110 protein-coding genes and 3 rRNA genes (1 of these 113 running past the window's edge) are annotated in these 115343 nt (G+C 54.3%); 26 read left to right on the top strand and 87 right to left on the bottom strand.

Annotated features, from left to right (window positions below):
• The 24 genes from secY to BN3911_RS04145 all read right to left on the bottom strand — a co-directional run.
• Positions 1-430 carry the 5' portion of a preprotein translocase subunit SecY gene (gene secY / locus BN3911_RS04260; protein ID WP_066861814.1) on the bottom strand. It extends 872 nt beyond the left edge of the window, so 430 of the gene's 1302 nt are visible here — the first part of the coding sequence; it begins with the start codon at positions 428-430; its stop codon lies beyond the left edge, outside the window.
• A gap of 1 nt (position 431) precedes the next feature.
• Positions 432-872 carry a 50S ribosomal protein L15 gene (rplO, locus tag BN3911_RS04255; RefSeq protein WP_066861812.1) on the bottom strand — a complete coding sequence of 147 codons (441 nt, stop codon included), beginning with the start codon at positions 870-872 and terminating at the stop codon, positions 432-434.
• A gap of 20 nt (positions 873-892) precedes the next feature.
• Positions 893-1060, bottom strand: a complete 168-nt coding sequence (rpmD, locus tag BN3911_RS04250; protein WP_082942069.1) for a 50S ribosomal protein L30 — start codon at positions 1058-1060, stop codon at positions 893-895.
• 15 nt (positions 1061-1075) lie between these two features.
• Positions 1076-1576: a 30S ribosomal protein S5 gene (gene rpsE, locus BN3911_RS04245; RefSeq protein WP_066861806.1), complete on the bottom strand. Its 501-nt coding sequence runs from the start codon at positions 1574-1576 to the stop codon at positions 1076-1078.
• 17 nt (positions 1577-1593) lie between these two features.
• Entirely contained in the window at positions 1594-1953 is a 360-nt protein-coding gene (gene rplR / locus BN3911_RS04240) for a 50S ribosomal protein L18 (RefSeq protein WP_066861803.1), read from the bottom strand.
• Between the two features lie 13 nt (positions 1954-1966).
• The gene (gene rplF, locus BN3911_RS04235) at positions 1967-2515 is read right to left on the bottom strand and encodes a 50S ribosomal protein L6 (RefSeq protein ID WP_066861800.1); all 549 of its coding nucleotides are present in this window, start codon (positions 2513-2515) and stop codon (positions 1967-1969) included.
• Positions 2516-2533: 18 nt separating this feature from the next.
• Positions 2534-2932: a 30S ribosomal protein S8 gene (gene rpsH / locus BN3911_RS04230; RefSeq protein ID WP_066861796.1), complete on the bottom strand. Its 399-nt coding sequence runs from the start codon at positions 2930-2932 to the stop codon at positions 2534-2536.
• A gap of 42 nt (positions 2933-2974) precedes the next feature.
• A complete protein-coding gene (locus BN3911_RS04225) occupies positions 2975-3160 on the bottom strand; it encodes a type Z 30S ribosomal protein S14 (RefSeq protein WP_066861793.1) in 186 nt (61 codons plus the stop codon).
• A 12-nt stretch (positions 3161-3172) separates the two neighbouring features.
• Positions 3173-3712, bottom strand: coding sequence for a 50S ribosomal protein L5 (gene rplE / locus BN3911_RS04220; RefSeq protein WP_066861790.1), 540 nt, complete (start codon positions 3710-3712; stop codon positions 3173-3175).
• 15 nt (positions 3713-3727) lie between these two features.
• Positions 3728-4045: a 50S ribosomal protein L24 gene (gene rplX, locus BN3911_RS04215; protein WP_066861787.1), complete on the bottom strand. Its 318-nt coding sequence runs from the start codon at positions 4043-4045 to the stop codon at positions 3728-3730.
• A gap of 16 nt (positions 4046-4061) precedes the next feature.
• On the bottom strand, positions 4062-4430 hold the full coding sequence (rplN, locus tag BN3911_RS04210) for a 50S ribosomal protein L14 (RefSeq protein ID WP_066861783.1): 369 nt from the start codon (positions 4428-4430) through the stop codon (positions 4062-4064).
• A 68-nt stretch (positions 4431-4498) separates the two neighbouring features.
• Positions 4499-4741: a 30S ribosomal protein S17 gene (gene rpsQ / locus BN3911_RS04205; protein ID WP_066862278.1), complete on the bottom strand. Its 243-nt coding sequence runs from the start codon at positions 4739-4741 to the stop codon at positions 4499-4501.
• Between the two features lie 41 nt (positions 4742-4782).
• Positions 4783-4986: a 50S ribosomal protein L29 gene (gene rpmC, locus BN3911_RS04200; protein WP_066861780.1), complete on the bottom strand. Its 204-nt coding sequence runs from the start codon at positions 4984-4986 to the stop codon at positions 4783-4785.
• Positions 4983-5411, bottom strand: a complete 429-nt coding sequence (gene rplP, locus BN3911_RS04195) for a 50S ribosomal protein L16 (protein WP_066861777.1) — start codon at positions 5409-5411, stop codon at positions 4983-4985. Before rplP ends, rpmC begins: the two co-directional genes overlap by 4 nt.
• The gene (gene rpsC / locus BN3911_RS04190; protein WP_066861774.1) at positions 5411-6145 is read right to left on the bottom strand and encodes a 30S ribosomal protein S3; all 735 of its coding nucleotides are present in this window, start codon (positions 6143-6145) and stop codon (positions 5411-5413) included. The genes rplP and rpsC overlap by 1 nt, the downstream gene beginning before the upstream one ends.
• Before the next feature lie 18 nt (positions 6146-6163).
• Positions 6164-6499 carry a 50S ribosomal protein L22 gene (gene rplV / locus BN3911_RS04185; protein ID WP_066861771.1) on the bottom strand — a complete coding sequence of 112 codons (336 nt, stop codon included), beginning with the start codon at positions 6497-6499 and terminating at the stop codon, positions 6164-6166.
• 20 nt (positions 6500-6519) lie between these two features.
• The gene (gene rpsS / locus BN3911_RS04180; protein ID WP_066861768.1) at positions 6520-6792 is read right to left on the bottom strand and encodes a 30S ribosomal protein S19; all 273 of its coding nucleotides are present in this window, start codon (positions 6790-6792) and stop codon (positions 6520-6522) included.
• Positions 6793-6820: 28 nt separating this feature from the next.
• Entirely contained in the window at positions 6821-7654 is an 834-nt protein-coding gene (gene rplB / locus BN3911_RS04175; protein WP_066861765.1) for a 50S ribosomal protein L2, read from the bottom strand.
• Positions 7655-7821: 167 nt separating this feature from the next.
• Positions 7822-8112, bottom strand: a complete 291-nt coding sequence (gene rplW, locus BN3911_RS04170) for a 50S ribosomal protein L23 (protein ID WP_066861761.1) — start codon at positions 8110-8112, stop codon at positions 7822-7824.
• Positions 8112-8735 (bottom strand): 50S ribosomal protein L4, encoded by a 624-nt coding sequence (gene rplD, locus BN3911_RS04165; RefSeq protein ID WP_066861758.1) that lies wholly within the window; start codon positions 8733-8735, stop codon positions 8112-8114. The genes rplW and rplD overlap by 1 nt, the downstream gene beginning before the upstream one ends.
• 17 nt (positions 8736-8752) lie before the next feature.
• Positions 8753-9385, bottom strand: coding sequence for a 50S ribosomal protein L3 (gene rplC, locus BN3911_RS04160; RefSeq protein ID WP_066861756.1), 633 nt, complete (start codon positions 9383-9385; stop codon positions 8753-8755).
• A gap of 111 nt (positions 9386-9496) precedes the next feature.
• Positions 9497-9808, bottom strand: coding sequence for a 30S ribosomal protein S10 (gene rpsJ, locus BN3911_RS04155; protein WP_066861752.1), 312 nt, complete (start codon positions 9806-9808; stop codon positions 9497-9499).
• A 451-nt stretch (positions 9809-10259) separates the two neighbouring features.
• Entirely contained in the window at positions 10260-11192 is a 933-nt protein-coding gene (locus BN3911_RS04150) for a glycerophosphodiester phosphodiesterase family protein (protein WP_066861749.1), read from the bottom strand.
• Positions 11193-11273: 81 nt separating this feature from the next.
• Positions 11274-12122 (bottom strand): helix-turn-helix transcriptional regulator, encoded by an 849-nt coding sequence (locus tag BN3911_RS04145; protein ID WP_066861747.1) that lies wholly within the window; start codon positions 12120-12122, stop codon positions 11274-11276.
• A 276-nt stretch (positions 12123-12398) separates the two neighbouring features.
• On the opposite strand from BN3911_RS04145, the gene yicI reads away from it, so the two are divergent.
• On the top strand, positions 12399-14714 hold the full coding sequence (yicI, locus tag BN3911_RS04140) for an alpha-xylosidase (protein ID WP_066861744.1): 2316 nt from the start codon (positions 12399-12401) through the stop codon (positions 14712-14714).
• A 271-nt stretch (positions 14715-14985) separates the two neighbouring features.
• Here the strand turns inward: yicI and BN3911_RS04135 are convergent, their stop codons facing one another.
• A complete protein-coding gene (locus BN3911_RS04135; protein WP_066861741.1) occupies positions 14986-15807 on the bottom strand; it encodes a sugar phosphate isomerase/epimerase family protein in 822 nt (273 codons plus the stop codon).
• A gap of 237 nt (positions 15808-16044) precedes the next feature.
• Between BN3911_RS04135 and BN3911_RS04130 the strand changes: the two genes are divergently transcribed.
• Positions 16045-17457 (top strand): Mur ligase family protein, encoded by a 1413-nt coding sequence (locus BN3911_RS04130; RefSeq protein ID WP_066861739.1) that lies wholly within the window; start codon positions 16045-16047, stop codon positions 17455-17457.
• Complete coding sequence (locus tag BN3911_RS04125; RefSeq protein ID WP_066861736.1) at positions 17447-18145, top strand: hypothetical protein; 699 nt, start codon at positions 17447-17449, stop codon at positions 18143-18145. The genes BN3911_RS04130 and BN3911_RS04125 overlap by 11 nt, the downstream gene beginning before the upstream one ends.
• Before the next feature lie 368 nt (positions 18146-18513).
• On the opposite strand, the gene fucO is transcribed toward BN3911_RS04125, so the two are convergent.
• Positions 18514-19662, bottom strand: coding sequence for a lactaldehyde reductase (gene fucO / locus BN3911_RS04115; RefSeq protein WP_066861730.1), 1149 nt, complete (start codon positions 19660-19662; stop codon positions 18514-18516).
• 261 nt (positions 19663-19923) lie between these two features.
• Between fucO and BN3911_RS04110 the strand changes: the two genes are divergently transcribed.
• Entirely contained in the window at positions 19924-21000 is a 1077-nt protein-coding gene (locus BN3911_RS04110) for a helix-turn-helix transcriptional regulator (protein WP_066861728.1), read from the top strand.
• Positions 21001-21099: 99 nt separating this feature from the next.
• On the opposite strand, the gene BN3911_RS04105 is transcribed toward BN3911_RS04110, so the two are convergent.
• From BN3911_RS04105 to BN3911_RS03970, 30 genes are all read right to left on the bottom strand, one after another.
• Complete coding sequence (locus tag BN3911_RS04105) at positions 21100-21417, bottom strand: nucleoside triphosphate pyrophosphohydrolase (RefSeq protein ID WP_066861725.1); 318 nt, start codon at positions 21415-21417, stop codon at positions 21100-21102.
• A gap of 24 nt (positions 21418-21441) precedes the next feature.
• The gene (locus tag BN3911_RS04100; RefSeq protein WP_187127678.1) at positions 21442-22251 is read right to left on the bottom strand and encodes a phosphorylase family protein; all 810 of its coding nucleotides are present in this window, start codon (positions 22249-22251) and stop codon (positions 21442-21444) included.
• A 23-nt stretch (positions 22252-22274) separates the two neighbouring features.
• Complete coding sequence (locus BN3911_RS04095) at positions 22275-23306, bottom strand: 3-deoxy-7-phosphoheptulonate synthase (RefSeq protein WP_066861719.1); 1032 nt, start codon at positions 23304-23306, stop codon at positions 22275-22277.
• Positions 23307-23337: 31 nt separating this feature from the next.
• Positions 23338-23772, bottom strand: coding sequence for a hypothetical protein (locus tag BN3911_RS04090; RefSeq protein WP_066861716.1), 435 nt, complete (start codon positions 23770-23772; stop codon positions 23338-23340).
• 408 nt (positions 23773-24180) lie between these two features.
• The gene (locus tag BN3911_RS04085) at positions 24181-31572 is read right to left on the bottom strand and encodes an InlB B-repeat-containing protein (RefSeq protein WP_082942066.1); all 7392 of its coding nucleotides are present in this window, start codon (positions 31570-31572) and stop codon (positions 24181-24183) included.
• A 224-nt stretch (positions 31573-31796) separates the two neighbouring features.
• Positions 31797-32582 (bottom strand): response regulator, encoded by a 786-nt coding sequence (locus BN3911_RS04080; protein WP_066861710.1) that lies wholly within the window; start codon positions 32580-32582, stop codon positions 31797-31799.
• Entirely contained in the window at positions 32579-33874 is a 1296-nt protein-coding gene (locus BN3911_RS04075) for a sensor histidine kinase (protein WP_066861707.1), read from the bottom strand. Before BN3911_RS04075 ends, BN3911_RS04080 begins: the two co-directional genes overlap by 4 nt.
• A 13-nt stretch (positions 33875-33887) precedes the next feature.
• Positions 33888-34049 carry a hypothetical protein gene (locus BN3911_RS17150; protein ID WP_154669695.1) on the bottom strand — a complete coding sequence of 54 codons (162 nt, stop codon included), beginning with the start codon at positions 34047-34049 and terminating at the stop codon, positions 33888-33890.
• 22 nt (positions 34050-34071) lie between these two features.
• A complete protein-coding gene (locus BN3911_RS04070; RefSeq protein WP_066861704.1) occupies positions 34072-36315 on the bottom strand; it encodes a pyruvate formate lyase family protein in 2244 nt (747 codons plus the stop codon).
• 31 nt (positions 36316-36346) lie between these two features.
• Positions 36347-36493 (bottom strand): hypothetical protein, encoded by a 147-nt coding sequence (locus tag BN3911_RS17145; protein WP_154669694.1) that lies wholly within the window; start codon positions 36491-36493, stop codon positions 36347-36349.
• 66 nt (positions 36494-36559) lie between these two features.
• Positions 36560-37780 carry a class I SAM-dependent rRNA methyltransferase gene (locus BN3911_RS04065; RefSeq protein WP_066862275.1) on the bottom strand — a complete coding sequence of 407 codons (1221 nt, stop codon included), beginning with the start codon at positions 37778-37780 and terminating at the stop codon, positions 36560-36562.
• Between the two features lie 135 nt (positions 37781-37915).
• On the bottom strand, positions 37916-38380 hold the full coding sequence (locus BN3911_RS04060) for an NUDIX domain-containing protein (RefSeq protein WP_082942065.1): 465 nt from the start codon (positions 38378-38380) through the stop codon (positions 37916-37918).
• Positions 38381-38658: 278 nt separating this feature from the next.
• The gene (locus BN3911_RS04055; protein WP_066861699.1) at positions 38659-40017 is read right to left on the bottom strand and encodes a sodium-dependent transporter; all 1359 of its coding nucleotides are present in this window, start codon (positions 40015-40017) and stop codon (positions 38659-38661) included.
• Between the two features lie 380 nt (positions 40018-40397).
• Positions 40398-41240, bottom strand: coding sequence for a carbohydrate ABC transporter permease (locus BN3911_RS04050; protein WP_082942063.1), 843 nt, complete (start codon positions 41238-41240; stop codon positions 40398-40400).
• Entirely contained in the window at positions 41240-42139 is a 900-nt protein-coding gene (locus tag BN3911_RS04045; RefSeq protein ID WP_082942062.1) for a carbohydrate ABC transporter permease, read from the bottom strand. The genes BN3911_RS04050 and BN3911_RS04045 overlap by 1 nt, the downstream gene beginning before the upstream one ends.
• A 113-nt stretch (positions 42140-42252) precedes the next feature.
• Positions 42253-43590: an ABC transporter substrate-binding protein gene (locus tag BN3911_RS04040; protein WP_066861695.1), complete on the bottom strand. Its 1338-nt coding sequence runs from the start codon at positions 43588-43590 to the stop codon at positions 42253-42255.
• A gap of 283 nt (positions 43591-43873) precedes the next feature.
• A complete protein-coding gene (gene rlmD / locus BN3911_RS04035) occupies positions 43874-45034 on the bottom strand; it encodes a 23S rRNA (uracil(1939)-C(5))-methyltransferase RlmD (RefSeq protein ID WP_066861693.1) in 1161 nt (386 codons plus the stop codon).
• Positions 45035-45277: 243 nt separating this feature from the next.
• Positions 45278-46042 carry an acetyl-CoA carboxylase carboxyltransferase subunit alpha gene (locus tag BN3911_RS04030; RefSeq protein ID WP_066861690.1) on the bottom strand — a complete coding sequence of 255 codons (765 nt, stop codon included), beginning with the start codon at positions 46040-46042 and terminating at the stop codon, positions 45278-45280.
• Positions 46039-46896: an acetyl-CoA carboxylase, carboxyltransferase subunit beta gene (accD, locus tag BN3911_RS04025; protein WP_066861688.1), complete on the bottom strand. Its 858-nt coding sequence runs from the start codon at positions 46894-46896 to the stop codon at positions 46039-46041. Before accD ends, BN3911_RS04030 begins: the two co-directional genes overlap by 4 nt.
• 78 nt (positions 46897-46974) lie before the next feature.
• Positions 46975-48297, bottom strand: a complete 1323-nt coding sequence (locus BN3911_RS04020) for an acetyl-CoA carboxylase biotin carboxylase subunit (RefSeq protein ID WP_066861685.1) — start codon at positions 48295-48297, stop codon at positions 46975-46977.
• A gap of 48 nt (positions 48298-48345) precedes the next feature.
• Complete coding sequence (gene fabZ / locus BN3911_RS04015; protein ID WP_066861682.1) at positions 48346-48765, bottom strand: 3-hydroxyacyl-ACP dehydratase FabZ; 420 nt, start codon at positions 48763-48765, stop codon at positions 48346-48348.
• A 43-nt stretch (positions 48766-48808) separates the two neighbouring features.
• Positions 48809-49420 carry an HD domain-containing protein gene (locus BN3911_RS04010; protein ID WP_066861678.1) on the bottom strand — a complete coding sequence of 204 codons (612 nt, stop codon included), beginning with the start codon at positions 49418-49420 and terminating at the stop codon, positions 48809-48811.
• Between the two features lie 2 nt (positions 49421-49422).
• Positions 49423-49872 carry an acetyl-CoA carboxylase biotin carboxyl carrier protein gene (gene accB / locus BN3911_RS04005; protein WP_066861677.1) on the bottom strand — a complete coding sequence of 150 codons (450 nt, stop codon included), beginning with the start codon at positions 49870-49872 and terminating at the stop codon, positions 49423-49425.
• Positions 49873-50234: 362 nt separating this feature from the next.
• Positions 50235-51470, bottom strand: a complete 1236-nt coding sequence (gene fabF, locus BN3911_RS04000; RefSeq protein ID WP_066861675.1) for a beta-ketoacyl-ACP synthase II — start codon at positions 51468-51470, stop codon at positions 50235-50237.
• 159 nt (positions 51471-51629) lie between these two features.
• The gene (gene fabG, locus BN3911_RS03995) at positions 51630-52367 is read right to left on the bottom strand and encodes a 3-oxoacyl-[acyl-carrier-protein] reductase (RefSeq protein WP_066861673.1); all 738 of its coding nucleotides are present in this window, start codon (positions 52365-52367) and stop codon (positions 51630-51632) included.
• Positions 52368-52423: 56 nt separating this feature from the next.
• Positions 52424-53335 (bottom strand): ACP S-malonyltransferase, encoded by a 912-nt coding sequence (fabD, locus tag BN3911_RS03990; protein WP_066861671.1) that lies wholly within the window; start codon positions 53333-53335, stop codon positions 52424-52426.
• Positions 53323-54267, bottom strand: coding sequence for a nitronate monooxygenase (locus BN3911_RS03985; RefSeq protein WP_066861668.1), 945 nt, complete (start codon positions 54265-54267; stop codon positions 53323-53325). Before BN3911_RS03985 ends, fabD begins: the two co-directional genes overlap by 13 nt.
• A gap of 26 nt (positions 54268-54293) precedes the next feature.
• Positions 54294-55250: a 3-oxoacyl-ACP synthase III family protein gene (locus BN3911_RS03980; RefSeq protein WP_066861665.1), complete on the bottom strand. Its 957-nt coding sequence runs from the start codon at positions 55248-55250 to the stop codon at positions 54294-54296.
• A gap of 195 nt (positions 55251-55445) precedes the next feature.
• Positions 55446-56174 (bottom strand): elongation factor P 5-aminopentanone reductase, encoded by a 729-nt coding sequence (ymfI, locus tag BN3911_RS03975; protein ID WP_066861663.1) that lies wholly within the window; start codon positions 56172-56174, stop codon positions 55446-55448.
• 69 nt (positions 56175-56243) lie between these two features.
• The gene (locus BN3911_RS03970) at positions 56244-56978 is read right to left on the bottom strand and encodes a 16S rRNA (uracil(1498)-N(3))-methyltransferase (protein WP_066861660.1); all 735 of its coding nucleotides are present in this window, start codon (positions 56976-56978) and stop codon (positions 56244-56246) included.
• A gap of 265 nt (positions 56979-57243) precedes the next feature.
• On the opposite strand from BN3911_RS03970, the gene BN3911_RS03965 reads away from it, so the two are divergent.
• From BN3911_RS03965 to BN3911_RS03935, 7 genes are all read left to right on the top strand, one after another.
• A complete protein-coding gene (locus tag BN3911_RS03965; protein WP_066861657.1) occupies positions 57244-58620 on the top strand; it encodes an FG-GAP repeat domain-containing protein in 1377 nt (458 codons plus the stop codon).
• Positions 58621-58653: 33 nt separating this feature from the next.
• Positions 58654-59358: a response regulator transcription factor gene (locus BN3911_RS03960; protein ID WP_066861654.1), complete on the top strand. Its 705-nt coding sequence runs from the start codon at positions 58654-58656 to the stop codon at positions 59356-59358.
• Positions 59359-59468: 110 nt separating this feature from the next.
• On the top strand, positions 59469-60938 hold the full coding sequence (locus BN3911_RS03955; protein WP_147578516.1) for a HAMP domain-containing sensor histidine kinase: 1470 nt from the start codon (positions 59469-59471) through the stop codon (positions 60936-60938).
• 7 nt (positions 60939-60945) lie between these two features.
• Positions 60946-61884, top strand: a complete 939-nt coding sequence (locus tag BN3911_RS03950) for a DUF1385 domain-containing protein (protein ID WP_066861649.1) — start codon at positions 60946-60948, stop codon at positions 61882-61884.
• Positions 61881-62750 (top strand): peptide chain release factor N(5)-glutamine methyltransferase, encoded by an 870-nt coding sequence (gene prmC / locus BN3911_RS03945; RefSeq protein WP_066861646.1) that lies wholly within the window; start codon positions 61881-61883, stop codon positions 62748-62750. Before BN3911_RS03950 ends, prmC begins: the two co-directional genes overlap by 4 nt.
• Positions 62751-62789: 39 nt before the next feature.
• Positions 62790-63557 carry an RNA polymerase sigma factor gene (locus BN3911_RS03940; RefSeq protein WP_066861643.1) on the top strand — a complete coding sequence of 256 codons (768 nt, stop codon included), beginning with the start codon at positions 62790-62792 and terminating at the stop codon, positions 63555-63557.
• A 20-nt stretch (positions 63558-63577) separates the two neighbouring features.
• Positions 63578-64138: a hypothetical protein gene (locus BN3911_RS03935; RefSeq protein WP_066861641.1), complete on the top strand. Its 561-nt coding sequence runs from the start codon at positions 63578-63580 to the stop codon at positions 64136-64138.
• 445 nt (positions 64139-64583) lie between these two features.
• Here BN3911_RS03935 and BN3911_RS17140 read toward each other — a convergent pair whose 3' ends face one another.
• The 9 genes from BN3911_RS17140 to BN3911_RS03885 form a co-directional block, all read right to left on the bottom strand.
• Positions 64584-65696: a hypothetical protein gene (locus BN3911_RS17140; RefSeq protein ID WP_147578515.1), complete on the bottom strand. Its 1113-nt coding sequence runs from the start codon at positions 65694-65696 to the stop codon at positions 64584-64586.
• Positions 65693-66475: a carbohydrate ABC transporter permease gene (locus tag BN3911_RS03920; protein WP_066861632.1), complete on the bottom strand. Its 783-nt coding sequence runs from the start codon at positions 66473-66475 to the stop codon at positions 65693-65695. Before BN3911_RS03920 ends, BN3911_RS17140 begins: the two co-directional genes overlap by 4 nt.
• A gap of 2 nt (positions 66476-66477) precedes the next feature.
• Positions 66478-67335 carry a carbohydrate ABC transporter permease gene (locus BN3911_RS03915; protein WP_066861629.1) on the bottom strand — a complete coding sequence of 286 codons (858 nt, stop codon included), beginning with the start codon at positions 67333-67335 and terminating at the stop codon, positions 66478-66480.
• The gene (locus BN3911_RS03910) at positions 67332-68615 is read right to left on the bottom strand and encodes a hypothetical protein (RefSeq protein WP_066861626.1); all 1284 of its coding nucleotides are present in this window, start codon (positions 68613-68615) and stop codon (positions 67332-67334) included. Before BN3911_RS03910 ends, BN3911_RS03915 begins: the two co-directional genes overlap by 4 nt.
• A gap of 553 nt (positions 68616-69168) precedes the next feature.
• Positions 69169-70995: an extracellular solute-binding protein gene (locus BN3911_RS03905; protein WP_147578514.1), complete on the bottom strand. Its 1827-nt coding sequence runs from the start codon at positions 70993-70995 to the stop codon at positions 69169-69171.
• A gap of 40 nt (positions 70996-71035) precedes the next feature.
• A complete protein-coding gene (locus tag BN3911_RS03900) occupies positions 71036-71944 on the bottom strand; it encodes a carbohydrate ABC transporter permease (protein WP_242871070.1) in 909 nt (302 codons plus the stop codon).
• A gap of 16 nt (positions 71945-71960) precedes the next feature.
• The gene (locus BN3911_RS03895) at positions 71961-72887 is read right to left on the bottom strand and encodes an ABC transporter permease (protein WP_066861620.1); all 927 of its coding nucleotides are present in this window, start codon (positions 72885-72887) and stop codon (positions 71961-71963) included.
• Positions 72888-72954: 67 nt separating this feature from the next.
• Complete coding sequence (locus BN3911_RS03890; protein ID WP_066861618.1) at positions 72955-74382, bottom strand: glycoside hydrolase family protein; 1428 nt, start codon at positions 74380-74382, stop codon at positions 72955-72957.
• Positions 74383-74438: 56 nt separating this feature from the next.
• Entirely contained in the window at positions 74439-75857 is a 1419-nt protein-coding gene (locus tag BN3911_RS03885) for a glycoside hydrolase family protein (RefSeq protein ID WP_066861615.1), read from the bottom strand.
• Between the two features lie 337 nt (positions 75858-76194).
• On the opposite strand from BN3911_RS03885, the gene BN3911_RS03880 reads away from it, so the two are divergent.
• Both BN3911_RS03880 and BN3911_RS03875 read left to right on the top strand, forming a co-directional pair.
• Positions 76195-77169, top strand: coding sequence for a LacI family DNA-binding transcriptional regulator (locus tag BN3911_RS03880; protein ID WP_066861613.1), 975 nt, complete (start codon positions 76195-76197; stop codon positions 77167-77169).
• Between the two features lie 213 nt (positions 77170-77382).
• Positions 77383-77940 (top strand): GNAT family N-acetyltransferase, encoded by a 558-nt coding sequence (locus tag BN3911_RS03875; RefSeq protein WP_066861609.1) that lies wholly within the window; start codon positions 77383-77385, stop codon positions 77938-77940.
• Positions 77941-78524: 584 nt separating this feature from the next.
• Here the strand turns inward: BN3911_RS03875 and BN3911_RS03870 are convergent.
• The 5 genes from BN3911_RS03870 to BN3911_RS17355 all read right to left on the bottom strand — a co-directional run bounded on the left by BN3911_RS03870 (position 78525) and on the right by BN3911_RS17355 (position 83045).
• Positions 78525-79637 carry a polyamine ABC transporter substrate-binding protein gene (locus tag BN3911_RS03870; protein WP_066861606.1) on the bottom strand — a complete coding sequence of 371 codons (1113 nt, stop codon included), beginning with the start codon at positions 79635-79637 and terminating at the stop codon, positions 78525-78527.
• A 95-nt stretch (positions 79638-79732) separates the two neighbouring features.
• Positions 79733-80545 carry an ABC transporter permease gene (locus BN3911_RS03865; protein ID WP_066861604.1) on the bottom strand — a complete coding sequence of 271 codons (813 nt, stop codon included), beginning with the start codon at positions 80543-80545 and terminating at the stop codon, positions 79733-79735.
• A gap of 28 nt (positions 80546-80573) precedes the next feature.
• Positions 80574-81449 carry an ABC transporter permease gene (locus BN3911_RS03860; protein WP_066861601.1) on the bottom strand — a complete coding sequence of 292 codons (876 nt, stop codon included), beginning with the start codon at positions 81447-81449 and terminating at the stop codon, positions 80574-80576.
• Entirely contained in the window at positions 81446-82537 is a 1092-nt protein-coding gene (locus BN3911_RS03855) for an ABC transporter ATP-binding protein (protein WP_066861598.1), read from the bottom strand. The genes BN3911_RS03860 and BN3911_RS03855 overlap by 4 nt, the downstream gene beginning before the upstream one ends.
• A gap of 331 nt (positions 82538-82868) precedes the next feature.
• Complete coding sequence (locus tag BN3911_RS17355; protein ID WP_187127677.1) at positions 82869-83045, bottom strand: hypothetical protein; 177 nt, start codon at positions 83043-83045, stop codon at positions 82869-82871.
• A gap of 454 nt (positions 83046-83499) precedes the next feature.
• On the opposite strand from BN3911_RS17355, the gene BN3911_RS03850 reads away from it, so the two are divergent.
• Complete coding sequence (locus BN3911_RS03850; RefSeq protein WP_147578513.1) at positions 83500-83865, top strand: hypothetical protein; 366 nt, start codon at positions 83500-83502, stop codon at positions 83863-83865.
• A gap of 53 nt (positions 83866-83918) precedes the next feature.
• Here the strand turns inward: BN3911_RS03850 and BN3911_RS03845 are convergent, their stop codons facing one another.
• The 10 genes from BN3911_RS03845 to BN3911_RS03800 form a co-directional block, all read right to left on the bottom strand.
• Positions 83919-84545, bottom strand: a complete 627-nt coding sequence (locus BN3911_RS03845; protein WP_066861593.1) for a regulatory protein RecX — start codon at positions 84543-84545, stop codon at positions 83919-83921.
• The gene (gene recA / locus BN3911_RS03840) at positions 84545-85726 is read right to left on the bottom strand and encodes a recombinase RecA (protein ID WP_074039113.1); all 1182 of its coding nucleotides are present in this window, start codon (positions 85724-85726) and stop codon (positions 84545-84547) included. Before recA ends, BN3911_RS03845 begins: the two co-directional genes overlap by 1 nt.
• Positions 85727-85798: 72 nt before the next feature.
• Positions 85799-86242, bottom strand: a complete 444-nt coding sequence (locus BN3911_RS03835) for a GNAT family N-acetyltransferase (RefSeq protein WP_066861590.1) — start codon at positions 86240-86242, stop codon at positions 85799-85801.
• Entirely contained in the window at positions 86239-87135 is an 897-nt protein-coding gene (locus BN3911_RS03830; RefSeq protein WP_066861587.1) for a GNAT family N-acetyltransferase, read from the bottom strand. Before BN3911_RS03830 ends, BN3911_RS03835 begins: the two co-directional genes overlap by 4 nt.
• 34 nt (positions 87136-87169) lie before the next feature.
• Positions 87170-88720, bottom strand: a complete 1551-nt coding sequence (locus BN3911_RS03825; RefSeq protein WP_066862264.1) for an ATP-binding cassette domain-containing protein — start codon at positions 88718-88720, stop codon at positions 87170-87172.
• Between the two features lie 343 nt (positions 88721-89063).
• Positions 89064-90338, bottom strand: coding sequence for a M28 family metallopeptidase (locus BN3911_RS03820; RefSeq protein WP_066861585.1), 1275 nt, complete (start codon positions 90336-90338; stop codon positions 89064-89066).
• A gap of 134 nt (positions 90339-90472) precedes the next feature.
• Positions 90473-91894 (bottom strand): cysteine--tRNA ligase, encoded by a 1422-nt coding sequence (gene cysS / locus BN3911_RS03815; protein ID WP_066861582.1) that lies wholly within the window; start codon positions 91892-91894, stop codon positions 90473-90475.
• Positions 91895-92013: 119 nt separating this feature from the next.
• Positions 92014-92676, bottom strand: coding sequence for a serine O-acetyltransferase (gene cysE, locus BN3911_RS03810; protein WP_066861579.1), 663 nt, complete (start codon positions 92674-92676; stop codon positions 92014-92016).
• 291 nt (positions 92677-92967) lie between these two features.
• Entirely contained in the window at positions 92968-94146 is a 1179-nt protein-coding gene (locus BN3911_RS03805) for a ribose-phosphate pyrophosphokinase (RefSeq protein WP_066862260.1), read from the bottom strand.
• Positions 94147-94424: 278 nt separating this feature from the next.
• Positions 94425-96452, bottom strand: a complete 2028-nt coding sequence (locus BN3911_RS03800) for a beta-galactosidase (protein WP_066861576.1) — start codon at positions 96450-96452, stop codon at positions 94425-94427.
• Positions 96453-96965: 513 nt separating this feature from the next.
• Between BN3911_RS03800 and BN3911_RS03795 the strand changes: the two genes are divergently transcribed.
• Complete coding sequence (locus tag BN3911_RS03795) at positions 96966-97808, top strand: AraC family transcriptional regulator (RefSeq protein ID WP_066861574.1); 843 nt, start codon at positions 96966-96968, stop codon at positions 97806-97808.
• 17 nt (positions 97809-97825) lie between these two features.
• Positions 97826-98782, top strand: coding sequence for a transglutaminase-like domain-containing protein (locus BN3911_RS03790; protein WP_066861572.1), 957 nt, complete (start codon positions 97826-97828; stop codon positions 98780-98782).
• Between the two features lie 71 nt (positions 98783-98853).
• Here the strand turns inward: BN3911_RS03790 and BN3911_RS03785 are convergent, their stop codons facing one another.
• The 3 genes from BN3911_RS03785 to rlmB form a co-directional block, all read right to left on the bottom strand.
• A complete protein-coding gene (locus BN3911_RS03785; RefSeq protein WP_066861570.1) occupies positions 98854-100926 on the bottom strand; it encodes an elongation factor G in 2073 nt (690 codons plus the stop codon).
• A gap of 390 nt (positions 100927-101316) precedes the next feature.
• Positions 101317-104310, bottom strand: coding sequence for a hypothetical protein (locus BN3911_RS03775; protein ID WP_066861564.1), 2994 nt, complete (start codon positions 104308-104310; stop codon positions 101317-101319).
• Positions 104311-104325: 15 nt separating this feature from the next.
• A complete protein-coding gene (gene rlmB, locus BN3911_RS03770) occupies positions 104326-105129 on the bottom strand; it encodes a 23S rRNA (guanosine(2251)-2'-O)-methyltransferase RlmB (protein WP_242871069.1) in 804 nt (267 codons plus the stop codon).
• A 734-nt stretch (positions 105130-105863) separates the two neighbouring features.
• On the opposite strand from rlmB, the gene BN3911_RS03760 reads away from it, so the two are divergent.
• From BN3911_RS03760 to BN3911_RS03715, 10 genes are all read left to right on the top strand, one after another.
• Complete coding sequence (locus BN3911_RS03760; RefSeq protein ID WP_066861560.1) at positions 105864-106571, top strand: DUF6062 family protein; 708 nt, start codon at positions 105864-105866, stop codon at positions 106569-106571.
• Complete coding sequence (locus tag BN3911_RS03755) at positions 106568-107413, top strand: DNA-3-methyladenine glycosylase family protein (protein WP_066861557.1); 846 nt, start codon at positions 106568-106570, stop codon at positions 107411-107413. The genes BN3911_RS03760 and BN3911_RS03755 overlap by 4 nt, the downstream gene beginning before the upstream one ends.
• A 71-nt stretch (positions 107414-107484) precedes the next feature.
• Positions 107485-108195: a tRNA 2-thiocytidine biosynthesis TtcA family protein gene (locus BN3911_RS03750; protein ID WP_066861555.1), complete on the top strand. Its 711-nt coding sequence runs from the start codon at positions 107485-107487 to the stop codon at positions 108193-108195.
• A gap of 213 nt (positions 108196-108408) precedes the next feature.
• Positions 108409-108525 (top strand): 5S ribosomal RNA (gene rrf, locus BN3911_RS03745).
• Between the two features lie 135 nt (positions 108526-108660).
• Positions 108661-108777 (top strand): 5S ribosomal RNA (rrf, locus tag BN3911_RS03740).
• Between the two features lie 199 nt (positions 108778-108976).
• Positions 108977-109093 (top strand): 5S ribosomal RNA (gene rrf, locus BN3911_RS03735).
• Between the two features lie 268 nt (positions 109094-109361).
• Positions 109362-109970 carry a hypothetical protein gene (locus BN3911_RS17475; RefSeq protein ID WP_066861552.1) on the top strand — a complete coding sequence of 203 codons (609 nt, stop codon included), beginning with the start codon at positions 109362-109364 and terminating at the stop codon, positions 109968-109970.
• Between the two features lie 121 nt (positions 109971-110091).
• Positions 110092-111540, top strand: a complete 1449-nt coding sequence (locus tag BN3911_RS03725; RefSeq protein ID WP_066861549.1) for an MBOAT family O-acyltransferase — start codon at positions 110092-110094, stop codon at positions 111538-111540.
• Positions 111541-111695: 155 nt separating this feature from the next.
• Positions 111696-112079: a DHHW family protein gene (locus tag BN3911_RS03720; protein WP_066861546.1), complete on the top strand. Its 384-nt coding sequence runs from the start codon at positions 111696-111698 to the stop codon at positions 112077-112079.
• 64 nt (positions 112080-112143) lie between these two features.
• A complete protein-coding gene (locus BN3911_RS03715; protein ID WP_066861543.1) occupies positions 112144-113394 on the top strand; it encodes a DHHW family protein in 1251 nt (416 codons plus the stop codon).
• Positions 113395-113634: 240 nt separating this feature from the next.
• On the opposite strand, the gene BN3911_RS03710 is transcribed toward BN3911_RS03715, so the two are convergent.
• The 4 genes from BN3911_RS03710 to BN3911_RS17470 form a co-directional block, all read right to left on the bottom strand.
• Positions 113635-113904 (bottom strand): hypothetical protein, encoded by a 270-nt coding sequence (locus BN3911_RS03710; protein WP_066861541.1) that lies wholly within the window; start codon positions 113902-113904, stop codon positions 113635-113637.
• An 85-nt stretch (positions 113905-113989) separates the two neighbouring features.
• Entirely contained in the window at positions 113990-114817 is an 828-nt protein-coding gene (locus tag BN3911_RS03705) for a class I SAM-dependent methyltransferase (protein WP_187127675.1), read from the bottom strand.
• Positions 114804-115058, bottom strand: coding sequence for a hypothetical protein (locus BN3911_RS03700; RefSeq protein WP_147578511.1), 255 nt, complete (start codon positions 115056-115058; stop codon positions 114804-114806). Before BN3911_RS03700 ends, BN3911_RS03705 begins: the two co-directional genes overlap by 14 nt.
• A 44-nt stretch (positions 115059-115102) precedes the next feature.
• Positions 115103-115343, bottom strand: a 241-nt coding sequence (locus tag BN3911_RS17470) for a hypothetical protein (RefSeq protein ID WP_207644496.1), incomplete at its 5' end; no start/stop codon positions are given.

Here is a 115343-nt window from a genome sequence, read left to right as displayed (position 1 = left end):
AATACTTGGTGATTCCCGAGTTGCGGAGATAGAAGTAGTAAGCCACACCCTGGATCAGACCCAGCACAACGGTGACATACCTTGTGATGGTGGCGATCTTCTTACGGCCTTCCTCGCCTTCCTTGGAGAGCCTCTCCAGGGGGGGAATGGCGATGGTCAACAGCTGCATAATGATGGAGCTGTTGATGTAAGGCGTGATGCCCATAGCGAACAGGGAGGCATAGGAAAACGCGCCGCCTGTCAGCATATTGATGTAGCCCAGGGCCGAGTTCTGCCCGGCCTCACTCATCAATTCCCCAAGCTTTGAAATGTCGAGGAAGGGCACCGGAATAACCGAACCGAAACGGAACACGATGATAATCAGCAGCGTGTAGAGGATCTTCTTCCGCAGGTCCGGGATCTTCCAGGCGTTTTTGATGGTGTTAAACAACTCAGATCACCTCGGCCTTTCCGCCCGCAGCCTCAATCTTGGCCTTCGCGGCTTCGGAGAAAGCGGTCGCCTTGACCGTCAGCTTCTTCTTGAGTTCACCATTGGCGAGGATTTTCACCCCGTCGCAGGATTTCCGGAGAATACCGGTTTCTACCAGGGCAGCGGCATCCACCACTGCGCCGTCTTCAAACTGATTGAGCGTTCCCACATTCAGGGAGACGATCTCTTTGGCAAAGATATTGTTGAATCCTCTCTTGGGGACTCTTCTCTGCAGAGGCATCTGGCCGCCTTCAAAGCCGGGGCGCTGGCCGCGGCCCGCTCTGGCCTTCTGGCCCTTGTGTCCCTTACCGGCGGTTTTGCCCGTGCCGGAACCGTAACCTCTGCCGATACGCTTGCGCTCCTTGGTGGAGCCGGGCGTAGCTGTCAGCTGGTTGAGCTTCATTGATACGCACCTCCTTCGCTTTACTTGCTAACCTCGATAAGATGGCCGATTTTCTTCACCTTGCCCTGTGTCTGGGCATTATCGGGCTGCTCAGTCGTGTCTCCGACCTTTTTGAGGCCCAGGGACTGGGCGGTTGCAATCTGATCTTTCTTACTGCCGATCAGGCTTTTTTTCAAAGTAATTTTCACAGTTTGCACCCTCCCTTACAGAATTTCTTTCGTGGTCTTGCCGCGAAGCGCTGCAACCTCTTCGGCTGTGCGCAGCTGAGCCAGACCAGCGATTGTGGCGCGCACCACATTGCACGGATTGTTGGAACGGAGCGCCTTGGTACGGATATCCTTAATGCCCACGCTCTCAACCACGGCACGAACCGGGCCGCCGGCGATAACGCCGGTACCGGGGGCGGCAGGCTTCAGCAGAACCTTGCCGGCGCCGAATTCCCCTGTGATCTCGTGAGGAATTGTGGAGCCGCGCAGAGCAACCTTCATCAGGTTCTTTTTCGCGTCTTCAATGCCTTTGCGGATGGCGTCCGGCACTTCGGAAGCTTTGCCGATTCCGAAGCCCACGGTGCCGTTCCCATCGCCCACAACCACCAGGGCTGAGAACTTCATGATGCGGCCGCCTTTCACGGTCTTGGAAACGCGGTTGATGGAGACTACGCGCTCTTGCAGATCAAGTGTCGTTGCGTCAATATTACTAGCCAAATCCTTATTCCTCCTTCTTAGAAGTTGAGGCCGCCCTCACGGGCGCCTTCGGCCAGCTCTTTGACGCGGCCGTGGAAAATATATCCTCCGCGGTCGAAGACCACGTTGGTGATTCCTTTTTCTGCTGCCTTCTGCGCAATCATCTTGCCCACTTCTCTGGCAGCCTCTTTGTTTCCGCCGTTGCCGCTAAAGCTCTTGTCCAGCGACGAAGCCGCACACAGCGTGTGGCCAGTCACGTCGTCGATGATCTGGGCATAGATGTTTGTGGAGGAGCGGAAAACGTTCAGACGGGGCCGCTCGGCCGTGCCTGAAATCTTGCCGCGCACTCTCTTGTGACGGCGAAGTCTGGCTTTATTCGTATCTGCCTTACTAACCATTTATCTCACTCCTTTAACCTTTGGCGCCCTTACCGGCTTTGCCTTCCTTGCGGCGTACATACTCTCCAGCATAGCGAATGCCCTTGCCCTTATAGGGTTCCGGAGGCCGCTTCTCACGTACCTCGGCGGCAAACTGGCCCACCTTCTGCTTGTCGATGCCGGAAATCACGATGGTGTTGGGATTGGGAACATCGATCTTGATTTCATCGGTTTCAGAAACGATGACCTGATGGGAGAAGCCCAGGTTCATAACCAGGTTAGAACCCTGCTTCTGCACACGGTAGCCAACGCCCTGCACCTCGAGATCCTTCTTGAAGCCCTGGGTGACGCCGGTAACCATATTGTCCACCAGGGTACGGGTCAGGCCATGGAGGGATCTGGAATCCTTCGCATCATCGGGACGGGTAACAATGATCTCAGCCCCCTCAACCGCCACAGTCATCTTGGGGTTGAAAGACTGGGTCAGGGTTCCCTTCGGGCCCTTCACCGTCACGACGCTGCCGTCGACCTTCACGTCGACGCCGGCGGGAATATTTATAGGTTTTCTTCCAATTCTTGACATGTTATCGCACCCCCTCTTTTACCAAATGAACGCCAGCACTTCGCCGCCGACGTTTGCTTTCCTGGCTTCCCGGTCCGTCATGATCCCCTTTGAAGTGGAAACCACGGCGATTCCCAGGCCCTTCATCACTTTCGGCAGCTCCTGCGCGTTGGAATAGATGCGAAGGCCGGGCTTTGACACTCTCTTGAGGCCCTTGATAACGGGGGTTCTGCCCGCGCCGTATTTCAGGGTGATGTTGATGATGCCCTGCTTGCCGTCGTCCGTCACCGTGAAGTTCTTCACATAGCCCTCGTCCACAAGAATCTGGCAGATAGCCTTCTTCATATTGGAAGCGGGCACTTCCACGGTATCATGCTTCGCGGCCTGCGCGTTGCGGATGCGGGTCAGCAGATCGGCGATTGTATCTGTAACTTGCATGACTTTTACCTCCTTAATGCTCGTCAGTTGCCGTGCAACTGCTTACCAGCTTGCCTTCTTCACTCCGGGGATTTCGCCCTTGTAGGCGAGCTCACGGAAGCAAATACGGCAAATGCCGAATTTCCGAAGGTAGGCATGCGGCCTGCCGCAGATCTTGCAGCGGTTGTATTCTCTGGTGGAATACTTCTGGGGTCTGTTCTGCTTAATTTTCATCGAAGTCTTGGCCACAATAATCCCTCCTTATTTTGTAAACGGAGCGCCCATCAGAGTGAGAAACTCGCGGGCTTCTTCGTCGGTTTTCGCCGTGGTGACAAAGCAGATGTCCATGCCCCGCACCTTGTCGACCTTATCGTAGTCGATTTCGGGGAAGATCAGCTGCTCGCGGATACCCATGTTGTAATTGCCCCTGCCGTCAAAGGAATTGGGGTTAATGCCGCGGAAGTCGCGGACACGGGGAAGCGCCACGTTGAAAAGCCTGTCGAGGAATTCATACATCCGGTCGCCTCTGAGAGTCACTTTTACGCCGATGGGCATGCCCTCACGGAGCTTAAAGTTTGCGACGGACTTCTTCGCCTTGCAGACCAGGGGCTTCTGGCCGGTGATCTTCATGAGATCGCCGCTGATGGCGTCGATGACCTTGGTATTGTCCTTGGCCTCGCCGGCACCCACATTGATAACGATCTTATCAAGCTTCGGAATCTCCATCACGCTTTTGTAAGAAAACTTCTTCATCAGCACGGGAGCTACTTCCGCCTTGTAGAATTCTTTCATTCTTGCCATCTCGTCTTTCCTCCCTTACAGCGACTCGCCGCATTTTCTGCAGACGCGTTCCTTCGTGCCGTCCTCAAGGACCTTGTGGCCGACACGGGTGGGCTTTCCGCAGCGCGGGCAGACAACCTGCACCTTGCAGGCATAGATGGCGGATTCGGCCTTGATGATACCGCCGGCCTCACCCATCTTACGGGGCTTGACATGCTTCTGCACGAAGTTGGCGTTCTCAATGATGACTTTGCCTTCCTTCGGGCTCACCTGCATGACCTTGCCCTTTTTGCCGCGATCCTTACCGCTGAGGATCACTACGGTGTCACCGCTTTTCACATGAAGCTTATTCATTTACAGTGCACCTCCATCAAAGTACTTCCGGGGCAAGCGACAGGATCTTCAGGTATTCCTTATCGCGCAGCTCACGCGCAACCGGCCCGAAGATACGTGTTCCCCTGGGGTTCTTGTCATCTCGAATAATAACGGCGGCGTTTTCATCGAAACGGATGTACGTGCCGTCGTCACGGCGCACGCCGGAAGCCGATCTTACGATGACTGCCTTAACCACGTCGCCTTTTTTTACCACGCCGCCGGGTGCTGCTTTCTTAACCGAAGCTACCACGACGTCGCCGATATTGGCATACCTCCTGCCGGTACCGCCCAGAACGCGAATGCACATAAGTTCCTTCGCGCCGGTGTTATCGGCCACCTTGAGGTAAGACTGCTGCTGTATCACAGTACGTTCCTCCTTTGCTTCAAAGCCAAATTTTTGCTCTCAATAATGGTTTGTGTGCCAAAATTCACTTATTTGGCTTTCTCGATGATCTCGACCAGACGCCATCTCTTGTCCTTCGAGAGGGGACGGGTCTCCATGATACGCACACGGTCGCCGACGCGGCACTCGTTGTTCTCGTCGTGGGCCTTCCGTTTCACGGTGCGCTTGATGACCTTTCCATAGATCGGATGCTTCACACTGTCCTGAATGGCAATGACGATCGTCTTGTCCATCTTATCGCTGACAACGCGTCCGACAGCGGTTTTTCTCATATTTCTCTCTGCAGTGTTGCTCACTTTTACTCCCCCTTCCCTTAGGCGTTATCGGCGCTGAGCTCGTTCTCACGGATCACCGTTTTCACACGGGCGATATCCTTTTTCACGGCCGAAATGCGCATCGGGTTGTCAAGCTGATTAATCGCGAGCTGAAACCGCAGATTGAAAAGCTCTGCCTTGAGGTCTGTAAGTTTCTGGTTCAGCTCTTCAGCTGTCATTTCTCTGATTTCTGAAGCTTTCATACCTCACTGGCCTCCGTTTCTTCCTTAGTCACGAATTTGCACTTGATGGGGAGCTTGTTGGCAGCCAGGCGGAGAGCTTCCTTTGCGGTTGCTTCCGGAATGCCGCCCAGCTCGAACATCACGCGGCCGGGCTTTACCACGGCTACCCAATACTCGGGGGAGCCTTTACCGGAACCCATTCGGGTTTCAGCCGGCTTCTGCGTGACGGGCTTGTCGGGGAAAATCTTGATCCAGACCTTACCGAAACGTTTGCAGTAACGGGTCATGGCGACACGGGCCGCCTCGATCTGGTTGGAGGTGATCCATGCGGGCTCCAGAGCCTGGAGACCATAATCACCGTAAGTGACTTTGTTTCCGCGAGTGGCTTTGCCCTTCATGCGGCCTCTCTGCACTCTGCGGTATTTTACGCGCTTGGGGAGTAACATTATCTGCGGCCTCCTTCCCTTTTCTCTGCGGGACGACGGTCCTGACGGTCGCGGCGGTCATCGCGCCGGGGTCTCTCCGGTCTTTCCGGACGGCCGCTGCGGTTGTCGTTGAGCACCTCGCCCTTATAAAGCCAAACCTTTACGCCAATTCTGCCGTAGGTGGTGTTCGCTTCGGCAAAACCGTAGTCGATATCCGCACGAATCGTCTGCAGCGGAATGGTACCGTCGTGGTACTGCTCGCTTCTGGCGATTTCAGCGCCGCCCAAACGGCCGGAAACCTGCGTTTTGATACCCTTGGCGCCCAGCTTCATGCTGCGGCCGATGCAGCCCTTCATGGCGCGGCGGAAAGAAATTCTTCTCTCCAGCTGAGAGGCGATGTTCTCAGCCACCAGCTGCGCGTTGAGGTCGGGCTGACGCACTTCCACAATATTGATGACCACGGGCTTATTCAGCATCTTTTCGCACTGAAGGCGGAGTTTTTCGATTTCCGAACCGCCCTTGCCGATTACCATGCCGGGTTTGGCACAGTGAATATGAATGCGCACCTTAGAGGCGTCGCGCTCAATTTCAATTTTCGGAACACCCGCGGAGTACAGCTGCTTCTTCAGCGTCTTGCGGAGGTTATAATCTTCCACGAGCGTATCGCCGAAGACATTGTCTTTCGCAAACCAACGGGAATCCCAGTTCTTGATCACACCCACGCGAAGGCCGTGGGGATTAACTTTCTGACCCATAATTTACCTCCTTACCGCTCACTCTTTTTCCTTCACCACAATGGTGATGTGGGAAGTTCTCTTTAACACCCGGAACGCTCTGCCGTGGGAGCTCGGACGGACCCTCTTCAGGATGGGGCCGGGAGTCACATAGCACTGGGAGACGTAAAGGCTGCTTTTATCCATGTTGAAATTGTTTTCAGCATTGGCAACTGCGGACTTCAGAAGTTTCTCCAGATCCTCGCAGGCAGCCTTAGGCGTATGCTTCAGGATAGCGGCGGCAAGGTCCACCGGCTTGTTGCGGATAAGATCCAGCACGAGGCCAACCTTGCGGGGAGAGATTCGGGTATAGTTCAGTGTTGCTTTCGCTTCCATGTTTACTCAGCTCTCCTTTCTTATTTGGTTGTCTTCGAGCCGGCGTGACCCTTAAAGGTACGCGTGGGGGCGAATTCGCCCAGCTTGTGCCCAACCATGTCCTCGGTGATGTACACCGGCACATGCTTGCGGCCGTCGTGAACTGCGATCGTGTGGCCGACGAAATCCGGGAAGATCATGGAGGCTCTGCTCCAGGTCTTGACGATCTTCTTCTCGCCTGCCTCGTTCATAGCCTGGATCCTTTTCAGCAGCACGGGCTGTACAAAAGGTCCCTTTTTCAAGCTTCTGCTCATATTCTTCTAAGCTCCTTTCCCGTGCGCCTTACTTGCCGTTTCTGCGCTTCACGATAAACTTATCGCTGCGGTTGTGTGTCTTGCGGGTCTTGTATCCCAGAGCAGGCTTGCCCCAAGGAGTGACAGGGCCCGGACGTCCGATGGGGCTCTTGCCCTCACCGCCGCCGTGCGGGTGATCGTTCGGGTTCATGACGGAACCTCTCACGGTGGGTCTCCAGCCCATATGGCGCTTGCGGCCGGCCTTGCCGATCTTCACGTTCTCATGATCGATGTTGCTGACCTGGCCGATGGAAGCCATGCAGTTTTCGGGAACGTTGCGCAGCTCGCCAGAGGGAAGCCTCAACAGCGCCATGCCGTTTTCCTTGGCCATCAGCTGCGCCATGATGCCGGCGGCTCTCGCCAGCTGCGCGCCCTTGCCGGGATACAGCTCTACGTTGTGGATAAAGGTACCCACGGGAATGTTCTTCAGGGGCAGGGCATTGCCGGGCTTGATGTCGGCAGCTGCGCCTGAGACCACCTTGTCCCCGGCCTTCAGGCCGTTGGGGGCGATGATATACTTCTTCTCGCCGTCTTCATACTGAACAAGCGCGATAAAAGCGGAACGGTTGGGATCGTACTCGATGCTCAGCACGGTTGCTTCCATGTCGTGCTTCTGCCGCTTGAAATCGATGATGCGGTACTTTTTGCGGTTGCCGCCGCCTCTGTGGCGAACGGTGATTCTGCCGTAGCTGTTGCGGCCCGCCTTCTTATCCAGAGGAGCCAGCAGGCTCTTTTCCGGTCCGTTTTTGGAAAGGCCCGTATAGTCCGTAACGGACATGTTGCGCCTTGCCGCCGACGTCGGCTTATAATTGATGATTGGCATATCGTTCACTCTCCTATATTGGCTTTGCGGGTAGCTGGCTGGCCATGGACCTTCTTGCTGTCAGCCGCGGGGTTAAGGCGCCCGACAGCAGGTCTCTGCTCAGCCTCCGAAGCTCCCATTCGTGCCCATCTTTGTGTGGGCTCTGGTGTTCTTCTTAAAGGTAAGCTTTACACCATGCTCTCAAAGAATTCTATCGTCTTGCTGCCTTCGGTCAGGGTGACAACGGCTTTCTTCCAGCTTCTGGTATAGCCCTCGTTCCTGCCCTGGCGGCGCAGGCGGCCCCTGACATGGAGGGTGTTCACTTTGCTGACCTTGACGCCGAACAGCTCTTCCACCGCTCTCGCGATGTCGATTTTGGTGGAATCCTTGCTGACTTCAAAGGTGTACTTCTTCTGGCTGGTTCCGTCCATCGTCTTTTCGGTGATGATCGGGCGGATGATGATGTCCTGTGCTGCCATTATGCATACACCTCCTCGATTTTGGCTACCGCATCCTTGACGACGATAAACTTATCGGCATTGAGGATGTCGTATACATTCAGGGTGTTGACCTGGGCGGTCTTCACGCCGGGAATATTCCTGGCGGAAGCGATGACCTTTTCATCCACCGTATCCAGTACGATGAGAGCCTTCCTCTCGCTGCCGACTGCCTTGAGCATGGCGGCGATGGCTTTGGTTTTGTACTCCTCGGAAGCGATCTGGTCGATCACGATCAACTCGTTGTCCTGAAGCTTGGAAGAGAGGGCGGACTTCATGGCCAGACGCCGTACCTTCTTGTTCAGGGTGTAACGGTAGCTTCTGGGCTTGGGCGCAAACACAATACCGCCATGGGTCCACTGGGGAGCTCTGGTCGAACCCTGACGGGCGCGGCCTGTACCCTTCTGTCTCCACGGCTTTCTGCCGCCGCCGGAAACTTCGGAACGGGTCAGAGCGGACTGAGTGCCCTGGCGCTGATTGGCAAGATAATTCTTAACCATGTCGTTCATAACCGAAACGTTGGGCTCAATACCGAACACGGCCTCAGAAAGCTCCTGCTTTCCGACTTCCTTGCCCTGCATGTTCAAAACTGCTACTGTAGGCATTCTAATTCCTCCTTCCCTTACGCTTTCACACTGTCGCGGATAATGACGATGCCGCCGTTGGGGCCGGGAACGGCGCCCTTAATGGCGATCAGGTTGTTCTCCGCATCCACTTTTGCAACGGTAAGATTCTGTACGGTGACGGTCTCGGCTCCCAGATGGCCGGCCATCTTCAGGCCCTTCCATACGCGGGAGGGGCTGGAGCAGGCGCCGCTGGAGCCGCCGTGACGGGCCACAGGACCCGAACCATGGGTCTCCTTGAGACGGTGGAAATTCCAGCGCTTGATCACGCCGGCATAGCCCTTGCCTTTGCTGCGGCCGGTCACATCCACACGCTCGCCCGCTTCAAACGTATCGGCCTTGATCAGGTCTCCCACGTTCAGGGCGCTGATGTCTTCCAGACGGAGCTCGCGGAGCGTCTTCTTCGGAGCGACGTCGCCCTTCTTGAAGTGGCCGGTGAGAGGCTTGGAAACGCGCTGGGGCTTCTGGTCGCCAAAGCCCACCTGTACCGCCTCATACCCATCGTTTTCGAGGGTCTTCTTCTGCGTTACCACGCAGGGACCTGCCTCGAGCACGGTGACGGGAATGACCTTTCCCTTGTCGTCGAAGATCTGCGTCATGCCGATCTTCTTACCGATGATTCCTTTTTTCATTTGTTTTTTCCTCCTGTAGGTTATTGGTTGGTCTCCCAACATGACCCTCCGATCTCGGTAGGTAGAAACCTTTCAGCGAAAGTTGCAGCTGCTTTTGCAAGCGGCTTTCCCTTACAGCTTGATTTCGATCTCTACGCCGGCGGGGAGTTCCAGGCCCATCAGGGCTTCCACAGTCTTGTTGCTGGGCCTGAGAATGTCGATCAGTCTCTTATGGGTTCTCAGTTCGAACTGCTCACGGCTGTCCTTATACTTATGAACGGCTCGCAGAATCGTGATGACCTGCTTTTCGGTGGGCAGCGGGACAGGTCCGGAAACCCGTGCGCCCGTGCGCTTTGCCGTTGCTACGATCTTCTCGGAGGATTGGTCCACCAGCTGATGATCGTACCCCTTAATTCTGATTCTGATCTTTTCTTTGACTGCCACGTAAATCGCCTCCTTAATTATTCGTTGGCGGGCTGGGTTTTTCCAACACTGTTCCGGGTGTTTCCACCCAAGACATCAAAAAACCGGAAATCCGCGCAGGCGGATTCCGGGGCAAGGACAAACCCATATCATCCTTTGAACGGCGCAACATCGGCCTGCTGAGGATTGCCCAGCGGTTCCAGCCATTCAAATTCCTTCGCCCGGTTTAAAATCGGACATACTCCACGGAAAAACCGGCCCTGCTGGGCCGCAACCTCCCGCTTCATCGCATATCTGTGCAGTCACGCTTGATTATAATACCATACCAGCTTTCGGAATGCAAGAAATAATTTAAAATTTTTCAGTTTTTTTCCGAATCTTTTTTAAAGGTATGTTTTTCAGATTCCGTTCGGTTTTCGCGGCCTTTCTACTTAAAAGCCCGTGCCACACGCCGCGCTGTCCCAAGGGGTCCTCACCGAACCTTGGGGGCTGTGGCAGTTTTCAGCTCTGCCAGAGCTACCGCTTTCCTGTTCTTGAGGAGTTCCTCAAAACTCCTCTCTTTCCATTCTTCCGCCTTTACAGGCAAAATATGCTCGAAGATACAGAGATTGCCCGCTGACTTTGCCAACCGGAACGCCTCCTCGCTTCGGAGGGTCCAGCTGACCTCCTGCATGCCGAACACTCTGCGGGCAGCCCGCAGGGAAATATTGTTCCGCCAATTGAAGTCATACGCCTCGAAATTAGGACGGGTGAGGAAATTCGTCATCAGATTGCGCCCGAAAAACGCCTGGGCGCCGCTCATCCCGTTTTTGCCCCGCTGCAGGTGCTCCATCAGCTGCCCCCGGATAATCCCAGGATGGTTCTGCCGGAACCACCGGACAATCCGCGGATCAAAGGACTCCACACAATAGAGCCCCTCATAGTTCTTCAGCTCCTCCATTGCAAGGATGCAAAGAGTGTTCACATCGTTATAGCCCTTGAGCTCCACGATCAAAGGGGTTTTCCCCTTCACCAGGGCAAGCACCTCTGCAAACAGGGGAATCCTTTCTTCTGTACCGAACAGGCGGTATCCTTTCAGCTCTTCATAGGTCATGTCGGAAATCAGCTTATCCACGCCGCAGGTACGAACAATGGAATGGTCATGATGTACCACCACACGGTTGTCCTTTGTCAGCTGTAAGTCCAGCTCCATGCCGAAGCCGCAGTCCGCAGCCAGACGGAACGCCAGCAGAGAGTTCTCCGGCACGCCGTTTTCCTTATGGTGCAGGCCGCGGTGGGCGTAATCATATTTCTTCAGCTCCGTAAAATCCGGCCTGCCAGCTACCTGGGGCGCTATCGCCCACAGCCAAAACAGCACACATGCCAGCAGAACCAGCGCCGCAACCCCCAAAAACACAAACAACATCCTTCCCGATATTCTTTTCTATAAATAGTATTCCAGACTGCAGCAGCTTCCCAAAGATCATTCGCCAGAGCCCTTGCCCGCTCAATGCCTGCGAAACTGCGTGGGCGTACACCCAAGCCCCTGCTTGAACACGCCGATAAAATAGCTCAGGCTGTTGAAACCCGTGTCCAGAGCGATATCCAGCACCTTTCTGTCCGTGCGGGTCAGCAGATCCATGGCCGCAGACAGCCTGACGCTGTTCATATACTGCACCGGAGTTTTGAAGGTGTATTTTTTAAACATCCTGCAGAAATGCCCGTCGCTCATGTGGCAGAGCTTCGCCAGCTCCTCGATGGAGATCTGCTTTTTATAGTTTTCCCTGATATAATCTATGGCAGCTTTGACCGCCTTGGAGGACGCCTTCTCCGCCTCCTCCACCCGGTTTTTCCCCGTCTCCGCCAGGCTTGCGAAAATTTCCAACAGCCTGGCCCTTACCCGCAGCTCATAGGAAACTTCCCGGTTTTGCAGCAGTTCCACCGCCTGGTCAAACATCTGCAGCAGGCTGCTGCTGCTCGCTACCCTGCGAACCTGGAGCCTTCCGTCCACCACCGGAGCCACATAGCGGATCCGGGCGATGTCGTTTTCATCCCCGCAAAGCATCTCAGGGCTGAACACAATGGCTGAATAGTCCATCTCCGCCCCGTCCAAGGGCCGGGCGGCGTGAAGCTCTCCGCTGTTGAAAAAGACCAGATCACCCTCCCGCGCTTCAAAATAATCGTTGCCGCACTGGATTTGAACCGTGCCCCGTTCCACCTTGAAGAGCTCCATTTCGTCATGCCAATGGCATTCCAGCTGCCAGAAGTTCTCATAGGGGGGTTGGATACGGTAGCAGCTCACCGGCAGGCCCACGTCTCCATGTTTTCTGTGTTCCTTTAACTCCCGGTATTCCAAGGACACACCCTCCTCCCGCAACAGCTTTCCGCCTATCGTTCAGCACCTAAAGGCTTCACATCCCAAAAGAGCTGTCCGACCTGGCAAGCCGGTCAAAATAGTGGAACCAATTGCCCGTTTTGCACAAGTAATTCTCCCGGCTCTCACGTACAATATAGATATACTATATATCATGGTACGGCTTTTTTCAACTGCCGGGCCCCGATATTTTTCGGCTTGCCTGCAAAAATCAGGAATCTGCAAACTGTTCCACCGGAAAAGAAAGGAAGGAAAGCAATGAAATTTACCAAAGGCTATTGGCTGAACCGTCCCGGCGTCGAGGCAGCAGACGCCGTCCAAATCCGCGAGGTAAAAATCGAAAAGAATCGCGTCTACCTGTACTCGGTTCCCTATCCGCAGGATGTCCGCGCTATGGGCGGACCTGTGCTGGAGATGTTCATCTCTTCTCCCAAGGCGGACATCATCCGCACACAGGCGTACCATTTTATGGGAAGCGCCAAAAAAGAGCCTCAATTCGAAATGGCAGTGGAGGACTATCCCCTGGATGTGACGGAGACAGAGGACGGGCTTTCTGTCAAGAGCGGCAAAACCGAACTGCGCATCACCAAGAATCCCTGCTCCTTTTCCTATTATTATGAAGGCAAAAAGCTCACCAAGATAGGCGACCGTTTCGGGCACGCCATGATCAGCACGATTTCCACCCCCGAGGGGCCCTTTATGCGCTGTCAGATGGATCTGGACCTGGGCGAAAAGGTTTACGGCCTGGGCGAGCGTTTCACCCCCTTCGTCAAAAACGGCCAGGTTGTGGATATGTGGAATGAGGACGGCGGCACCTGCTCCGAAATCTCCTACAAAAATATTCCCTTCTATATGACCAACAAGGGCTACGGTGTACTGGTGAATACCAGTGGGAAGGTATCCTATGAGATCTGCTCCGAGGTGGTCACCCGGGTGCAGTTCTCCGTACCCGGCGAGAAGCTGGATTTCATGGTAGTCGGCGGCGGAGACGGCAAGACTGTGCTGCAGAATTACACCGCTCTGACGGGCCGCCCTGCCCTGCCTCCAGCCTGGACCTTCGGCCTGTGGCTCACCACCTCCTTCACCACCAGCTATGACGAGAAGACGGTGACCAGCTTTGTGGACGGCATGGCGGAGCGCAGGATTCCCCTGCATGTGTTCCACTTCGACTGCTACTGGATGAAGGAAAATGAATGGTGCAACTTCGATTGGGACAAAGCCATGTTCGACGACGTGCCAGGCATGCTCTCCCGTATGAAGAACGATAAGAAGCTGAAAATCTGCGTGTGGATCAACTCCTACATCGGCCAGAAATCCCCTCTCTTTAAAGAAGCTGCGGAAAAGGGCTATCTCCTGAAACGTCCCAATGGAGACGTGTGGCAGTGGGATCTGTGGCAGGCAGGCATGGGTCTGGTAGACTTTACCAATCCCGATGCCTGGAAATGGTACCAGGATAAGCTTCGCGCCCTGCTGGATATGGGTGTGGACTGCTTCAAGACCGATTTCGGCGAGAGAATTCCCACCGACGTGGCGTACTACGACGGCAGCGATCCAGAGCTGATGCACAACTACTACACCTACCTGTACAACAAATGTGTGTTCGAGCTGCTGGAGGAATATAAAGGCAAGAACCAGGCCTGCCTGTTTGCCCGCAGCGCTACCGTGGGCGGTCAGAAATTCCCGGTCCATTGGGGCGGAGACTGCTCTTCCAACTATCTCTCCATGAGTGAATCCCTGCGTGCGGGCCTTTCCTTGTGCCTCTCCGGCTTCGGATTCTGGAGCCACGACATGAGCGGCTTTGAGGGCACCGCCCCCGCAGACGTATACATGCGCTGGGCGGCCTTCGGCCTGCTCTCCACCCACTCCCGCCTGCACGGTTCCAACTCCTACCGTGTGCCGTGGCTCTTCGGCGACCAGGCCGTGGATGTGGTGCGCAAGTTTACGAACCTGAAGTGCACCCTGATGCCCTATCTGTTCTCCAGCGCCGTCTATACCCACGAGACCGGCATTCCCACCATGCGTGCCATGGTGCTGGAATTCCCGGAGGATATTCCCTGTTCCGACCTGGACCGCCAGTATATGCTGGGCGAAAGCCTTCTGGTAGCCCCCGTGTTTACCGAGAGCGGCGACGTGGACTACTATCTGCCCGAGGGCACCTGGACCAATTTCCTTTCCAACAAGGTGGTCGAGGGCGGCAAATGGCAGCATGAGGTCCACGACTTTATGAGCCTGCCCCTGATGGCCCGGGAGAACTCTATCATCGCCGTGGGCGCTGACGACCAGAATGTGGAATACGAATTCGGCAGGGACCTGACCCTCCATGTGTTTGCTTTGAAGGACAGCGCCTGCGCTGACATCAAAGATATGTACGGAAACGATATGCTGAAAGTCTGTGCCGAAAACAAAGGCGGAAAGGTCACTTTCCGGTTTGACGGCACAGCGGAAAACCTTTCTATCCTGCTGCGCAATGTAGATGGTGTAAGCCGCCTTTCCGGCGCAGAAGCGGAAAAGACAGAGCTGGGCACCCTGCTCAAGGTCAACGCAGGCCTTGAGGATGTGAGTTTCACCCTGTAAGCCCCAGGATACTTTCCTGTGCAAAGCAAGAGAGCTGCCGGTCTAAAAGGATCGGCAGTTCCCTTGCTTCAGGCTTTTCTCTGCTCCCATACCTGGATCGGGAACATTTCCCTTTTCCGGTACTCAATCAGCTTCCGGGAGAGGTGCAGAACGCATCCTCTCTTTCAAAGTACGGTATATCAAAAAGGGAGCCTTTGCCGAAATTCAGCAAAGGCTCCCTTTTTATAAACTGTCTCACAGGCAGGCTCTCTGGGAGAGCAATTCAAACCGCTTACCAGCCCAGACCCTTGAGATACTCACGGCTCATCTGGATGGCTTCCATAGGCGTACGGCCGATGGACTGATCCTGTTCCACCACAACCCATTTGGCCCCAGCCTCCACAGACGCTTCCAGAATGGACGGAAAATCCTGATCTCCGCTTCCTACCGGCCGGAATTCAAAGGTTCCTGCGCTCTCTTCCTTCTTCACTTCCGTGCCGATCAGCTCGTACATGTTTCCGGGCTTTCCCTCTTTATGGAAATCCTTCAGATGAACCACAGGCGCCCTTCCGCTGTACTTCTTCACGTAGGCCGCAGGATCTTCCCCCGCCACCTTCACCCAACAGGTGTCAATCTCTGTCTGCAGCAGGTCTGCAGGAATCGTGTCATAGATATAATCCAGCGCATAACGGCCGTCGTCCATTTTCATAAACTCAAAATCGTGGTTGTGGTACAGGGTCTGAATGCCGTTTTCCTTGCACTTACGTCCGATTTCTGCAAACAGCTTCACATTGTCTTCAAATTTGGGCGTTCCAGGCCTGTCCTCCTCCATCAGATAGGGGATGGCAATATACTGTACGCCGATCTCCACATATTTCGCGATGGTTCCGTCCATATCGGCCACCAGTTCCTGGAACGGGACATGGGCGGAAAGGGCAACAAGGCCCGCGTCGGCAATGGCCGCCTTGATCTCTGCGGGCTCCAGGCCGTAAAGGCCTGCCAGTTCCACACCTTCATAACCCAGCGCCTTAATTTTCTGCATCGTTCCGCGGAAATCTTTCTCCGCATCGTCTCTTACGGAATAGACCTGCACTGCTACGGGCAACGTCTTCATGGGAATCTCCTCCAATTCTTACTGTTGATAAGAATATGATATATCAAATATTGCCAAAGGTCAAGCCGGTGTACTTGAAAAAAGCGGGCATTCTATGCTATGATAGCCAGAGCACGAGGGACAGGCTCTCTCCATCAGGGAAACTGCGCCTGTATCAACCTTGGGGAACGGAAGACCCTCTTTTGTTCCCGGTGTTTCGCCTCTGCCCTTTTGAACCCACAGAAAAGAGTTGTCGTTATGAGAAGAAGCCTTCGTTTTTATTTCGCTCTGTTTTTTGCCAAGGGGACTGCTATGGTCCTGAAGCTGATCGGCAGAAAGGGGACGTCTATGCCCGGATCCTGGGCGATCATCCTCTGTCCCGATTTTCTCGGGCGCATGCCCCGGCCGAAAACGGTTGTCGGCATCACCGGGACCAACGGCAAAACTACCGTGGCCAACATGGTGGAGGACGTATTGGAGGATTGCGGCTACGACTTCGTCTGCAACCGTTCCGGCACCAATGTAAATACCGGAGTTGCCTCCGCGCTCATTGCAAATTCCACTTTTTTCGGCAAGCCGAAAAAAGATTTGGCCATCTTCGAGCTGGATGAACGCAGTTCTCCGAAAATCCTTCCCTATCTCAAGCCCGACCTGCTGCTGTGCACCAACATCTTCCGAGATTCCTATAAAAGAAACGCCCACATGGAATTTATCCTCGACGTGCTGGAGCGTTACATTCCCGACCGGACCCGGCTGATTCTCAATGCGGACGACCTGCTCTGCTCCAGCCTCAAACCCCAGAACCGCCGTGTCTTTTTCGGGATTGACCGCATGCCGGAGGACGGGGAGGAATGCCAGAACATCGTTCAGGACATCCGCGTCTGCCCCCAGTGCGGCGCCAGGCTGGAATGGGAGTTTGTGCGCTACCACCACATCGGCAAGGCCCACTGCCCCTGCTGTGAATTTCAATCTCCGGAGGCGGATTACCGCGTCACCTCCACCCACCCGGAACAGGGCAAAATGACGGTGAAATACGGCGGCGAGGAACGGGATTATCCCATGCCCAATTCCAGCACCATCAATGTCTATAACTCCCTTTCCGCGGTGGCCTTTCTTTCAGAATTCGGACTATCCCCGGATCAGATCGCCGCATCCATGGAAAAGCTCTCTATCAGCGAAAGCAGGTATAAGGAAGAGGAGGCCGGAGGAAAAAAGGTCGTTCTTCACCTGGCAAAAGGACAAAATCCCATCGCCTGCTCCCGTGCCTTTGAAAACATCCGGAACTACCCCGGCCGTAAGGCGGTCATCCTGTTTTTGGACGACTATTTTGACGCGGCTCACTCCGTGGAGAATACCTCCTGGTACTACGACACTGACTTTGAGTTTTTAAACGACGCCGGCATTCCTCAGATCGTCGCGGCGGGCGCCCGTCATTGGGATGTCTGCGTGCGGCTGCTGATGGCCGGAATTCCGGAGAGCAAAATCGCACACGTGGAGGAGAATGAAAAGGCGGCTTCGCTGCTCAATCCCGCCCAAGTGGATTCTGTGTTCATCCTTTACGACGTCTACACCATAGGACTGGCCAACCGGGTCAAGGAACAGGTCAAGGCAGTTCTGAAAGACAGCGGCGGGGAAAACGGGAAAGAAGACGGTGGTCAAAATGAAGATTGAAATCCTATTCCCTGAATTTTGCAACCTGTTTGGGGATATGAGCAATATGTGGTACCTGCGGAAATGCCTGCCCGAGGCGGAATTCGTGGAAACCCCCTTCGAGGCGGAACCGGCCTTTGCCAGCGAGGACGTGGGCCTGATCTATCTGGGGCCTATGACGGAACGCACCCAGGAGCGTGTCATCGAAAAGCTCCGTCCGCTGAGCGACCGGATTTACGAACTCATCGAAAAGGGCGCCTGCTTTCTATTTACTGGGAATGCTCTGGAAATTCTCGGCGAATCTATTGAAAATGAGGATGGCAGTAAAATCAGCGGCTTGGGTATTTTTGACCTGCGTGCCAAGCGGGACATGATGCACCGCCACAACAGCACCTTCCTGGGCCGGTTCGACGGAGAAGAAGTCATGGGCTTTAAATCACAGTTCACTATGGCCTACACCGCCCCAGGTTATTATCCCTTTCTTCAAGTGACAAAGGGTACGGGGCTCAACAAGAAGCTGAAGACTGAGGGAATCCGCTATAAGAATTTTGTCGGAACCTATCTGCTGGGCCCAATTTTGATTTTGAACCCCTGCCTCACAAAGCGGCTTCTGTCCGATCTGGGCGTGCCGAATACACGGCTGGCCTTTGATTCCGAAATCAACGCCGCCTACCGGAAGCGCCTGAAGGACTTTCATGCAAAAACCTGAAAGTCCCGCATGAACCGTTGCTGTACGAAGCTTCCCACAGGACTTCCGTTACTTTCTCCACCTTTCGGTGTGCAGCTGTCCTCAAACAAAAGATTGCTATGGCTATAAGCCAAACAAAACATCCTGTTTTTCAAAAGAAAAGCAGGATGTTTTGTTTTTATTCAGGAGATGGGAATTTCCACAGCATTGATTGTAATGGAAAGAAGCTTATCGGGCTCAACCGGAAAATCTGCCTCCTTTCTGCCTGGGATACGGACCAGCGCTGCGAATTGTGACACAACGCCTGGATTTTCTCCCGCTGAAAAGCCAAGCTGCCCGGGAGGAGGGTTCCCCGGGCAGCTTGGCTTATTTACGCAGTGACTCCTGTCTTACAGCAAAGACTGATAGAGCGCTGTAAGCTCTTCCACGCTGGTGTCGCGGGGATTGCCGGGACGGCAGGCGTCGTCATAGGCGGACTGCGCCAGGAACGGGACATCCTCCGGCCTTACAATCTCCTTCAAATCGGCTGGAATTCCCACGTCCTGAGAAAGTTTGCGCACTGCATCCACAGCGGCCCGGCGGTACTCTTCCTGGGTCATATTGTCCACGCCGTCCACGCCCATGGCACGGGCGATTTCCCGGTACTTTTCACCGGTGGCCGGCGCATTGTACTCCATGACGGTGGGCAGGATAATGGCGTTGGCCACGCCGTGGGGCGTATCATACAGGGCGCCCAGAGGATGAGCCATGGAGTGTACGATGCCCAGGCCCACGTTGGAAAAGCCCATGCCGGCCACATACTGGCCCAGGGCCATCCCTTCCCGGCCCTCGGGCGCATTTTCCACCGCGCCCCGCAGGGAGCGGGCTATGATCTCAATGGCCTTCAGATGGAACATATCGGAAAGCTCCCAGGCGGCCTTGGTGATGTATCCCTCAATGGCATGGGTCAGCGCATCCATACCGGTGGCTGCAGTAAGCCCCCTGGGCATGCTGGACATCATGTCCGGATCCACCACGGCAACCACAGGGATATCATGCGGATCCACGCAAACCATCTTGCGGTTCTTCTCCGCGTCCGTGATCACATAGTTAATTGTGACTTCTGCGGCGGTACCTGCCGTGGTAGGCACTGCGATGATGGGCACTGAAGGGTTCTTGGTATCGGCAACGCCTTCCAGACTGCGCACGTCGGCAAATTCCGGATTCGCCGCAATGATGCCGATGGCCTTGGAGGTGTCCATGGAAGAACCACCGCCGATGGCGATCAGGCAGTCTGCCCCGGATTTCTCAAACGCCGCAACGCCCGTCTGCACATTTTCAATGGTGGGGTTTGCCTTGATGTTGGAATAGATCTCATAGGGAATGCCGGCGGCATCCAGCACATCCGTGACTTTCCCGGTAACGCCGAACTTCAGCAGGTCCGGGTCGGAGCAGACAAAGGCCCTGCAAAAGCCTCTATTTTTGATTTCGGATGCAATCTCCTGGATTGCTCCCTTGCCGTGATAGGATGTTTCATTGAGCACGAATCTGTTTGCCATGACAAAATGCCTCCTTGGAATAAACTGTTCCATAGTTCTTCTGTTAAAATTTTATCAAGTATCGTGAGATCAATCAAGAGGCAATTCCGGAGAATCGTCACTTTTTCCCTTTTCAAATCCTGTCCGCCTACCGTTAAGCCGCTCCGGACGCCAAAAACCTTCCTGCCGTTCAGAAAAATCTTCCCTCCGGTTTCCCAAGCCTCCATTGCCCGGGCCTTTTTCCCGTGGTATCATGGTTTTACCCAAAGGAGGGAACTTGTCATGGAACTAAAAATCGGAGAAAATATTTCCCGGTACCGCCGGGAACGGCATATGACGCAGGAACAGCTGGCCAGGTCGGTGGGCGTCTCTCCTCCGGCTGTCAGCAAATGGGAGACGGAAAGCTCCTATCCTGACGTGACCCTGCTCTCCCCCATTGCCCGTGCGCTGGGCATCACGGTGGATATTCTGCTCTCTTTTCAGGAGGAACTGACCGAAGAAGAGGTGGATTCCCTCTACAGGGAACTGCAGGGCCTGTTTGGCAGCCGGGGTTTTTCCGCCGGACAGCAGCGCTGTGAAGAACTGCTCCACGAATACCCCAACAGCGCCGGTTTAAAGCTTACCGTAGGGGGGTTGTACCAAACCATGCTGGGGACTCTGCCGTCCGAAGAGCTGACAGAGGAACGAGTGCAGGAAATCCTCCGGCTAGCCGCACAGCTCTACAGCCAGGTACGCGCCAGCGGGGATCCGCGTTACTTCGCCGCCGCCACCGTAGGGCTGGCTGCTTTCCGCCTTTCGGAAAACCGGCTGGAGGAAACCGAAGCGCTGCTGGACAGCCTCCCCAAGGTTGAAATTGATCCCAACGAGCTGTACCCTTCCCTCTATCTGGCGCAGGGAAAAAGCGAGCAGGCGGAAAAGCTTCTGGAAGCACATCTGTTTCAGCTTCTTCGTTCCGCCAGCCTGGCCCTGCACTCCCTGGCCTCTCTCTCCCAGGAAAGGGACGGGACGGACCGCGCCCTTTTCCTGTGCGGGCTCAGTCTTCGCCTCGCAGAACTGTTCGATCTGGAGGACGTTTCCGGAGAATTGGAATATTCCGCCGTCCTGCTGATGAAACAGGGAAGAACCCGTGAGGCGGTGGACCGGTTGGAGCAGTACGCGGAAAAGCTGGCTTTTCGCACCGACTACAGCAGCCACCCCATTTTTCCCCATCTGTCCTTTCGTACGTCTCCGGAAAAGCTGGACTCCTCCAGGAGGATGGCGGCCAAGGCGCTGGAGCTGACGCCCGCCTTTGAACCCCTTCAAAAAGAACCCCGATTCCGGGATATTCTGGAAAAACTGGCGCCTTCGTCAGCCCTTTAGGGCATTCGTCCGGATTTCAAAAGCCCGTTCCATGAACCGGCTGCCTGGATTTATGCTGTGCCGGGGCTTTTCTGCCGCCCAGCCAGCCGCGGTAAGCGCCTACTCAATCACCTTCTCCAGGAAAATGCGTTCCCGGAATACGCCGCGGCTCTCCGCCTTGTTCCGGCAGGTGCGTTGGATTTCCCCGTCTGTCCAGCCTTCCAGATTGGCCAGCGCCTCCAGCACCTCCAAAATATCGCTGAGTTCATCCAGGCTGCTCTCCTCCAAAAATTCCTCTACCTCTTCCCGGAGCTTGCAGCCCAGGCATTCCCGGAATTCCTCGTCCTCCAGCGTACGGATAACCGGCGTCTCCCCGCTTTCCCGGATGATGTCGGGAATGTTGTCCCGTACCAGCTTATTGTACACACGTTCCTTCATGGCGGTCCCCTCCAAAAAAGGCTTTTATGATATGGTTGCAGGAACATAGGTGATTCCGGCACAGACAAAGCGTTCCGTCAGCTCCCCAAACCTCTCGCCGCCCCATTCCCAGGCAGGCTCTTCCGGCGAAAGCGGATGCTTATCCGAGGCCAGCAGCAGCACCGTGTTTTTCTTCCCATAATAGTTGCAGACATTCACAAAGGCAGAGGCCTCCATATCCACGCCCACACAGCCCATCTCCCGCCACAGGGTTTCCTTAAAATAGGTCTGGCGGAACACGGCGTCCGTAGTGACGGTATTCGCCCTCCTGACGGCAAGGCCCCTCGCTGAAAAGAAAGCGGTCAGCCGCTCAGCGTCCTCTGAGCTGTTCACTTTTGCAAAACCTGGATTCTGCACATAGTGCCGGGACGCCCCTTCCTCACTCCAAATCTTCTCGGGGAGCAGCACATCTCCCACCTGAATTCCTTCCCCGAACACCCCGCAAAGGCCAATGAGCAGGAATTCCTCCACACCCATGGCGCAAAGGGTTTCCACCGTGCAGGTAATCTGGGGGCTTCCATAGCCGCCATGGACATAGCAGACCTGGTCCTGCCCCCGCAGCCCCAACACCTTGGAATGAGAGATGAAGCCCGGCAGGGTCTCTAAAAGCTGTTCTGTGGAGAAATTCGCCTCCAGGATGGGCAGGCCCTTCCCCATACAAAAGACCACCGCTTTCGGCGGAAGCTTCCGCCATCCGTCGCTTCCATATTTACTGACAATCTGCCGGGCGGCAGTGATGACCGGTTCCGTCTTATCCTCGGGATAATACCATAATGCCCTCTGATCCGCTTCCATGATTCCCTCCTTATCTCCGCCGCTCAGCATTTTTCCGCTATGGAAAGGAGCAGCCTTTCCGTATCCTTCCAGCCCAGGCAGGGGTCTGTGATGGATTTTCCATACACCCGCCGGCAGTCGATCTCCTGGTTGCCCTCTTCCAGATAGCTCTCTATCATCACGCCCTTGACAAGGGCCTTCACCTCCGGATTATAGTTCCGGCTGTGGAGCACCTCGCTGACAATGCGGATCTGCTCCCTGTACTTTTTGTTGGAATTGGAGTGGTTCGCATCCACGATTGCCGCGGGATTCTCCAGCTCCCGCTTCCCGTATAACTCCCAAAGCCGCATGAGATCCTCATAATGATAATTGGGCACGCAGATGCCGTATTTATCCACACCGCCCCGCAGAATGGTATGGGCCAGAGGGTTTCCGCTGGTGGTCACATCGCAGCCCCGGTACAGAAAAGTGTGGGAGGCCTGGGCCGCCTGGACGGAGTTGAGCATCACGGAAAGGTCGCCGCTGGTTGGATTCTTCATGCCTACGGGGATGTCCATCCCGCTGGCGGTCAGCCGGTGCTGCTGGTTTTCCACGGAGCGTGCGCCCACCGCCTCATAGGACAGCAGGTCATCCAGATAGCTCCGGTTCTCCGGATACAGCATCTCATCGGCAGAGGTCAGCCCGCATTCCTCCATCACCCGGATGTGCATTTTCCGGATTGCGATGATACCGCCCAGCAGATCGGGCGCCTTATCCGGGGAGGGCTGATGCAGCATGCCCTTGTAGCCCTCTCCCGTGGTGCGGGGCTTGTTGGTGTACACCCGGGGGATGAGCACCAGCTTCTCCTTCACCCGTTCCTGAATTCCGGCGAGCTTTGTCACGTAGTCCAGAACCGCATCCTCCAGATCGGCAGAGCAGGGGCCCACAATCACCAGAAACTTGTGGGATTCCCCCTCGAACACCTCACGGATTTCCCGGTCCCTTGCCGCCTTGAGCGCCTTCACCCCCGGGGACAGGGGATACTCTGCCTTAAGTTCGGACGGCAGGGGCAGCTGGCGGTTTATCGTCATCGACATCCTGAATCTCCTTCTTTCTGTACGGAATTGTTTAATCCTCCCTGTCCCGGTTGGCCGCCAGCAGCCGTTCGATGCCCTCGTCCGTATAGGAGAGCAGCTTACCGTAGCGCCAGGCGATCTCCCGCCGCTTTTCCGGGGTATAGGCCCCCGTCTCTCTGGCTTTTCTTTTTTCCTCCTTCAGGGCAAGGTATTCCTGCAGAACAGCGTCTTCCTGATAGAAGATCACGTTGAACCTGTCTTTATTCAGGGCTGCAGGGAACAGGTCGGTGAGAAAACCCTCATCCTCACAGTACAGTTTTACGCCATATTCCTCACACAGCTTCCGAAACTCCGGCAGAAAGCCGTCCCGCTCCTCCCGGCTGTCGCAGGGATGGGCCAGGGCGATTTTTTTTACTCCCGCACGCACCATTTCACAGAAACAGTCTGCCGCGCCCAATTTGTAGGAAAAACTGTCGATAGATTTCATGCCTAGCCTCCGGTTCTTTTTTCTTTATCATAGCAAGTTTTCTTTCCAATTGCAAACGCTCCTTTCCCCGAACCTCCCTCCCGTGCAGGCTTTTCCTGCTTGAAAACGGAAAAACCGCCGGCCAAGGATATCCTTGGCCGGCGGCGGTTCAAATTCAATTCTATGGGGAAGCAAGCCGAGAACTGCACTACAAAGTGTTTTACGAAGGGTTCACTGCCCGCCGTATCTATTGCAAAAATCAGTTACCCATGACGCTCAAACACTTAATATTGGTTTTGCTTTCTTTTTTTCTACACAAATGAAGAATAAAGCGAAAGATGAGGTTTGGAGCCCGAAAGGGTTTCCAAACCTCGTTCCTTTTTTCGCTCGTTTTGCAACGTAACCTTGTCGCGAGGAATGGGTCAACGGTTACGAGGGAAGTACAACCGGCGGATCGCTTAATTCTCTCCAGTCTCCGCTCAACTGACCACACTTTTGAAGGCTGGTCTTATTTGTGATATTGGCTGCACTTACACTTGAATTTGTATTTACCCTGCCGACAAAAGCGCCCCATGTTCTCTCCGAACTACCTCCATATTCAATCCATTTCACTGTGCTGTCAATGGTACAGCCGCTGATAGCTAAGTTTGCTGCATCACCGCCGTCAATTCTGCCTATATCACCAATTAAACCGCCCCCTGTTGAAGCTCCGATTGTACAGCCTTTCACCGTTACGCCGGTGATTCTCACATTACCTTTTTCAACTCTCTGTGCCACGGCACCAGAAGCCCAGTATCCTGTCACCTCATTTTCTATAATGAGATTCATCACGCTGGCCTCTTCGGCAAGCACATCAAAAAGTCCCGTATTCGTTTTAAAATTGCGGATAGTATGATTTTGACCATCGATCTGCCCTGTGAATGGCTGCTCTGTGCCATTGCCAATCCGAGTGATCGTTTCATTTTGCAGATCCAAATCCGCGCCAAGCTTGTAGTTTCCGGACAAATTGTCCCATATCGCAGCCCATTGCGAATGTGAGTAAATCGCATCTGTCTTCCACACAGGTGTCAAGATAACCGTCTCACCCTGGTTTTCTGTCAAATTCATAAAAGTAGTTCCAATATTCCCCTTACTGGTCGTAAATCCGGTAAGACCAGTAATATTGGTAATGCTGACCGATTGGTCATAGCTTACGGTCATGCCACTGCCGCCAAATTTTTGGTACAGATCCGCACGGCCATCGGCATTCTTACTTACCGTGTCGGCCAGTTTGAGGGTATAGGTGATCGGTTTCCAGTTGGCCTTGTATTCCTTGTTTCCGGTATTGCCCTTTACGATGGTAACCTCCGTTTGTGCCGTGGTCCCGTTGCTTCCCGTCCAGCCGGTAAAATTGTACCCCTCTTTCTTAGGCTGTGGAAGTGTAAAGGTTTCAGTTTCCACGGTATAGCTGGCCGGGGGATTTTCCAGAGGAGTGCCGCCGTCGACATTATAGCTGATAGTATAGGGAACCGTATTCCACTGTGCGGTAAGGCTCATGTTTCCCGTGCTGCCCTTGGGGATAGTGGTGACCGTTTTAGACGTACTCGTATTCATCCAGCCTGCGAAGGTGTAGCCGGTCCTTGTGGGATTTTTGAGCGTGATGCTGTCGCTCTCCACCGTGTAAGCGGTGGGGTTGCTGTCCGAGCCGCTCAACGCTCCTTGATTCAAGTTGTAGGTAATGGTATACGTAACCGGCGTCCATTTGGCATACAGGGTAATACTTTGTGCTGGCATCGTGGCGAAGGTGTACGGCGTAGTTAAACTGCTGTCACTGTACCACTTGTCAAAGGTATAGTGGCTGCGTGTGGGTTCGGGCGCGGTAACAGGCGTACCATAATCCTGCGTGATAGCATCCACCGAGAGCTCACTGTTGGACACAAAGGTGATCGTGTACTGGTTGACCGTCCACTTCGCCCAAAATTCCTTATCGCCCGTCTCATCTGTGATGCTGACATCTAAATTGGGATCTGTCAGCGCCGAACTCGTACACCAGCCGGCAAAAGTATTGCCGGTTTTGGTAGGCGCAGGAAGTGTGAAGCTGTCTGTAACGATGTAAGTGGTCTTCTCTCCCGTTAAGCTTCCCTCATTCAGATAATAGGTGATAGCGTAGTCCACCGCTTTCCATTTGGCATACAGAGTGATGTTCTGCGCGGGCATGGCTCCGAATATGTACTTGGCCTCAAGCGTCTCGTCGCTGTACCATCCCTCGAAGGTATAGCCTCTGTATGTTGGGGCCGAGGGCTGGCTGACTGGGGTGGCATAGTCCTGCGTAATAGAACTCACAGAGCTTCCGCCCTTGGCGTCAAAGCTGATGGTATATTGGTTGATCTTCCACCGTGCAGAGAAGCTCTGGTCTTCAGCAGGCATTGCAGAGATCGCTGTTTTATCCCAGCCGTCGAAGGTATAGCCGGTTTTGTTCGGGCTGGGCACGGTGATGGGCGCTCCGTACTTCGTGGTACCGTATGTATATTCGTTGGAGGCCGTGCCGCCGTTCAGCTCCCAGGTAAGGTTATAGCTGTTGCGTGTGTACTCGAACCTGATGGTCAAGTCTTTCTTGATCGTTACTTCCTGTGTCCCGGGCTCTGTGAATCCCTCATATTCCTTTGAGGGCCTCACCGTAATGCTCGAATCGAACTCGCCTGTCAGGGTTTCTCTCTCTACAAAATCCTGACTGCCAGCCAAACTCTCTTTATAGTACTCTACGGTATAAGCATATTCCGTTTCGGCGAGCCATACTGCCTCCAGTGTGATATTTTTCCCAGGCATCACACCGTTAAAGTCGCTGCCTTCCAGCTGCCAACCGCCGAAGTTATACCCTTCCTTTGTCGGCTCTTGGGGAAAGACGACCATTTTTCCGTAACGATAGGTCTGCTGGTTGTCATAGGATATCCCATCCACGGAATAGTCTACCGTGAAGCTGTTCCTGTCATAGTACAGCTTCAGCACCAGCGAACCATCGCCAGCGATAGTTCCAGAGGCAAGATAGCCGCCCGCCGACGGATTGAGGGTGAAAAATTCGTATTTATCTTCGTCTGCAAAGCTTTCCGTCTTTGTGTCGGTGGTTCCCTGCAGGGATTGCGTGTCCCCCGCCACCAATGTATAACCGTCATCATCAACGTTCTGCTGATAGTATTCCACGGTATAAACGGTGTCTCTCCGCGCCTCCCACTTGGCGTAAATATCCATATCCGCCGTGGGTATGGTAGCGGAGGAGAGAAGCGGCGTCATGCACTGTTCGTCTGTGTACCAGCCCATGAAATCGTAGCCCGTACGGATAACATTGGCGGGTGCGGTGATCGTGCTGCCGTATATGCTCTTTTGTGTGTAGGCGTCTTCGGTGGTGCCGCCGTTGAAGTGCCAGGTCAGCACATGTTCATTGCGGATGTAGTAGAGCTTGACGACCAGCGAGCCGTCCGCCAGGATATCGGCGGTGGAAACGGTCTTCCCCTCCACAGTGGCATGGTCGTACGAGATACCGCCGGGAACGAGGAAGCTCTCATCATACAGAGCCGAAAGCGTCAACGTGCCGTTCGTTGCACCTATTTGATTGACGACCGGTTTCAGCTCGTAACTTGTTCCGTCTGGCCGCTGGACATAATGCTCCACCCGGTAGGGGGTATCGTCGGATGGAGTCCAGCTTGCGGTAACGGTGAGATCCTCCGCGGGCATGGTTTGGGGCAGCCCCGTCCCCCATCCGCCAAAGGTATATCCCGCTGTGGCAAAGCCCGGGGCGAGGATGGCGGCCTCGTATTTGAAGGTGCTGGTAACGTCTTCAATGTCCGAAATACCCGATTGAAACGTGACGGTATAACTCTTCCGCGGGTAATAGTACCGCACCAGGGCGCTGCCGTCCGGCAGGATCTGCACGTTCTGCGCCGCAGGTGAATCGAAGCCGGTGTAGGTTTTGACTGTGGGCGTCACCGTGGTTTCGGTGGTGCCCTGCAGCGGTTCGCTCTCCGCCAGGGCATAAGCGCCGTTCAGCTCCTGCTTGTAATGCTCCACGGTGTACTTCGTGTCCGTGGCGGGCGTCCACTTGGCGTAGACCTGCACATCCTCGTTGGGCATGGTAGCAGGAATGGTGTACGCTGTCTGCAGCTGATCATCCTGATACCATCCTCCGAACACATAGCCCAGCCGGGTGGGATTTGAAGGCGCGGTCACCGCCGCCCCGTAGGCCTTGGTGATCATCCCCACGGCGCTGCCGCCGTTGGAATTGAAGGCGATATAGTAGCCATCCTTCAGGTTATCCCAGTGCAGGCTGATGGTGCGCTTGATGGGCGCAGAGGAGAAAGCCAGCGGCTGGCCCTTCCAGGTGATGATCATTTCGCCGTCCTGCCTGGGCTGGTCGCCGGGATTCACGGTCACAATGCCGTCCTGATACGTGAACGCGGGATTTGTTATGGTGATGGTAAAATCATCGGCGGAATATGTCCGGCTTGTGACTCTGCCGGTTTTCAGATCCATGCCGTCCATGCTGAATATGCTGTCCGGCAGGCTGTAAGTGGTATAATACTTTTTCAGCGCCACCTTGGGCGCTTCCGACTGGGCATAGCTGAAGCCTGTCACGTTTTGCTGCGTGCCCGCCGACCACAGCGGCCATTCGTTGTCGTACAGCGTCGGATGATAGGAATACCGGCCGCCGATAGCCGAGGCGGTGAAGGTGATCTCCAGATAGGCCCCCACTTCCAGCAGCAGGGCGCCCGCCGCGCCCTTGTCCGTCCCTGCAGACGCGGTATGTACCAGCCTGTAGTAGAAATAGCCCCACAGCTTGACGTAAGCGCCCGCCTCGGCGGTCACCGCCACATAGGCCACGCTTTTTGTGATCAGGCTGAGGCTGATCTCCGCCCGTATCCCGGCTTTCAGGCCCAGCGTGCCCATGACGTAGAATTCGAATTCGTAACGCTCCTCCACCAGGTCAATGGTATCGCTGGTAACCGTGCCGGAGAACAGCTTGATGTTGTAAACATAGCGTTTGGCGTTCTCATACTCGAATTTGCAGCCCAGCGAAATGTTCACGTCGGCGCTCACCACGAAATCCACGGAAAACTCCACCGTGAAAATCAGCGCCACGTTGAACCGCTGGTTGAAAATCGGCTGTGTGAACAGGTCCACCCACTCAGTTTGCGTATTCAGCATTTCCTGGTAGCGTTTCTGGAGAGCGGCGGACATGCTGCTGTCCCCGCCCTGTTCCAGCAGCGTCTTCATCTGCTCGCTGATATCCTCGGTCTTATCGCCGGAAGTGACGGTGGCCTTCACCTCAATGCCGGTATAGTCGTACAGGTCGGCGGAAACAGCGGCGTGATAGTCGCTGATATAGGGAAATATTTTCCATTTCCACTTCCAATCCGCGCCGCCCGAGACGTTGACCGCGATGCGCACTTCCTGCTGGAAGGTTCCCATCACGTTCATCACGATCTCCCCGCCGGCCGGGCTGGTGACCGTAATTTCGATTCCCACGGTGAGCTCCGCACGCACGCCGGAAAGCCCCTTAAAATGCTGAAGTTTTGTGCCGATGGAAGCATTCACGCTTTTTTTCGTAATTTCGACCTTCCAATTTTCTCCGTTCGCCCCGCGGAGCAGGCCGTTTTGCCGCAGCGGCAGGCCCTCGCCGCCGGTCACGGAGAAGGCGGTCATGGAAAGGTCGGAGTCAAATTCTGAAAAGGAATCGGTCTGCAGCGCCGTGTCGGCGAGGAATTGGCTGGCTTCCTCCACAAAGCCGCTGTTCTCCGCCTGCCGGGCGATGCTGTTTTCCAGCTCGGTTCGGTCCACGTCCTCCAACAGCGCCTCGCCGCTGATGTTATCGGTCTCGTACACGTCCATTGCGGCCAGGACCTCTTCCTCTTCGACCTCCTCATACCCAATCACATAGTTGCCGTTTTCCTCTGTTCCCACAGAAGTAATCCGTCCATAGCCTGTCACTTCAGAGCTGCTTTCCCCATTTCCGGACTCCTCCTCAAAGTCTCCGGAATAGAACGCGATATAGTCGCCCACGTCGATCGTCGTCTGGGAATCCAGACCCATTTCTGCATACCGATCGTCCGTATAGGTCATTACGGATTTCCCGACGGTAATGGAGTCATTGTTTGGCTCACCGTCCAGATCCGCGTCCTCCGGCACGGGCAGTACATCCGGGGTGAAGAGCACGTCGTCCACCTCGGCGCTCTCATAGCTGCAGGCGCCGCTCTCTATCTTCGTAATCTTCACATAGGAGATGGCTGCGTTTTTCTCCGGGTTGGCATCCGCGTCATCCAGCGCATTGGTCTGCCCGTCAGGTTTGCGCCGGTCAGGGTGCATGCCTTCGTACACCGCCACCGTATCGCCCTCCTTGAGGGTCTCGCCGCCCGAATACTGGAAGGTTCCGGTGATCTTTTTCTTGATCGCCTCGGTGGTGCCGTCTTCGTTTTTGCCCACGGTCAGCAGCGCCGCGTCCAGGCTTTCCACGCTTTCGCCGTCCTCGGTGACATCGGAAATATTTCCCGCGGGTATGTATTTGAGACCTTCGGAAAGGACAAGGTCCATGGCCTCGTCTTCCCGCTTGACCGTAAAGTTGTACTCCCGGACGGACGCGGGCTGACCGTCGAAAGTAAGATCGTCATCGTTCAGGGTGAGCTTGTAGGCAGAACCGGGTTCAAATCCGCTTTTATCCGCGCTCGAAATGGTAAAACTCCCGTTCTCGCCCTTAACAGTAACAATATCTCCCTCGGTATCCGTGCTCAGGTTTTTGGCCGTGATGAGGGCTTTGACCGCCTCCGCACTCTGGCTCTCCGCACTTTTGACCGCGATCGTGAAGCCCGGCTCCACATCCATAGCCGCGGTAAAACGGGCCGAGCCGTTCTCCTGGATCTCTCCGGCCTTCTCATACTTGGCATACAGGGTCAGCGAACCAGTCAGCCTGTCGCTGCTCGCCACCGCCTGGTTCAATTCCTCATCATAATACCAGCCCAGGAAAATCTCTCCCGCCTTGTAGGGCGAGGGAAGATTGCCCAGCGCGGTGCCGCTTGGCAGGCTCTGAGGAGAAAGTTCGCTTCCTCCCTTGGTCTCAAAGGTAACGGCATAATAGGTTGTGCTTCCGCCCTCCGACGGATGTCCGGGCCGGGGAATCCCCGCCTCCGTATAGTAAGCGTCCACCGCGTCGTCCGCACGCACGCAGAAGGCCGCGCATTCCGCACGTGTGGCGTTTGCGGCCGGATTCACCTTTCCGTTCTCATCCCCCTGAAGCAGTCCTGCCCTCCACAGGACAAGGATGGTTTCCTTTGCCCAAACGGATACGGCGGCCAAATCCTTAGGTTCCGTTCCGCCGGCAGATTCCTTCAGCTGGATGCCCGCAGCCGTCGCCCAGCGCAGCAGCATCGCCGCCATCTGCTCACGGGTCACAGCGTCGTTGGGGCCGAACTTGCCGCCTCCGTAGCCCTGGGCCACCTTATTTTCCGAAGCCCACACCACATAGGGTGCATACCAGCTTCCGGCTGTCACATCACTGTAACCTCCGTTCCCACTGTAAAGGCTTGTATCCACCCCCGCCATACGGCCGACCACTGTAACAAACATGGCCCGGCTCATTGTACCGCTGGGGTCAAACCGGTCTTCCCCAACCCCTCCAAACAGCTTCTTCTCCACGGCCTGAACCACGTAGCCATAGAACCAATCCTCTCCGGATACATCTGTGAATCCGGAACTTTCCGCGGCCTCTCCCGTCTCCTTCTGGGCTGCCATCGCCGCGGTGGGCGCCATTGTGATTACCATCACAACGGACAGCAGCAATGAGAGTATTCTTCGTTTCATCTCTGTCCCTCCTGTTCAGGCTTCTATCAGCTGCCTCTCCTTGGGGAACCCCCCCAAGGAAACAAGGGGCATGCCCCTTGCCTTTTTCTTCGGTTTGTCTGCGCCGGACACAGAGGTGCAGACCTTCCCCATTTTCTCTTTTAGTATAGCAGCCGATGCGCAACAAACCCGCAACAAAAAAGGACCCGGTTTCAGAAAAAACCGGGCCGCTTTCAAAAATTATTTTACAGTCGTTCTTCCAGCGCCGCTACGGAAAATTCCGCCCAGCTATAGGCTGGCAGATAGTCGTGCCGGTAACTGTTGACCGCCTGCAGATCGCCCTCCAGAAACCGATAGCTGTCGCAGTCCAGCAGCTCGGGGACAATCGCCACGCTGTCAAATCCCTTCCGCAGGATCTCCCCCGCCCCGGCACGGCGCAGCGATGCTCTCAAATCGGACAGGAGGGTGCGCAGGTAGCTCTTCTGCCCGGCTCCGCCCATCTCATCCTCCCACAGCGCCGCACAGAGTTCTCCAGTGGTGACGTTCGCCCCATGACGGTCGATCAGATAGGCCAGCAGCTCCTTGGACTTAGAGCGCTTGAACTCCAGAGGTTTTCCGTCCACAAATACGTCGAACCCGCCGAAAGTCTGCACCCGCACCCGTTTATCCCGTCCAGAGTCTTTATAAAGGAATGTCAGCTCACGGCGGATATCCTCCGCCGTAACGGGCTTCATCAGGTAGCCGGTGGCGTGCAGCTCGAAGGCCTTCACCGCGTACTGCTCGTGGCTGGTGACAAAGATGATTTGAATCCGGGACTGAAGGTCCTTGAGCTGTTTGGCAAGCACGAGGCCGTTTGCGCTGCCCAGCTCAATATCTAAAAACGCCGCGTCCACCGGGTTTGACCTGGCATATTCCAGCGCCTTGCCAGGCAGGGTGAAGCTGTGGAGCACCGCGTTTGGCGCGGCCCTTTGCAGTTCTTCTTCCAGATCCTTCAGCGCGTACGGCTCATCATCCACAGCAATATAATTCATGGCGTTCCCTCCCTCTTCGGAATCGCGAGGAGGGCAGTGGTCCCCACGCCTGCCTCGCTGTGCAGGGTGAGCGTACCCCCGCACAATGCAGAAAGCCTTCCCCGGACATTCTCAATGCCGATATGGGTTCGTCCATCGTCCGGGGGACGCATATCCGGCCGGAATCCCACGCCGTCGTCACTCACGGTGACAAGGTAAGCGTCTGACGTCTCCTCCGTTTTCACTGTGACCGTGCCGCCCTCTTCCCGTTTGAGAACGCCATGATGCACAGCGTTCTCCACAATGGGCTGCATCGTCAGCGGCGGGATGGAAAAATCCCGTGCGGCAATCTCATACACCACATGAAGCCTTTCCTGAAACCGTTGCTGTTCCAGTGCCAAATAGTGTTCCACGTGAGAAAGCTCCTGCTCGAAAGGAATGGGCGCCTTGCTTTTGAGAGAATCCATGTTGCCCCGCAGGAACAGGGAAAAATCCCGGATGGCCGCTTTCGCTTTCTGAGGGTCCACGTCGCAAAGCTGGCGGATCGTCGTGAGGGTATTGTAGAGAAAATGCGGCTGGATCTGGGAAAGCATCATGTCGATGCGCTGCTCTGCCAGCTCCTTCTCCTGCCGCTTGAGCAATAGTTCATGTTCAAACTGGATGTTGACCAGAATAAACAGCAGCGCCAGCGCCACGCCGATATTGACCACGGCTACGCCGCGCAGGAACATTTGCGTCGCTCCGCCGCCCAGCGGCACGAAAATATACAGCAGAAAAAAGACGATTTCCTGCCATGCCAGCCGTTTCCGGTATAGGATCACCAGGGCGGTAAAAAGAAGATAACAAAACAGCGGGACCAGCTGGGAAATGAAGAACAGGCTGCCGCGCTGGTAACCGTCATCCGCCACATAAAAAATGGAGCCGCTGAAGGGGCTGATAAGGGCAAAGAAAATCTGCACGCCGCACACAGCCGTAATCGCCGCCAAATACCGTTTTCCGGTTCGGCCGGCAACCTGCAGGTACTCGAGTATATAGCGGCCGAAAAAATACAGCACAAAGGCGGAGGCGGTATAAAACAACGCCGAGGACAGGGTCAGCACAATTTTCCTCAGCGGCCCGGAAGCATCCTGTATGAGCCAGTCCGGTAAATCCCCCACAATCATGAGCAGGTTGGAAACGCACACGCCCAGAAAGTATCGGTTTGACCGCTCCTGACGGTATCGGTGATTGCCCAGCAGGTACACGACGGGGAGCAGCGATAAAATAATGCTGACCACATCCAGCGCAATATTCGCCGCCGCCATTTGATCCATACAGCTTTCCCCCTTAATTCGCCATCTCTTCCTTTTCCGCTTTCAGCTTGCCAAACGAGGAAAAAGCATCCGACTGCGCAGCACGGCAGAGGGAAAGGGCAATGCTGCTCTGCCGCACAGGCTTTCCCTCTTTCCGCAGATCTTTTTTATCCCTGATAACGCGGATCCTGCTCAAGCCGGCCCGCCCTTCTGGAAGCTCAGACCACCGATTCGCTTCTCAGGATGATCTCCTGCTGCAGGGCAGGACTCAGCCGGACAAAATAATCGCTGTAGCCGCCGACCCGCACAATCAGATCCTGGTGGCGTTCCGGATGAAGCACCGCATCCTTCAGCTCTTCCTTGTCGCAGACATTGACCTGCACCTGCTGGCCGCCTCCCCTGAAATAGGCGCGGAGCAGGGCGGCTGCCTCCTCCTGGTGCTTTTCGAAAAAAGCGCGGTGAAACTTGAGATTGACTACTATGCTGGTCACCATCTCCTCCGTGGGGAGCTTCCTCACGGAATTCAGCAGCGCTGTAGGGCCGTTCCGGTTCATCCCCTGGCTGCTTCCGGCAGAATCGGCCAGCACCTCGCCCCGCAGCCTGCCGTCCGGCGTTGCGCCCACATGGGCGCCGCAGAGCTCATGCGCTGTAAAAATCACCTCGCCGGGGATATAGCGTCCGCCAAAGGGGCCCTTCTGCCCGCGCAGCCCATCAAAGAGAAAACGGGTGATTTCCATCCGGAGGGAGTCCACCTCTTCCCGGTCGTTTCCGAATTTATCCAACCCCCGCAGATAATCTCTGAGTTCCTCCTGCCCCTCAAAATTATTGTCCAGTATTTCCACCAATTCCGCCAGGGTGAGTCTCTTTTCCTGGTACACCGCTTTTTTTACCGCATAGAGGGAATCTGCCGTATTTGTGATGCCGATGCATTCCAACTGGACATTCTGATAGAGCGGACCGCCCTCATAAATTCCCTTTCCCGATTCGATGCAGCCCCTGGTAAACAGGGAACGGAACGCATATCCTTCCTTTTTGCCTCGTTCCAGCACATCCAGCGTATTGATCTCCGCCTCCAGCGGGATAAAATACTCCAGCTGCCTCAAAAACGCCCGGTACAGGCTGTCAAAATCCGGAAAATCCCACGCCTCTCCGGTGGCTGGAGAAATCTGCTTTCCTCCATCCAGAACATCCCTGCCGTTATGCAGGGTAAGCTCAAAAATCTTTGCCACGTTCATCAGCCCGATATCATTGAGGAATTGGCTGCGGCCACCAAACATGATCTGACTGCAGCCTCCCAGGCAGTAATCTCTCGCCAGTTCCAGCGGGTAGCCTCCCCGCTGGAGCGCAGGAATCGCTTCCTCATCGTTGTAAAGTGCCGGCAGGCCCTTCCCTGTGGCAAGGCAGGAGGTGATGAGAGGCCAAAAATGCTGCGGCATGGAAGGGTGCACCCGCAGCGCCAAATTGGGTCCCTTATATCCCATATTGGAAACCGCCTTCAGCATCAGCTCGGTCAGCCGGGTATAATTTCCGCTGCCGTCCGGAAGCACGCCGCCCAGAGTCATGTTCTGAATCTGATCCAGCTGCTCCACCTTGATTATCAGGCTTTGGAGAAGATCCAGCGCTTCCTCCTCCGTCAGCCTGCCCTGTTCCAGATCCCGCTGGAAAAAGGGGAAAAGGTACTTGTCAAACCTGCCGAAGCTGTCGGCGTTGGAGCAGAGATGTACCATTACCACCAGCTGCAGGGCTTCCCGGAAACCGGCGGGCGGTTCCTCTGCAACGGCCCGCAAAGTCAGAGCAGCCCGCTCCATATTCTCCCGGAGCACATCCTCTTCCTGGCAGGAGGCCAGCTGCTCACAGACCAGTGCCGTACGCAGGATGAGCCTCTGAAAGGCGGATAGGGTTACCTCCAGCGCTTCATAAAACTCCTTTGCTTCCGGATGCGATCCCTTCTCAAGGGCAAGCTCCTTTCGGTAACCACCGAGCCCCACCTTCAGAATTTTTTCGTAGTCCATGGCCATATGGCCGCCGAACCAGGTGGAGGTAGCCGCAGTGGAATAGAGCGAACGCTTCTGTTCCTCTGTGAAGCGATCCGAACGGAACCCCGGCTGATAGGGATTTTGATAGCAGGCCTTCTCCACCCGGTCCGCCATTTCCCCATAGGCTTGGGCGTCCAGCCCATTCTGCCGGACATATTCCTCCAGCCGCTTTCTGTCCAGCACCACTCCGTCTCCATAATGGAACCAAGCCACCTCAGCGGCAAAAAGGCTCCCCACCACCAGCTCTTGAGGGTAGGCCAAAATATCGGCCTTATCCCAAAAAGCGGCCAGCGCTCTGGCCTCCCGCAGCACGGGCGGGGCTGTTATATGGGAAACATAGGCGTGGAAAAACCACGCCGTGACCCTGGGATTCTCTCTCCCCCGTACATGCTCCCGAAAATAGCGGTCCTGTACAAACGACTGCATTTTTTACACCTCCAGACAACCTTTTTTAAAGCTATTTTGCCTCCTGGTTCCGGTAGAACTCTGCGATTTCCTGCTCCAGGGCAGGCCGCACGTCCGGCTTTCCGCAGTCTGGGCAGCTTTCCACCTTCCCCTCCCGCTTAAATGTGAATCCGCATTTTTTGCAATAATAGACAGGCATTCTTTCTCTCCTCCGCGTCTTCCCGCCGCCGCTGTACTCTCTGTTCAGGTGGTTTCCGCACGATGGTCAAACAACCTGAAACAGGTAAAATTTCAGATAATCCGTCTCTGGAACATTCCAAAGCACCGGATGATCCGGCCCCTGCTGCCGGGCCTCAATCAGCCTCAGTTCCACGCCGGCATCCGCCGCAGCGCTTTTCAGCATGCCGCGGAACCTGCCGTCCGCCATAAAATGGGAACAGGAGCAGGTGGCAAGGTATCCACCCCGGGGCAGGGCTTTCATGGCCCGGTAATTGATCTCCTTATAGCCTCTCTCCGCACTGTCCACAGTCTTTCCGGACTTGGTAAAAGCGGGGGGATCTAAGATGATATAGTCATACTCCCCATTCCTCAGCCCAGGAAGCAGGTCAAACACATTGGCCGCCTTATACTCCACAACGTTTGAGAGGCCGTTGCGCCGTGCGTTTTCCGCTGCGCAGGCTATGGCGGACTCGGAGACGTCCACCGAGCAGACATGCTTTGCTCCGGCTTTCGCACAATTGAGTCCAAAGGATCCTGTATGGGTAAAACAGTCCAGCACATTCCTGCCGGGCGCCAGCCGGGCTGCAGCCGCCCGGTTATATTTCTGATCCAGAAAGAACCCCGTCTTCTGTCCGTTCTCGAAATCCACCAGGTATCTGATTCCGTTTTCCTCGATCTCTGTCCACGCTTCAGAAGGGAACTCCTTCCCTGCCAGCGGGAACCAGCCCTTGCCCTGTTCCATGCCCTCCAGTTCCCGAAGCTTCACATCATTGCGTTCAAAGATACCGGAAATCCTCTGGCCGTCTTCCTCCAATATCCGTACCATCAAGGGGAACAGCATCGACTTGATCCGCTCGATCCCCAGGGACAGCGTCTGCGTCACAAGAACCTCTCCAAACCGGTCTACGGTCAGGCCCGGGAAATGGTCCGCTTCCCCGAAAATCAGCCGGCAGTTTTCCGCATCAGGCCCCATGACGGTTTTCCGGTACTCCCAGGCATACTGGAGGCGCCGGCGGTAAAATTCCTCGCCGAACGTATCGTTGGCATTGTTGGAAATCATCCGCACCCGTATTTTGGAATGACCGTTGTAATACCCCGTTCCCAGATACCGGCCCTTATGGCTCAGCACATCGCACAGCCCGCCGTCCTCCGGAACGCCTTCTTGTTCTGTAATTTCGTTATCAAACACCCAGGGATGCCCGCCCTGAGCCTTCTTGGTTCCCCGTGCGTCTATCCTCACTGAGGGATACTTCCGTTCTGTTTTCATAAAAACACCCGTACACGCCAAGTCCGCACACCCTGTGAAAAAAGAGGATGCCAAACTCACGGTTCCTTTTTCTGTAGTTTGATTCCGTCCGCCGGAACGTTCCATACGGCTTCCCTGAAAGGCAAGATCATTCTGTTACCGCTTCACAGTGCCCCAAAAAGCGGCGGATCCGGAAGACAGCAGCTCCGATATATGCCCGCGCAGATTTTGAGGCCGCAGAGGCAGCTGATCCGCTTCCTCCGGCGTCACCCAGACCGAACCCTCCTGCCCCAAGTCTTTCTCGCAGCAGCAGCCAAGGGCTTCTCCGGTCCTGCGTACCCGGAAGATATGGAGTACCCGGTGCGAATACTCCGGGTACTCCCCCCGGAGCGCTGGATCCGTTGTGATTTCCTCCACCAGCCCGGCAAACAGCTCCACCTCAACCGGGATACCCGTTTCCTCCAACACCTCCCGTGCAACCGCCTCCTCCATAGTCTCATAGAGGTGCTGGCCGCCGCCCGGCAGGTCATAATAGGTCTGTCCGTCCGCCGTTCTGCACTGGTTTAACAGTAGCCTGCCATTTTCCACCAGGAGGGCTTTCACCGTACTCCTAATTGACATATTGCCGCCCCTTCCCGCTTTTGCTCCATAATACCACAAACAGGCATAAAAGGAAATGGCATTTCCGTTCCGTCCCGGTCTGACGGAATACGCCCGTTTTCAAAATAGATAGACAGGGGCATTGCAGAATACCCTTCTGCAATGCCCCTGTCTCACCGGTTATAAACCGTGCCAGACCCCTGAAGCTCCGGAGCTCCGCCACAAGATCCCGCTCTTTTCAGCCAGGTAAACGGTTCCTCCGTTTTGCCGTGGCCCTCCTCCGCCCAGGCAAGGTGATCCTAGATTTTCATAACGCCCAAAGCATCCAGCACAGATGTAACCAGAATCAGCACGATACAAACCGGGGCCAAGTATTTGATCACCACGGTGAACAGTTTTTCCCTCTTGAACGGAGAGGAAAGCTTCACCTCATCCTCCACAGCCTTCGTCTTAACAATGTATCCGACGAAAATACAGGTCAGGAAGGCCACAATGGGCATCAGCACACTGTTGCTGATAAAATCGAAGAAGTCCAGCAGAGAGAAACCCAACGGCGCAATCCAGCTGAGCAGGCCATAGCCCAGAGAGGAGGGCAGCGCCAGCAAAAGGCATCCCACCATAACCAGGGTGCAGGTAAATTTCCGGCTCCAGTGAAACTTGTCCTGGAAGATGGACACCACCGTCTCCATCAGGGAAACTGAGGAGGTGAGCGCTGCGAACAGCACCAGAACGAAAAATACGCCGCCAAAGATCAAACCCAAAGTCCCAGCGTCCGCAAACACTTTGGGCAGGGTGACGAACATCAGGCCAGCTCCCTTATTCAGAGCAGCCTCATCCCCGCCGGAAAAGGCGAATACCGCAGGGACAATCATCATCCCGGCCACAAAAGCCATGCCGGTATCAAACAGTTCAATCTGTTTGACCGACTTTTCCAGATCGTCTTCCTTTTTCATATAGGAGCCGTATGTCACCATAATGCCCATGGCCAGGGACATGGAATAGAACAGCTGCCCCATAGCAGCCAACACAGTCATGGGGGAAAACCGGCTGAAATCGGGAATCAGATAATACTTCACCCCATCCAGCGCACCCGGCCTGGTTACGGAGTAGACCGCCACGCCCAGCGCCAAAACAGCCAGTACGGGCATCATAATTTTGCTGGCCTTTTCCACCCCGTTCTGCACGCCTAAAAATACGATCAGTGCGGTAATGCCCACATAAACAGCCAAAAACAGAATGGGTTCAACGGGTTTTCCGATAAATCCTTCAAAAAAGCCGTCCTGGGCGGCCGCCAGACCCTGTCCGCTGACATAAACACTGAGATATTTTACCACCCAGCCGCCGATCACACAATAATAGGGAAAGATGATCATCGGCACGACAGACGCCAGATAACCCAGGAATGAAAATTTCTGATTCAGCTTTCCGAACGCCCCCACTGCGCTCAGCTGTGTCTTGCGCCCGATGGCCACCTCCGCCACCATCAGAGCAAAACCAAAGGTCACTACCAAAATGAGGTACACCAGCAGGAAGATCCCTCCGCCGTATTTTGCAGCCAGGTAGGGGAACCTCCAGATATTCCCCAAGCCTACGGCGGAACCCGCCGCCGCAAAGATAAAGCCTATCTTACCGGAAAATTTTCCTCGTTTCTGTTCCATGTTCCACTCTCCTCAAGTTTTCCTGAACCGCGGCGGAAGAGGCCGCAAAGCCTTTCTATTTTCCCATATTCTTCGTAAAATCTCAAGCCCCGCCGGCAAATTTCCACCCTTCGCCCGGCAGTTTTTTCACACAGCTCTCTGCTCCTCTGCCCACAATCGGATGCCAGAGATCCCTCGAACTGAATTTCAGCCGGCAGACTCAGAAAAAATCGGGCCGCCACGGCATATTTGAGTGGTAATGTCCCGAGACTGTGAGGACAATAAAAAACAGGAGCTGAAACGATTGTCCAAACCGTCACAACTCCCGGAAATGCTATATTTCCTGCACCTTTATAGATATTCAATCCAAACTGTTACTTTGAGTAATCTGAAATTCCTACTTATCCTTTGACAGCACCCGATGCCAGACCTTTGATGATATACTTCTGACAGAAAAGATATACCACCATTGGAGGAATCATGGAAAGCGTGTAGGCTGCAAATGCCAGGTTGAAATTCGTAATGTACTTGGTTCGGTAATTGTAGATGAACAGCGGCAGGGTCTTATCTTTCTGCAGGACGACCAGCGGCAGAGTAAAATCATTCCACACGCCCAGAACCGTCAGCACCAAGGTTGTCGCAATAATCGGCGACATCATCGGCATAATGATCTGATAGAAGGTGCGGATCGGTCCGCAGCCGTCAATCATCGCTGCCTCATCCACGTCTCGCGGCACTCCTTTCACAAAGCCTGTCATCAGAAATACGTTGGTCGGGAAAGACAGCGCGATGTGCATGCAGATAAGTCCCTGCAGATTCAGCATTCCCAAACCCTTACCCAGAATGACCAGCGGGATCATAACAACCTGAAAAGGAATGAAAATACCGATAATAAAGAAATAATATGCAAAGTTGAAGAATTTTTTGTGCTGGTTTCTGCCAAGAAAATAGGCCAAAATTGTGTTGATTGCCATCGTGCCGAATGTCGCTATCACGGTTATGATTGCCGAATTCTTCAATGCGTCCCAGTAACCGCCGCGAGTAAGCACTTGCTCGAAGTTGTCAAAACTCCATTTTACCGGCAGTGCCAGAAAAAAATTCCGGGCATCGGCAGGCTGTTTGAACGCTGTGAGGACAGTCAGATAAAAAGGGAATACAACGATGACGGATGTCAGAATCAGTACAAAATAGATCCCGAATTTGCCGAGGAAGCGTCTCATTTTGCTTTCTGCACCTGTCGTCATTACAATTCTACCTCCTTTGAGCGCATATAAATGATTTGTATCGTGGCGACCACGCCGAATATGATCGCCATAATCATCGCAATGGCGCAGGCATAGCCGACCTCCTGTTTGGAATACTTGATATACATATACATGGCAAAGGAGTAGGTCGCACCGCCCGGTCCGCCTGCTGTCGTACCCATAACGATATCGAAAGCTGTAATACCGGTTTTTGTGTTGTTGACAAGGTTGATCATCAGCGACGGAATGATCATCGGCATTTTGATCTTCCAAAACATCTGCATATTGCTGGCGCCGTCAATGCGGGCAGATTCCAGAATATCCTCTGGAACGCCCTGCAGCCCCGCCAGGAATATGACCATAGTAACCGGGAAAGATTGCCATACCTGTGTCAGAGCCACCAGATACGGCGCCCAGACCGGGGAGGAGAACAGACCGGCGGACAGCGTTCCGTTTCCCAGCCATTCACCCAGAAGCGTAATCAGCCTGTAGTCGATTTGATTGAAAATATAGGCAATCGTCAGCGTGGACATAACCGCCGGGAAGAAATACATGCCCCGGAAAAAATTCACGCCACGGATTTTCTTATCCAACAGAACCGCAAGAAACAGTCCCAGAACGTTCGTGAGCACAAGGACGATGACCGCAAAGATAACCGTAAACTTCATGGTCATCTGCAGATAATTGGAGTTAAATGCGTCTGTGTAATTTTGGAGGCCAATAAAGGTTTTTTCAGCAGAGATGCCGTTCCAGCTCGTAAAGCTGTAAGCGACGCCCTGTCCCACATTGAAATAGAAAAAAATGAGGTAAATCAGCATACACGGAATAACGACACAATACGGGACAATTTTCCATGAATTCAGTTTGTGCCCTTCCTTCTTCGACAAACTGCGTGCCATACGATACCCTCCTACTTACGTATTATTTCTTTGGGTCCGAAACAGAACAGGCAGAAGGACTTGCCACCTCCTGCCCATTCCAAACTACTTATTTGATGATACGCTTTTCTCCATTACTTAATGGAGCCATCCATGATGCCGTCCATCTGCGCAATGTAGTTTTTCTTGGCCTGCTCCTCGCCGAGCTCCACGATATCCATATAGAACTGCGTGGAAGCCTGGTTCGCAAGCTGCTCTGCGCCGCCTGCCGGGAAGAAGTGGTTCGGCCAGTTGAAAGATTCGCCCTTCGCGACCTTATCGACCATCCTCTTGGCGGTGGTATCTTCGACAACAACATCCTTGATCGCCGGGATCGCAGCGTCTAGGTTGCAGTACTTTTCTGCCTGCGGCTGGCTTACGAGGAAGTTGACGAAAGCATTGCAGGCCTCCGGATACTTGGTATTCGCGCCGATAGTGTAGCCAACGTCAACGCCGGAGCAGATATAGCCTCTGCCTGCGGAAGACGGGAGCGGGAACTGCTCGATCTTGATATCCGGGTTGATACCGCGGATCGAGGCAAACGTCCAGTTGCCGGAGAGGAACATTGCAGACTCTTCATTGGCAAAGTCAGTCAGACCGGTGTTATAATCGGAGGAAATTGCCTTGTCGTTGGCATAGCTGTAGATCTTGGTGAGATCGTCCACAGACTTCGGAAAATCGGTCTCGGAAAGCTTCTTATCCCCTGCAGAAACCGCCTTGATTTCTTCACCCGGGACGTAGTCACCGAGGAGAATGTTGCGTGCACAGTCCGCGCCGTCCTTCAAAGTCAGTCCAATCGGAGTGATGCCCTTTTCCACGAATGCATCACAAGCAGCGATGAAGGAATCCCAATCTTCCGGCAGTGCAATGCCGTTCTCTTCGAACATGGCAACGTTTGCGATAATGCCTGCAGCGTTGTTTGCTTCCGGAACACCATAGTACTTGCCGTCGCGTGCAAACAGCTCAAGAACAGACTCGGACGCATACGCCAGATACGGCTGATCGGAAACGTCCATCAGATACCCTTCGTCATAGAACGCATTCCAGACCATGTCCGTCGGCCAATAAAGCCACACATCTGTGAAATCGCCCGCTGCAGCTCTGGTCTGCAGGTTGGATGCTGCGTCGTTCTGGACGTTCTGTGTAACCGTGATATTCGGATACAGCTCCATGAACTCATCGATTACGCCATACATATATTCTTCAATTTCCGGCTTCTGCTGATAGAATTCGATTTCACCGGAAATATCCTTTGGATAATCCTTATAATAATCAAATCCTACGGCCGTTTCGTCACCGGCAGCTTCGCTATTTTTAGATACTTCTTCCTTCGAAGATTCCGCAGAAGACTCAGTCTTCTGCGTGCTGCTGCATGCAGAAACACTCAGAATCATCAGTACCGCCAACAGCAATGCAATCAGTTTTTTGCTCATGTCCATACCTCCAATAATTAATTTTTATGACTGCACACTCTGTCCATTCCATGGAAGCTAAACAGAGGTTGATTATGCTCTTCTTTAAGAAGAGCATAAAGAGGGGATCCCCTCTCGCGCAGTTCACATTTGGTTGTATTTATAAGTTTATCACAAAATTCACTTTTTTCAATAGTTTTCCTAAAAATTTCATTCTTTTATGTTTTAATTTAGATTTCGAATTGAACTCTTCCATACTCTACGATAGAAAAAAAGACTTGAAATCAGGATTTTTTACACTTATTTACCCGACCTTAGACATCAGAACTACCATCTCAATATGCTGTGTATGCGGGAACATATCTACGGGCTGTATTTTTTCAACCCGGTAGTGGTTTGCCCGCAGGTATTTGAGGTCACGCGCCAAGGTTTCCGGGTTACAGGAGATGTATACTACCCGTTCCGGGCCCATGGAACACAGGGCGCGCAGAAATTCCCCGCTGGCGCCGGCCCGGGGCGGATCCATAAATACCACGCCGCACCGCTCCCCTTCCGCGGCCATCTCCTCCATAAACTCTCCGGCGTCCGCACAGTGAAAGTAGATATTTTTCACTTTATTTTCCCGGGCATTGGCAATGGCGTCCTTCACCGCATCCCGGTTGACCTCCACGCCGGTCACCTCGCCTGCACCCCGCTTGGCCGCGATAATGCCGATAGTGCCAATGCCGCAGTAGGCGTCCAGCACTTTTTCCTTTCCGGTCGGTCCGGCAAACTCCATTGCCTTCCCATACAGTGCCTCCGTCTGTACGGGATTGATCTGGTAGAATGATTTGGAGGAGATGCGGAATTTGCAGCCGCACAGCACATCGGTAATCGTGCCCGGGCCGTAGAGCACCTTCTCGCTCTGCCCCAGTACCATAGAGGTGTATTTGTCATTCACATTCTGGATAATGGTGGTGATTTCCGGGTGCAGCTTCAAAAGTTCCTGCACAAAATGCTTTTTTGCCGTAAACACCGGTGTACCGGTCACCAGCACCACCATGATTTCCCCTGTGCAGAAACCCCGTTTCACCAGCACGTGGCGCAGGAATCCCCTTCCTGCCACCTCGTCGTAAGCTGTGAGCTTAAAGGCCTTCAGCAGCTTACGGATCGACACAATAATTGTATCGGCAGTTTCATCCTCCGTCAGGCAGGAATCCACCGGCACAATGCGGTGTGTGCTGGACTGGTACACGCCGGACAGAATGCGCCCGCTTCTCCTGTCCCGGGCGAATGCCGCCTGCACTTTATTGCGGTAGTGATAGGGCTGCTCCATCCCAAGTATGGGCTCTATCTTTCCAAATTCATCCAGGAGCTTTTCACAGCGGTCCTGTTTCCAGCGAAGCTGGCGTTGGTAATCGAGATTCTGCAGCTGGCAGCCTCCGCATTTGCGGTAGACAGGGCAGGGAGTATATTTCTGTTCCATGGGGCTTCCTTTCTCCGGCATCCTATTGGTATTGAAGGTATCATATCACACCTGCGGTGGGCGAGTCGCGCACCGCAGGTTCTTCCAGACCCCGGCTTTTCCCACGCGCTGTAAGCTTTCTGCGGTTATCATATCACAAAATCCGGCTTTCGAAAAGTGCCGGGTGTACCCGCCCTTTTCTCTCTTAACACAAAAAAAGGACGCACTGCAAAACAAATCCGTTTGCTGTGCGTCCGCTGCGCTTTAAAATTTCCGGAACCGCTCGTACCGTCTCTGCAGCAGTTCATCTGCCGGCAGCGTCTGCAGGTCGGGGAGCGTTTCCAGCAGGGCTGTTTTTATTCGGTCGTAGATCAGGCCAAAATCCTTTTCCTCCGGAATTACCCGTTCCACCACGCCCAGCTTCTCCATGTCCTGGGCGGTCAGCTTGAGACATTCCGCCGCTTCCTTTACTTTCTTGGCGTCCTTCCAGAGGATACTTGCGCAGCCCTCCGGAGAGATCACGGAGTACACTGCGTTTTCCAGAATCCACACCTGGTCCGCCACCGCCAGCGCCAGCGCGCCGCCGCTTCCGCCTTCGCCGATGAGAATGGAGATTACCGGGGTCTGCAAATCCATCATCTCCACAAGGTTTTCCGCAATGGCCTGGCCCTGGCCGCGCTCTTCCGCACCCAGGCCGCAAAACGCGCCGGAGGTATCCACAAAGCACACCACAGGGCGGTGGAATTTCTCCGCCTGCTTCATCAGCCGCAGGGCCTTCCGGTACCCCTCCGGATTGGGAGAACCAAAATTACGCCGAACCTTATCCTTCATGTCCCCGCCCTTTTCCATGGCGATGACTGTGACAGGCTCTCCGTTCAGGCACGCAATGCCTCCCACAATGGCGGGGTCGTCGGAAAACCGCCGATCCCCGTGAAGCTCTATAAAATCGTCAAAAATGGCCTCCACATAAGTGAGTCCCGTAGCCCGTCCCTTCGCACGGGCCAGAAGCACTTTGTCATACGCACTCATATGGACGCCCCCCTTCTGTGCAGCCGCAAAAGCCTGGCGATGGTTTTTTTCTGCTCCGGTCTGGGCACAATCAAATCCACAAAGCCGTGCTCCAGCAGGAATTCCGCTTTCTGGAAGCCCTGGGGCAGCTTTTTGCGGATCGTCTGCTCAATTACCCTGGCCCCCGCGAAACCGATCGTAGCGCCCGGTTCCGCCATGATGACGTCGCCGTCCATGGCAAAGCTGGCCGTCACGCCTCCCGTAGTGGGATCGGTGAGCACGGTGAGGTAAAAATTCCCTGCGTCGCTGTGCCTGCGCAGTGCGCCGCTGGTCTTGGCCATCTGCATCAGGGAAAGAATCCCTTCCTGCATCCTTGCCCCGCCCGAAACAGTGAAACCTACTACGGGCAGAGCGCGTTCCGTGGCGAATTCAAACAGACGGGTAATTTTTTCCCCCACTACAGTGCCCATACTGCCCATCATGAAATTGGGATCCATGAGAAACAGCGCGCATTTTTCGGAGCAGATCTCCGCCGTGCCGCAGACAACGCCCTCCTTTTCCCGGGAGGCGAGCTTCGCGTTGCGCAGTTTCTGGTCATAGCCGGGAAAATCCAGCAGATCCCTGCTTATGAGCTCCGCGTCCAGCTCCTCAAAAGTACCTTCATCAGCCAGATAGGCTACTCTCTCCCTGGGGCCAATGCGGAAATGATACCCACAGGAAGTACAGACGTTCAGGTTTTCCCACTGCTCGCTGATCGGCAGCAGCGCCCCGCAGTGAGGACAGGTATTGTTGATGCCCGTCTCCTCACTGCCCGGTTTTATTCCGCCTTTTTCCAGCTCGTTCTGAGGCGAGCGGAACAGTCCCATCAAATTCATGCTCTGTCATCCCTTCTCCGCAAGGATTCTTTCCTCTGTAACTGCCGCAAAACAGGACACCCCATACCGCGTCACTGCTTAAGCCCCGTTCTTTCCGAGGGAGGCAATGAAATTCGTGTAGTAATCGCCCTTTTTAAAACGCTCATCCCGAATGATCTCGATCTGGTCCTCAATGTTGTTTCTGGCTCCGCCTACAACCAGTTCGCACAGGGCGGACTGCATCTTGCGGATGGCTTCTTCCCGTGTGGAGGAGTAAACGATCATCTTTCCCAGCATGGAGTCATAATAGGGAGGGATGTCGTATCCCTGGTAGAGAAATGTGTCAAACCTCACCCAGGGGCCTCCAGGAATATGGAAAAAGTCCACTTTTCCCGCTCCCAGCGCGTTGATGCGGCATTCAATGGCAGCCCCGCGAACCTGGATGTCCTCCTGGGTGAAATCCAGCTCTACCCCGGCGGCTATGCGAATCTGCCACTTGACGATGTCCACGCCTGTGACCAGCTCGGAGACAGGGTGTTCCACCTGAAGACGGGTATTCATTTCCATAAAATAAAAATTCCCATCCCGGTCCATGAGAAATTCCACGGTGCCTGCATTCACGTAGCCCGCAGCCCTGGCCGCCCTGGCTGCCGTTTCCATCAGTTTCTTTCTGGCCTCCTCCGATACCGCGGGGGATGGGGATTCCTCAATCAACTTCTGGTTGTTTCTCTGAATAGAGCATTCCCGCTCGCCCAGGCATACCGTATTGCCCTTTTCATCCGCCAGCAGCTGTACCTCAATATGTTTGACCGGGTTCAGATATTTTTCCATGTACATTCTGCCGTCGCCAAAGGCTTTTTCCGCCTCGTTTGACGCAGTCTGAAAAGCCCGTTCCATCTCCTCGGGACGCTCCACCAGGCGGATTCCCTTGCCTCCGCCGCCTGCGCTCGCCTTGAGAAATACCGGATAACCGATCTTCCCGGCGGCCTCCAATGCTTCCTTCGCATCCTTCAGAATATCGGTGCCGGGCGTGGTGGGCACGCCGTTCTCCTTCATCAGGCGGCGGGCCGTATCCTTATCTCCCATTTTAGCAATAATTTCAGCTGAAGGACCGATAAACACGATTCCATGCTTTTGACAAAGCGCGGCAAATTCCGCATTTTCCGAAAGGAATCCATAGCCCGGGTGGATGGCCTGGGCCCGGGTTGCCAAAGCTGCGGCGACGATGCGCCCGCCGTCGAGATAACTTTCCTCCGCACGGGGGCCGCCGATACAGATGGCCTGATCCGCCAGCGCTACATGCAGGGATTCCCGGTCCGCCTCGGAATAGACCGCCACCGTATAGATGCCCATCTCCTTGCAGGCCCGAATGATGCGCACCGCAATTTCTCCCCGGTTTGCAATCAGTAATTTTGTGAACAATTCATTTCATCCTTTCCGGAAGTGTTCCCGGCGCCTGTCCGGGACGCCTCATTCGGCTCTGACCAACGCAAAGGAAAACTCCGCGCTGATGCACACTTTTCCGTTCACCCTCCCGGTGCCCTTGGCAAAGTAAAAACTGCCCCGCTGCCGGGTAATTTCACATTCTGTTTCCAGCGTATCCCCCGGTTTAACCTGCCCCCGGAACTTCACCTTATCCAGGCTGGTAAACAAGGGAGTTGCCCCTTCCGACGCGCCCTGCGCTAACAGCACGCAGGCGGACTGGGCCAGCATCTCGCACTGGATGACCCCCGGCACCACGGGATTCCCCGGGAAATGGCCCTGCAGAAAGTACTCGTCCCCCCTGATATGGCATTTTCCATGAGATTTCCCGTCCACCAGCTCTACTTCGTCCACCAGCAGCATGGGTTCCCGATGGGGAAGTATCTTTTTGATCTCTTCTCGGTTCATCCGCTTCTCTCTCCTTTTCTTCCAATCCGCCTGGCTGTATGCATCACAGGTATTTTTCTGCTTTTTGTTTCAGGATTCCCGTCCGCAGCCACTCCCGCAGGGTGGAAAGGCCCTGTTCATTCCTGCTGCAGGGAAGCCAAAGGTGCAAATATCCGTCTTCACCGTACTTCTGCCGGATATGCTCCTCCGCTCTGTTCAGCTGCTCCTGGCGTGTGAGCTCGGGCGCGTGCGCTTTTCCGTATTCCACACAGCGTTTGACAATCTCTTCCGGGTCGATATCCCGGTCCGCCTCGCTGACGATGCGTCCGTACAGGCTGCGGGGCGCTTCTGATCTGGACGCACGGTGATCTTCCACCGCCTGCTTCATGATTTCGCGCTGCTCCGGAGTAAACCACTGTTCCAGTTTCTGATCCTCCATCAAAAGCTCGGCGGAAGTGCGTTCATGGTTCTCCCTGCCGTACCGGATTCCCAGATCGTGGCAGGCCGCAATGGTATACACCATATTGATATCCACATCCAGCTGCTGCGCCAGTTCCAGACTGTTGGAGATGATCCGCCTGATATGTTCCGGCCCGTGGGCGCCGTCAACGGCTTCGTACTGCGGCAGAATTTCCTGCTGAAGGTAGGCCAGAAGGTTCGGATTGATCTCCCGCATCCTCAGCTTTTAATGCGGAACAGGGGCTGGTTATACTCCACTACCTGGCCGTTCCCCACGCAAATTTCTACAATGACGCCATCCGTTTCAGCAGGAATTTCATTCATGAGCTTCATGGCCTCGATCACACAGAGTACATCGCCCTTTTTGACCCGATCCCCAATCTCCACAAAGGGCTTGCTGTCGGGAGAGGCCGCGGCGTAGAACACTCCAACCGTAGGGGAAAGCACCAGAGTGCCCTCCAGTTCCTCTGCGGATGCAGACACAGTCGCAGGGGCGGAGGTGAACTGTGACACAACGGAGACAGGAGCCTCCGGCGTGGCCGGCACAGGGTAGCAGACGCCCTGGTTCCGCTCCAGCTTCAGGGAAACACCCTCCTCTGAAAGCTCCAGCAGGCTGAGCTCGTTTTCCTTCATGATCCGCGCAAGGCTTTCAATCGCTTTTACATCCATCTCTGTTCAACCTTTCTGGTCGCCTTTCTGTAAGACAGGTGACCAAAGACTTTTATTCCGACTTCGGACTTCTCCAAACTTTTGGCCCGCTCCCCGGCGCCATTACCTTTCTAAAGAAAGGTAACCCAAAGACTTTTACTCCGCAGGGCAACACGGCGCTTCCGGACACCTGCCTCCCGACGCCACTCCCTTTCTGAAGAAAGGTAATCCAAAGACTTTTACTCCGCGGGGCAACACGACGCTTCCGTCCAACATAGACTGGAAGCTGTCCCCATTTCGCGTGATGCAAGCTCCATCGTTACGCAAAACGCAGCGGCAGTACGCCGCAAGCAACGCCAACGGCGGCACACCGGCGCTGCCTTTTAGTCTGCATTGCGGAAAGCCAGATAAGCGTTATGGCCGCCGAAGCCCAGAGAAGCGGAAAGAGCCAGCTCCACCTCGGCCTTTCTTGCCGCGTTGGGCACGTAATCCAGATCGCATTCAGGATCCGGCTCCTGATAGCCGATGGTGGGGGGAACGATTCCCTCTTTCACCGCCAGGATGCAGGCGATGGCTTCTACAGCGCCGGCCGCGCCCAGCATATGCCCTGTCATAGATTTCGTGGAACTCACCATACACTTCCTGGCCGTCTCTTCTCCCAGGCCCTTCTTGATGGCCAGCGTCTCACTGGCGTCATTCAGCGGAGTGCTGGTGCCATGGGCGTTTACATAGAGTTTTGAGGCGTCCTTGCATCCGCCTGCCTCATCATAGGCCATTTTCAAAGCTCTGGCCCCGCCGACTGCCTCCGGATGGGGAGCCGTGATGTGGTGGGCGTCGCAGGTGACACCATATCCGCAAATTTCCCCATAGATTTTGGCGCCGCGGGCCTTTGCATGTTCATATTCCTCCAGCATCAGCGCCCCTGCTCCCTCGCCCATGACAAAGCCGTTTCTCCTTGCGTCAAAGGGCACGCAGGCGGCAGCCGGGTCTTCTGTGGTGGAGAGCGCTTTCATATTGGAAAATCCTGCCACGCCAATGGGCAGAATGGCGGCTTCCGAACCCCCGGCCAGCACCGCGTCCAGGTAGCCGTGTTTAATGGCACGGTAAGCTTCTCCGATGGCATTATTGCCTGTGGCGCAGGCGGTAACAGAGGGAATTGCCGCGCCCTGGAAATCATATTTGATGGCGATAAGCCCTGCCGCCATGTTGATGATCAACGCGGGAATAAAAAACGGAGAGACCCTGCGCGGACCGCGTTCCAGCAAAATCTGTTCCTCTTGGGCAAAGGTATTGATGCCCCCAATGCCGGAGCCAAAATAGGTGCCGATCCGTTCGGGAGGCAAAGTGCCCCGAATACCGCTCTCCTCCACTGCTTGAGTTGCCGCCGCCAAAGCATATTGGCAGAACAAGTCATATTTGCGCACGTCGGACTTCTCCATGTACAGAAGCGGGTCAAAATCCTTAATCTCTGCGGCAACCTTTGTTTTATATTCAGCGGTATCAAATTTTGTGATGGGGCCGATTCCGCACTTTCCGGTTTTCAGGCTTTCCCAGAAAGCAGAAACGTCATTTCCTACCGGCGTGACAGCTCCCATCCCTGTGATAACTACTCGATTCAAATTGAAACCATCCTTCCAAAGACTTTTCATCCGCGGGACAATCCTGCGCTTCCGCACACCGATTTCCCGACGTCTTTACCAGCTGTCAGTCGTTCTCTATTAACCAAGAGCCTTAAGCTCTTATCTAAAATCCAACGTCCAGCCTCCAACCTCTAAAAATCAGATTGCAAGTCCGCCGTCCACCCGGATTGTCTCTCCCGTGATATAATCGGACTCCGGAGAGGCCAGGAACAGCGCTACATTGGCCACATCCTCGGGTTTGCCCATCTTCTTCATGGGCACCTGCTGCAGGAGGGGATTATCCTCCTTGATATCCTTGGTCATCGCCGTTTCGATAAAGCCGGGGGCGATACAGTTGCAGCAGACTCCTCTGCTGCCCAACTCCTTGGCCACCGATTTGGAAAGGCCGATCAGTCCCGCTTTGGAGGCAGCATAGTTGACCTGGCCGATATTTCCCACCAAGCCCGCAATGGAGCTGATATTGATAATCTTCCCGTATCTTTTCCTCATGAAATCGCGGTAGCAGGCGCGGATCATATGGAAGGCGCCCTTCAGGTTGATATCCAGCACCAAATCATAGTCCTCATCCTTCATGGTAAGCATCAGCCCGTCCCGCGTCACACCGGCGTTATTCACCAGGATGTCCGCCTTGCCCAAATCCCTGGACACTGCCTTCACCGTTTCCTCCACAGCCTTCTCATCCCGCACGTCGCAGAAATAGGCTTTTGCCCTGCGGCCCATGGCTTCGATCTCACGGCAGACTTCCAGCGCAGGCGCCTCGTCCCCTACATAGATCACTGCGATATCCGCACCGTTTTCCGCCAGCTTCAGAGCAATGGACTTTCCAAGGCCCTGAGACGCGCCGGTAACCAGCGCCAGCCTTCCTTCCAGCTTCATAATAAACCTCCTGTCCGCCCCGTTTTCCGGGGCCGCGGCTAATTTCTGTTATTTCCTTACAGCAGCGCTTCCACAGCCGCCTGCAGGGTTTCCGCATTTTCCACCTGGAAAACTCTCGCTCCCTTGACAGTCTTTTTGATCAGGCCGCACAGGGTTTTCCCCGCGCCGCATTCCAGAAAAGTATCTGCTCCCTGAGCTGCCAGGGCTTCCACCGTCTCCTGCCAGCGTACCGGGCTCTTCACCTGCCGGACGATCAGCTCGCCCGCATTCTCCCCATAGGGCTGTGCGTTAAAGTTTGCGAATACCGGAATCCTCGGGGTTCCAAAAGAAACGCTTTCCAGCTTCTTCTCAAGCTTCTCCGCGGCGCTCGCCATAAACGGGGAGTGGAAGCCGCCGCTCACAGCCAGTGGGACCGCTTTGCCTCCGGCTTCAGCCACCCTCTGCCGGAAGGCCCCCAGCTCTTCTTTTTCTCCCGCCACAACCAGCTGGCCGGGACAGTTATAGTTCACAGGCCACACCTGCGAAAACTCACCGCACAGCTGCTCCACCTGCCCGTTCGGCAGTTTCAGAACGGCGGCCATAGCGCCCGGATTCTGTTCCGCAGCTTCCTGCATGGCTTCCGCACGCGCACAGACAAAGGAAAATCCCTCTGTCCCGGTAAAGATGCCGGAAAAGGTCAGCGCGGCAATCTCTCCCAGAGAAAAGCCTGCGGCAAAATCAGCATGAATCCCAGCCTCTTCCAGCGCCCTGGCAGCAGCAAGGTCCACGCAGTACAGGCAGGGCTGCGTATTTCTGGTAATGGAAAGCTCCTCCGTGGTTCCCTCAAAGCACTGCAACGAGGTGCCAGGACGAATGGAGTCCGCTGTTTCAAAGACCTGTCTGGCAGCGCCGCTCGCCTCAAACAGGGACTTTCCCATACCGCCGTATTGCGCGCCCTGGCCGGAGAAAACGAAAGCTATTTTACCCATTTTCCCGCTCCTTTCAGGACTTCCTCCGCACCCTCAAACATCTCCCGGATGATCTCTGCCGCAGGCTGTTCCTTATGGATCATGCCGGAAATCTGGCCTGCCAGAAAATCGCCGGTCTTTTCGTCCCCCTCCACAGCCGCACGGTACAGCGCGCCGCCGCCCAGCTTTTCCAGCTCCTCATCGGAAATTGAACTGTATTCCGCCTTGGCATACTCCTTGGCGAATTGGTTTTTGATCTGCCTCACCGGATGCCCCAGCCGTTTGCCGGTGACCATCGTAGCAATATCGTTGGCTTTCAGCACCTTTTTCTTATAGTTGGGGTGAACGCCGCATTCCTCGGCCACCAGAAACCGGGTTCCCACCTGCACGCCCACGGCGCCCAGCAGGAAAGCCGCCGCAACGCCCCGGCCGTCTCCGATGCCGCCCGCTGCTAAAACCGGCAGATCCGTGGCGTTGCACACCTGGGGCACCAGCACCATGGTAGTGAGATCCCCCACATGCCCTCCGGATTCTCCGCCCTCGGCGATCACCGCCGCGGCGCCCGCTTTTGTCACCAGCTTCGCCATTCCCACAGAGGCCACCACGGGAATCACCTTGATGCCCGCCTCCAGCCACATGGGCATAAAACGGGAAGGATTTCCCGCTCCGGTTGTAACCACGGAAACCTTTTCCTCCGCCGTCAGCTTTGCCACCTCTTCGGCAAAGGGGGACATCAGCATGATGTTGACGCCGAAAGGCTTGTCCGTCAGGCTTCTGGCCAGGTCTATCTGCTTTTTGAGATATTCGGCATCGGCATTCATGGCGGAGATAATCCCCAGGCCTCCTCCGTTGGACACGGCAGCCGCCAGCTTGCCGTCCGAAATCCAGGCCATCCCTCCCTGGAAGATGGGATATTCAATGCCCAAAAGGTCGCATAGAGGCGTTTTTATCATAATTCAGTTCATCCTTTCTCAGCCGCTTACCAGCGGAGTACACAGGCGGCGTTGGAAAGCCCGCCGCCAAAAGCCGCTAGTACCACAATATCACCCCGCCGGAGCTTTCCCGCCCGGTTCATCTCGTCCAGCAGAATGGGCACGCTGGCTGCCGACGTATTGCCGTACCGGTCAATGTTGACGCAGAATTTTTCGGGGTCGATTTCAGGCAGGCGCTTTCTCGCTTCATTGATGATGCGGTAATTGGCCTGGTGGGGAATGACAATGGAAACGTCTTCGCCCCGGAGCCCCGCCTTCTCCAACACTGCCTTGATGTCCGCAGGCATGGCCGTAACGGCAAATTTATAAGTCTCCTGGCCCTGCATAAAGACACAATTTTTTCTCAGTTCCTTTTGATAGAACGGGGAATTGTTCCACCAGGTGGGAATGGCGATCACATCCTCGCCTCCCTTGGTGTGCAGCTCAGAAGCCAGGTAGCTGTCACCCTCGCCCAGCACCGCCGCGCCAGAGCCGTCGCCGAAAATGCAGCAGGTTCCCCGGTCTGTCCAATCCACTAGTCCGCTCATGCGTTCCGAACTGACCACCAAAACCTTTTTCACTGTCTTTCTCTCAAAGAAACCTGCCGCCGTATCCAAAGCGAACAAAAAACCCGGACAGGCCACGTTGATGTCGAACGCGGGGCAGTGCGCGCCGATACGGTTCTGCACCATTCCCGCAAGCCCCGGAGAGATGGTGTCGGCGCTGATAGTGGCGCCGATAATGAGATCCAGCTCCTCCGCCCTCACACCGGCATTTTCCAACGCCCTTCTTGCTGCCTGCTCCCCCATATCCGCCGTGGTTTCCGTCGTGCAGACATGCCTCTGTTTCACGCCGATTCGCTTGGTGATCCATTCATCCGAGGTCTCCACATAATTGGAAAGCTCTTCGTTTTCCACCACCCTTTCCGGCGTAAAGCTGCCCGTGCCCAATATCTGAAAGCTCATGGTTGTTTGTTCCTCTTTCCGTCTTAATGTGATCGAAAAATCCCGAACTCATGAAGGCTCCGGCAGAGCCGCCGCTGAAACTGCAGTCACGCTTCGTTTCGTTTCGACGCTCTTCCGTCTGGTTCGACCGGGTTTTCAGAGACTTCTTCCGGGAAAATTCTAACCCTATTATTTTATAAGATAAGGGAGGATTTGTCAAATGACAAACCCTCCGTTGACACCCAGCGTTTGACCGGTAATGAAGCGGTTCTCCGCCAGCAGCAAGGCCGCCTGTGCTACCTCTTCGGGCGTTCCGATACGTCCAAGAGGCGTTTCCTCCCTGAGCGCCGCCCAGTCCTCTTCACTGAGGTCTGCGTTCATCGCCGTGCCTATCACGCCGGGAGCAATACAATTCACCCGGATTCCCGAAGGCCCCTCTTCCTTGGCCAGGGCCTGGGTCAGGCCGATCAGCGCCGCTTTCGAGGCGGAATAGGCCGCCTCGCAGGAAGCCCCTACCTGTCCCCACATGGAGCTGATATTGAGAATGCAGCCCTCTTTTCTGCGGATCATTTCCGGCAAAACCCGGCGGGAACAGAGAAACGCGCCTGTGCAGTTGACCGCAAAAATTCGGTTCCACTCCTCCAGCGTGAGGTCTGTAAAAAGCCCCTTCTGGGAGATGGCGGCGTTATTCACCAGCACCCCCAGAAATCCCAGCCTGCTTTCCGCCGCGTCAAACAGGGCTTCCACCTCATCCTCACGGGAGATGTCCGCACTGAAGATCTCCGCCGTGCCTCCCCCAGAGCAGATCCGCTCCGCAGTTTCCCGGGCCGCCTGTTCCCTGCTGTGATACTGCATTGCCACTCCGTAGCCTCTCTCTGCAAACGCCAGCGCCAGCGCGGAACCGATCCCACCGGAAGCCCCCGTTATGAGTACATTTTTCCTCATTCCTACGCTCCACCTTTCCTGTTTCCACTCTGCGCCCCGTCTTGGTCATCATAAAGGATGATCCCGCGCTCACCTGGAAATTTCCATGTCGCCCTTCTCGTAAAATATCGCTGCGAGCGCCGCTACAGGCGCCGTTTCCGTACGCAGGATACGCGGGCCGAGCGTCAGCAGCTTTGCCCCAAAAGAGGCCGCCAGCTCCGCTTCCTCCCGAGAAAAGCCGCCCTCTGGGCCCACAAAGAGGAACAGCCTTTCCCCTGTATTTTTCAGTGCTTCCCGAAGGCTTTCCGTGCCTTCTTCATAGAAAAAAAGAAGCTCTCCCTCCCGGGCGGCGTTCTCCAACGCCCTGCGCAGCGGAACCGGCTGCAGCACTTGGGGGACAATCCCCCTTCCGCTCTGTTTGGCCGCTTCCAGCGCTATCTTCTGCAGACGGGCCACTTTTTTTTCCGCCGTTCTGCCGTCCAGCTTCACCACACAGCGGGAACTCTCTACCGGCTGGATCTCCCAGGCTCCCAACTCCACCGCCTTCTGCACCACAGTCTCCAGTTTATCCGATTTGGGCAGGCATTGACACACGGTCACCCTGGTCTCCGGCTCGCTGGCCGTCTTCCGGCTTTCTTCCACCGTGACAAGCGCCCCCTCCTCGCCGCAGTGCAGAAGAGTACAGAGATAATCGTAACCCCCTCCGTCGCAAAGCGTGAGGCGCTCTCCCGGCTTCATCCGCAGCGAACGGGTAATATGCCGCCCATCCTCTCCGCCGATCCAATATTCTCCTGAAGGTTTCCCCTTCACAAAAAAACGCGGCATCCTGCGCCCCCTCCCGTTTTCTGATGCTTTTCTCTGGTATTCTAACCTTCCCTTCCCGCCTTGTCAAGGCCGTGTATTTTCTCCCTTCTCCCAGAGTTTTTAAGCCTTTCCTGCGGCGCGTATATTTCCTTCTTCAGACAGCCGCCCGGCTCAAAAGAAAGTTTGAGAAGTTGTTAATGATTTTTAGCCGGGAATATGCTATACTGTTTCGTAGATATTTCCCGTGCTTCTGGCTGAAACCTGCAAATAAAAAAGGGGGAGTTCTGTGCTCAAAAGGATATCCGCGCTGCTTGCCGCACTGTTTCTGTGCGCTGTGCTTTCAGGCTGCAGCTTTGTCATGTTCGACGCACAGGCGCTCATGTCCCCACCCAAATCCAACATAGACCAGCAGAGCATTCATAAGCTTCTGCAGGGAAGCCGCCAGGACATCACTTTCATTTACCCCAAGTCCGGTGAATACCGCTCGGCCATTATCATGCGGGATTTCACCGGAGACGGCCGGGAAGACGCCATCGGCTTCTGTGCCCTGGAGGACGACAGCGTAGAGGTACAGTTTCTGGTGAAATCGGAGGAAGACGTCTGGAAAACCGTCTTCACCGCCCGAAATCCGGCAACACAGGTGGACCGTGTCTGCTTCGGGGATTTGAACGGGGACGGCCGGTCCGACGTGCTGATCGGCTGGGGCAGCACCTCCGGGGTGACGGGCCGCACTGCACAGGTCTGCGCCTATCTTTACGACGACGCCGGGGATATCACCGAGTACACTCTCGGTTCCTACGGCGAGATGACCGTGACGGATTTTGACGATGACGGGGTGGACGAGCTGTTCACCGCCGACAAATATGTAGCTCCAACCGAGGAGGGCGGTGAAGCGCTCCCCGCGAAGGGGCGGGTCTATGCCTACCGGGACGGCGCCATTCAGGAAATTTTCTCTGCGGATGCGGACAATTCCATCACCAGTTATTCAGCCGTCACCTTTGGCAGGCTGTATCCCGAGCTCAGCGGCATCGTTCTGGACGGCGTCAAGGCGGACGGCAGCATGACCACCCAGATCTTCGTGATCGACCCAGTCCGGGGGAGGCTGGTAAACCTGCCTTCAGGTGTCAATTCCGAAACCTATCAAAATCCTTTTTCCCGGCCCGCCGCCGCCCCATTTCTCTCAAGGGACATCAACGGGGACGGCGTTGTGGAGATTCCCGTCACAACGCTTCTGCCTGGGATAGCCGACTCTGTCACTCCGGATTTCACCAGTTTTCTGGTGGCCTGGAGCGTCTATGACGAAAAGGACGGGGCTCGTTCCGTTTTGAGCGCCCTAATGAACCCCGTGGAAAACTACTGGTTTGAACTTCCCTACGGACTCAAGGGAAAAATTTCCGCATCAAACGATGTGGCGAAACGCACCGTTACCTACACCGAAGTTATTCCGGGCAAGGATGGGGAAATGCCGCTTTTGGGCGCTCCGCTGTTCAGCATCCGGGTATTCACCCAGTCCGCCTGGGACAGCCGCGGCCAGACCAGCGGATACGAACTGCTGGCATTGCAGAGCGACCTGGTTTACGGCATCCAGGTACTCACTTCAGACGCCAAATATTCTTACGCCATTGACCGGGTCAAACAGAATTTCAGACTGATTTCGGAATAATCTGTGCCGCAGTCGGCCGGAAAGGACGATACAATGAAAAAAATATTGGTTGCAGAAGACGAACAGAACATCCGGGAATTTGTGGTCATTAATTTGGAGCGGGCCGGCTATCACGCCTTCGAGGCAGCCAGCGGCGACGAAGCCATGGCGCTCTACGAGCGGGAGAACGGTGATTTTGACGTGGCCGTACTGGACATCATGATGCCCGGCGCCATGGACGGCCTGGCCGTATGCAAGGAACTGCGCAGGAAAAACAGTTCTATCGGAATCATCCTCCTCAGCGCCAGAACCCAGGAGATGGACAAGGTCAGCGGTCTGATGATGGGCGCAGACGACTATGTGACCAAGCCCTTCTCTCCTTCTGAGCTGGTGGCCCGGGTGGACGCGGTGTACCGGCGGGTGGCTTTGGCTGCGGAGAAGAGCGAGAACAATCTCCGGGATGAGCTGCTCTCCGGCGAGTTTGCCCTCAACCTGCGCAACCGTTCCTTCCTGAAGTCCGGAAAACTTGTGGAGCTCACCCAGGTGGAGTTTCAGATCATGGAATATTTCTTTTCAAACCCCGGCGTAGCCCTGAGCAGGGGCGATATCCTGAAGCACGTCTGGGGCGCGGGGTATGTGGGGGAGGAAAAAATCGTGGATGTCAATATCCGCCGTCTGCGCATGAAAGTGGAGGATGAGCCCTCCAACCCCCGGCATATCGTCACGGTCTGGGGGCTCGGCTACCGCTGGGAAGTCTAGGCAGCCACTGAGCAAATCGTGGGCCGGCGTTTGCCCGGCGTTCTGTACCGTCCCCTTTTTCAAGCAGCTGCATGCAGGCTGGCACTATCCGGCGGAAAGGAGGCCTGTCCGTGATCCGAAAAGGAATTTCCCGCCGTTGGTTCATCAACACCATCGGCATCGTTTTTGTCATCCTCACTGTTTCCATCGTCACTCTGTCCCTGATGGTACAGAGCTCTGCCTATAACGGTATCGAACTGGTGCTGACAGGCCGTGTGGATGAGCTGCTGAACATGCTCTCCGGCAGTTCCGGCGGGCACAACGCCTCGGAATTTACCGCCATCACACGGGACTACATTGAAAATTTCCGGGATAAGAACAAGATAGAGATTATGGCTCTCAGCAAGAACGGCAAGGTATACATCACCTCCACCGGCTTTGCGCCGGACCAGACTCAGTCCATGCCGGATTACAACGTGGCCCTGAAGAGCGAAAACAATTCCGGCAAATGGATCGGCAGGCTGAACACAGGGGAAAAGGTGATGGCCATCACCCGCGTGGTGCGGGATTCCTCCGGCAGCCTGATCGGCTCCATCCGGTATATGGTATCCATGGACCGGGCGGACCAGCAGACCACTGTTGTCATTCTCACCCTGGTGGCGGTAGGGCTTTTTATTATGCTGCTGATCACCTTTTCCGGCATGTATTTCATCCGTTCCATTGTGACGCCCATCCGCCAGATGAGCGCTACCGCCAAACAGATTGCACAGGGCGATTTTGAGGTGCGCATTGAAAAGAGCAAGGACGACGAGATCGGCCAGCTCTGCGAAGCCATCAACGACATGGCCTCTGAGCTGGGCGCCACCGAGCGCATGAAGAATGATTTCATCTCCTCCGTATCCCATGAGCTGCGCACCCCGCTTACCGCCATCAAGGGCTGGGCCGAAACCCTGCACGACGGCGCAGATCCCGTAACCGCGGAAAAGGGCATATCCGTGATTATCCGGGAGTCGGAGCGACTTTCCGGCCTGGTTGAAGAACTGCTGGACTTCTCCCGTCTGCAGAGCGGCCGCCTGCGGCTGATGGTTTCAAAAATCGACATTCTGGCTGAATTGGATGAAGCGGTCTATATGTTTACGGACCGTGCGCGCACGGAGCACAAGCAGCTGAACTATGAGGAAAACACAGTTTTGTCCCCTGTCTACGGCGACGTAGATAGGCTGCGGCAGGTATTTGTCAACATCATTGACAATGCTTTGAAATATACCGGGGAGGGCGGTACGATTACCGTTTCCCCCAAGGAAGCAGACGGCTTCATTCAGGTGGTAATCCGTGATACCGGCTGCGGCATTCCGGCAGAGCACCTGCCCAATGTGAAGAAGAAATTCTATAAGGCAAACCAACTGGTACGGGGTTCCGGCATCGGCCTGGCCGTTGCGGATGAAATTTCCGTGCTGCACGGCGGCAGCCTCACTGTGGAGAGCCGGGAAGGCGTGGGTACCACAGTCACCATCTCTCTGCCCACCTGCCGAACCCTGGAGGAAAAACCAAGCCTGGTGAAAACCCAGGAAATTTTGAAACAAATACAGGAAAGGAACTAAGAAGCGAATGGCAAAGAAAATTACGACGATCGGCGGTCAGGCCCTGATGGAGGGCATCATGATGGTGGGTCCTACCCGCACCGCCGCTGCGTTCTGCGATGAAAACGGGACGATCACCACAGAGGACATTGAAGAGCAGCGGCTTACCAAGAAATATCCCCTGTTGGGCAAGCCTTTTATCCGCGGCATTTTTTCCCTCATCGATTCCTTCCGCCTGGGCTATAAGGCACTTTCCCTGTCCGCCGACAAACTGACAGACGGCGAAGAGGAAGAGGAATTGACCGGTGTGGACAAATGGCTTACAGAGCATCTGGGGGACAAGCTCACCGGCGTCATTATGACCGTCGGCTCCATTCTGGGCGTCGGGCTGGCCATTTTACTGTTCTTCTTCCTGCCCACTGTGCTTTTTAACCTGCTTCAGGACGCCGTTGCCTCCGATATCTCCGGCTGGCGGTCCCTCTTCGAAGGGGTGCTGCGCATCGCCATCTTTCTCGGCTATGTGCTGCTGGTCTCCTTGGTCCCCGATATCAAACGTACCTTTCAATATCATGGCGCGGAGCACAAGACCATTTTCTGTTATGAAAACGACCTGCCCCTTACTGTGGAAAATGTGCGGCTGCAGGGCCGCTTTCATCCCCGCTGCGGAACCAGCTTTCTGATTCTCATGCTGCTGCTGGGCGTCATCGTGGGCTTTTTCATCCCCTTTTCCAACCCCTTTCTTCGCACCTTTGCCAAGCTGCTGTGCATCCCGGTGATTATGAATATCGGCTATGAGCTCCAAAAGGCCTGCGCCCGCCACGACAATCTCCTGTCCCGTATCATCACGGCGCCGGGCCTGTGGGTACAGCGCATCACGGTAAAAGAGCCGGACGACAAGATGATTGAGGCGGCCATTGCCGCCATGGAGGCCGTCATCCCTGAAAACGGCGAGGATCTCATCCGGTGACGGTACAGGAGCTGTACCGTCAGGCACGGCGTATATTGGAAGACGCGGGGCTTGATTCTCCAGACTTCGACGCGGGAGAACTCAGCGCCCATTTCTTTGGCCTGGACCGGGCCGGGATCGCACTGTATGGGAACAGGACGCCCCCATCAGAAGCTGCGGCCGCCTTTTGCCGCGCCGTCAAAGAGCGGGCTGCCCGGCGGCCCCTTCAATATCTGCTGGGCCAATGGGAGTTCATGGGCCTGACGCTGCAGGTGGGAGAAGGGGTTCTGATTCCCAGGGAGGACACCGCCGTTCTCGTGGAGGAACTGGCAGCGGGGCTCCGGGGCGTCCCTGCCCCCCGAGGCCTGGATTTGTGTGCCGGCACCGGCGCTGTGGCTTTGGGCCTGTGCTCCCTGCTTCCGGACACAGAGGCGCTCTGTCTGGAGCTCTCTCCAACTGCCCTCTCTTTTCTGAAAAGAAACCTGGATGCCTACCCGCAGTATCATGTCCAGGTACAGAAGGCGGACGTCCTGCTCCCGGACACCACTCTACGATTCTCCCACGGCGCTTTGGATTTCATTGCCTCCAACCCTCCCTATATTGAGCGGGAAGAGCTTTCCCAGCTCCAGCCGGAGGTCCTCCGGGAGCCCGCCATGGCCCTGGACGGCGGCGAGGACGGCCTCCTCTTCTATCGGGCCATTGCTGAGCATTGGGTCCCTTTGCTGAAACCGGGCGGTCTTCTGGCTGTGGAGATCGGTGAAACGCAGGCGGAACAGGTATGCACTATTTTTTCTGCCCATCCTTTGGAAAACATACGTGTCTGCCAGGACTGGGCCGGCCTGGACCGTGTGGTGCTCGCAGTACACGCCGGCGCCGCCGGGGTCTGACCGGTATTTGGCCAGTTACTGCGGAAAGGAGTCCTCTTTTTGAACCCATCCAAGCTCGCTACCCTGCTGAGCCGTGTCAAAGACGGCGACGGCGCAGCCTTTGAGGAACTTTACCGCTGTTATTTCCACCGCGTGTTTGCTGTGGCTCTTTCCATTCTGAAAAATGAAGAAGACGGCAAGGATGCCGCCCAAACGGTTATGACTAAGCTGCTTCTTCTGCCGATGGACGCTTTCCCCGCCTCCGGGGAGAACACCTGGCTTTACGTGATAACCAAAAACGAGGCGCTGGGCATCCTGCGCAAAAAGAACCGGGAATCTTCTGCCAGCCCTGAATTCTGGGCGGATATTCCCGATCCCCGCTCTGAGCTGGATCAACTCCTGGATTTGGAGGCATACCGGAAGCTTGTACAGCCTCTGGACGGGATTTCCCGGGAGATTGTCACCCTCAAGATTCTGGGCGGCTTCACACACCGGGAAATTGCCGAATCTCTGCACTTGCCCGCCGGGACTGTGCGCTGGAAATATCACGCCGCCGTTCACAGCCTTCGGCTGCTCTGGGGAGACCTGGCGGCATTTTTTCTCTTTTTGGCCTTGTCCCTGGCTTCCGTGCCCTCCCTTCTTCGAGAGCCCGCAGCCGGTGCGGAGGGTTCCGCCGCGCCTCTTGCGCCCGCTTCCCTGGAGATTTTTCCCTTTTTCTGTTTCGCCCTGCCCGCCCTGTTGTTTCTGATTCTTTTCCTCCCCCTTCTGCGTACTGTCCGAAAACGCAGAAAATCTGCGGTGGACGCCGCAGACAAACCGATAAAATAAGAGAAAGGAAGACCCCTTCCATGAAAAAACGGATTCTGCCCTTGCTCCTAATCCTCCTGCTTTCCCTCACAGCCTGCGGAAACCAGAAGGATACCATGTCCATCTCCGTAAGCGGCTTTTCAGAGGAAACCCAGGAAGTCCTTGACCTTTTTTCCGATGAGCTCATGTTCTTCGACTACCGGACGGACGACACGGTTCAATCGGTTTCCATTGATCTCTGGAGCTGCACCGATGGAGAGTGGGCAAGCGCCGGGAAGGTATCCGGCGCCATGAACGGGAAATCAACCCGGCTGGGCCTCAGGCTCAATGAGTACGCCTGTGATCTCTATCAGACAGAGGGCAGCGGTTATACCAAGTCCAGTTATCCCTGCCCCGTAGATTTCTCGGCGGCGCAGACAGCCGCTTCCAGCCGCCTGACCTCCCCCACCCGGATTGAGCTGAACCGGGAAATCCCTTTATGGGTAAAATGGGGAAGCAGTCAATCTGCTCTGAAAACGGAAGGCATAGAGAATTTTCGGGATGTCAGCTGTGATTTGGGTATTGCAGTGACCATTACCTTTTCCGATCAGGCGGCGGAGTAACGTCGTCATCCGTCTGAACCACAGAAAAATTTGCGGCAAATAAATGAAACCGCCAACAAAAGAGCCTCCTTTCTGCATCTATAGAGCAGAAAGGAGGCTCTTTCTATGGTAAAAAAACTTGTTCAAACGGTTCTCGCCCTGATGGCGCTGGTTTGGATCCCCGCCGGATGCAGCGGCAGCGGCATTCCCGAACTGGATTGGGATGCGGGGGGAATGGTGCTTCTGGAAGCGTATACCGGAGGCGTGCCCGCAGACGCCTGGAAAAAAGAGACCCGGGATCCGGAACTCATCCGCCTCGCTTCCTCACAGCTGAAACAATTGAAAATTCAGCGGGCTGCCTCCAACGACGACGTACCCTGCGGCGGCATCGGCCTGTACCTGCGCTTTTCCCGGGCGGACGGCTCCTCGGAGACCGTGCATCTCGGCGCAAACGGCGACCTGCTTCTCACCGGCGCCGGTTTCTATAAGCTGCGCCGTCCGCTGGACCCCGGCAGCCTCTGGCGCTCCCTGGACGGAGAAGAAGTATCCGTTCCCGAACAGGAGCTCCCGGAGGTCGGCAGCGGGGGAATTTGATTCGTTCAAAAGCAACAAGCCCCGCTGACAATAAGAATCCGCATACAAGGATCATCCCTGCAAGGCAGCTGCTTTTTTGGCATCCATGGAGGAACTCTCCTGTCTCCGACAAGGACGATTCCCCAAGACAGGCGAAAATGACAGAAAACTCATGGCCGTAATGGGCAAGGTCAAAGAGATTGTCTTCCGGAAGCAGGGACGACGGCAGACTGGCAGAACCCAGCAACAGGGGAAGCGCACAAAAGCAGGCAAGCGCCGAAACGAAAGCGCCGATACAGAAGGCTATCCCTTTTTTGCCGCAGGAAAGCACCCGGCAGGCGGCACACCACAGCACTCCCGGCAGAAACGCCAAAAAGGCTGCGGCGGCAAGCAGGGGCAGGCAACTGAAAAAGTACTCTGCATCCTGAAGACTAAATACCCGCACATTCTCTAGTCTCTCGCCAAAAATCAATTCCTGGGTCCTTTCCTCCATAAACGGGCGGGAAGAGCTGTCATCAGCCAACAGAAAAAAGCCCTCTTCTTTCTCCAAGAGTGCAAAGCCTCCCGCCCCAGCGGTTTCCGGCAGCTGTGCTTCAGAATTTGGAACCACAAGATACCGGTCCCTTCTGGTTCCGCCCAGACTTTCCCCGCCTATCTCCTGCCCATCCGAAAGCGGTTTGGTGGCATAGACCACATACCGCCCTTTGCCCGCAGCGTTTGTCACCACCAGGTCTCCCTTTCGCTCCAGGCGATCCGCTGGAATGCGCTTTACCCGCAGCCCTTCTTCCCAATTATCTCCTGTCTCTGCCATGAGTACATAAGTTCCTCCCCCATCCTCTTTCACCGCAGGGCTCGGCAGCAGTATCTTTTCATGCTCACCCTCCACCGGCCTGGACTCTGCGAGGATCGCCTGCGGCAGCATTTGACGCTCTATAAAAAAAGAAATGATGGTACAGGAAATCAACAGCATGACTGCAAGTCCGGAAATACAGGTTATTCTTTTCATCCCTTCATCCCCGCTAAAGCGATCCCCTCCGCCAGCTCCTGCGTGAAATGCAGAAATAGAAAAAGCGGAGGCAAAAGCACCATAACACAGCATGCAAGCTGCACCATATTATCTTGCGGCGGAACGTAGGAAAGAGCCACAATCAGCGGATACTGCTCAAAATCCTTCAAATAGGCAATCGGCTGTTCCACCATATTCCATCCATCCATAAAAGAGAGCAGCAGCACACAGGCACAGCCGCTTCTGCTCATGGGAACGAGCACATAAAACAGTGTTTTCAGCACATTGGCTCCATCCAGCTCTGCCGCTTCTATCATCTCATCGGGAACCGCTTTCAGGCTTTGCGTCATGATAAAGGTTCCCAGCGGCGCAAAGATCGCCGGAAGCAACAGCGCCCAATCCGTATCAATCAGGCGCATTCCTTCCAAAACCATATAATTGGGTACAAGAGTTACCTGCAGCGGCAGTATCATGATGCTCAACAGCAGAAAGAAAAGGAAGCTTCTCCCCTTGAAACGGCACTTCGCAAATCCAAAGCCTCCGAATATGGATACAAGCAGCTGCCCGACAACAATGCATAGGCACAGCCCCAGGCTTTTCCAGAAGCGCAGAAGATACTTGGGAGAAGCCAAAAAGGCCTCATAATAGCCTTGAACCGTGAATCCGCTGGACGGCTTCCAAACGCCAGTCACCAGCAGATAGCAAAACGGCAGGATTGCCGTAACGCCCACGAGCCCAACAGCGCCTCTTTTGAGAAGCTGCAGTTTGTTCCTTCCCATCTTCAGCCCTCCTTTGCTGCACCCTTTCGCTCAATCCATAGGTAAAACGCACCGAAAAAAACGGTAACGAGCAGATAGAACAGGACTGACGCTACTGCAAGTTTGGAGTAGTTGAGATTTTGAAAGCTGTTGTTGATGAAATGTTGCAGCATATAGACGCTTTCATCGGGATGTTCCCCGCCAATGAGGAATATTTCCCGAAAGCATTTAAAGGCATTCATAACGGAAAAGACAGTGGCGATGAACAGCGAATGCCACATTTGGGGCGTGGTGATATAACAGAATTTTTTGACGGACGACGCTCCGTCCAATTCTGCGGCATCGTACTGTTCCGCTGGAATTGCAGCGAGGCCAGCCAGCAGGAGGAGGGTGCTGTAGCCCATGTTTTTCCACAGGTATAGCCCCAGCGCTATGGGAAAGGCGTAAGCGGAATGGAGCCAGTCCGCAACAGGCAGCCCCAGCGTATACAAAGCCCGGTTCATAAGGCCCTCCTGTGAGAAGAGGAATTGTACCAGCATCACGGTTCCCGCCACCGGCATGATATAGGGCAGCAAAAGGGCGGCCTGCATCATCCGTCTCCTGCCAGCACAGCTTTTCAGCAGGAAAGACAACAGGTAGGAAACCGCCAGTATCAGCGGCAGACCGATGCCGAGAAACCTTAATGTGTTTTGAAAAGCAAGCAGAAACATGCTGTTTTCAAAAAGCTTTCGGTACTGCAAAAGCCCTACAAAGGCTCTGCTTCGCCCGTAGCCCTGGGAAAACGAAAGCTGAATTACCAGAAAAAAGGGAAGGATGTAAAACACCAGGCTTCCCATCAGGATGGGCGCTATCATAATCGGCCCTATTTTCCCCCGTTTCATTCCGCCACCTTCATAAGCATTTTACGGTATGCCTCTTTCACCTCGGCCTCTATCTCCGAATCCGGCCTGCCCCTGCAGGCAAGATACAAGGCATAGAGATCACCGTCCAGTTCTGTTTTAAAGTTTACAGCATTCACCATACTGCAAATTTTTTGTATTTTCCCGGCTTCCTCTGCGGTCACCTGCCGGTCATCAAAGCCCTCCGCGCCGGCATATGGATGTTGATTCATCATGTCCTGCATAAGGCTGTCATTCACCGACAGCCCTATCCCGGTACTGCCGAACCTCCAGCTTCCGGCGCCCTGCAGTTCCTCGCTCAGCAAAGCTTCCAGCACGGAAAACGCCGTCTCCGGGTTGTCCGTGTTGCTGTTAATTGCGGCGAATTGTGTGACGGTTGCCGTTACGCCCCCAGTATTGTTGCAAACCGCCATACAGACCGGCGCCGCGTTTTCCCGCAGAAAAGCCTGGGCCGAAAAGGCATAGTTGGCTGTGCCGTAGGCCAAAAGCCCCGATGTGAAGCCGCTCTCTTCCGGCATACTGCACAGCAGCTTCATCCCTTTCGAAAGCTCCTCCTGGGAAATCAAAAGCTTTCCCGCGTCATAATCGGCCAGCTTTCCGAACATAGCGGAGCAGCTCGCAAATACCGTGGACCGAAACGCCTGCCCCACCAGCTCGTCTCCGCTGTCCACGGCGTCTTGCGCCGTCATTTGTGCAGATTCTGTGTCCTTCAGCATGGAGCCGTCCAAAATTACCAGGGGGATTTCGTAGCTGACCGGCAAAAGGAAGCGGCCCTCTTCCCTCCTGCCTGCCTCCATAACCGTTTCGTTGCATTGGCTCAAATCCAACGTACGGCTCTGCTCAAGCAGCTCGTCCAACCGGAGGAAAACGCCTGCCTGCATGACCCGTTCAGGCTCCATAAAAAGCTGCTGCTGCGGAGGATACAGAAGCGGATCGTAACAGGATACAAAAAACAGATCCGGACCTTTTCCGGCCATAATTTCCGTTTGCACGGCGCTGATTTTAGACTCCCGTTCCGCCGCGCTTTCCGGGAAGGTAACCGCCTTCAGTTTTACAGGCAGGTTCCGCCCCCTGCAGGCCCTCTGGAGGTCGCTGAAAAAATTTGCCCAGTCAACGAGTTCCGAACTGGAATCCATGCAGACGGTGAGCTCTGTTATCTCTTTTACCCCGCCGTCACGCTCCTTCCCGTCGTTTTCACACCCTGAAAGGCAGAGTGACAGCAGGATTGCCAGAGTGAGGGATAAAACTCGTCTTTTTCTCATCGCAGCCTCCCTCCTTTAAAGTGAACCGATAATAATTGGATTTTGACGCCGCCATAAAAACGGGTATAACTTCTGTATGCCAGCGCATTTGAATAAAATTCAGATGTAGTATCTATCCTTTTAGACTATATTTTCAGTTTGCCGTATCAAATTGGCACTTTCGCAATACTTATTCGTATAATATTGCCTCCACAATTGCGGTACGCTTTTTTGTAAACTATTTTAATAATAAAATATCATTATCTCTATATTTTGTCAATATTTATTTAAAAAATTATATCTTTTGACAAGAAAATGCAACATATATTTTGTTCACCGCTGAAAAATCTTCTTCCGCCTCCGGCAGGCTGTTTGCCGACAGGCCGATTCGCTCACAGGCGCGAGGGCTCCCAGCCGTTTCCGGCAGGCGGCCATGGCCTTGGGCAGTCTGACGGGAATGGGGGAAAATGGAATGGAAAAAGCCCTGCGCTTCCTTGAAACGCAGGGCTTTCCGTATTTCTAAATACTATGGCAGTGCATGTAAAAGATTCTGCCGGCAGGCGTTCGGGTTTCCTCACTTGTTGGAGGCTGCCCGGTCTACGGCAGTCTGCCAAATTTGAATCAGCTCTTCGACACCGGCGGCCGTAAGCTCATTCCTGTAAGCCTCCCAGGATTCATCCGTCACGCCGTTGATGGTCCAATCCGCCACATAGCGGTCCACAATATCGGAAATTGTGGGCTGAATCTGAGACAGGCGGGAGGATTCTTCCACTGTGGTCAGCACACGGGGCAGAACGGTATCGGCATACTCTTCAAGGATTTCTTCCTTACCGCCCTTTTTCTGACCTTCCAGAAGCGTGGGGGCGTCGTAATCGGCCACTGTGTCAAAATAAGCGTCCTTAATGATAAAGGAACCGCGGCAGGGGGTGGTGTTTTCGCGGGGAGAGTTCTTCCCGTCTGCAAATTCGCCCTGAGGGATATGGTTCCCGTTTTCATCCTTGGGTTTTGTCAGGTAGCCGTCCTCCTCTTCAATAAAGACCGCGCCGGGCGTGCCCCAGTTGGACATGATCGAAAGCTTGGGATCCGCGGCGATAGCCTCTACCCAGAGGGCAATGGCATGGGGGAATTTGCAGTTGGTGGTGATCGCCGTATTGGAAGTATCCTGCAGCTCGGAATAGTTCAGGCGGAACCCGGTGCTGCCGCTCTCGCCCTTCAGGCGGGGCAGGCTGTCGTACTGGTTGCGCACGTCTATGTTGGAGATGGAGGCTTTTCCGCCCCAGGTGCTGAAGGAGCCCACTGTAGCTACATCTTCTTTGAGCAGGGAATTCTCAAAGGAAAGGCTGGTGTCAGCCTCAAAGGAGCCGTTCCAGATCAGCTTTTCGTTCCACAACATGTTGAAGAATTCCGCGGTCTTGCGGAAAGCCTCGTCCATGGCGGAGAAGACGACCTTGCCGTCCTTGTCAAGGCAAAGGTGATCCGCATACTTGTTGCCGCCGCAGTAGGAATCCGCTAAGCCGAAGCAGCCGGTAAAACGGTAGAACAGGTCGTTGGAGCCAAAGGTGTCATGCAGGCCGAACTGCGTTGCCAAGGGCACTTCGTCATCCTTGCCGTTGCCATTCAGGTCTCCAGCGTCGCGGAATGCTTTGAGACAGTCCACCCATTCATCCACCGTAGTGGGCATCTCCTTGCCCACCTGCTTGAGCCAGTCGGCATTGATTTCAAAGGGGCCGGGGGTAAGCACTAGGCCGAACATCTCCTCAATATAGGGGAAACCATAGATATGTCCGTCAGGCGCCGTGGCCTCCAGGCGGTACTCTTCCTTGCTCTCCAGCAGCTCCTTGTATTTGGGCATATAGTTGTCGATGAGCTCTTCCGTAGGGATAAACACGTCCTGGTCGGAGTACTGAATGACAAAGGTGCTGGACTGTCCGTCCACAAAGTTATAGAAGCAGTCCGGCAGGTCATCCCCTCCCGCGGAGAGCATCAGGTTAATCTTCTCCGCAACGCCGTCATAGGGGACGTCCTCCCACTCAAAACGGATTCCGGTAAGCTCTTCCCAAATCTTCACAATCTCCAGCTCCGTTACCGGACGGGTGCGTCCGCCCGTGTAGTGGACAAACATGCTGATTTTTCCGTACTTTTCCTCGAAAGCGTCGGGATCCGGAATGATGGGCATGGTGCCGTCCAGGTTCAAAAGCCCCAGCTCCACAGCTTCCTTCTCCTGGTCGGTAAGCCCGGGATACTTGCTCTCATCCACCGCGGCTGACGCAGAGGATTCGCTTCCCGGCTTTGAGGTCCCTCCGGAGCTTGCTTTGCTCTCCCCTGCCTCTTTTGTCCCGCAGCCAATCAGGGCCGCGAGCAGGCTGAGTACCAGCAGAAGGGACAGTGCTCTCTTTTTCATTTCGATTTCCTCCAATCATATTTTAATCTATCTTCTGTGCTCAGCCCTTTACCGCGCCCACCATCACGCCCTTGGCAAAATATTTCTGCAGGAAGGGGTAGACGATCAGCAGCGGCGCAGCGGCAAGCACGACGATACAGTATTTAAGCTGCTCCACCAGTTTCTGACGCATGGCGATTTCCTCCGCGTTGTTGGTCATGGAGGTTGCCTGGTTCATGAGTACCAAATCCCGCAGCACCACCTGCAGGGGCATATTCTCCTTCCCGGACAGGAACATCAGGGGATTGAAAAACATGTTCCACAGGGCCGTAGCATAGAACAGGCACATCACGGCGATGATGGTGGAGGAGAGCGGAATCACAATGCGGAAGAAGAATTTGAAATCTGTACAGCCGTCGATACGGGCGGCTTCCAGCATTTCCGTGGGGATTCCGGTGTCAAAGAAGGAGCGGCATACAATCAGGTTGTAGGCGGAGACCGCCACCGGCAGCACGATGGCCCAGATGGTGTCGTACATGTGCAGGCTCTTGATGACCAGATACAGCGGGATGATACCGCCGCTGAAAAACATGGTAAAGGTGAACAGGAACATGATGACGCGTCGGCCCGGCAAATCCATCCGGGAGAGCGCATACCCCGCCGGGATGGTGCAGAGCAGGGCAACGGCGGTTCCCACCACCGTATATTTCAGGGTATTGCCGTATCCGGTCCACAGGGGCGCATAGTCAAAGGCCCTCGCATATCCCTCAAAATAGGGGGATTCCGGGTAAAACAGCAGCTTGCCTGAATTGACGATCACCGGATCCGTAATGGAGGCCAGCAGCACATAGTAAAGTGGATAGACGATCACAACCGTGATCAGGGTCATGACAACGGCGTTGACAATGTTGAACGCCCGGTCTCCCGCCGATTGGCGGATGGGCCCTTTCCTGCGGATATGTTCTTTCACTGCGCTTCCCCCCTTTTCAAAATACGCTGATGTCGCTGAACCTCTTTGAGATGAAGTTGACAGTCACCAGCAGAATGAAGTTGACGACGGAGTTGAACAGGCCCACAGCCGTGGCAAAGCTGTACTGGGCCTGCTGCAGGCCCACTTTGTACACATAGGTGGAAATCAGCTCGCTGACGGTCGTGTTCATATTGTTCTGCATCAGGAAGGCCTTTTCATACCCCACGTTCATGATGTTCCCCACATTGAGAATCAGCATCAGGATGATGGTGGGCAGGATCAGAGGGATATCAATCCGCAGGATTCTCTGAAACCTGGTGGCCCCGTCCATGATGGCAGCCTCATAATAATCCGGGCTGATGCCTACCAGGGCGGCGATGAAGATGATGGCGTTGAAGCCCATGCTCTGCCAGACCGATGACCCCACGTACAGGGGCCGGAACCATTCCGGCAGGCTGGTGAAAAACACCTCGCTTCCGCCCAGATCGGTGATGATCCCGTTGATCAGCCCGTTCGCGGAGAACAGCATGGAAATCAAGCTGACAATGATGACGGTGGAGAGAAAATAGGGCGCGTAGGAGATCGTCTGAATTGTCTTGCGCAGCTTAGCGTGCCGGATCTGATTGAGCAGCAGGGCGAAGATGATGGGGATGGGGAATCCCACCGCCAGGGTCAGCAGGCTGACAATCACCGTGTTCCAGATGGCGTTTACCGCAATGCTGGTGCTGAAAAAGGTTTCAAAATGCTTAAAGAGCGGGGCCGCCCAGGGGCTGCCCAGAATTCCCATCCTGCCTTTGTAGTCTTTAAAGGCAATGAGCAGGCCGTACATGGGATAGTAGGCGAATACCGCCAGCCATAAAAGGGCGGGCAGCAGCAATACATAGAGCTGCCATTTTTCCAACACCCTTCTTGCTGTTCCTCTTCTTCCCGACTTTACTTTCATCGTGATAGCCCCCTTTTGTTATGGCCTTGCACCCTTTTCCCTCTGAAAAAAATTTAATTTCTACCCATCATTCCGTGTAAAGCTTCACATTTCTAAATTCAGCCCGGCCGTTAATGGCAAAGAGTCCGAACCTGCGCCCGGCATGGTCGTACATTCTGGCGTTCATGGCAATCTCGTTTCCCAAATAGACCACCAGGACGCTGTCCTCCACAAAAATTTTGAAGGGATAGAAGGTGTCCGGCTGCAGTTGGAACGGCCGTTCCATCTCCACCGCATAGGGGAACATCTTCCCGCCCTGCCCGTCGTCTCCCAGGAACCGGATGCCGGAGACATATTCCAGCCTGTTCCGGCCCGGTTCCAGCGTCAGATAATACCCCACATCGAAATTTTCATCCATCTGCAGGGCAATGCCGAACCGCCTTGTTCCGGGGGAAAAACTCAGTTCGCCCTCCAGCTTGCACTGCCGGGGCACCGGGTTCAGAAGCACCCCGCCAAACCCGCAGTCCCCGTTGATACGGATCTCCCAGGGAGAGATTTCACAGCTTCCCAGCACCGGTTCGGCTTCGATCCTGTGCTCTGTCTTCAGCGCCGCGTCCACATGCTCCTCGGGAACCACCCGGAGAGTCCCGTCCGGGTTCTGAAGCACCCGGTGGACCACCAGATTGCCGCCCCAATCCCAGGAGCAGCAGTCCTGGCTGATCCTGTTCGCTGGGTTGAAATTCTTTTTGGGCAGTTCCTTTGTGGGATTCCAGCCATAGATATACCGGTGCTTTCCATCCGTCCCCGTCTTGGCTGCATAGTAGGCCCGGGAATCAAAGGTATCCTGCTCCGGCCTGATCCAGGGGCCGGAAAGGGAGCGGCTCATGCGGTACATGGTCTGGAACCGGTCGCAGTAATTGGAATAGACCAGATAGTACCAATCCCCCATCCGGAACAGGTCGGGACACTCGCAGGCTCCTGCCGCCGCCATGGGCGCGTAGAGGGGTCGCCGGTATTCCCAGTGATGCAGATCTTGGGAAACACAAAGCCCTACACAGGCCCGGCGTTCAGTTTTTCCCAATACGGAGGAAGCCATAATCATCCACCACTGCCCCTCTTCCTCATTCCAAAACACGAAGGGATCGCGCCATTCAGCAGGGTCGTAGATCTCCCCATCCGCCGGCAGCACCTCTTCTTCGATGGGCGTCCAGACGTCCAGGTCCGTACTCACCGCGTGCCGGATAAACTGCCTGCGGGGGTTGTCGAGAAAGGTGCAGTAGAACATGTGGTAAACCTCATCCACTTTGAGTACGGAACCCGTGCCTCCCTTGATATGGGTAGGGTGCTCCGTGAAATGCACGTGATCCTCAGTGGTGAGCATGTGCCAGCCGCCCTCACAGTCAGGGCCGTCGTTGCCCCGGGTGTTTTTCAGATAGAATGGCTTCCATTTCCCCTCGTCATAAAAGGGAATCATGTCCCCCAAAACAGCCTTTCCAGGCCGGTAAAACAGCTGCATAGAAATCTTTCCTTTCTTAACGGAATATTTTCATAGGATCCGGCGTGAGGCCGGCTTCAGGTCAACAGCTTGATCTTGTGAAATTTCGCCGTTCCGTCGGAGGCAAACAGCCCGAAGAACCGGTGCGTGTAGTCGCACATCCTGGCATCCAGCGCCACCTGTCCATCCAGATAGGCCAACAGGATACTATCCTGCACAAATACCTTCAGGGTGTGGGGAATATTGGGTTCCAACCGTGCGGGACGCTCCAACTCCACATCAAAGGGAAAGGTCCAGCCGCCCTCGTCGTACATGCGCAGTGCGGATTTGAATTCCAGCCTTCCCCGGTGGGGCTGCAGGCTCAGGTAATATCCCTTGCCGAACTCCTCGTCTACCTGAAGTGCCACGCCCAGCTCCTGCACAGATTCCGAAAAGGTCAGTTCCAGTTCCAGTTTACAGAGCTCCGGCACCCGGTTTTCAAAGAGCAGGGAGCTGTAGCCAAAGGGGTTTTGCGTTTCCGCCGAATCAGGCCCTACGGTCCAGGAACCGTTTTGGGGAACCAGGGGCGTTTCATTGTGGACGGTGAGCGCGTGATCCACAGCCTCAGGGACCGTGACGCCCAGCGTGCCGTCCTGGTTCTGCACCAATTTATGTACAATCAGCGTATCTCCCCAATCATAGGAGCCGTAATCCTTCCCGGGATAGATGGGCGGATTAAACTTCCACATATCGTAATACCGTGTGGGGTTCCAGCCGTAGAGATACCGGTCCCTGCCGTCCGTCCCGGTTTTCGCCGCATAGAAGCACCGGGTGTCGAAGCTGTCAGTCTCCGGGGCAATCCACGGCCCGGCAAGAGAGCGGCTCATGCGGTAATAGGTTTGAAACCGGTCTGTATACTGAGAATAGATCAGATAGTACCAGTCCCCCATGCGGAACAGATCCGGGCATTCATGGGCGCTGGTGTGGAGATGGGGCGCATAGAAGGGCTCCCGCAGCTCCCAATGGTGCAGATCTTTGGAAGCACAGAGTCCGGTGCAGCCACGGCGCGCCGTTTTCCCCATCTCCTTTGCCGCCACAAGCATCCACCATTCCCTCTCAGCCTCGTTCCAAAAAACAAAGGGGTCGCGCCAGTCGGTCAGGTCATAAAGCACGCCGTCCGGAGTAAAACTGTCCTCCTCCAGCGTCTCCCAGGAGGAAAGGTCCCTGCTCACGGCATGTCGGATTGTCTCCCGCTTGGGGTTCTGCTGAAAAGTGCAGTAAAACAGGTGATAAGTCCCCTCCACCTTGAGTACAGACCCGGTGCCTCCACGGATTCCCGTAGGCTGTTCGGTAAACTGCAGATGGTCCTCCGTGGTGAGCATGGTCCAGCCGGAGGTCCGGTCGTCTCCAAAGTAGGCCCTGTTTCCCTTGAGATAAAAGGGCCTCCACTTTCCCTCATCATAGAAAGGAATCACATCTCCCACCGTAGCGTTTTTCGGCTTATAAAACAGTCCCATCGCAATCGCTCCTCCTTTTTTTGCCGGCAGATTCTTTTTATGTGCTTGTACAAGCACATAAAAGAGGGGATATCCCCTCTTTTGACCGGCGGGAAGGCCGGTCTGAGCTCCATTTGACAACGTTGTCAAACTCTGCTAAAATAAATAGCACAACTTGTTTGTGCTAAATCTTGCTGCACTTTTTCCTGAATTAAAAAAATCAAAAGAAAAATGATCAGCAAAAAGTATAATGATTTCGTTGTCATTTTTGTTTATGTGGTCATTATATACAGTGACAAGCTGCTTGTCAAGTGTTTTTTTACTTTTTTATATTTGAGAAAAGGAAGTGATCTCCTCCATGTCCACCAGCAAGGACGTCGCCCAACTGGCCGGGGTCTCTCCAGCCACGGTTTCCCGGGTCTTCCGGGGGGAGGCAATCGTCTCGGAAAAGACCAGAAAGCTTGTGATGGACTGCGCCCGCCGGCTGGGCTACACCCCCAGTCTTGCGGCAAGCGTTTTAAAAAAACAGAACAATCATACGGTTGCATTTCTGGATCCCGACCCCCAGAACCCCTTCTATATCCAGACCATCTCCCGCATCAGCGATGTGCTGAGAGAACAGTACGGCTACCACACCATGATGGCGCCGGACACCAAATACGGCCATCTGGTCCGGGAATCCATTCAGTTTTTCCTCTCCTACCGTGTGGAATGCATCGTGTTCTCCCCCATCAAAAACCGCAGCGACCCTCAGCTGGCAGAGCTTTTTCAGACAGAGCAGGACTGCCGGTTCCTGCAGCTGCACAGCAAGCTGTATCCCCAGGTCAGCTCTCTCTATTACAACGATGTGGCCGGCATGGAAGAGGCTACCAGCTGCCTCCTGGAAAATGGGCACCGCCGGATTCTCATCGTCTCTGACGACAGAAATCGGATTCGCGGCTGCTTCGACGCTTATCGGGCCGCCGGCATTGCAAAACCGGAAATCCCGGTAACGCCTCTGCCTGTGGGCGTTTCCGCAGAGCAGGTGATGGAGCTCATTCAGCGCTGGCAGCCCACCGCCGTGATTGCCGTGGCGGAGATGTTCGGACTCCCCGCCTACAGTGCCATCACCAAATTGGGGCTCCGGGTGCCGGAAGATATCAGCCTGATCGTGTATGACGATACCGCTTGGACGAAAGCCCTGGGCATCACGGTGGTAACCCATTCAGAGGAAGATGTTGTCAACGGCGCAGTGGACAGCATTTTAGGCATGATCCGGGGAGATATCGAAAGCCCCCGTCACACAAAGCTGCCGGCCTATCTGCTGCACAGAGATTCTGTACGCAGACTTTGAACGGGCCGATGAAAAAGGGGACGCCGCAATAAAGAAGTATTGTCACAGCAAGCGGTATAATCAGTTTTGGCTACGCCGCTGTTTGTTTTGTTGCTGTCCGGCAGTTCAAGCACACCAACGTAGTTATAGCTGATTTCCACCTGCTGAACACGCTTCTCGGCGCTCTTGTCCAGGGCGTATGGATAAATTATAAGTTGCTATGGTGAGGTCATAATGGCAGAATTATTTGGTGCATTTCCATATTTGGAAAATGAAAAAATTATAATAAAGAAAATGGAATTAAATGACGTTGCAGCGTTGTCAGAAATAAGTAACAATGATAATGTTTATAAGTATATATCGCCGTTTTTACATAAGAAAAGTAACAAAGCATTAGAGACTGCAATCAAAAATCTTGGCGGAAAAGAGTTTGAAAAGAAAAAGTATATCATTGCAGGAATTTATTTAAAAGACAATCCTAATAGGCTTGTAGGTTTAGCAGAAATGTTCGACTACAAAAAGAGAGAAAATAAAATAACAGTGGGTTATCGTCTAAATGAGGATTATTGGAATAAGAAAATCGCAACAAACGTTTTGAAATTGATGGTTGAATATTTAGTAAATAAAGTTAATATTACAACACTTCAAGCATTTGTTATGCCAGAAAATTTATATTCATCAAAAGTGCTATTAAATAATGGCTTTGTAAAAGAGGATTTTACTGTGCAAGAAAAAAATTGGGGCGGTCAAGAAATTGTAACTGTTGATGTATACACATACAAAAAGCATTAGATAAATTCCAGTTTGTCAGGGAGATAGCAAAGTCAGCCGACCAGTCTTTGCTGATAGTCCATTAAGGTAGGAAGACCCTAAAATGACTTTCTCGTCCATTCCAATTTTTAGAGGAGAACCGCCGCAAAACCAAGAGGACAGCGGCTAGACACTCTGAGGGCCTGGCCGCCTTGTCTATCCATTCAGCGGGACGGAGTGCGGCGGTCAATGCCGGCAAACCCGTTCCTTTCAGCCTGACCGGTCGCCTTCTGTCCTGCTATTTTTACGAAAGTGTGACTACAAGTTCGGGACAAAACGTCCCGACGTCCTGCGTGGGACGGAAGACGGAATTTTCATATAGGCCCTGTCTGCCTATGAAACCAGTCCTGCGTTTGTGGCTTTACGCCCCGTAAGCACAGCCCTTTTTCCTGCCGTTTAAAATGTCGTGACCCTCTCAATGCAAAAGACGGGCTACCAGCTTACCGCCGATAGGCCCGTCTTTTTGTTGCCAGATTCCGCTTGCCGACTGCCCAATCTGAATATTCCCTCAATACTTGCTTGTTGGGTGTCAGCTTTGCGGCGCCCCCTTTTTCATTTCTCTACGGTTATTCACAGGCAGATTTGAAAGCTGTCCAAACCTTTTCATGGGCCTCCAGCGCCTCGGCGGAGATGTTCTCGATCATCTCCATCTTCTCCGCCTTGAAATCCTCCGGCAGGGTCAGAAACTCCCGATACTCCTCGGAGATCAGGGCATCGGCATCTTTGTTGGTGCAGTAATAGCCCAAAAACTCATAGCACTTCGCGGAGATTTCCGGCCTGAGGATATAATCCATAAACAGGTAGGCAGCCTCCGCGTTTGGCGCATTGGAAGGGATAAACTGCGCCATGATACCAAAACCGATGCCCTCTTTGGGGAACACCACCTTGAGCTCCGGATTCTGCATTTTCGCCATGGTCACCTGGGAGGTGTACATCACGGCTGCGCTGATCTCCCCGGAGAGCAGGTCGTCCTGAGTGTTGTCGTCCTTGATCAGACGGATGTTGGGCGCCAGCTCCAGCAGCTTTTGGCCCGCCGCCTCGATCTTGGAAATATCCTCCGTATTATAGCTCTCCCCCAGCACCTTCAGCGCCATGCCATCGATAACCCTACTGCTGGCGATAATACCCACGCTGTCCTCCAGGCTCTTGTCCCACAGGTCCGCGTAACCGGTGATCTCCAGATCCACCAGGCTGGGATCGTAAACGATGGTCTGCACGCCCGCCCCGTAAGGTACGGTGTACTCGTCCTCAGGATCAAAGAACTGGCCCTGATAGACGGGATTGATGCTCTTGTAATTGCTGAGCTTTGAGGGATCCAGCTTTTGCACCAGGTCTTCCGAAATGGCTGTTTCGATGATATAATCATCCGCGATCACCAGGTCGTAATCACCGCCGCCGGCCGCTTCCAGTTTGGCCAGCATGGTTTCGTCAAAATCGAAATTCACGTAGTTGATTTTGACGCCGGTCTCTTCGGTAAACCCGTCCAGCACTTCCTGAGGGAACATGCCCTCCCAGGTGAACAGATTCAGGGTGCTGCCCTTCAAAGAGGTGTCCTCCGTCTGAACAGCGCTGGAAACCTCCCCGCCCTTTGAGCTGGATTCTGCCTCGCCGCAGCCTGCCAGAACCGCCAGCAGCAAAACAGCCGACAAAACCAGGGATATCATTTTATTCCGTTTCATTGTGTTCCATCCTTCCTTTCTACGAGATCACTTTGGATAGCAGACGTTTTGGGAAACTGCCCGAAAACGCCTGCAGGCGGCTTGGGCCGTCAGGCTTACCTGCCTGCGCGGCCGCTTTCCGGTTCCTGCTTTTTATGCTTCGGCGTCCTTCCCAGAAACGCGGCAAAGCCGCACAACAGGAGCGTCGCCGCGAACATCAGGGTACAGAGGGCGTTGATTTTTGGGGTCACGCCGGTTTTCAGCTGGGTGTAAATTTTCAGAGGCAGCGTGTTGGTATTCACCCCTGTGACGAACACGCTGATGATCACATCGTCAATGCTCATGGCAAATGCCAGAAGCATGCCGGAAACAATAGCGGGCAGCAGCAGGGGCAGCGTGATATCGAAGAACACCCGCAGCGGGGAAGCACCCAAATCCAGCGCAGCCTCAGCCAGACTTTTGTCCATGCCAACCAGCCTCGCCTTCACCAGCATATAGACATAGGGAATGCAGAAAGCGGTGTGGGCCAGAATGAGGGTGGTCATGCCGAAGGGCAGACCCAACAGGGAAAAGAACGCCATGAATACCATTCCCAGAATGATTTCCGGAATCATAATAGGCAGGGTCGAAACATATTCTACCGCAGATTTGGTCTTAAAATTCACCTTTGTCATGCCGAACGCGCCCAGCGTGCCGATCACCCCGGCGCTCAAGCTGCTGATTACCCCCAAAATCAGGGTATTGCCCAGAGCTTCAAAGATCGCCCTGTCCCGGAACAGTTCTGTATACCATTTGAGAGAAAACCCGGACCAAACAGAGCTGAGCTTACTTTCATTGAAGGAATACAGGATAACCAAAAAAATGGGAACATACATCAGAAAGAGCAAAACGCCCAAATAAACGTTGGGCAGCTTGGTACGGTTTTTCATGCTCCTATCCCCCTTTCAAATCTTCCGCTTATACCAGGCCTTCCAGATCCTTGACGCCGGAAAGCTTCCGGTAGAGGAACATAAAGAGACTGGTCAGCGCCAGCAGCGCCACGGAGAGCGCCGCCGCAAAGGGCCAGTTATGGGTTTTCATCAGCTGCTCCTGAATCAGATTTCCCACCAGCACCACCTTATTTCCGCCCAGGATATCGGCGATGAAGAACAGGCCCATGGAGGGCACAAAAGTGAGCACCACACCGGAAAGCAGCCCCGGCAGGGTGAGCTTCAGGGACACCGTAAGAAAGGCTTTCATGGGGGACGCCCCCAAATCCCTGGCGGCCTCCACCAGGCTGAAATCCAGCTTTTCCGCGCTGGAATACACCGCAAAAATCATGAAAGGCAGCAGGGCGTAGACCATGCCCACCACCACCGCGGGATAGGTGTACAGAATCTTCACGGACTTTTCCGTCACGTGCAGGGCCATCAGGAGCTTATCCAAAATGCCGCCCGCCCGGAAAATAATGATCCACCCGTACAACCGGATTAAAGAACTGGTCCAGAAGGGGATCATCAGCAGCATCATGGTGCGCTTTTTCCATTTTGCGGTGAGCTTCGCCATAAAGTAACCGAAGGGATAGCCGATGAGTATCACCAGCACGGTGCTGGTGAGGGCAAGCTTGATGGATTCCCAGAAGGTTTCCAGATAGACAGGCTCCGCTATATTTTTATAATTCTGCAAAGTGAATTCAGGCAGCACCCCCCAGGTTTCCGCCCGGGTGAGAAAGCTGAGCACTATCATATAGACGATGGGGCCCAGCACAAACAGCAGGGTAAACACATACAGGGGCAGCACCGTCAGCGCCTCGCCCCGCAGCCGCCTCTTCTTTTTCTCCCTGTTTCCGCTCATATCCGCTCCTCCCCGTCCAGGTCCACCGGGCACGCGTTCTGGGGTTCCCAGGAGATGCGCACCCTGTCTCCCGGCACAAGCTCGGAATCGATGCCGTGACGGCTGCAGATGAATTCCAGGTCGTTATGCAGGGAGACGGCAATGCGCAGCATACCTCCGGCAAAACTTTTTTCCTTCACGGTGCCGAAAAGCCCCCTGCTACCCTTCTCAAATTCCTTGGTAAGCACTGCCTGCTCTCCACGAACCGCCAGCGTGACGGGCCTTCCGGGCTCGAACCGGTTGCCGCGGCAATGGAAAACGCCGGAGCCGTCCGTGCTGGTAAACCGGACCAGCTCCCCCTCCACGCACTCCACGGCGCCGTATACGATATTTGCCGACCCTACAAACCGCGCCACATAGGCGGTTTTGGGAGAATCGTATACTTCCGAGGGCGTACCCAGCTGCTGGAAGCGGCCGTCCATCATCACCGCGATGCGGTCCGACATGTTCAGGGCCTCTTCCTGGTCGTGGGTGATATAGATAAACGTGATGCCCAGCTTTTTCTGCAGGCGCTTGAGCTCCTGCTGCATCTGCCTGCGCAGCTGCAGGTCCAGCGCGCCCAGAGGTTCGTCCAGCAGCAGCAGCTGAGGCCGGTTAATGAGGGAACGGGCAATGGCCACCCGCTGGCGCTGTCCGCCGGAAAGCTCGGAGGGCATACGCTTTTCATAGCCCGTGAGCTGTACCAGGGAAAGCATTTTCTGCACCTCCCCCCGGATCTCTGTCTTGGGCCGCTTACGTATTTTCAGGCTGTAACCGATATTCTGCTCCACGTTCATATGAGGGAACAGGGCATAGTTCTGAAATACGGTATTCACGTCCCGCTTGTTGGGCTCCGTGTCCGTCATATCTTTGCCGGACAGCAGCACCCTGCCGGAATCCGGCGTCTCCAGCCCCGCGATAATCCGCAGGGTAGTGGTCTTCCCGCAGCCGGAGGAACCCAGCAGCGTGATGAATTCCCCCTGCTCTGCTTTCAGGCTGATTCCGTTTAAAACCGGCGTACCGGAAAAGCTTTTTGTAATCTCCTGCAGCTCTAACACTGTCTTGCTCATGCTCTTCTCTCTTCCCATCGTTCCGGCTTACAGCGCCGGAAATTGCCGTTTCAGATAAAGTACACTGTTTTGGTATAGATTCCATTTTTTAGATTATAATTCCCCGCCGCCCCCTTGTCAAGTAAATTGCTGCGGCATACAAAAATAGGTTCTTTTTAAGAGCCTATGTGTTCAGCGCTTTCCGTCTTGCTTTATCGAAACAAAAAATCCCATCCTGCTGCCAGAATGGGATTTTGCGCTGATAAAAGAGAGAAACATTTTGTCCGCCATTTTCAAAATTTGGATGTACCCTGGTCTTCCTCCGCAGCGGACAAATGCGATTCCAACCGAACTATTCTTCAATTATTTCAATTTTTCCGTGTTCCTTCTCAAAATTTTCTATTTCCCTGCGAATCAGGTATAGAATTTCGCCATTTCCGCTTCTGCCTTCGCTCTTCGCCACATAACGAAATTTGTAGTGTGTTTCTTGATCTATCCAAAGCCCAATGTGCTTTCCCTTTTCCTTCATTGACACCACCTCATTTATTTACAAGTTTGACGAGAACTGTTCCTCTCCCTACGAACCACATTTTGCTTTCTTGCCAGGTCGATCCTCGTCCCGAAGGCCTGGAAAGAAATGATTGGCTTTCTGATTTTACGATCCACGAATTGAAGCTTACTTCGAATTGGCTGCTGTCGTAATTCTTATAGCATTGATAAATTAAAAAGTGATATAATGGATATAGCTTGTTACAAAGAAAGAGACGCCGCCTCATGTTTAAAAACATTGTGCTGGATATGGGAACCGTGCTGTCGGTATCTGCTGGAAAAGCACGGGCTGACCGCCGGGGAATGTCTCTTTCTAGACGATATGCCTGTAAACGTCCGCGGCGCCTGTGAAGCGGGATGCATGGCGTTCTGTTTCAGAACGATTTTGACCGTCTGATGCAGGAATTTCAACGATAGCCCTATTAGGAGGTGTTATGATGAAGAAGTCCTATTTTTCCCTCTTCCTGCTGACAGCCTCGCTTCTTCTCACCGGCTGTGCGGCGGACAAATCCGCAGGGCCGGAGCTGCGGACCTATGCGTATACCGCCTCGGAAGAGCCTGTAAAGCCCACCCTGCAGTTTCAGGAGGACGGACAATTCCAGTTCTCCTATTCCGTGCTCAGCAGCCAAATCCTCTGCGGCGCCTATGAGGTACAGGACGATTCCCTCCTCCTAAAGGCGGAGGGTGACAGCGGAATTTATGTGTTCCGGCTGAATGGGGAATTTCTCACCTTCGATGCAAAGGCTTCCCCAAAACTTCCCGGCTTCGCCTCCATTCCGGACGGCGCAGTTTTCCGCTGATGAAAGACGAGCGCTTCCATCCTTCTGGATGGAAGCGCTTTCTTTTTTTCTTGTCACAGGCCCTGTTCTTCCTCTCCGGAAAGCGACATGGCTCTTCGGATCTGCTCATAGGAATAGCCCAGCCGCTGCAGGGCGGCTACCGCTCTGCGCCTGATTTTTTCATCTTCTTCCCAGCCGCCGTATCTCCGCTGAAGCACGGAGAGCACATTTTCTGTCTCCGCCTCCTCGTCCGCATACTCGGCCAGCAGCTCGTCAATGAGGGCGCTGTCGATGCCCTTGAGGGAAAGCTCCATGCGGACACGGCGGGAACCAAATTTTTTTCTCGAAAAGAGCTCCCGGGCATAATCCCGGGCAAAGGATTCGTCGTTGAGCAGGCCCAGCTCCTCCATATGATCCGCAGCGGCCTCCGCAGCTTCCCGGGACGCGGCGGTACGGGCAATCTTCTCCGTCAGCTCCCGTTTGGAATGGCTGCGGTGCTCCAGCAGATAGAGCGCCTTCTCCCTGGCCCTGCGGGCGTCCGACGCCTGCAGCAGCGAATGCAGTTCCTCATCCGTCAGCAGGTCGCCCGGCTTCAGGCCGGAGCGCAGGAAAGTTTCCGTATCTACCCGAACGGCGGCCTCCCCATCGAGAAACAGCTGGGTCAGCCCCTTGCGCCGGGGCTCAGCCGCTGTCAATTCCATCAATCGTCCACCGTGATATCAATATCCAGCTTTGCGGAAGCCGCCTTAGGCGCCTCCGCCGGCTTGGCTGCTTCCACAGGGGCGGCGGGAAGCTCCACCGGCGTGGCTACAGCCCGGTCCGGCGTGCGGCTGGGTATTTTATCGTAGAGTTTATCCACATTGGCGCGTACTTTCACCTCGATTTCCTCCGCCAGTGCTGGGTTGGCCCCCAGGAAATCCCGGGAATTGTCGCGGCCCTGGCCCAGACGGTCCCCATTGTAAGAGAACCAGGCACCGCTCTTCTGGATGATATCCAGCTTTACAGCCAGATCCAGCAGCTCTCCCATCTTGGAAATACCCCGGCCGTACAGCACGTCGAACTCCGCCACCCGGAAGGGGGGAGCAATCTTATTCTTGACCACCTTGGCCTTTGTGCGGCTGCCGATAACGTCAGTGCCGCTTTTAATCACCTCCGCCTTGCGCACGTCGATACGCACGGAGGAATAGAACTTCAGGGCGCGGCCGCCGGGGGTGACCTCCGGGTTGCCGTAGACAATGCCCACCTTTTCCCGCAGTTGGTTGATAAAGATGGCCACGCAGTTTGACTTGGATATGGCGCCCGCCAGCTTCCGCAGCGCCTGGCTCATCAGCCTTGCCTGCAAGCCCACATGGCTGTCTCCCATTTCCCCCTCTATTTCAGCCCGGGGCACCAGGGCCGCCACAGAGTCCACCACAATCACGTCGATGGCGTTGGAGCGCACCAGCGCCTCTGTAATTTCCAGCGCCTGCTCGCCGGTATCCGGCTGAGACACCAGAAGGGATTCCACATCCACACCAAGGTTTCCCGCGTAGACCGGATCCAGGGCGTGCTCCACGTCGATAAAGGCAGCATTGCCCCCTTGCTTCTGCCCCTCTGCGATGCAGTGCAGGGCCAGGGTGGTCTTACCAGAGGATTCCGGCCCATAAATCTCCACGATTCTGCCCCGGGGCAGGCCGCCGATGCCCAGCGCCAAGTCCAGCGACAGGGAACCAGTGGAAATGGCCTCTACGTTGAGCGCGGAATTCTGTCCCAAACGCATCACCGCACCCTCGCCAAACTGCTTCTTAATCTGCGCCAGCGCAGTATCCAGGGCTTTTGCCTTGTCGTCCGCCCCGCCGCCGCTGGCCTTTGTGCTGATGGGCGCCTTATTCTTTTCCGCCATGCCGATATCCTCCTGTAATTTGTCTCACTTTTCTCTCATTATAAAAGAAAATTACCGCAAAAGCAATGGATTTTAAAAATTTTCCGAACAAATGTTTCTGTCCGCTGCTACCATTTGAAACATTCCTGCCCCGTCGTCTTCGCTGGGCCGCAGGTCAAATCCCATCCTCTCATAAAAACCTTCTTTTCCCTGTGCGCTGATCAGTTCCAAACTCACAGCCCATCCCGGCGGAAGTTCTTTGCGCAGGCTGTGTAGGATGTGCTCCATCAGCAGCTTTCCCAAGCCTTTTCCCTGCCACTCCGGCAGGATGGCAAAATCCTTGAGATAAAAGGACATGCCTCCATCCCCCAATAGCCGGGCCATGCCTACGGGTATGCCGTCTTCCCAAAGGCTGAATACCTTCCAGCTGTTCTTCAGCGCACAGCTTATCTGATCCAGGCCGGGAGCCTCCCAGCCTACCGACGTGAACAGGCGCCGGAATTCCTCCGGCGTCAAAGCGTTTTCACAAACCGTCATATTCTTTTCCTCCAAACCCACCAGGTTTCATTCTCGTAGGGATAAAAGCCGATGCTGTAATAAAACTGTTGGTCAGACCCCACATAAGCGCAGCGCGCACCCAAATCTTTGCAGCGTTTCACCCCTTCCAGCACCGCCGCTTTTCCCAGGCCCATCCTTCTGTATTCCGGCAGGGTAAAGACCGGCTCCACATAGGCATACTCGTCCCCGGGAAGATACCACATGCCGCAATGGGCGGCATACTCCCCATTGGGGGCGACAATTAAAACGCGCAGGGCGTCGTTCCAATGACGGGCCTGGAATCCGGGCCGCCGCTTTGTATCTTCCAATTCCACTGCGTTTCTCTGGCGCTGATTGTTAAAGCCCCTCCAGATTGCATCATAATATTTCTGCGGATCAAAGCTGGCCTCGTCAAAGCTCATCACCGAGTATCCCTCAGGCAGGCTGTATTCCAAGTTTCTGCAGTCGATGCGCGCTACGGGTTCTCTTTCCACCGTCGCCTGAAACCCCATCTGCACCGCGGCCTGCTGGAATTCCAGATCCCCGTCCCGCAGAAGGACTTTCAGCTTTCCCTCTTTCTGCATGTTCTCAACGGCATAGACGAGCAGCGTTTCTTTCAGGGACCCATATCTTTCGTCCAGGCAGAAATACACCTCTCCAATGTCGCTTTCATAGAGGGCGAGGCCCACGATCTCCCCATCCTCCTCCGCTACGCCCATGTGGGATTGATGCTCCCTGTTCATATAGGGGCCGAACTGCCACTCCCACCTGGCCCAAAGATAATGGGGAGCCGTCATTTTCTCCCGGTTGATGCGCGCCAAAAATTCACAGACTCTCTGCCGGTCACCGGTATTCCCGGCTTCCGGCCGGTAACTTCTGATCTGAACGCTCATTGATCTTCCTCCTTTTCGCCTTTCCCTTCGTCATTCAGGGAGTTTCATAGGGGTTATCTGTTTTGATAAGCCCTTCTTTTCTCAGCTCATACAGTGTCTTACAGGCTTCCCCAATATATTTCCTGTCGTGGGAAACGCTGATGATACAGCCCTTAAACTCCCGCAGGATGCCCCGGATAACCGGGCCGGAGAGAGGGCTGAAATTTCGGGTGGGCTCATCCAGAATCAGCACATTATTTCCGTCCAAAATCATTTTGAGAAAAAACAGTTTTGCTTTCTGGCCGCCGGAAAGCTCCGCAACGCTGTGTCCGCATTCCTCCGGGGTATACTTCATGCTGCCCAGGTAGGTCTTTACCCGGGTGAGCTCAGCTTTCTCCCAGCTTTTGGCCAAAAATTCCACTGGGGTCAGGCTCCCGTCCACCGTCTCACTGTAGTCCTGAGGCATATACGCCGCCCGGATATCCTTCCGGGGCAGCAGCTCCGCCGCAATCCTGCGCAGCAGGGTGGTTTTCCCGGTGCCGTTTTTCCCGATGATGCACAGATGCTCCGGGCCGCGCACCGTCAGGTTCACCTGTTCCGCCAGCACCCCGTCCTCTGTCTCCAGGCGGGGAAGCGCCAACTCCAGCACGGTTTTTCCTGCGGGCAGTCCTGTATTTTCTCCGAATCCCACCAGAATAGCATCTTCGGCGTCCGGAAATTCGGTCATCTCCTCGTTTTCCCTCTCCAACCTGTGTTCCAGGGATTTTACCGCTTTCATCTTCTTCTTCAGCAGCCGCCCGCTGTGCGGGTCCTGCCGGGAGACAGAGGCCTGCTGATGCTCTACCTTCTGGTAGATCTGGCGGAAACGCTCCTGCTGTTTGCGCGCTTCCTCCCTCTCCTTTTTCGCCACTTGCTCCTGGTGGGAAAATTTGTTCAGCCGTTCCTCCAGATACTGCCGGTAGCCCATCCGGGCCACCGTATAACGGGGCAGCGTCTTCCTGCGAAGCTGCTCGATGTGCACAATCACGTTGGCGGTGTTTTCCAGCAGCGTTTCATCGTGGGAGACGTAGAGCACCGGCGCCGGACACTCCCGGATAAACTGTTCCAGCCATTCCAGCGTTTCAATGTCAATATCGTTGGAGGGTTCGTCCAGCAGGTAGCAGTCAGGCCTGCGCAGCAGCAGCATGGCCATGCGCAGCTTGACCTTCTCCCCGCCGGAAAAGGTTTTCATCCTGCGGTCGGAATAGAAAAGCTCCAGCGGGAACCCAAGCTTTTTGGAGGCCGAAGCCAGTTCTCCCGGAGAGCTCTCCGTAAAAGCTGGTTCCTCACAGCAGAATTCATAGGCGGTTTTTTCCTTCTCCTCCGCAGAAAGCTCCTGGGAAAGATAGGCCAGGATCATCCCGTCCTTTTGTATGGCTCCGCTGTGTTCCGCATAGCTTTCCACCAGCCGCTCGTCATAGATCAGTTTCAGCAGCGTGGATTTTCCGTTTCCCTCTTCCCCGATCACGGCGGCCTTGTCTCCAGAATTCAGGGAAAAGGTAAAGTCCTTCAGGATACCGCGCAGGTCCTTTTTCATGGATACCGTTAAATCTTTTATTTGAAGCATACATTCCTCCTGCAATACAAAGGGCCTGATCCGGCAATGCCGGATCAGGCCCTGACAAGACAAACACATCCTGTGAAAAACTGCGCAAACAGGCGCAGCATCCCCCTAAAACAAGTGAAACCCGGATGGTAGCATATCAAGTCTGAAAACCGGCAACAAGAAAAGACCCGCGGACACAGCTGCCGGAAAACACGGCGCAATGCCCGAAAGATGTTTTTCTTTTGCTTGTTCCAAGACTTATACTAACATCCTTCCACTCCTCTTTCGCAATCTTATTATCTAGAATAGAGCATCCCCTTTAAAATGTCAAGTATTCTTTTTGCAGAAGGGCTGCGCGGCGCTTTTATTCCGCCTGGGCTTCGGAAAGCTCCTTCTTATACAGGTACTTTTCCACCTCTTCGGCAATGTTCTGAGGAATCTTCCGCTCTACCGGGAATACGGCTGCGTTGATAACCGTTTCTCCAAAGGCCAGCACATGGGCGGTGGTCTTCTCCAGCGCCTGGGCGCAGAGAAAATCCAGAGTGTCAAACCGGTTGTGGATGTAGGCCGCTCCCGGCGCTCCGTCCCTGCTGAAGTTGACGGCAGGCACACCGCTGTCCGCAAAGGGAATGGAATCGCTGGAATAGATTCCCTGCCGCACCTCGGCGGAATACCCGTGGATTTTGGTGAAATATTCCAGGTAAAAAGCGAGCTTGTCCTCTGCGGTCACGACGATTTTGTCCACGCCCAGCACGGGGCCGCCCACATCTACATTGATCATCAGCAGATGATCCCTCAGCTGCTCCTGGTGGGATTTCACATAGGCCCAGCTGCCCTCCAGGCCAATCTCCTCCGAACCGTACCACATAAATTTTACCGTGCGCCTGGGCGGATTCTCCCGGAAATACCGCAGGATTTCCATGTTGATTACAGATCCGGCGCCGTTGTCGTACACGCCGGTGGAGTAGTCCACCGAATCGTAGTGCGCCCCAAAGGAGACCACCTCTTCCGGTTTTTCCGTACCCAGCACCGTCGCAATCACGTTGTGGGAAGTCCGCTCCACAGTCTCATTGTCCAGTACGATCCTGGCCTTTGCCGCTCCCCTGGCCACAAAATCCATAGCGTCCTTTACCCGGACGTGCACCATGGGCACGTTTCCAAAGGCCCGGAGCGTGCGGCGCAGCTTCCGGGTGGAAAGGTCTGTCTCCTCCGGCCTGTCCCGCAGCTCGCCTTCCATAGTGATGATTCCGGCAACGCCGGCTTTCATCAGCTTTTGAAACAGGGGAACCCGCAGAAAGCCGTTGACCAGCACAATTTTTCCTCTCGCCTCTCTGAGATCGACCTCGGTGGCGTTCTCCACATAGAGAAACTCCGCAGCCAGTCCTTCAGCCGGGGTATTCTCCGCGCATTTATAGCCGGTGACTGCATATTCCTGGCAAAACGGCTCTAAAATTTCCAACTTTGCCGTTTTGATCACCGCATCCTCGATTTCAAAGGGCTCGATGACGGCGGGAACCCCGATTGCCTCACACTCGGCCTTCAGGATTTCTGCAGCCCGGTATTCCTCCTCCGAACCGGCGACCCGGGTAAACCCAATTTTTTTCAGCAGTTCCAGTTCTCTTTCCCCATTCATCTGCATGTTACATTTCCTCCAATCATCCTGAATCAGGGCCTGCGGGGCAGGATGCCTCCGAACGCGGCCCAAAGCAACAATGGTATCATGGATTTTCTTCCATGATACCACCATACACTGATTTGGGCGGGAAGTCAAGTTCAGGCCTCAATATGCCATTCCACACCGCCCGGCGTATCCTTCAGCACAACGTGCCGCGCCTGCAGCTCATCACGGATCGCGTCTGCCGCTGCCCAATCCTTGTTCTTCCGCGCCTCAGCCCGCTTTGCAATCAGGCTTTCAATCTCTGCGGCCTCGGAATCGGAAACCGCAGCCTGCCCGGTTTTCCCCTTTTCCCGCTGCGCCGCTTCCAGCAGGCCCAGGGAGAGTACCGTATCAAAATCCGCCAGCAGATAACGCTTGGTGGCGTCGCTGAGTTCCGACTTCAGCACGTCATAGAGTACCGTAATCCCCAGAGAGGTATTCAGGTCGTTCCCCAGCGCCTCGGAAAACTGTTTCCGGAAGGGCTTTGCCGTCTCCAAATCCGGTTCCCCCTCCTCCTTCAGCGCCGCCACCCGGGCAACCAGCTTTTTGTAGGCCTGGGCGGTATTGTCCAGCGTCTCAAAGGAAAACACCAGGGGCTTGCGGTAGTGGGACTGCAGGCAGAACATGCGGTACATCAGGGGATCGTACCCCTTTTCCTCCAGCAGAGACACGGTGAGGAATCCTCCCTTTGACTTGCTCATTTTTCCCCGCTGGTCATTGAGATGCAGCACATGGAACCAGTATCTGCACCAGGGATGGCCCAAATAGGCCTCGCTCTGGGCGATTTCATTGGTGTGGTGGGGAAACGCGTTGTCGATGCCGCCGCAATGGATATCTAGGTATTCGCCCAGATGCTTCACACTGATGCTGGAGCATTCAATATGCCACCCGGGGTAGCCATATCCCCAGGGGCTCTCCCATTTGAGCTCCTGGTCTTCAAACTTGGATTTGGTGAACCAGAGAACGAAGTCGGTCTTGCTGCGCTTGTTCTCGTCCTCCTCCACGCTGTCCCGGACGCCCACAGCCAAATCATCGCTGCTCTGGTTGCCGAAAACATAGTAGTTTTCCAGCCTGGAGGTGTCGAAGTACACATTCCCTCCCGCCAGGTAGGCATATCCCTTTTCCAGCAGCACGGAGATCATCCGGATGAAATCATCCACACAAGTGGTGGCGGGCACAACCGTATCCGGCTTGCGGATTTGGAGCTTTTCGCAGTCGGCAAAAAAAGCGTCGGTATAGAACTTGGCGATTTCCAGCACGGACTTGTGCTCCCGTTTCGCCCCCGCAAGCATTTTATCCTCTCCGGTATCGGAATCGCTGGCAAGATGCCCCACGTCAGTGATATTCATCACCCGGTCCACCTCATAGCCCTCGTAGCGCAGGAACTTTTCCAGCACATCCTCCATGATATAACTGCGCAGATTGCCGATATGGGCAAAATGATAGACCGTGGGCCCGCAGGTGTACATACGCACCTTTCCGGGTTCATGGGGGACAAAGGGTTCTTTCCTTTGGGTCAGCGTATTGTAAAGTTCCATATTTTCTCTTCCTTTCCTGCTCCATACTGAATTTGATCTCCGTACCTGGATCACCTTTGAACAAATTCCGCCAAATAGCCCGGCGCTTACCTGGGAGATTCTCTTGATTCCCTCTGGCTTTATTCCGGCGTTTTTCCCCTGCTCTCCATCTCATTGACCTGGTTTTGCAGCCGCTCCAGCTCGCCCCGCAGACGGCACAGCTCCATGGACACCGGGTCTGCCATGTGGATTTGGTCAAGCTGCTCGTTGCAGTTGCTCACTTTCTGACCGCCGATCCTCACTACCCTGGCGGGCACGCCCACCGCCGTGGCGTCCGGCGGCACCTCGTCCAGCACCACCGCGCCTGCAGCCACCCGGGCGTTGTCCCCCACCTTGAACGGCCCCAGCACCTTGGCTCCTGCACCCACCAGCACGTTGTTTCCCAGGGTGGGGTGCCGCTTCCCGTGATCCTTTCCCGTGCCGCCCAGCGTCACGTTTTGGTACAGGGTGCAGTGGTCGCCGATCTCCGTGGTTTCACCGATGACCACGCCCATGCCGTGGTCGATGAAAAGCCCCTTACCGATCTTTGCCGCGGGGTGAATTTCAATTCCCGTCTTCTTTCGGGAATGCTGGGAGATAAACCGGGCGATAAATTTTAAGTTGCGGCGGTAAAACCAATTGGCCCTGCGGTGGGCCCGTACGGCCTTGAACCCGGAATAGAGAAAAAACACCTCCAGCCGCGAACGGGCTGCGGGGTCACGTTCCATCACCGCGTCCAAATCCTCTTTCAGCCTTTGAAACAATTCACATCAACTCCTCACGAAAAATCGCCTTCGCAGACGGATTTCGTCTGCGAAGGCGATACATACCGCGGTTCCACTTCGCTTTGTCACTTATTCCAGGCTTTAACGGCCCCCGCCGGGCAGGGATTCTCCCCCTGCCTGCTCCGGAACGCATTTCCCCGGGAATACTCACAAAAGGGGCTTTCAGCCCATGGCCCCTTTTCTCTGGATGCTTTCCCCCCAGGTACTTCTTTCCTTCTCTGCATTACCAACATTATATGCCCCAAACGGGCATTTGTAAACTGTTTTTCATCAGAAGCTCAGCTGCGTATCCTGATACTTGCTGCGCTCTTCCTTCCGCTTCTCCAGCAGGGTGTCGATCTTTTTGTGAGAATCGATCAGCGCGCTGATGGACATATCGTGATTCAGTGCGCTGATAAAATAGGCGATGTACTTGGATACATCCACCTCATAGAACCAGGGACGGTTCTTCAGCTCCTCCGAGAGATATGTCAGGTTGGAACCGAACACACCGTCAATAAAGCCCTCCTGATATGCCTTGTCAAAGGAAGCAAGTCCATTGGTAAAAATGGCATAGGTGGCATAGGTGAAGATGCGTTTTGCGTTGCGAGCCTTCAGATTATAAGCGATGTCCAGCATAGATTCCCCGGAGGAGATGATGTCATCCGAAATAAAGGCATCCTTGCCCGCTACGTCAGAACCCAAATATTCATGGGCGATGATGGGATTGCGGCCGTCCACCACACGGGAATAATCCCGGCGCTTATAGAACATGCCCAGCTCCACCCCCAAAACAGAGGCGTAGTACATGTTGCGGTCGAGCGCGCCCTCGTCCGGGCTGACGACCATGAAATCCTCCCGGTCTGTGGAGAGGTCCGGGAAACTGCGGAACATTTTCTTGAGTACCTGGTAACTGGGCATCAGGTTATCGAAGCCCATGAGGGGAACAGCGTTCTGCACTCTTGGGTCGTGGGCGTCAAAGGTCAGCACATTGGAGACGCCCATGTTCTGCAGCTCCTGCAGGGCAAAGGCACAGTCCAGGGATTCCCGGTAGCTTCTGCGGTGCTGCCTGCCTCCGTAGAGCAGGGGCATAATCACGTTGATTCGGTGGGCCTTACCGCTGGCCGCCTGAATCAGCCGCTTCAGGTCCTGGAAATGGTCGTCGGGAGACATGTGGTTCTCCTGACCGAAATAATTGTAGGTACAGCTGTAGTTTCCCACATCTACGACGAAGAACAGATCATATCCACGCACTGTGGAATTGATCATTCCCTTTCCGTCGCCTGAGGAAAAGCGGGGACAGGAGTTACCGATGGTAAATGTGTCTACTTCCATGCCGGCCTCGTGTGCCCAGCGGAGCAAGTGCGCTTCGATCTTGGCGGAAAGTTCCCTCGCCCCTTCCAGAGCGATGATGCCTAACGGTGCCACTCTGTTCTCGGGGCTGAAAAAAAACTGAGCCGATTGATCCATACAGTTGCCATTCCTTTCTGTTCCGTTCCAGGACCCTTCCGTCCATACCCAAGAAAAGCCGCATGACTCAGCAGGCTTTCCAAATCTAAAAGCCTGCTGAGTCTCAACTGCCGTTCCGGAAATCCGGGCGAAGTCCATATAATATTGTTGTCAGGACCGCCGTCCAGCAGTCCCTTTCAGCTACTAAATAGTAGCACAAAAAAACGTACAATTCTACAAAAAACGTACCTTTTTTCGATTTTGCGCGGACTGACCAATTTTAGGTTCTGAAAAAACGCTTATTTTGACGAGCTGCGCAGGGTGAGAGCATCATAGCCTGTCAAAACAGCCTGTTTGACGGGCTCTCCGGTATCCACTCTTTCCCAGGCTCCGGTAAGCTTCACTTCCGCTTCCCTGCCGGAGAAATTCTGCAGGAACAGGTACCGGCGCTCCTCCGTCTCCCTGAGACAGGCCTCCACGCCTTCGGGAAGTTCATCCGCCGCCGCATGCTTCACTTCCAGTTCTTTCACCAACCCGCGGTACAGATCCCGGTAAAAATCTTCGTCCGCCCTGGCAGCCAGATAATAAGCCTTTCCCCTTCCGAACTCATTTACCGTGAAAGCGGGCTCTCCCTGATAGAAATCCTCCCCGTACGTTCCCAGGGTCCTGGCTCCCTTCAGATGAATCAGCGCGCTGAGCTCACTGGTTTCATATCGCCTTCCATCTTCCATGAGAATACTGTTCTTCTCGCCGTCATACAGGGCATCCGTGGTCTCATGCCAGACGCCAAACAGATCCATGAGCCCCGCGCCGGGCCAGCCGCCCAGGTAACAGAGGTCATTCTCGTTGACCAGGCCCGTGTGATAAGTGCCCACCAGCGTGCCGCCCTGCTCCACAAAATCCCGGAGCTTCTGCTCAAATCCGGCTCTCAGCAGGTACAGCATGGGGGCGATCACCAGCTTATAGCCGGAAAGCTCACATTCCTCGTCCACTACGTCCACCGGCACGCCCATCTTCCACAGCGCCTTGTAATGCGCCTGCAGCGTTTCCAGATAGTGCATGCCGCAGTTGCGCGGTCCGGCTGCACCCTCTATGGCCCACAGGTTTTCCACGTCCAACACCAGGGCGGCCTCCGCTTTGACATTGGAACCCTGCACCTCGCCGATCTCCAGCAGCCTGCGTCCCAAGGCTTCCACATCCCGGAATTCCCGGGTATCGCTGCCGCCGTAATGATCTACCACGGCGCCATGGAATTTTTCCGAGGCGCCCCGGCTCTTGCGGAACTGAAAGTACTGCACGGAATCCGAGCCGTGCGCCACGGCCTGCATGCTTGCCGCCAAATGCATGCCGGGGCGCTTCAGCCGGGACACCGGAGACCAGTTTGTGGCGCTGGGCGTGCTCTCCATCAGCAGGAAGGGCTGCTTTTTGAGGGAGCGCATCACATCATGCCAAAGGGCAAAAGAAACTGCCTGATCCCCGTTATCCCCTGCCTTCCATTGGGGATAGCTGTCCCAGGAAACGATATCCAGGTCGTTCTTGAATTTGAAATAGTTATATTCCGTGAAGTAATTCATGAAATTGGTGGTGACAGGCAGCTCAGGAGCTTCTGCACGTACCGCCTTACTCTCTTCCCGCATGAAATCCACCACCTGATCTGTGGTGAAACGCTTCCAATCCAGCCAAAGGCCGTGGGTACCCCGTTCCCCATTGGCCACCGGCGCGTGGATTTGTTCCCAGCTGGTATAGGTATGGCTCCAGAAGGTTGTCCACCACTGCTGGTTCAGCTGCTCCAGCGTACCGTATTTCTTCTGCAGCCAGCCCCGAAAGGCTTTCTGGCACAAGGGGCACCAGCAGACGCCTCCGTATTCATTGGACAGGTGCCACAGGATGACGCCGGGATGCTTCCCAAACCGCCTGGCAAGAGCTCCATCTATCTGGCGCACCTTTTCCCGGTAATAGGGGGAGGTGTAACAGTGATTGTGGCGCTCTCCGCTCCAGTCCCGCACCATATGGTCTGACATACGGCGGATTTCCTCGTATTTCTCACTCATCCACAGGGGTTTCGCGCCGGATGGAGTGGCAAGAATCGTGTAGATTCCGTTCTGATAGAGCTCTTCTATGATCTGCTCCAGCCAATCGAACTCGTAAACGCCCTCCTTTGGTTCCAGCCTGGCCCAGGCAAAAATTCCCACAGAAACACAGTTCATATGGGCCTCTTTCATCAGTTCGATGTCCCGTTTCAGGATATCGGGCCGGTCCAGCCATTGGTCTGGGTTGTAGTCCGCTCCGTGAAGCAGATGGATTCCCTCCGGCAAGTTCAGTTTCATTTTCCTAACTCCTCCCTTTTCCGCTGCCCCACCTGCGATGGGCACGCTGTAAGCTTCTGCGGCTATTCTACCGCACCTGCGGTGGGCAAGCCGCGCATCTCAACCTCTTCGGTTCTTCAGCCCACCGCACGCGTCTCAGGTTATTTTTCATTATACCATAACCGGACGAATTGGGAAGGTGTTTTCTCAAATACCGGCATTGTTTTTCCTGTTCTTTCCTCAGCTCCGTCCATTCCCAAAGCCTCTGCACTGCCGTCATCATGCCTCTGAAAGAACATCCTCTTCTAGTCAGCCTGTTCCGTTTCAGCTTCCCATCTACTCCGCGAAACAAAACTTTTCATCTGTTTTCAAAAGGATGTTTTAACTTCAGACATTTTTACCTTACCCTTTATCTGACGAGCCGGCGTCTGGCATCCAAAATAAAAATCTGACAAAACCGCGCACAAAATCACCGGACGGACGAAATAAATGAGAGTATAATAAAGCTACCGCAAGAAAAAAGGAGGAACCCGTATGGAATGGACACAGCTTCTGAACCAGGCCATCGACTATTTGGAGGAACACCTTACCGGAGAAATTTCCGGGACCGAGGCAGCCTCGCACGTTGGCCTGTCGGCCTTTCATTTTCAGCGTGCCTTCTCCCTGATGACGGGACTCACAGTTTCAGAATACCTGCGCAGCCGCAGGCTTTCCCTAGCTGGGCAGGACCTGCTGCGGGGTGCAAAGGTGTTGGACACGGCGCTCAAATACGGCTATGAGACGCCGGAAAGCTTCTCCAAAGCCTTCCAGCGCTTTCACGGGGCGGCTCCTTCCCGGGCGAGAGCTCCCGGAACCCTGCTCAAGTCCTTTCCACGCCTTGCGGTTAAAATCACTTTGGAAGGTGGAATTGCCATGGAATACCGGATTGAGGAAAAGCCCGCAATCCCGATTGTGGGAAAAATAAAACAGTTCACTAACGAGAACAGCAAGGAGGGAATCCCCGCGTTTTGGAGCGAATACCGAAGCTCCGGCCTGATGGACCAGGTTCCCGGGGAGTTCGGCATCTGCCTGCAGCCGGAGGAAAACGGATCCGCCTGGTCCTACTGCATCGGCGCTGAATCCCGCCTGTCAGCCGGCGTTCCGGTAGGCTTTGCAGAGTTGGAAATTCCAGCGCATACCTGGGCTGTCTTTCCCTGCCGGGGCGCTATGCCCCGCGCTATCCAACAGCTGTGGGACCGGATTTACAGCGAATGGCTGCCTCAGTCCGGTTACGAGCTTCTGCCTGACTGCGATATAGAATACTACACGGAGGGGGACACGGATTCCCCTGAATATGCCAGCGAAATCTGGATTCCGGTGAAGGAGAAAAAACGGTAAAAAGGGGCTGCTGATCCATGACAGACTTTGTACGCAACCATTTCCGCGCCGTGGGAACCTATACCTGCGCCGGACCATATCGGGACTACTTCCGCAGCTTGCCCGACGACCTCCGAACACTGGGCAGCCTGCTCTGCGGCCAAATTCTTCACCGGGTGACACTGCGCGACGGCAACCCCTTTGCTACCGCTGATCTGCGCTACGGCGATCTCCCCTTCTCCCCGTGGTCCCGCATGCGCTGCGAGGACGATATCTCCCCCCCCGCGCCCGCCATGACGGCAGAACTCTTCCGCCTGGACCCCCGGGGGTTTGTACCGGACCGGCGGGGAGAGGAGAAACTTGTGCTCACCTGCCGTTATCTGTCGGTACTGTTCTCCGCCGTCTGCAAGGCAAAGGGAATCCCATGCCGGAGCAGGGCAGGATTCGCCCCTTATTTCGTACCCGGCAAAAGTTTGGACCACTGGATCAACCAGGTGTGGTGCGAGGAACTGCAGCGGTGGATTACCCTGGATGCAGACGGCTTTTACGACGAAAAGGCCATGGGCCTGAACCAATATGATCTGCATGAAGGGCAGTTTGATTGGGCGGCAAGGGCCTGGCTGAACATCCGTTCTGGAAAGACGGACGGTTCCCAATATCTCTACGCCGACGGACTGGGAACCTGCTCCCTAAAAGCGGTGATCCGGTATCTGTTTTACGATTTTCACGCTTTGATGAACCAGGAAATCTCCTACCGGTTTCAGCCCTGCTATCTCGATGAAAAATTCGACTCTCTCACAGAAGCCCAATTCCGTGAACTGGACCGGCTGGCCGAGTTGTTGCTGGAACCGGATGAAAACCTGCAGAAACTCATCTCCCTGTGGGAATCCACTCCAAAGTTCCGTATTCTCAACAGCCCGTTGGTGGGTGATCGGGACAATCTCCCGCTGCTTGCGGCGGCGGAAAGAAGAAACGGAACGGTACGAGACCGGTGAAAAACCTCCAGCAGCCGAAAGAGCCTTCCCGCGAAGAAAGCGGGAAGGCTCTTTTCTATCTGTATGATTTCTCAGTCGTCTCCGTTCTCAGCCTTAGCCTCCTCGATGACCTTCTGGGCCACATTGGAGGGAGCCTCCTCATAGCGCTCAAAAGTAAAGGTGAAGCTGCCCCGGCCCTGGGTTACCTGGCGGACGTAGGTGCAGAAGTCATGCATCTCTGCCATGGGCACCTCGGCCTCCACAGTCTGTTTTCCCTCTCCTGCGGGATTCATTCCCAGCACGCGGCCCCGGCGTTTGTTGACCTCGCCCATAATATCGCCCATGTTGGCGTCCGGCACCGTGGCCTGCAGCAGGCCGATAGGCTCCAGCAGCACAGGATTCGCCTGGGGCATGCCCGCTTTATACGCTAAAGTGGCGGCCATCTTGAAGGACATTTCGGAGGAGTCCACCGGATGATAGGAACCGTCGTAGAGCACAGCGGAAAGCCCGACCACCGGATAGCCCGCCAACGGACCTTTCAGGATGCATTCCCGCAGGCCTTTTTCCACTGCGGGGAAGAAGCCCTTGGGCACCGAACCGCCCACCACACGTTCGCCGAATTCCAATCCGTCGCTGTCACAGGGAGAAAACTCAATCCACACATCACCGAACTGGCCGTGGCCGCCGGTCTGCTTCTTATGCCGCCCCTGCACCTGCACCTTTTTGCGAATGGTCTCCCGATAGGGAACCTTTGGCTTTTTCAGCGTGATATCCACGCCAAACTTTGCCTTGAGCTTAGAAACCGCCACATCCAGATGCTGCTCGCCCAGTCCGCTGAGCACCATCTCATGGGTTTCGTGATTGGTGGTAAATTTCAGAGTGGGATCCTCCTCGGAGAGACGGAGCATGCCCTGGGCCACTTTATCCTCTTCCCCTTTATTCTTGGGCACAATGGCCATGGAAAGGGTGGGATTGGGGTACTCTACGCCGTCAAGCACCACCTTGTGCGCCGGGGAACAAAGAGTATCGCCTGTATTGGTGGAAGTGAGCTTCGGAATGGCACCGATATCCCCAGCGCCGATATATTTCACATCCTCCTGCTTTTTGCCGCACATCATTACGGTTTTGCCAATGCGTTCGGTATTTCCGGTACGCATGTTAACAAGCTGGGATTCCGTGGAAATTTTTCCTGAAATAACCTTTACATAAGAGAGCTTTCCAATAAAGGGATCGGCCACGGTTTTGAAGACTATCGCCGCGGGGGAAGCCCCTTCGTTTACCTGAAGCTCCACCGGATTGCCGTCCACATCCAGACCCACTTCCCCGGCCTTTTCCTCCGCAGAGGGAGCAAGCCAGGCAAGGCCGTCCAGGAACTGCTCCATACCGCGCATGAGCATGGCGTCGCCGCAGAACACAGGGGTGATCGCACCCGATTTCACACCCTTGCTGACACCCACAATCACCTCTTCCGGGGTGAATTCTTCGCCTGCAAAATATTTTTCAAACAGGGCGTCGTCCGTCTCCGCCACAGCCTCATAGATAGCGGTGCGCAGGCCCTCAAGCCGGTCTCCCATATCGGGCATGGGAACGGGCACCGGCTTGCCGCCGGAATAATCGTACGCCTTGTATTCCAGCAAATTGATATAGATATTGGCCTGACCGTCCTGAATAAAGGGAACCACCACCGGACAGACGGAAGGACCGAACTGGGCTTTTAAATCCTCAAATACGCGATAAAACCGGGCGCTCTCATCGCACAGGCCGTTGACAAAGAAAATCTTCGCCAAATCCCGCTTGGATGCGGCCTCAAAGGCCTTCTCCGTTCCCACGGCAATGCCGTTTTTGCCGGAGATTACAATAAGTACCGTATCCGCAGCCCGCATCGCCTCACAGAGGCCGCCCTCAAAGTCAAACAGGCCGGGCGCGTCCAGCAGGTTGATCTTCTTATTTTTCCACTCGACAGGCGCTACCGCCGCCGAGATCGACGTTCTCCTGCGAACCTCTTCAGGGTCGTAGTCGCACACGGTATTTCCGTCATCCACTTTGCCGCGCCGGTCGGAAGCTCCGGCGAGATAGAGCATCGCCTCGGCGAGTGAAGTCTTTCCCGAACCGCCGTGGCCCGCCACAGCGAGATTGATAATAGATTTTGCCTGATAGGGATTCATAACCGAATCGCTCCTTCCACAACCACAATTTTGCGGCCCTTGGCCGCTGCCGGTCATGTACTTGACTGTATAAGACAACCAAAGATCACGAGGCATGGTTCATTATATCTCATTATCTGAAGAAACGCAATGGTTTTTCCGAGAATTATATGAATATTCCGTTTCCAAAAGTTCTTTTTTAGATATAATGTACAAATATTTACAGATTTCCCTAGTGAAGCGGCTGTTTGATTTCAAGCAGAAAAGGGAATTCTGCCGGAAACCTGCGGAGAGGGATGGAATAACCGGTGTTTCCTTCCGCCGCCCGCTGCCAGGGCAGCTTTCCTTTCCGGAAATAGAAATGCCGGCCCCAATAGCCGGGACCGGCATTTTTAACCGATTTGCATTCTGTCAGTAAGGCCTGCGCAGCTTAGGCAGCAGCAGAATCACCAACAGCCAGAACAATTCGAACACGAAGAGCACGAAAGAGGTCAGCTGTTTCATGCCGCCAAAACAGCTGAGGAAAGCTACCAGCACAAACCCCAAAATCACGGCGGCATTTTGCAGGGCTACGATCAACCCCATGCTTCTCCGTTCATGCACACAGGCAGATACCACGCTCATCAGAGATTCCACCCGGCCTTTTGTGGCAACCTTGGCGTCCGCACGGGGGATGGAACCGGACATCAGCTTCCTGCCTACCTCGCTGAGCTGGCTACCCAGCACGCCTACCGAAGCGGCGTCCACGCCAAACAGACGGGAGACGAGCTGGGGCGTCACATTCATATCATTGGTGCGGATCACAACACTTACGCCGCTGTCTTCCAGCCGCTGCAGCTCGTTTTTACGGCGGCGGTCCGCCGTATAGGTGAGCACCAGCATGGCGGCCAGGGCGTTGTCCACCGCCAGATATACCACCTGCTTATTTCCAGAAGAGTACTGAGTTTCCTCCTCCCGTGCCGGAGCCTCAATCTGGTGGTTCACCAGCAGGGCACGGTTGCCGATATAGATTCGCCTGCCGTTGACACGGCCTGTAATGCCGTGCTCGTCCTCATAGCTGATGTTTTCCACTTCGGGAAGAGCTTCCTCATTCTCGCTGATCACCTGCTCAAACACTCCGCTTAAGGGGCCGCCGGCTTCCTTCATCAGGGCGGAGGCCGCCATGATGGCCTCCTCTGCAGAAGTCCGCCCGCCAAAGGTGCGGATTCCGTTTAACACAACGGTGCCCAAGGGGAAGAGCTCCTCCGCATCCACCAGTACCGCGTTGACATTGCTCAGCTCCTCCACGCCTTCATAGCCTACCACCATGGCCCCGGCCCTGCGGGCCGTCTTGCACAGGCGGCTGATAGGCAGGTTGACGGCCAGCATATTCGCCACCGCCACGCAGGTACAGCAGGCAGCCGCCAAAGCGCTGAGCGCTGTAGGCACGCTTCTGGTGACTAGCAAACAGGCAATGCACAGCACCAGGGAAGCGATCAGCCCAATCGGCGCCAGGAACTGAGACGCCGTCTCAGCAGGATCCGGATTATAGGAGAGTTCCAGGAAACGCTTTAAAAACCCGGTTTTGCACTGATAGGCAATAAGCGGCTTTTCCGCCACGCAATCCTTGGTCATTTTCAAGGAGGTATTGTAATCGTCAAACGTACGTACGCTGTACTTCTGCTCCCGGGAGGTGACGAACCTGAAATTGCTGTGGATACGCCGCAGCATCGTCTGCTTGCCCGCCGCGTTCACAAAAAGGATGGCGGAGAGCACCACCGCGTAGAGATGGAGCTTGCCTTCGGCCAAATCAGAACTGAAGAACAGGGAGAAGACTGTCTGTACCAGCACCGCCACAGATGCCACCGCCGCCGCACTGTCCGAATTGGCATTGAAGGAAAACAGCGCCCGGAGGCCGTTGCCGATCGTGCGGTAACAGATACCGATAGATACCCCGAGAAACACCAGGGTTACTATCAGATACACGTAGGGAGCGGATCCCAAATCCCCTACCGCGGTACTGGAAAACTTCCCGCCGAAGATTAGGTTGACAATGGTAAGCAGCACCGTACAGACACCGGTAATCAGCATGCGCAGCGTCAGTTCGCGCATATCGCCCCGCAGCTCGTGAGAAATGGATTTGGCATCTTCCGGACCGGTATAGTCGTCGATGGATTCCTCGGTCTGGACTTCCGGCACAGGCTCCGCTTCCACATGCTCTTCTTCCAGCTTTTTGTTTCTGACACGCTTGCGGGGGACCCTCTTGCTCTCCAACTCCTCCGCAGTCCTGCGCAGTTCTTCCGATTCGGAAAGCAGCGCACTCTGAATGACGTCTGCGTTGATGATATGGGTGGGAATTCCCCTGGAGCGGTACTCGTAAATACTGGCCACCTGGGGAATTTCCCCCAGAGGACGCCCCACAATCACTGTCTCCTGGCTGGCGGCGGCCGGCTCCGCATCCGGCTGCCGTTCCGGAACTGGTTGGTCCGGAACAGGGGGAAGCTCCTCCGCCTGAGGCGTTTCCTGCTCATCCGGCAGTGCCTGCTCTGTGGGAAGCTCTTCTTCCTTCTCCACAGCAGAGCTGAGAATCTTATTGACCGATTCCTCGCTCACCGCGGGCATTTCCTTCACCCGCTGAATTTCCACCGTGTCATTGAGGACGTTCAGTTTGATCTCCATGGTTTTGTCGCCGGAAGTTTCCAGCATAGCCCGCTGGAACTCCGGAAGTTCCTCCTTGGAGGAGCCGGCCCCTTCCACGTCGATTCCATGCTGCTTTGCATAGGGATCGGCGGCAAACGCAGTGACCGGCATGGGAGCTACAATGCCCAGCTCGTCGGCGATCTGCTCTTCATCCACGCCTGCCGTCTGCACCGCTTCGGCCACACGGCGGCGGCGCTCCTTCTGCAGTTTTTGGAAATTGGCCTCTACTTCGTCGTCAATGGCCTGCTTGGAGTCGTCAAACAGCGCCTTGAAGCTGTCCTCCCCCAAAGTAAATTCCCCGGTGACAGGATCAAAGCCCTTTCGGTATTCGTCCAAAGGCTTAAGCTGTATGCCGTAATACATGTCCTCGCCTTCGTCGAAATCAGGGGCGCGCTTTTTTCTTCCAAAAAGGCCGCCCTTCTTTTTTTTCTTTTTCTTTTTTCCGTCCCCTTCCCCTGCAGGCTCCTGCATTTCCTGGGAAACTCCCGGCACAGAGACCCGGCCTGTGGCAAAGGCGTTTAAATCTTCCGCCTCCTCCGCAGGCTCTGTTCCCCCATGCTGCGGGTTTTGATCTTGCCTTTGCTGAGCAGGCTCCTGCTCAGCCTCCGGCGGCGCCTCTTGGGGAAGCTCCTCCGGCGGCTCCTCTACGGACTGCTTGGCCCGCTGACGCCTCTGTTCTTCCAAGATATCTTCCAATGAGAATTCCTGATGGTTTCCTTCTCCCATATCGGATTTCCTCCTTTACGGATTGACTGCTTTTAGTCCGCTCCTCTGGCGGGAGACCTCATAACAGAGGATTCCTGCGGCCACAGAGGCATTGAGTGAATTGATCCTGCCCTTCATGGGAAGCGAGATCACAAAATCTGACTTTTCCTTGACCAGTCTGCCGACGCCGCTGCCCTCGGAACCGATTACCAGCGCCACAGGACCGGTAAAATCAGTCTCGCACCACGGCGTTCCATCCATATCTGCGGCATAGACCCACACGCCCTTTTCTTTGAGCTCGTCCAACAGGGAGGGAAGATTCTGCACCCTTGCCACCGGCAGATGCTCCACCGCGCCCGCCGAGGCCTTCCCCACCGCATAGGTCAGCCCCACGCTGCGCCGCTTGGGTATGATCACCCCGTGGGCTCCCGCACACTCCGCCGTGCGGATCACAGCACCCAGATTGTGGGGATCCTCCAGCTCGTCGCAGACGATCAGGAAGGGCGGCTCCCCCCTGTCTGCCGCCAGTGCAAAAATGTCTTCCACCTGAGCATATTCCTTAACGGCGGCCACCGCCACTACTCCCTGGTGCACCGCGCCGCCGCAGAGCTGGTCAAGCTTCCGGGAATCCGTCTCCTTGACAGCGGCTCCCGCCGCCTTTGCCTTTGCAATCAGGGTGAGCAAGCTGCCGTTCTTTTCTCCGCGCTGCACATAGAGGCGGTCAATGGACCTGCCTGCGCGCAGCGCTTCTGAAACGGCGTTTCTTCCGGCGATCAAATCGTTGCTGCGGGAATCAGTATCGTCCCTCACGGGACTTTTGCTATCCTTCTTTTTTTCCAAAACCAGGCACGCATCCTTCTTTTATTTACAATAGCTGCAGCATCAAGCCATAATATGGTTTATTGTAGCACATCCTCGCTTAAATCTCAAATAAAAATACTGAGCTGTTCCGACCTTCTCTTACAGGCCGCGGCAGAATTCGCATCCCAAATTGGTAAAAATAAATTTTCATTCATTTTATGGAAATTTATTCCATTCTTATTTTCCCCAAACCTCGGGTTTTCCACCGGTTTACATAAGACAGATTCCTTTTGAACCCTCTGCTGTTGAAAACTCGGTTGAAAATGTTAAAAACTCCTTGTCCCACGCGCCTTTCCGATTTCCACAATTATAACATCCCGTTTTTCTTATGTAAACGCCAGCTTCCTATTTTCCCCAAAAGCATTATCAACGAAAAAACAGATGTTCTCCCTACAAGCCCATCTCTTGTGACTTTTTCAAACAGTCCAGCCAGATTTTGTGGTCGTCTTGTCAAGCATAAATCTTTCACATTTCTTTCTCCACAGAAATTTAACATTCATTTCTCCCGGCTGGAACATGCCTGCATAAAAGGTTTCATAAAATTGAAAAACACTGTCCTTTTTGCCGGTTTTGTGATATACTAGGCTCAAATCATAACTTTTCCACGGCTTCCACAGGGTTTTCCACACGTGAAACACCTGTGGATCCGCCCTTTTTCCAAAATGCATATTTATACGAAATATGCATTTCGAATACAATTTGGAGGACTTGACATGCGCGAAGATTTGTGTTCTATCCCGATTCACGATGTTTTTCTGCCGAAAGACGGCTGTCCCTTCTGCAGGATGCGGGATATGCTTGAAGATCGGATGGCCACCTATATCACAGGGGCCGCCATGATGGAGCCGGACGTTCGGGTAGAGACAAACCGGCTTGGTTTCTGCGAAGAGCATTTCAACCAAATTTTGGCCCGGGGCAGCAGGCTTTCAGTAGCCTTAATTTTGGAAAGCCTGTTGGACAAGGTGCGGGAGGAGGCCTTTCCGCAGGGCAGGACGCCGGCGAAAAAGCTGCTGGCGGGCCTGCACAGCAGGGAAAAGAGCTGTTTTGTCTGCGACAGCCTGGAAAAAAATATCGGCCACCTGCTGGAGAGCATGCTGAAGCTCTGGCAAAACGACGAAGATTTCAGGCAGCTCTATGCCCAGCAGGAATATATTTGTATGCCCCACTACACCATGGTTCTGGAAGCTGCCCAAAAACTCCCCAAAAAAAATTACAATCCCTTTGAGGCGGAAACCTCAAGGTTGGCAAAGGCATACCTTGACACGCTCTGCCACGATGTAACCCATTTCTGCCGCATGTTCGACTACCGAAATGCGGGCGGGGACTGGGGTAATTCCAGGGACGCCATCGAACGCTCCATCCGCTATCTCACCTCCCGTGAACCGGAAGACCGCCAAAAGGCGGATGAAAAAAACCGATGAGAGAGCGGGTGGTGCTCCCTCGTTGCTTCGACCTGCGCCAGACCCTGGACTGCGGCCAGGCATTCCGTTGGCGGGAGCTTTCTCATGAAGAAGATGCTTGTATGTGGGAAGGAGCTGCTTTCGGCCGGGCTTTGAAACTGCGCCAGACTAAGGATTCTATCCTCCTTTTTTGTTCAGAGGAGGAATTTGAAGCCGTCTGGCGCGGTTATTTCGACCTGGATGCCGATTATGAGGAAAAAAGGCGGCGGCTTTCAGCGATAAGTCCCATCCTTGCAGAAGCTTCCTCCTACGCCCCAGGTATCCGGATCCTGCGGCAGGATTCCTGGGAGGCACTGTGTTCCTTCCTTATCTCCCAAAACAACAATATTCCCCGGATCAAGGGAATTATTGAACGGTTCTGCCAGGCGTTCGGCAGCCCGATTCCGGGTTCCTCCTTCTTTTCCTTTCCGACGCCGGAGGCTTTGGCCTCCCGTTGCCTGGAAGACCTAGCCCCCTTGAGAGCAGGTTTCCGGGCAAAGTACCTTCTGGACGCTGCCAAAAAGGTGGCGGGCGGGGAGATCTCTCTGGAAGAGATCTCCCGGGAATCCGCCGGCTTCGGACGGATCGAGCTGCAAAAAATTCTGGGAGTCGGCCCCAAGGTTGCGGAATGCACGCTCCTCTACGGATATCACAAAACGGATTGCTTTCCCATGGACGTCTGGATGAAGCGGGCTATGGCAATATTGCTTCCTGATTATTCCGCCGAGGATTTCGGTGAAGATGCAGGCCTGGCCCAGCAGTATCTGTTTCACTACAGCCGTATGCACCCGGAGCTCTTTCAGGCCTGTTCTGAAGCAGGCTGAGCCAGCGTGCTTATCCCTTCTTGTTACACCGGTTCTACAGAACAGACCCGAGAAAGAAAGCAGGTGTCTTTATGAAAAAGCTGATCGGCCATGTGAGAGCTGCCGTTGAAAAATACCAGATGATCGAGGAGGGGGACCGCATCGCTGTGGGCGTTTCAGGAGGGAAGGATTCCCTCTTTCTTCTCTGTGCCCTGGCGGAACTTTCCCGCTATTACCCCAAGCGCTTCACGATAACAGCCATCACGGCGGATCCCTGTTTTGGAGGTAAAGCGACCGATTTTTCCGCAGTTTCCTCTCTCTGCGATTCCCTGTCTGTACCTTATATTATTAGAAAGACAAATTTGGGTTCTCTTATTTTCGAAGAACGGAAAGAACAAAATCCCTGCAGCCTCTGTTCCCGCATGCGCAGGGGAATCCTGCACAATCTCTGTGTGGAAGAGGGATTGAACAAACTGGCTCTGGGTCATCATTACGACGATGCCGTTCAAACCTTCCTGATGAATCTGTTCTACGGCGGGAAGCTTGGTTGTTTCTCCCCTAAAAGCTATCTTTCCAGAAAAAACATCACGCTGATTCGTCCCCTTCTGTTTTGTGAAGAGAGAGAAATCCGCAACGCTTCCCTGAGGATGGAGCTCCCCATAGTAAAGAGCAACTGCCCGGCTGACGGCGTCACCGCCCGTAGGGATACGGCTGAGTTGATCCAAGCACTGGAATTGAAATTCCCGGACTTGAAAGCAAAGGTGTTGGGCGCTTTACAGCGTGCAGGACTGGACAGCTGGTAGTGTGCTTACCACCGATTCGGGAAGCGCCAGCTTTTTGACAGGCGTTTTCCGGTCATAAAATGACAAATCTTCCCCACTAGATTCTGACCTAAAACTCATTCCTATCCAATATTTTGTGTTTTTATCTGTTTTTTACTTAATTTTAAAAAAATGCTTGCATTTTGGAATTCTCAGTGGTAAAATGTAAAAGTCGTCGAGAGAGGCGGCAACGCAGTTGGTGTTGATTACGACGAGGGTCCACCCGTTCCCATCCCGAACACGGAAGTTAAGCTCGCTCGTGCCGAAGATACTTGGCTGGTAACGGCCCGGGAAAATAGGTTTTCGCCAACACTTAAGCAGTCGTCCAATAGGACGGCTGTTTTTTTATTTTTCAAGCGCCTTCTTCCCAATTTTTTTTCAAAAAGGGGTTGCAATTTGAAAAGCAATGTGGTATTATATCAAAGCTGACTCGTGAGCCAGTAAATAGTTGGTGTTGATTACGACGAGGGTCCACCCGTTCCCATCCCGAACACGGAAGTTAAGCTCGCTCGTGCCGAAGATACTTGGCTGGTAACGGCCCGGGAAAATAGGTTTTCGCCAACACTTTAAAACAGCGGTCCATATGGACTGCTGTTTTTTTGTTGAAAGACTGCCGCTTACCTGCAGCATTACCCCTTGCCCACCTTACTATTCCGTGAATTGTTGTCTGATTTCATAGGTTGAGAAATTTTTTTCAAAAAGGGGTTGCAATTTAAAAAGCAGTGTGGTATTATATTAAAGCTGACTCGTGAGCCAGTAAATAGTTGGTGTTGATTACGACGAGGGTCCACCCGTTCCCATCCCGAACACGGAAGTTAAGCTCGCTCGTGCCGAAGATACTTGGCTGGTAACGGCCCGGGAAAATAGGTTTTCGCCAACACTTTAAAACAGCAGTCCATATGGACTGCTGTTTTTTATTTATTTTCGCACACCGAATACCCGTCTTTTATCACACAGAAAACGTATACTTTTAAACCGCTTCGCCTGACGATTTCCTTTTACCAATTTTTCACGAAACAACTGGCTTTTCCTCCTCTCTTTTTTCCTTTTTTTTGGAGGATTTTCCTTGACTTGAATGCTCTGATGCCTTAAACTAATTACATTAGCGAATTCTGTAAACTAATTTTGTCTGTAATGGGAGGATCGATATGAAAAAGGGCAGATTTGGAATTGTATTTTCTTTTTATGCCATCCTTGCGTTTATCCTGGTCATTCTGAAAATGCCACTTTTGGGTGCGCTGCTTTTCGGATTTGTCACACTGGCAGAACGGGATGAATGGTTGGGTCGCCAGACTCTGCAGGCATTTTTAATGTCTGCTGTAGTGGTATTCCTTGGCAAGCTTTTTTCCTGGATTAACTCCCTGATACCGGGTTATTTCTTCTTTTCCGGCGCGCTGAACGTCATCACTTCTTTGCTGTCCGTCCTCGTGTACGCAGCCGCTATTGTGTTCAGCATTCTGGCCATTCTCCGTGTGATGAAGGAAGAAGAGGCCAATGTGCCTCTCTTTGCAGAAATCGCTTATAAGGCCTATGGGAAAACAAAACCCCGGCCTGTACCGCCCATTCCCGGATCCTATCCTCCTCCCTATGGTCAACAGAATCCCCAGGGAGGGCCTGGCGGTATACCTCCTCAGCAGGGCAGTTACCCTCCGCCTCCCTACGGTATGCCGCAGCAACAGCCTTGGGCCGGCCAACAGCCTCCTGTCCCGCCGGTTTCTCCCACACCGCCTGGGAACAACGGCGGCCAACAGCAATAACCAGCTTTAAAAGGGCTCTGGACTCTGAAGAGTTTGCGGGCCTTTTCTTCACGGTGCGGCTTCCTGTCTTTTGGGAAACCGTTCCCTTTTTGCCAGGACATTCTTTGAGGAGGATAACCCCGTGGTTTTTTCATCTTTAGTATTTCTCTGCGTGTTTTTTCCACTTCAGATGATTATCTATACCTTTGCAAAGGGAATTGAAGCCAAAAACACGGTGCTCATCCTTTTTTCCGTCGTCTTCTACGCCTGGGGCGAACCCTTCTTCATCCTTCTGCTTTTAACCATGGCTTTTGCGGACTGGTTGATTTCTCAGTTTATCTACCGTTATCGGGGCACTCGAAAAAGTAAGGCTTTTTTGATTCTGGGCTGCGTTGTGGATCTGGGCCTGCTTTCTTTCTTCAAGTATGGTGTGTTTTTCACAGCCAATCTGCAGAAGCTGACAGGATTTCCTGAGGTGATTCCTCAGATCGCTCTGCCAATCGGCATTTCCTTCTATACCTTCCAGCTGCTCTCCTATATGGTGGATGTATACCGGCAGGAAGTTCCCGCACAAAAGCAGTTCAGAAAACTTTTCCTCTATGTCTCCTTGTTTCATCAGTGCATTGCCGGACCCATTGTCCGGTACAAGGACGTTTCTGAACAAATTCTTTCCCGTCATGTCTCTCAGGAGGACATGCGCAATGGAATTAACCGCTTTGCCTCCGGCCTCGCTAAAAAGGTACTGCTGGCAAACGTCTGCGGAAAGCTTGCAACTCTCACGATTATGGACGGTCTGGTGGAAAACCAGGTGAAAAACATGCAGGTTTTGAGCACCGCTCCGGCGCTCAGCCTCTGGATCGGTTGTTTTGCCTATATGCTGCAGATTTATCTGGATTTCTCCGCCTATTCAGATATGGCCATCGGAATGGGCCTGATGGTGGGCTTCCGGTACAAGGAAAACTTCAACTACCCCTATCTGGCGCGCTCTGTTACGGATTTCTGGCGCAGATGGCATATGTCCCTTTCCAGCTTTTTCCGGGACTATGTCTATATCCCCCTGGGTGGAAACCGGAAGGGAAAAGCCCGAACCGCATTGAATCTGTTTCTGGTTTGGCTACTCACCGGTATGTGGCACGGCGCAGACTGGAATTTTATCTGCTGGGGACTATTCTACTTCTTCTTTCTTGCTTTGGAAAAATTTATTATCCCCGGTTTACAGAGGCTCCCCGCCTTCTTTGCTCATCTGTATACCTTAGTAGTGGTTTTCTTCGGTTGGATTCTCTTCTATTTCCGGGACTTTACGCAGGCCTGGACTGTGGTGAAAGGACTTTTTGGACTAAACGGCAACCCCTTTCTCAATTTCGAAAGTAAAAATATCCTGCTTAACTACCTGTTTTTCCTGATTGTTGCTGTTGTGGCCTGTACCCCTCTGGCCCGGGGCCTCTATCACCGCGTATGTTCTTCTACCGGAGCAGTTTCCATCACAGTGGGTACCGTCTTGGAATGGATTCTCCCCGTCGCAGCCCTATTGCTCTCCATCAGCTTCCTGGTGGGAGACGCTTATAATCCCTTTCTTTACCTGCAATTCTAAAAACCGCGCCAACAACGCGAGGAAAATTTTTCACCACCCCTGCTTTTAATCGCCGCCAATGGTCGGGCATAAAACCCGCGATATCAAGAGAGCTGCCGGCGCGAAGGAAAGTTTTTCGCCAGCCTTTTTTCAAAAAGACTGAAAGGAGGAATTTGATGAAGCACGCAAAGCAATTTGAACGGGGTTCCAAAGTGAAGGCTACTCTTTTTTTCAGTGTGATGATTCTTGCCATGATCGTTTCGCTGATTCTTCCTCTTCGCCCCACCTTTTCCCCTGTGGAAAAGCGTGAGCTGACAAAGTTTCCTAAATTGTCTATGAATCCCGTTACCAGCGGAGAATTTTATGGAGATAACACCTTGCTCAACGGTAAATACTTCCGCGGCATTGACGATTGGTTTGCAGATACCTTTCCCTTTCGGGAACAGTTTTTAGCTCTCAATAACACCATACGGAAAGCCTATGGTATCAAAACCACAGAAATACATGGCACTGTCGGCCCGGCAGACGATATCCCCGACACCTTCTTCAGCGGGGAATGACTTGTGTTGGTAGAAGTCCTCATGAGAGGCTGCATTTGATAGAGAATGGAAAAGAAACGAGGTTATGACTATGGAAAGAGATTACGTTCCGCGCAGAGCATCCTCTGCAGCGCCGGTGAGACGGCGCCCCCCGCAGCGGGGAGGCAGGAACAGCAGAAATAACAGGAGAAAAAATGGACCTCCCCCTATTTTTCTCATCGCGTTGGGCCTGCTGCTTGTGGTGCTTATTGTGGTACTCGTTATAGTCTTCACAAGTGGAAATAAAGGAAAGAAGGAGCCTTCCGGCAACAGCGCTTCCTCTTCGGCTTCCCAGATTTCTGGCAGTACCGGGTCTGAACTGTCCAACCCGGCCTCCCAGGTTTCTGCCGCCTCTACACCGGAGCCCACGCCGCCTAAAGAAAAGGATGTTTCAGGCCTAGAGGTGGAAAAGTTGGACTCCATGCTCCGTGTGGGAGACAGCGGCTATGAGTATTACAGCTTTGTGGAAGAAACTGCCAACCAATATACCACAATGGTTGCCAAAGCCGGTGCAGAGCTAAAGGGCTCAGCCACCCTTTATGATATGGTAATCCCCACCAGTATGGATATTCTGTTGCCTGAGGATTTCCTGGCGGATGTCAACACTTCTGACCAGAAAAAAGCAATCAACTACATTTACGGTTCCATCAATGCGCAGAATCCCGATGTAAAAACCGTGCCAATTTTTGACGCCTTAAAGCTGCATAATAACGAATACATCTATTTCCGCACGGACCATCACTGGACACAGCTGGGCGCCTATTATGCCTATGCAGAGTTCTGTAAGAGCAAGGGGATCGAGGCTGTGCCTCTGACACAGTTTGAAAAGAAGGAATATCCAGGCTTTTTAGGCTCCTTCTATGCAGACGACAACGCCCTGAGCGCAAATCCGGATACTGTTGAAGCCTATCTCCCAAAAGCCAATGCAACGCTGGATTACACCACGGGAGATGACGATACCATAACAGACTGGCCGGTGATTCAGGACGGGACAGATTACGATAAGGAGAATCTTTATCTGATTTTCATTGCAGGCGATCAGCCTTATGAGGAGATCACGAATAAGGACCTGAACGATGGCTCCGCCTGTGTGGTGGTTAAGGAATCCTTTGGCAACGCCTTTGTTCCCTTCCTGGTCAATCACTATCAGCACATCTATGTGGTGGACTACCGTTACTATAAGGGCAACATCGCGGCACTTGCCAAGGAGAAAGGTGCTACGGATGTGATTATGCTCAATAACATCTCCATGACCCGAAATGCCGATTTGGTAGACAGTATTTCCGGGAAGTTTTGATCTTTCCGCCATGATTCTCTAAACGCCGCCGGAAGTTTTCGTACCGAAGCTTCCGGCGGCGTTTTGCTGCCGAAAGATGGCGTCCTCGCTTTCCTCTCATCCGCCCTCCTAATAGACGGAAGACGGACTGGCAGAACTTTTACACAATAGAAAAGAGCGCCCTGAAGTAACGGATGTCTACCGCCTTCAGGACGCTCTCTGTTTCTTGTCTCTAACAGCTTTTTAGGATCAGCATGAGAACTACTCAGTCTCCTGACATGCCTCTTTCACCGGCTTCTCACAGCCAGTAATCTCTACCTGTTCCTTGACCGCCCGAAAGTCAGGATATAGGGCTATCGCTGACATGGCGCCTATCCCTATGCAGAGAAAACGCAAAAAGCCACGGCCTTTTTTCGGTGCAGAAAGGCCCAGGAAAAAACCGATACAGCACAAAAGCATCTTCATCAAAGTCAGTTGTTTACAGTCAGCCTGGTGGAGAAAACGATCTGTGACACAGCAAATCTTTTTCATAAGAGGGCACCCTTTCTCTGTCGTAATCTTCAGTTTCTTTCATCTTACCATGATGCAGGAAGCGTTTCAAGAGTCCTCTGATAGATCATGCAACTTTTTCCGCAAATACCAGGAAATGCGGACTCATCCCCAGCAAGGATTCCTGACGTTCCGTCAGCCGGATCAGCTCCAGCAGCCGTCTCCTCTGTCCTGGATCGCTCCATTTTTCTTCCAAGTCCGGCGTAAACCAGATACAGCCTTCCACTGCGTATGGTTCGGCCCTACAGAAACCGGCCTCTCCGATCTCCTGAAGCAGCTGTTCGGGCGTATGAAAATAGGCCCTGGTAAGAAACCTGGGAGCAAACTTATCAGGCCTATGATGCTCTCCTGAAGTCAATTCCTCCCGAAGCATGTTAAAGTAATCCTCATCATCTATATACCTGTTACTCACCCCATATGTGGAAAGGGCCCAAGTAGCGGAACTGAATTTTGAAATGCCGGCCGCAGCTAACAACCCGCCAGGCTTCAGCACACGGAAGGCTTCCCGCAAGGCAAGAAGTCTATCCTCCTTTTCCAACAGATGATACAGAGGTCCCAAGAGCAGAACAGCGTCTACACTTTCCCCTTCCACGCAGGAAAGATTTCTGGCGTCGCCTGATAAGGCACGGAAGGGATGAGGCTGATGCAGACGGGCATATTCCACTGCGGATGGGGCTAATTCTATGAGGGTCACCTGATGGCCAAGGCCAGCCAACCAGGAGGCATAATAGCCGACCCCGCCGCCTACATCACAGACGCTCATACCAGGCGTCAGAAAGCGTCCCAGCAGCTCTTTCGTGCGGGCGGCTTCTACTATCCCAAGGCCACGCTCCAAACGCCCTATTTCGGCTCCGTTTTCATAGAAGTCATAGACTTCACGATTATCCTCTACCACGGTTCTTTCCCTCCCGTTCATTGCCCCTCTTAAAATTTCCTGTGATCTTCGCCATAACAAGCTGACGCTGCTGCCCGTCTTGAGCCTGATCCAAGCGCTCAAGAAAACGGCAGCCTTCTTTTTCAGATAAGGTCTTCACCAAATTGCCTTTCCAATAGAGGAATACCCTTCCGTCTTTGGAAACCTGATGACGAAATACCTCTTCCTCCGTCTCATGACGGCTCTCCATTTTCTGCTCCACATCACAGTCCTCCTCAAAAGGCATTTCAGACATTATACCAGTATTTAGGAATCGGCACAACCGAACCAGTTCAAACTGCAGCGCTTCTCATTCCTACTAGATAAAGTAATAGAGCGGAAATAAAAAATCCCATCCGAATGGATGGGATTAAAAAAGGGAGAATACCCTAAAAACTGAATAAAGGAAGAAGCGAGAAAGAGATCGAAGTGGGGAGACAAAATCAGAAGAAAATGTCTCAAAGAAGCCTGACCTAAAAGAAAGCTATGGTCAAGCCCTCGGCCTATT

It is taken from the genome of Neglectibacter timonensis, assembly GCF_900048895.1.
Lineage (GTDB): Bacteria > Bacillota > Clostridia > Oscillospirales > Acutalibacteraceae > Acutalibacter > Acutalibacter timonensis.
The sequence above is the reverse complement of the archived record's forward strand: the minus strand, read 5'-3'. Positions and strand labels throughout refer to the sequence as shown.

Excerpts from the sequence above, each read along its gene's own strand:
- BN3911_RS03845 (WP_066861593.1), bottom strand. The coding sequence starts at position 84,545 with ATGGAATTGACAGCGGCTGAGCCCCGGCGCAAGGGGCTGACCCAGCTG.
- BN3911_RS03835 (WP_066861590.1), bottom strand. The coding sequence starts at position 86,242 with ATGACGGTTTGTGAAAACGCTTTGACGCCGGAGGAATTCCGGCGCCTG.
- BN3911_RS03980 (WP_066861665.1), bottom strand. The coding sequence starts at position 55,250 with ATGAGCTTTCAGATATTGGGCACGGGCAGCTTTACGCCGGAAAGGGTG.
- accD (WP_066861688.1), bottom strand. The coding sequence starts at position 46,896 with ATGAATTTGATGGGACTGTTCCGCTCGCCTCAGAACGAGCTGGAAAAA.
- BN3911_RS03795 (WP_066861574.1), top strand. The coding sequence starts at position 96,966 with ATGGAATGGACACAGCTTCTGAACCAGGCCATCGACTATTTGGAGGAA.
- BN3911_RS03885 (WP_066861615.1), bottom strand. The coding sequence starts at position 75,857 with ATGGGACTGTTTTATAAGCCGAAAAACGCTACGGTGGGAGATGTGATT.
- BN3911_RS03935 (WP_066861641.1), top strand. The coding sequence starts at position 63,578 with ATGAAAAAACGGATTCTGCCCTTGCTCCTAATCCTCCTGCTTTCCCTC.
- BN3911_RS04130 (WP_066861739.1), top strand. The coding sequence starts at position 16,045 with ATGAGAAGAAGCCTTCGTTTTTATTTCGCTCTGTTTTTTGCCAAGGGG.
- BN3911_RS03775 (WP_066861564.1), bottom strand. The coding sequence starts at position 104,310 with ATGGGAGAAGGAAACCATCAGGAATTCTCATTGGAAGATATCTTGGAA.
- BN3911_RS04095 (WP_066861719.1), bottom strand. The coding sequence starts at position 23,306 with ATGTCGATGACGATAAACCGCCAGCTGCCCCTGCCGTCCGAACTTAAG.
- rplC (WP_066861756.1), bottom strand. The coding sequence starts at position 9,385 with ATGAAAAAAGGAATCATCGGTAAGAAGATCGGCATGACGCAGATCTTC.
- BN3911_RS03710 (WP_066861541.1), bottom strand. The coding sequence starts at position 113,904 with ATGAAAAAGATTTGCTGTGTCACAGATCGTTTTCTCCACCAGGCTGAC.
- BN3911_RS03970 (WP_066861660.1), bottom strand. The coding sequence starts at position 56,978 with ATGCCGCGTTTTTTTGTGAAGGGGAAACCTTCAGGAGAATATTGGATC.
- BN3911_RS04125 (WP_066861736.1), top strand. The coding sequence starts at position 17,447 with ATGAAGATTGAAATCCTATTCCCTGAATTTTGCAACCTGTTTGGGGAT.
- rplW (WP_066861761.1), bottom strand. The coding sequence starts at position 8,112 with ATGGCAGCACAGGACATCATCATCCGCCCGATCATCACCGAAAAGACG.
- rpsQ (WP_066862278.1), bottom strand. The coding sequence starts at position 4,741 with ATGAGAAAAACCGCTGTCGGACGCGTTGTCAGCGATAAGATGGACAAG.
- BN3911_RS03785 (WP_066861570.1), bottom strand. The coding sequence starts at position 100,926 with ATGAATCCCTATCAGGCAAAATCTATTATCAATCTCGCTGTGGCGGGC.
- BN3911_RS17140 (WP_147578515.1), bottom strand. The coding sequence starts at position 65,696 with ATGAAAAGAATAACCTGTATTTCCGGACTTGCAGTCATGCTGTTGATT.
- BN3911_RS03860 (WP_066861601.1), bottom strand. The coding sequence starts at position 81,449 with ATGAGCGGAAACAGGGAGAAAAAGAAGAGGCGGCTGCGGGGCGAGGCG.
- BN3911_RS03875 (WP_066861609.1), top strand. The coding sequence starts at position 77,383 with ATGGCAGAATTATTTGGTGCATTTCCATATTTGGAAAATGAAAAAATT.
- BN3911_RS03910 (WP_066861626.1), bottom strand. The coding sequence starts at position 68,615 with ATGAGAAAAAGACGAGTTTTATCCCTCACTCTGGCAATCCTGCTGTCA.
- BN3911_RS04080 (WP_066861710.1), bottom strand. The coding sequence starts at position 32,582 with ATGAATTATATTGCTGTGGATGATGAGCCGTACGCGCTGAAGGATCTG.
- BN3911_RS03905 (WP_147578514.1), bottom strand. The coding sequence starts at position 70,995 with ATGAAAAAGAGAGCACTGTCCCTTCTGCTGGTACTCAGCCTGCTCGCG.
- BN3911_RS03855 (WP_066861598.1), bottom strand. The coding sequence starts at position 82,537 with ATGAGCAAGACAGTGTTAGAGCTGCAGGAGATTACAAAAAGCTTTTCC.
- rplP (WP_066861777.1), bottom strand. The coding sequence starts at position 5,411 with ATGTTACTCCCCAAGCGCGTAAAATACCGCAGAGTGCAGAGAGGCCGC.
- fabD (WP_066861671.1), bottom strand. The coding sequence starts at position 53,335 with ATGGGTAAAATAGCTTTCGTTTTCTCCGGCCAGGGCGCGCAATACGGC.
- BN3911_RS03715 (WP_066861543.1), top strand. The coding sequence starts at position 112,144 with ATGACTATGGAAAGAGATTACGTTCCGCGCAGAGCATCCTCTGCAGCG.
- fabG (WP_066861673.1), bottom strand. The coding sequence starts at position 52,367 with ATGAAGCTGGAAGGAAGGCTGGCGCTGGTTACCGGCGCGTCTCAGGGC.
- BN3911_RS03850 (WP_147578513.1), top strand. The coding sequence starts at position 83,500 with ATGATGAAGAAGTCCTATTTTTCCCTCTTCCTGCTGACAGCCTCGCTT.
- rplR (WP_066861803.1), bottom strand. The coding sequence starts at position 1,953 with ATGGTTAGTAAGGCAGATACGAATAAAGCCAGACTTCGCCGTCACAAG.
- BN3911_RS03920 (WP_066861632.1), bottom strand. The coding sequence starts at position 66,475 with ATGGGAAGGAACAAACTGCAGCTTCTCAAAAGAGGCGCTGTTGGGCTC.
- BN3911_RS03880 (WP_066861613.1), top strand. The coding sequence starts at position 76,195 with ATGTCCACCAGCAAGGACGTCGCCCAACTGGCCGGGGTCTCTCCAGCC.
- BN3911_RS03750 (WP_066861555.1), top strand. The coding sequence starts at position 107,485 with ATGAAAAAGCTGATCGGCCATGTGAGAGCTGCCGTTGAAAAATACCAG.
- BN3911_RS04055 (WP_066861699.1), bottom strand. The coding sequence starts at position 40,017 with ATGGAACAGAAACGAGGAAAATTTTCCGGTAAGATAGGCTTTATCTTT.
- BN3911_RS03720 (WP_066861546.1), top strand. The coding sequence starts at position 111,696 with ATGAAGCACGCAAAGCAATTTGAACGGGGTTCCAAAGTGAAGGCTACT.
- BN3911_RS03755 (WP_066861557.1), top strand. The coding sequence starts at position 106,568 with ATGAGAGAGCGGGTGGTGCTCCCTCGTTGCTTCGACCTGCGCCAGACC.
- BN3911_RS03800 (WP_066861576.1), bottom strand. The coding sequence starts at position 96,452 with ATGAAACTGAACTTGCCGGAGGGAATCCATCTGCTTCACGGAGCGGAC.
- ymfI (WP_066861663.1), bottom strand. The coding sequence starts at position 56,174 with ATGAGGAAAAATGTACTCATAACGGGGGCTTCCGGTGGGATCGGTTCC.
- BN3911_RS03915 (WP_066861629.1), bottom strand. The coding sequence starts at position 67,335 with ATGAAACGGGGGAAAATAGGGCCGATTATGATAGCGCCCATCCTGATG.
- BN3911_RS04135 (WP_066861741.1), bottom strand. The coding sequence starts at position 15,807 with ATGAAGACGTTGCCCGTAGCAGTGCAGGTCTATTCCGTAAGAGACGAT.
- BN3911_RS17475 (WP_066861552.1), top strand. The coding sequence starts at position 109,362 with ATGAAAAAGGGCAGATTTGGAATTGTATTTTCTTTTTATGCCATCCTT.
- fucO (WP_066861730.1), bottom strand. The coding sequence starts at position 19,662 with ATGGCAAACAGATTCGTGCTCAATGAAACATCCTATCACGGCAAGGGA.
- BN3911_RS04150 (WP_066861749.1), bottom strand. The coding sequence starts at position 11,192 with ATGTTGTTTGTGTTTTTGGGGGTTGCGGCGCTGGTTCTGCTGGCATGT.
- BN3911_RS03950 (WP_066861649.1), top strand. The coding sequence starts at position 60,946 with ATGGCAAAGAAAATTACGACGATCGGCGGTCAGGCCCTGATGGAGGGC.
- BN3911_RS04090 (WP_066861716.1), bottom strand. The coding sequence starts at position 23,772 with ATGAAATCTATCGACAGTTTTTCCTACAAATTGGGCGCGGCAGACTGT.
- BN3911_RS03825 (WP_066862264.1), bottom strand. The coding sequence starts at position 88,720 with ATGCTTCAAATAAAAGATTTAACGGTATCCATGAAAAAGGACCTGCGC.
- BN3911_RS04010 (WP_066861678.1), bottom strand. The coding sequence starts at position 49,420 with ATGCGGGAGATCAATCCGAACCTTCTGGCCTACCTTCAGCAGGAAATT.
- BN3911_RS03895 (WP_066861620.1), bottom strand. The coding sequence starts at position 72,887 with ATGAAAGTAAAGTCGGGAAGAAGAGGAACAGCAAGAAGGGTGTTGGAA.
- rpmC (WP_066861780.1), bottom strand. The coding sequence starts at position 4,986 with ATGAAAGCTTCAGAAATCAGAGAAATGACAGCTGAAGAGCTGAACCAG.
- BN3911_RS04070 (WP_066861704.1), bottom strand. The coding sequence starts at position 36,315 with ATGCAGTCGTTTGTACAGGACCGCTATTTTCGGGAGCATGTACGGGGG.
- rplO (WP_066861812.1), bottom strand. The coding sequence starts at position 872 with ATGAAGCTCAACCAGCTGACAGCTACGCCCGGCTCCACCAAGGAGCGC.
- BN3911_RS03760 (WP_066861560.1), top strand. The coding sequence starts at position 105,864 with ATGCGCGAAGATTTGTGTTCTATCCCGATTCACGATGTTTTTCTGCCG.
- BN3911_RS04030 (WP_066861690.1), bottom strand. The coding sequence starts at position 46,042 with ATGAGTGCGTATGACAAAGTGCTTCTGGCCCGTGCGAAGGGACGGGCT.
- cysS (WP_066861582.1), bottom strand. The coding sequence starts at position 91,894 with ATGGAACTTTACAATACGCTGACCCAAAGGAAAGAACCCTTTGTCCCC.
- BN3911_RS03870 (WP_066861606.1), bottom strand. The coding sequence starts at position 79,637 with ATGAAACGGAATAAAATGATATCCCTGGTTTTGTCGGCTGTTTTGCTG.
- rplX (WP_066861787.1), bottom strand. The coding sequence starts at position 4,045 with ATGAATAAGCTTCATGTGAAAAGCGGTGACACCGTAGTGATCCTCAGC.
- BN3911_RS03830 (WP_066861587.1), bottom strand. The coding sequence starts at position 87,135 with ATGAGCGTTCAGATCAGAAGTTACCGGCCGGAAGCCGGGAATACCGGT.
- BN3911_RS04110 (WP_066861728.1), top strand. The coding sequence starts at position 19,924 with ATGGAACTAAAAATCGGAGAAAATATTTCCCGGTACCGCCGGGAACGG.
- rpsH (WP_066861796.1), bottom strand. The coding sequence starts at position 2,932 with ATGCAAGTTACAGATACAATCGCCGATCTGCTGACCCGCATCCGCAAC.
- rplD (WP_066861758.1), bottom strand. The coding sequence starts at position 8,735 with ATGCCTACAGTAGCAGTTTTGAACATGCAGGGCAAGGAAGTCGGAAAG.
- BN3911_RS04085 (WP_082942066.1), bottom strand. The coding sequence starts at position 31,572 with ATGAAACGAAGAATACTCTCATTGCTGCTGTCCGTTGTGATGGTAATC.
- BN3911_RS03890 (WP_066861618.1), bottom strand. The coding sequence starts at position 74,382 with ATGCAGCTGTTTTACCGGCCTGGAAAGGCTGTTTTGGGGGACATGATT.
- rpsS (WP_066861768.1), bottom strand. The coding sequence starts at position 6,792 with ATGAGCAGAAGCTTGAAAAAGGGACCTTTTGTACAGCCCGTGCTGCTG.
- BN3911_RS04100 (WP_187127678.1), bottom strand. The coding sequence starts at position 22,251 with ATGGAAGCGGATCAGAGGGCATTATGGTATTATCCCGAGGATAAGACG.
- rplE (WP_066861790.1), bottom strand. The coding sequence starts at position 3,712 with ATGGCAAGAATGAAAGAATTCTACAAGGCGGAAGTAGCTCCCGTGCTG.
- recA (WP_074039113.1), bottom strand. The coding sequence starts at position 85,726 with ATGGCGGAAAAGAATAAGGCGCCCATCAGCACAAAGGCCAGCGGCGGC.
- yicI (WP_066861744.1), top strand. The coding sequence starts at position 12,399 with ATGAAATTTACCAAAGGCTATTGGCTGAACCGTCCCGGCGTCGAGGCA.
- BN3911_RS03960 (WP_066861654.1), top strand. The coding sequence starts at position 58,654 with ATGAAAAAAATATTGGTTGCAGAAGACGAACAGAACATCCGGGAATTT.
- BN3911_RS03820 (WP_066861585.1), bottom strand. The coding sequence starts at position 90,338 with ATGCAGATGAATGGGGAAAGAGAACTGGAACTGCTGAAAAAAATTGGG.
- BN3911_RS04065 (WP_066862275.1), bottom strand. The coding sequence starts at position 37,780 with ATGAAAACAGAACGGAAGTATCCCTCAGTGAGGATAGACGCACGGGGA.
- BN3911_RS03985 (WP_066861668.1), bottom strand. The coding sequence starts at position 54,267 with ATGATAAAAACGCCTCTATGCGACCTTTTGGGCATTGAATATCCCATC.
- BN3911_RS04045 (WP_082942062.1), bottom strand. The coding sequence starts at position 42,139 with ATGGCACGCAGTTTGTCGAAGAAGGAAGGGCACAAACTGAATTCATGG.
- BN3911_RS04105 (WP_066861725.1), bottom strand. The coding sequence starts at position 21,417 with ATGAAGGAACGTGTGTACAATAAGCTGGTACGGGACAACATTCCCGAC.
- BN3911_RS03805 (WP_066862260.1), bottom strand. The coding sequence starts at position 94,146 with ATGGATCAATCGGCTCAGTTTTTTTTCAGCCCCGAGAACAGAGTGGCA.
- BN3911_RS04060 (WP_082942065.1), bottom strand. The coding sequence starts at position 38,380 with ATGTCAATTAGGAGTACGGTGAAAGCCCTCCTGGTGGAAAATGGCAGG.
- rplF (WP_066861800.1), bottom strand. The coding sequence starts at position 2,515 with ATGTCAAGAATTGGAAGAAAACCTATAAATATTCCCGCCGGCGTCGAC.
- BN3911_RS17355 (WP_187127677.1), bottom strand. The coding sequence starts at position 83,045 with ATGAAGGAAAAGGGAAAGCACATTGGGCTTTGGATAGATCAAGAAACA.
- rplB (WP_066861765.1), bottom strand. The coding sequence starts at position 7,654 with ATGCCAATCATCAATTATAAGCCGACGTCGGCGGCAAGGCGCAACATG.
- BN3911_RS04040 (WP_066861695.1), bottom strand. The coding sequence starts at position 43,590 with ATGAGCAAAAAACTGATTGCATTGCTGTTGGCGGTACTGATGATTCTG.
- fabZ (WP_066861682.1), bottom strand. The coding sequence starts at position 48,765 with ATGAACCGAGAAGAGATCAAAAAGATACTTCCCCATCGGGAACCCATG.
- rlmD (WP_066861693.1), bottom strand. The coding sequence starts at position 45,034 with ATGGAACAGAAATATACTCCCTGCCCTGTCTACCGCAAATGCGGAGGC.
- accB (WP_066861677.1), bottom strand. The coding sequence starts at position 49,872 with ATGGATGTAAAAGCGATTGAAAGCCTTGCGCGGATCATGAAGGAAAAC.
- BN3911_RS03865 (WP_066861604.1), bottom strand. The coding sequence starts at position 80,545 with ATGAAAAACCGTACCAAGCTGCCCAACGTTTATTTGGGCGTTTTGCTC.
- BN3911_RS04075 (WP_066861707.1), bottom strand. The coding sequence starts at position 33,874 with ATGGATCAAATGGCGGCGGCGAATATTGCGCTGGATGTGGTCAGCATT.
- BN3911_RS04050 (WP_082942063.1), bottom strand. The coding sequence starts at position 41,240 with ATGACGACAGGTGCAGAAAGCAAAATGAGACGCTTCCTCGGCAAATTC.
- rplV (WP_066861771.1), bottom strand. The coding sequence starts at position 6,499 with ATGGAAGCGAAAGCAACACTGAACTATACCCGAATCTCTCCCCGCAAG.
- BN3911_RS03790 (WP_066861572.1), top strand. The coding sequence starts at position 97,826 with ATGACAGACTTTGTACGCAACCATTTCCGCGCCGTGGGAACCTATACC.
- rpsC (WP_066861774.1), bottom strand. The coding sequence starts at position 6,145 with ATGGGTCAGAAAGTTAATCCCCACGGCCTTCGCGTGGGTGTGATCAAG.
- BN3911_RS17145 (WP_154669694.1), bottom strand. The coding sequence starts at position 36,493 with ATGCCTGTCTATTATTGCAAAAAATGCGGATTCACATTTAAGCGGGAG.